We start from the raw sequence: 83,151 nt of genomic DNA, 5'->3' as shown, positions 1-83,151 counted from the left end.
TTCTGGCAGAGCCGCGAACGTTATAAGACCCAGCAGGAGTTGGAATCCGTCGCGATGGAATTCCGCCGCCGCCGGATACCCATCGACAACATGGTGCAAGACTGGTCGTATTGGCGGGAGCATGATTGGGGCAGCCATGATTTCGACCCAGCAAGGTTTCCCGACCCCGACGGCATGGTGCGCCGCCTCCGCGAAAACCACCTCCACCTCATGATATCGGTGTGGCCGAAAATCAACGAAGCATCCAGTGTATACCCGCGGTTCCGCAACGGCGGGTGGCTATACCGCCGCAACATCTTCGATGGCCGCCGCGATTGGATCGGCGAGGGATATACCTCTACGTTCTACGACCCTTTCAATGCGGAAGCGCGCGGGGCATTCTGGAATCTGATGAACGAGAAACTATACCAAAAAGGAATCGAAGCCTGGTGGATGGATGCCAGCGAGCCCGATATCCACTCCAACATCAACATCGCCGCGCGCAAATCGGTCATGCAACCCGCCATTGGCTCGTCGGCGCGGTATTACAACGCCTTCCCGTTGGTGAATGCCCAGGGAATATATGAAGGCCAGCGTGGCACCGACCCCAATAAACGGGTTTTCATCCTTACCCGTTCCTACTTTGCCGGCCAGCAGCGGTATGCCGCTGCGGCGTGGAGCGGCGATATCTCGTCACGCTGGCACGACATGAAAGACCAGATCGCCGCCGGCGTCAACTTTTCGATGTCGGGCACCCCCTATTGGACCATGGATGCCGGCGGATTCCTCGTGGAACGGCGCTTCCACGATCCAACTAAGGAAGACCGGGAAGCCTGGCGCGAGCTCAACACCCGATGGTACCAGTACGGCGCGTTTCTTCCCATTTTCAGGGCGCACGGACAGTTCCCATACCGCGAGCCCTTCCACATCGCACCCGAAGGCCATCCGGCGTACCGCAGTATGTGCTACTACATTGCGTTGCGTTACCGGCTACTTCCCTACATCTATTCGCTGGCCGGCAACACGTACCTGCACAACGGCACGATGCTCCGGGGCTTGGCCATGGACTTCCCCCACGATACCCAAGCGTTGGATATCAACGACCAGTTCCTGTTTGGCCCCTCCCTGTTGGTCAACCCCGTTACCCAGCGCGAGGCCAGGTCGCGCCCGCTCTATTTGCCCGAGGGCGCCGGCTGGTATGATTTCTATCGGGGCACCTACTACCCGGGCGGCCAACAGTTGGAAGCGCCAGCGCCTTACGAGCGTATGCCGCTGTTCGCCAAGTCGGGAAGCATCATTCCCCTCGGCCCGGATTTGCAATACACCGATGAAAAGCCGGCCAGCGAGGTCACCCTTTTGGTATATGCCGGCGATGATGGCCATTTTGAGCTCTACGAAGACCAGGGTACCACCTATGACTACGAGCGCGGCAAGTTCACCACCATTGCGATCGACTATAACGATGCCACGGGTGAGCTCCGCATCGGCGACCGACAGGGTGCCTTTGAAGGGATGCTGCATCGCCGGATATTCCGCATCGCCTATGTGCACCCCGGCGCGGCGCACGGTTTCGATACCCCCTTACACATCACCAAGACAATAAGCTACAGCGGAAAGGAGGCACAGATCGATTTGAAAAAATAAACATGCAAAAAACTAGTGCGGCCAGGAGCAGCCAGCGCTAAAAAATAACGTTCAATCATTCAGTTATAAACATAATACCATGCATTTAATTTTCCATAAACAGTACACGCGACGGCTGCTACACCTCACCATGGGCTGCCTCGCCATCGGCCTTTCGGTGCCCGGGAGCGCCGCATATGCAGGCGCCAAGACCACAGCCCATGCCGTTGGATACCCACCCGCCATCCAGCAACAGGTGAGCGGCACCGTCGTTGACGATACCGGTGTACCGTTGGCCGGTGTTACGGTGGTCGAAAAGAACACCCATACGACCACCACGACCGACACCGACGGCAAATTCCAGCTGTCCATATCCTCCGCAAGCGCCATCCTCGTGTTTTCATCGGTAGGCTACGACGCCCGGGAGATTTCCGTTGGCAGCCAACCGATCATCAACGTCACGTTAGTCCCGTCGGTCAACATCTTAGAGGAGCTGGTCGTTGTGGGGTACGGTACCCAGAAAAGAAAGTTGACCACCGGCGCTATGGTGCAGGTGAAAGGCGACGATATCCAGAAGCTGAGCACCACGAGCGTGGCCAACGCCCTGCAAAGCCAGTCGCCGGGTGTGCAGATCACCCAGTCATCCGGTATGCCCGGCGAGGGATTCAAAATCAACATCCGCGGTATCGGTACCATCGGCGATTCACAGCCGCTGTATGTCATCGACAACGTGATCGGCGGCGATATCAACAGCCTCAACCCGTCCGACATCGAATCCATCGATATCCTGAAAGACGCCGCCTCGGCGGCCATCTACGGGGCCCCGGCCGCCAACGGTGTGGTTTTCATCACCACCAGGCAGGGGAAAGCAGGGAAGACCACCCTCCATTACGATGCCTTCATCGGTTGGCAAAATGCCTACAAAATGCCTTCGCTGCTCACGGCCAAGGAATACATGGCCATCCAGGATGAGCGTCGGTTCAATGAAGGGTTGGCCCCCTATGATTGGGCATCGCTCATCCCCAACCAATACGAACAGATCCAGAACGGCACCTGGAACGGCACGAATTGGCTCGAAGCGATCCATCAAGACAACGCCTTGACACAAAACCACGCCATTAACCTTACGGGGGGCAACGAGCGGTCCACATTTTCGCTGGGTTACTCCGTGGCTTCGCAAGACGGGATTTTCGGCAAGCCGGTAGCACCCCACCTCAACCGGCACACCGTGCGCATCAACTCCGACCACGTCATCCTCAAAAACGATGGCCTCGATATCCTGAAGTTTGGCGAAAACGTAACGTATACCTACCGGGCCAACGCGGGCATCGGCATTGGTAACATCTACTGGAACGATGTTCACAACATGATGGTGGGCAATCCGCTGATGCCGGTCTACAACACAGACGGCGAATACTACGACCATGCCAGCAAAATTGCCGACGGCTGGGCTTTTGACGGCGCCACCGCCAACCCCATAGCGGATATGGTGTACCGTCGCGGCCAGAACGAAAGCAAGAACCATTCGGTCATGGCCAATGCGTATCTGGAAATCCAGCCGTTGAAAGACCTCCGTTTCCGCAGCAATTTCGGCTACCGTTTGAACGCGTCGTCATACCGTTCGTATACACCCACATTCCACTTATCCACCACCTCTATCAATGACATCGACGACCTTTCTCAAAACCAGAGCGTAGGCTATGCTTGGTTGCTGGAAAACACGTTGGCTTACCGCCGCACGCTTGGCAATGGACATGAACTCGATGCGGTGGTAGGTCAGTCCATCGAGCACTGGGGGCTTGGTGAAGACCTGAGCGTCAACACCACCAACTCCTCGTTCCCCGGAAGCTGGAAGCAGGCTTACGTAGGCAACTGGACACCCTATCCCGGGTACACCCCCGCCATCGGCGGCGGGCACTGGGGCGACGATAAATTCGCCGCCTTTTTCGGGCGGATCAATTACAACTATAAGGAAACTTACATGGCCTCGTTTATTATGCGGGCAGACGCGTCGTCCAATTTCAACCGTAATTACCGCTGGGGTTACTTCCCCTCTGTCTCGGCGGGTTGGAATGTCACCAACGAGTCGTTTATGGAGGAGGCATCCACGTGGCTGAATTACCTTAAACTGCGCGCCAGTTGGGGCCAGAACGGCAATGCCCGTATCGACCCCTTCCAGTATTTAGCCACCGTATCTATCGACAATAACAACGGCTATTATTTCGGCAATGACAAAAACACGCTGCTCAATGGCGCCTATCCAGACATCCTCCCCAATGAGGTGGTGTCTTGGGAAACCTCCGAGCAGCTCAACATCGGTTTCGATGCCCGGTTTGCGCAAAACCGCCTCGGTGTCGTATTCGACTGGTATCGCAAATCCACCATCGATTGGCTGCTGGTTGCACCCGTATTGGCCATCTATGGCACGAACCCACCGTTCATCAACGGTGGCGATATCGAAAACCAAGGCATCGAACTGGGCTTGAACTGGAACGAATCGTTCAATGATTTCACGTACAGCATCAACCTCAACGGTGCCTACAACCGCAACCGCGTGGTACGTATCGACAACACCGAAAAGCTGATCGAAGGCGAGGCCAACGTATTAAGCCAGGGCACACTGCCCATGTACCGCGCCCAAGTAGGTTACCCGGTGGGATACTTCTATGGATTCAAAACGGACGGGATTTTCCAGACAGACGAGCAGATCGCTGGCTACCGTGCCCGCGGGCATGGCGTATTGGAAACTGCCCAACCGGGTGATGTCATTTTCGTCGACGCCAACGGTGATGGCTCCATCACCAATGCTGATAAGGTACAGATTGGCAACCCCCATCCCGATTTCACCGCCGGACTCAACATTTCACTCGGCTATAAAGGCATCGACCTCAGCCTAACGGCATTCGGTGCCTTCGGCCACCAAATCGCCAAATCTTACCGATCCTTTGCGGATAGCCCGCTACAGAATTACACCACGGAAGTTTTCCAGCGCTGGCATGGCGAGGGTACCTCAAACCGGTATCCACGGCTCACCAATGGCAGCCATACCAATGGCCAATACGTTTCGGACATTTACATCGAGGATGCCGACTTCCTCAAGATCCAGAACATTACACTCGGGTATGACCTCAAGTCGGTATTCTCCAAATTGCCGGTGGGCCAAGCCCGGCTGTACGTGTCGGCACAAAACCTATATACGTTTACCGGCTACTCGGGTATGGATCCCGAAATCGGGTACGGCGACACACGGGGATGGGTTTCGGGCATCGACCTCGGTTTCTATCCAAGCCCGCGCAACCTCATCATCGGGCTCAATGTTAACTTCTAGTACGCAAAGACATGAAACGAATAATCGCAATAATCCTAGGCATCGTTACACTATCCAGCTGTGAAAGCTTCCTGGATACGGAACACTACAGCAAAAAGAACACCGGCAATTTCCCGATCAATGCCACCGATGCCGAGCAGATGATCACCGGTATCTATTCCACTTTCAGCACGGCCATTGCCGATGCGGCGCATACCCATTTCTACACGGCCGAGCTGGCTTCTGACGACCGCTTCGGCGGAGGTGGCGAAAACGACCGCGACATGCATGGGCTCGACCACCTGATGAACACGCAGCCCAACCGGTTCCTATCCTTCTGGCGGGCACGTTACCAAGGTATTTTCCGGGCCAATACGGCAATCGCCACCCTCGACAACGTGACCGAGTGGGAAACCGAGACCCAACGGAACCAGTTGCTTGGCGAAGCCCATTTCTTACGCGCCATATTCTATTTCGAGCTTTCGCAGCTTTTCGGAGAGGTGCCATTGGTGATCGTTCCTGAGGCCGAGAACCTCCCCAAAGCGCCCGCAGCGGAAACATATGGGCAGATTGCCTACGACCTCCAGCAGGCCATATCGCTGCTCCCCGCCGTGCCCTATACACAAACGGTGGCTGGCCATGCCACCCGGTGGGCCGCGCAGGCCCTGGCAGCCCGCGTATTCCTATTCTATACGGGCTACTACGGCCAAACTACGTTACCCGTGGCAGGCGGCGGTGAGCTAGACAACGCGCAGATCGTCAATTGGCTTAACGACTGCATCGCCAACAGCGGGCACGGTTTGGTTGATGACTTCAGGAACCTTTGGCCTTATACCAATGAATACACGGCGGCCGACTACGAGTACGTTAAAGACAACGGATTGAAGTGGGTAGGCGATGGAAATAAAGAGACGGTGTTTGCCATCAAGTTCGGCACACTTGTCGATTGGGGCGACCAATACAAGCTGGGTTACTCCAACCAATATGTGCTGCACTTCGGCCTGCGGTCCAATAACGGGCAGGCCGGTACGTTCCCCTTCGGGCAGGGCTGGGGTGCCGGCCCGGTAAACACCGCGCTTTGGTCGCAGTGGCGGCAGGCCGAGCCCACCGATATCCGCCGCACCGCCTCCATTATCGACGTGGATAACGACCTCGAGGATTACATCTATGGGGCGGACGCCCAAATGGAAGAAACCGGGTTCTGGCAGAAAAAGTACATCCCCGTTACCGCCTATGACGACGGCAATCTGCTCCCTTCCTATGCCATCCTGAAAGATGCCGCACCCACCGACATGCAGCTCGCCCATACGCAAGACCACGTGCTGATCCGCTTTGCCGATGTGCTGCTGATGCACTCGGAGCTCACCCAAACCGCCGAGGGGCTCACCAAGGTGAGGGCACGCGCAGGTTTGACGGCCGTTGCCTATTCCTTGGAGGCGCTGAAGCGCGAACGCCGTTGGGAACTGGCCTTTGAAGGCCTCCGTTATTTCGACCTGATGCGCTGGCATGATGCGGCTGATGCCCTGGCAGCACAGGAAGGGGTAGCCATCAAAAACAAAGGGATAGACACCCAGATGCGGGGCTTCGGTGGTGGCTACCGCGCGCGGTACGAGGCTACCGGCGGCTTCTGGCCCATCCCCCAAAATGAGATTGCCCTATCAGACGGGGTATTGGTACAGAATGCCGGATGGGGTACGCCCGCAGATGAATTTCCGGGATGGTAAAACTAAAAAGGAAGAATACGATGAAAACCTTCATAACGAAATGGGCCCACTGGGCCTTCGCACTACTGGTCGCGTTTTCGGCCTGCGAGCCGATCGAAGACCGTATGGAAATGAGTGGAGCCATCACGGCCGAGCAACTCGACGTCACGGCCACACTCATACAGGTCGATGGAAAAAACTCGAACAAAGTCGCACTGGACAACCGCAGCCCCGTGCTCTCGTCGTGGAACTATGGTACCGGCGTAACGCAACGGAAAACAGATACGGTGCTGCTGGTTACCACCGGCGAGAATAAGATTGAGTTTACCGGCCTTAACGCCGATGGCACCAAGGTGACCAAAACGCTGACGGTACATGTGGACGAGCTGACGTTTGACGTACCGCTGGAATGGGGTTACCTCACGGGCGGATCGGAGAAAACATGGGTATGGGACGACAGCCAGCCCGCCGTGTGGGGCAACGGCGGTTACCTCGGTAGCCGTAAGCCCGAATGGTGGATGCTTTCCGTCGCCGATATCGACGGCCAAGCGCCGGGCGAAGGCGATGGCGCCAGCATGGTATTCGCGCTCAGCGGATCGAGACTTACCAAGGTCAAAAGCAACGGTGATACTGAAGCGGGCACGTTTTCGTTCGACATGACGAAAATCACCACCCTCGACAATGGCGATGTATGGGCCAAGGGCAAGCTCACGACGCGCGGGGTGACTGTACTCTGCGGCAAGTCGCCCGATGAGGGCAGCGCGCCGGTTTATGAATACGATATCCTGATCATCAATGGCGACCAGCTCGTGCTGAGCTATGCCCCTCCGGGCACGGGGGCTTGGGGAGCCGCCTATTTCTGGGTGTTCAGGGCTGAATAGCAACCCCTTTCTCGGGTTTGATGTGCCGGCGATCGGGGTATTGCCGGCACATTTTTATTTGGCCAAACGCGGCAAGTTGCCGGGGCCATCGCCATCGTCGCCATTTTTTTGTATCATTGTGTAGTAAAGTCGATATACCATGAAGATGAAGCACCCCCTCCCCAAGCTCATGCTCCTACCGCTGATCGTGGCCGCCTTCACATTCCACGCCTGCATGACGGTTTCGTATGTAGGGGGTCGCTACCAACCAACGGAGCAAGTGGATGTTTATTATGCCGAGAAGGATGTCAAAAGGGCATACCGGGTCATCGGGCATCTCTCCGAGCAAGTCAGCGGACTAAAAGGGGACGATCGCGCCAAGGAGCGAATCATTGCGAAGGGCCGCGAAGTCGGCGCCGATGGTGTCATCATCCTGGGGTTCGCGTACAGTGGTGCTAAAGAAACCGAAGAATACCAGAAAGCCCAAGCCATCAAATATGTGGAGTAAACCCCAGAGGGTACCGCTAGAGAAAGAAAGGATGCTCATGAAAAGAAACCTCATTGCCATGGCCATTATCCTGCTGGCCAGCGCTTCGCTAAACGCCCAGCAAAACATTAATTACGACGAGTCTAAGGTACCCGATTACGTATTGCCCGAGCTTTTGGTCACCTCGGACGGCAAGGCCATCACGTCGGCGCGCCAATGGGAAAAGCTTCGGCGCCCGGAACTGCTGGAGCTGTTCGCTTCGCAGATGTATGGCCGTACACCCGACGATTCGGGCATTTCGGTACGTTACGAGCTGCTGGCCGAAAACCCGGCCGGTTTGGGGGGCAAGGCCACCATTAAGCAGGTCAAGTTTATTTTCAGTAACGGCAAAAAAGAGCTGGAAGCTTTGTTATTGTTGCTACTACCCAATGGCAGCGTGGGTAAAGTTCCTGTGTTTGTAGGCTATAATTACAAAGGCAACCACAGCACGCTCAGCGACACGACAATCCAATATTCGGATAACTTCACCTTGGTTAAACCCGCTGGCCACCCCGATTGGGAACGGGCCTGCCAAGCGAGCCGGTGGTCGTATGATGATATCATCGACCGCGGGTATGCGGTAGCTACCATGTGCTACCACGATATCTTTCCGGATAAACCGGGCTTGAAGGACCACAGCGTGATCTCTTTGTTTAAGGGTTACGGTACCCAGCCGGAGGCACCGGATGAATGGCAGGCCATCGGCGCGTGGGCGTGGGGTTCGAGCCAGATGGTTGATTATCTCCTTACCGAGCCACGCATCGACAGCCACAAGATCGCCATCATGGGCCACTCGCGGCAGGGCAAAGCCGCCTTATGGGCCGGCGCCCAAGATACCCGTTTCAGCGTGGTCATTTCCAATGATTCCGGCGAGGGTGGCGCAGCCCTTTCGCGCCGCGAATATGGCGAGAGCATCGAGCGGGTAAGCAGCATCCAACCGTCGTGGTTCTGCCCTGCTTTCAATCAATACCGCGGCAAAGAGCAGGAGCGGCCCATTGACCAGCACCAATTGATTGCGCTGATGGCTCCCCGTGCGGTTTATGTGGCCAGCGCGGTGGAAGACCGGTGGGCTGACCCCAAAGGGGAGTACTTAGCAGCCTACCATGCCAGTCCCGCCTACACGCTGTACGGCCTAAAAGGACTGGACTCTAACGTCATGCCCCACCTCCATGAGCCCATCCTGAACGATATTGGCTACCATATCCGGGCAGGTAAACACGATGTGACGCGGTATGATTGGCTGGCGTTTTTGGATTTCGCCGATAAACACTTCAAGGCAGCTGATTAACGGCACGCCTGTTTGGCTAAAAAAGAAAGGTTTCCAAACGGGGAGAATGGAAACCTTTACAAACCAATTATAAACCTAATTATGAAGTGACAAATATCTGGCTATTCCTTCAAACAACTGTACTGTACCTACCTGCTACCCTTTTCGTACCATAACCTTTCGGCTCCCCTACTACTCCAAGGTAGGGTTAAATGACCCACCCCAATTGTTGTTCTGCTCAATGCTCGGGTTCCGGTCGATCACGCTCTCCTGGATCGGGAAGAAATAATAGGTTTCCGGAACGGCATTGACGCGGACGCCGGACAGGGGAACCTGCAGCAGGCTGTATTTGAAATCATCCTCCTGCAACGCGTAGGCCGCCGCCTGCGTGCGCGCTTCGGTGATAGACATTTCCGTACCGTCGTCTTTAACCGCTATGGCTTCGACTCCATGTTTGGTGCTGCCATCCAGGCGTTCCAACATCCGTAGCCGTCTCAAGTCCCAGAACCGATGCCCTTCAAAGCAAAACTCGATATTTCGCTCAGCCAGGATCGCTTCCCGCATTTCAGTTCTCGACGATGCCATAATGCCGTAATTGCCGTCGGCACCGGGCGCTATGCCGGCTGTATCCGAAACGCTTCCATTAGGCAAGCTGCGACCGTAGCTGATCGGCCTCGTGGCCGCTGTAAATCGTCTCCACCGTGAAGGATGCCAAGGCTTCTTCATCGGCCGAAAGGCTATAGCGCTCCTCACATTTGATTTTGCCCGACTGGTTGGATACCACGGACTCCAGCTCGCTAGCGGCAGGTTCAAGCACGAGGGCCGAGCCATAAATGGGCATAGACCGGTTGTCCAGATCGCCGCCCTGATGGCTGATGGTAGGGTCGACCCAATAGGGCTTGTTATCGATTTTGAACCGGACAATGGCATGGTTGAACGCTGATGGCGACGGGAGCTGGTCGCCGATCTTGCTGATAAGGGTGGTATTCACCAACGCCAGATGGGCGTCGATCCCGCCATAGCGGAGCATGCTTACTAGCAGTAATGATTTGTCTTTGCAATCGCCGTAGCGCTGGGTAAAAACGTCTTCAGGCTGATGTGCCTTATGCGAATATTCACCGATTTCCACTCCGGTATACCGGATTTCGTCCTGTACGAACCGGATAGCGGCATTGGCGAATTCCTTGGGGTCCCCGGCAGATTGCCGGAGCAGGTCGTCGGCCTTTGCCGCCAACGCACCACCGATAGCGGCCGGTACGGGGTTGATGCGCTGCGCCCACTCCGCTACCGCTTCCCAGTCCGCGTATTCGGAAAGCTGGACATACCGGTAGGGGTTGACCCACGAAGGCGTATAAGACTCGTATTGCACGGCCTCGACCATGTTGAATTGCCACTGGTACCGCGACAGCTGGCCCACGGGCCGGATAACGGGGGCAGGGGCGCCATTGAATGTCTTGACCTTCAGGGGCCGCGATGGCGACACCAATATGGAAGAATGGAGCTGCGATATGGGCACGGAGCCCTGTAGGTAGATGTCTTCGAAAAAGCGACCTTCAAAAACGGGGTTTCGTCCCGCGATGGAGTAACTGTACTCAATCTGGTCGCCGACACGGATATCATCCAACACCAAATAAGCAGAATAATCACCGTTGTAGATGAATGAGGCCGCATCCTGTTCGACCGCGACCACCTTGAACTGATCGACCTGCAATGCATTTATCCGCTGTCCATTGCGGATTACCCACAGTTCATGAAAACGCACCTGCTGGTAAGTAGGGGAAAAAGTGACGGAAATATCGGACCCGTACTGTACACCGGATTCATTGACGATTTCACGGATGACATGCGTATAGGCTACCTGCTGTTCAGCATGTAGTTGATAATCCAGCAGCTTGAAATAATAACCATCGCTGATTTTCTTGGCCTCGGGCCGCCCACCATTGGGCACGATGGACTCCACCCACTGCGGCGTAACGGACTGCAACAGGCGCGGCTGGCCGAACGTGGGCGCTGTGGGCAATAAGTTAATGCCGATAAGTATAACAATCAACGCGCAAACGTGGGTTCTAACAATTGTAAGCATACAGAACGCTTAGGTCTATATATCAACAGATTCAGCGGCTGAATATACAATATTATTTTAATAAAACACAGGTAGCGCCAACATTCCCAACCGGAGCAGTTGATCTTGACGTGTGTGTTACCAATTTATAACGATATCTGGCTGCTTCTATCGCCTGGCGTACTACCACAGGCATCGTGTATCGAGATACGCCATAGCTTAAAAATAACATAAAACCGTAACGCCAGAAAAGTTATTATTTACCTTTGTGTAGTACGAATTTGAAGCTACATGCGAAAAGTAATTCTTGGGCTGGCCGTCAGCTTGGATGGTTATATCGAGGGCCCCAACGGCGAATATGACTGGTGTTTCACCGACCAGGACTATGGGTTGAATGCATTTTACGCCCGCATCGATGCGGTCTTCATCGGGCGGAAAAGCTATGCCATTGCCCAGGCATATGCCGGGGCGAACGACGGCCAGTTGGTGCCGGGCATGCCCCCGGTTAGGGAATATGTGTTTTCGCGCACGCTGAACGATGTGAAGGGGAAAGCGGTGCTGCTATCGGACAACGCGATGGCCGAGGCCCGGAACATCAAGGCACAACCCGGCAAAGACATCTGGCTGTATGGCGGTGCCTCGCTTACCGATGCGATGATGGCAGAGGGCCTGGTGGATGAGCTGTGGCTATCGGTACACCCCATCCTGTTGGGTAGCGGCACGCCCCTGTTCCGCCAGCAAGATCGCCGCACCCCGCTTACGCTTCTCGAGAGCAAAACGTATGAAACAGGCTTGATGTCGTTGCGGTATCACATCGTATCTCCTTACGGCGAACCCGTCATTTGAATTAATTTTGATCTTTTCAAAAGTGTCGGTGAGTTCTTCAGGTTGGCCCCTATACAAATGGACGGAATCATCCGCCAGCAACATCGGCATATCAGAGAAAGGACTCAAGAGCGAAGCGTTTAAAGATTAGTTATCCTTCAAGTCCTTCCGATCCCATCGTGCTGTACCGATTTTCCGGAAGTAGCCAAAAAAGCCGTTTCTATCCACAACTGCCGTTGCAGCAGGCTCCGCCTGTTGGGCGGAGACCTGCTTCACGGCATACAAACACATGGTCGTTAATACAGCCAATAGGCTGCTATATCTTGTCGTTGGGCATTTAAAGATAAGAAAATTTGGTTAAAACAATCCCCAAAGTTTATTTTTTGCTTCATTTCGTCATTGGTTATTAATGGTTTAAGAAATATTCATTCATAAACCGACACCCGCACCAACGAGAAAATACCGCTAAAATTTGCAAAAGTGGGATTGTCCGCCTACCTTTAGCATGACTATTTATTAACCGAAGGCAGGCAACCGCTCCATACCTAAAGCAAACATGACCGTTTTCTTAGGGCACAGGGTCGGTGCTACCGGGCAAATAAGATATATCTTTGCCATCGCAAATTGTGACGTCAAAAACAGACGGTCTGCGGCAGTAAAAATAAAACCAGTAAAAAACGAACCTTATGGAATTACTTTTCTTGAATCTAGGAACCCATGAATTAATTTTACTAGGCTCAGTTTTGCTCGGGGCGGCACTGTACATATACTGCCTCATCGACTGCATTAGGAACAACCGGCTGCAAGGCAATAGCAAATTGCTTTGGCTTATCATCATACTCATAGCTCCGTTTATCGGTAGCCTTATCTATTTGGCAATAGGTAGGAAAGGTAACGGGGAGGCCGCGGCATAAACAAATACACGCATGAAATTCATTTACATAATCTTATTGGCGGTAGTAGTGGGTGCCTGTGAAAAAAATGAAGTCGATCTCGTGGAAAAATTCGTGCAGGAAGTGAAAGCCGACAGGTATTATTATGAAGAATTACCCGATTTCAACATCCGCCACATCGATGCACTGTTCGCGCATGCCGGCGACGAGCAGCTAGTAGGCCGCTTCCCTTGGCCGCCGTATAGTTCGTACTATCCAGGCGAGAAAGAGGTGGGTTTAGTAATGCTATACGCTGTAGAGGCAATCCGCCGCCCCGAAAGTGAACCATTGCGTGGGGTGCATGTGTATGACATTAATGAACCGGAGCGGAAAGTGACGCTTGATGAGGTGCTACCACTTTATCAGCAATGGTGGGCAGAAAATAAAGGTAAAGGTGCAAGTTCGCTCCAGAAAACAGACCCAATGGAAGGAACAGGGTTGATGTGGCTTGGAACGGCAGTACCGAAAGGATTATAAAAAATAGCGGCAGATTTAAAACCGTGAGAATGATACGGGCAGGGAAAGTATTGGTAAAACGACAGCTTTCCAAGGAGTTAAAAGGAAAGATAGAAGTAACAGAAGTTACCACGGCAAACAATTGATAACAGACTGTAAACCAATTAAATTATGAGCACATTTTTCATTCTTATCCCCATCCTACTTTACGTAGGCATTATCGCAGCATTTGTCTACGTACTTTACCACATAGTAGATCGGTGGGTTGACAAGAGCCTAACCGTACGTCGGGAACAAAACGCATTATTGGCTAAATTGATCGACAATTTAGAGGACAGAAGCAGTAAGTCTGGAGATGACCCGGCCAGCACGCTATGACACAACTTTGCTTCGGTACACAGGTAAAAAAGAGCAACTCATGAAGATTCTTTCCATAAAAGTGCTCCCCATTTGTTTGGTCGTCTTCGGCTTCTGCAAAGCGGCGCCGGGCCACCCCATCGAAGAGACGTTACGAGGCCAGGTTACCATTTCCTTCCGGTCGGCGAGCACAGAAGTAAAAGTGGTAACCTTGTACTGCCCGAATTTGACGGAGGCTTACGTGCACGAAAAGACCGATTGGTTTTGGACCATACAAGTTCCACTCAACGAAGGCCATGGCAGCGTAACACTTGACCTTGACGAACCTGTATTCATGCGTATACGAGCGGCAAACCTACAGAATCACAACCTTTTTATTTCTCCCGGCGACCGGCTGGACATCACGCTTTCGGAAACCAAAAACGGTCCAGTAGTCGTTACCGGCAAGGGTGCCCAAAACAATCAATTTTTCGAAACAACGACATGGTTCAACACCGAGGTCTACGAAACGGATACCCTACCCGATCGGATATTGCAAGATTTAAGATCGCAATCCCGTAAAGATAGCTTGACGTTGGAAAGCTACATACGGCAGAACAACCCTACGGAAGCATTTATTGATGCCCAGCGTACTAACCAGCGATACTTTGTGCTGAAAGAGTTCCACCGGTTCGCCGGAAACCATAAGTACGCATTGCGCAATAAACCAAGTGGAAAAGATTTGATAAAACAGTGGAACGAAGTTACTGATCGGCTGATCGCCGAAAACAACATCGATAACGCTGAGGCGCTGATCGCTCCTAATTACACGGATTTTATCCGCGACTTCTTACTGCGCAAAAAGGAAACCTTGTGGACGCTGAGACAGGAGAACTTCGAAGAATTAGCACGAGACTGGTATGGCGGGGATCAAATGCTGGCCCTTGAGCGCTTTAACGACGACCCCGAAAACCTACTAACGGAAAAAATAATCAATAGGTATCTCTCTGGCGAGGTAGCCGCTTTCGCGTATGCCCATCTCATCAACGATGCTCTGGGTAGCAACGAAGACAATTTGGTAGCCATTTATGAAAATTTTGAATCCGCTTACCCGGCGAGTACCTACCTGCCGTTGCTTGGGCCTTCCATTGCAGAAATACGTGAAAAAAACGCACGGACACTGAATGACCGGATGGTATTTATCGATGAAAACGGTTCGCTGGAAACCTTCGAACAAGTACTCGCGCATGTCAAAGGGAAAACGTTATTGCTCGATATGTGGGGCACGTGGTGCGGCCCCTGCCGAGAGGAGATTGAACGGAACGGCGAGGCTCTCAAGGCCTATTTCAAGGACAAGGGCGTGGATTTTCTCTACGTGGCCAATTACGATATCCAACAACCGGAAAAATGGAAGCAACTCATTGCGTACTATGGTTTAGAAGGTATGCATATACTCGCTAGCCAGAAACTCACTGAAGATATTATGGAAAAGACGGGCGGCAGCGGTTATCCGACCTACATCATCATTAAGGCCGATGGAACTTACGAGTTGTCGCAAGCTGGTTACCCGATGAATAGGGCTAAGTTAATAGAACAGATCGAGTCTGCATTATGAAACCATCATGATTTGTTCAATCATGCAGGGAATGAATAGATTAACGAACATCCTGTTTTTTATTTGGCGGTCAAAAAAGGCGCTGCTGCGGGTGCTTTGGGAATAAACGGATGAGTGGTATCTTTGGGCAAACCATATAGGATATGAAACGACAGCTATGTGTGGCCGTGCTCGGCGTAATCTGCAGTTTGCCTTGCGCTTTTGCCCAACAGGAGTTCGGCTTAAAGGCTGGCACCAACCTGAACGTCAACAAAACGTATGAAATGTACGACTCGTTCAGTGGCCGCACAACCACCGCTGGCCCGCGAACGGTTGCGCGGTTTATAGGGGGGATTTACGGAAGCTTCGAAATAGCCAACAAATGGTATATTCAGCCCGAATTGCTGTATTCACAGCAATTCCACAGGATAGAAAGCAGCGGTGAGGCCGATGGTGGTGGATACTGGCGCTCGGTGCGCAGCGGCAAGGTGGATTACTTGGGCATACCCCTTTTCTTGCAATACGAAGCCATAGAGGGATTGAAAATAGCGGTTGGGCCCCTGGTTGGATTCCCCATATATACACCCGAGTCGGTAGACGGCGGAGCCAACATCCTGCAATATCTGCGCGTGCTGGATATCGGCGCAACGGCTGAGGTCGGATATCAGGTACCTAGCGTGGGGATTGGGTTTTTTGCCCGCTACAGCGAAGGGCTGACCAATGTGGCCAAGAAGGAGATGGGCTACGATAAAAACCGGTTCTTCTCTTTCGGGCTAAGCTATGCCATAAGCCCGCTGTTTAACCCGGATGCAATGGCATCGGCACACCGCAATAAGAACGATTTAAAATAAAAAGACATGGCACAGATCTTACGCCTGACAAAGCCGAAAAATGACGAACCCGTTCGGGTGAATTTTGACAATGTGGCTTATTACTACGCTGAAGGCGAAACCACGGTGATCGTATTCGTATCGCCGAACCACTATGAGCAAACCGTTGTCGTGAAGGAAACGATGGCACAGGTGGACAGGCTGCTGGGGATTTGAAGGCCATCGGTATACGGTCAAAATCCGGCCATTATGGCGGTACATTTGCGCATAAAGATATAGCTTTCGAATTTACTGCATGGATATCGATTGGAAATGCTAGGGCAGGGACGAATAGGCTGTCGGAAGATGGCGGCACCCGGTGCGAACGTCTCCGGCGCAGAAAAGTACGGCTATAAGTCACCAAAATAATTAAACTTTTAGTAATATTGTGCTAACTGTTAGTATGGAGACATGTGGTAGCTTTGAGCCACATAATTTAACCGGTTCATGGCGGCGATCGCTTACAAAACATGCAGTGATAGCGAATTGATAGGCTTCATCTTGGATGATGACCATCGGGCCTACCTGGAAGTCTATGAGCGCTATTCGCCCCGGCTCTACTTCCATGCATGCCGAAGGGTGGGCAACCGCGATGACGTGAAAGACCTGCTGCAGGATGTATTTTCCGCCCTTTGGCACAACCGGCATGCCTTATCGCCCGAGAGCTCGCTGGGCGGATACCTATATGCAACCCTTCGATACCGGACCATCAAACTGATCGCGCAAAAAAAGGCAGCAGCGGGCTATGCAGAGGCAGTTGCAGCAGGAGACCTCCCCGATCCTGTACATGCCGACCACCGCGTCCGCGAGAACGAACTCGGCCAATTGATCGAAGAGGAAATCGTACAGCTTCCACCGAAGATGCAGGAGGTATTCCGGATGAGCCGCCAGCACTACCGCTCGCACAAAGAGATTGCCGATGAGCTCGGGTTGTCGGAAATGACGGTCAAGAAACATGTAAACAACGCCCTGAAAGTGCTGCGCCAGAAGCTCGGCACCTTGCTGTCCCTCGCCTTTTTCCTTTTTTTCTGATTTTTTTCACTTTCGCTTACGCCCTAGGGGGCGGTTTGGGCACTATACCAGTAGACAAAAACAAGGTAAGTGAAAAAACATAATTACAAAACGGCCCTCTTTTTGGCCACGTTCTTCTTCTTTCTACCCGGTGTGTGGGCTCAATCCCTTGATTCCATTGCCGTGGTGCAGAAGGAATGGACCGTTACGCCCATTAAGAAAGGCATCATATGGAAGCAGGGCCATTTTGACGACCTCTTCGATAGCCAGCAGGAAATCAACTTTGTAGAGATTGACCTCCGGAAACACCGGAAACGGCTCTTCTTGGCCGCCGATTCCGTGCAACTCAAGACGGCCGCTCAGTTCGCCGAGGAAAACAATGCGCTCGTTGCCATAAACGGAGGGTTCTTTGATATGAAAAACGGCGGTGCGTGGGATTACACCAAAGTGGCCAATCGGGTGGTCAACCGCACCAGGAATGCAACGGCCCGCGCCAATGCCGTCTTGTTGATCGACCGCAGGGGGGTCGAAATCCACCCGGCTTCGGCCATCGATTACGAACACCACAAAGCGCCCAATGTGCTGCTCTCCGGTCCGCTCCTCATCCATCAGGACGACACCGCGGAGCTGGCCGCTAACCCATTCAACGCCAACCGCCACCCGCGGAGCGCCATCGCGGTGACTTCCGACAAGAAACTACTCTTGATGGTGGTAGACGGCCGGAACCGGATGGCCGAGGGGATGAACCTGCATGAACTGGCCCGTGTACTGCACTGGCTGGGTGCCAAAGATGCGATGAACCTGGATGGCGGGGGCAGCAGCACGCTGTTTGTGAAAGGCGCGACGGAAAACAACGTGGTAAACTACCCTTCAGATAATAAGCGATTTGACCACGAGGGACTACGTGAGGTAGCGAACATCATTTACCTGAAGGATTAACTTCACATAACGGGGATACGTATGGACGCACACAAGAAGATGGAGCAGCTCCTACGCAAGTACCTTTCGGGTACCTGCACACCGGATGAGCGCCTTCAGGTGGAACAGTGGTACCGCCAACTGGACCTACAGGGGAAGCTGCCTTCTATGGAAGCAATGGAAAGCGACCTAGCCGACGTACGGGAGCGGCTACCCCGCGAACGGATGCGACGCCTCGCTTCCTGGCATCGTTACGCGGCGGCAGCCACCGTCGTAGCGGTGATGGCCGTCGGCGTTTATGTCTATGTTTTCCAATCGGAACGGCCGGATACCGGAGCTGCCGCGGTGACCACGTCCTTGCCGGACGACCTGGCGCCCGGAGGGAACCGGGCCATCCTGCAGCTGGCCGATGGGACGGAAATCGTACTGGACGACCGACCCGACGGCACCGTGGCCCAAGAGGGCCAACATGCCATCTACAAACATGCCGACGGCGAACTGGTGTACCAACCGGAAGCCCGGGCAGCGGAACACGATGCGCCGGTATTTAACCGTTTGCAGACGCCGCGCGGCGGACAGTACCACCTAGTGCTGCCCGACGGTACGCACGTATGGCTGAATGCGGCATCGACCCTTACCTACGCCATCAGCGGCACGGCGCGGGAACGGCTGGTACAGCTGGATGGGGAAGCGTATTTCGAGGTGGCCCGCGATTCCGACCGTCCCTTCCGGGTAACCTCGCGCGGACAGGTGGTGGAAGTCTTGGGCACCCATTTTAACGTGAACAGCTATCCCGACGAGCCGCTGGTACGAACGACACTGGTGGAAGGGGAAGTGAAGGTGAACGGCAGCAACGACCAACGGGCAGTAGTGCTGGCACCAGGCGAACAGGCACTGTGGGCGGAGGGTGACCAGCTGACCGTAAGGAAGGTGGACGTGGCGCAGGCCGTGGCCTGGAAAGACGGCAAATTCAATTTCAACCATTCGGATGTAGCGACCGTGATGCGGGAGCTCTCGCGATGGTACGACGTGGACGTGGTGTTTGAAGGGGAAAAACCCCAGATTGAGCTATCCGGTGAGGTGTACCGCAACACCAACGCCTCGAATGTGCTGGATATCCTGGCCTTCTACGACCTGGATTGCCGCATCGTGAACCAGCAGGGCATTAAACAGATTATCGTTCGAAAAAAATAAACACAATGTTTACCCTAAAAAATAAAATAATGACATAACAAATAGGCAAACACGGCCCGCAAAATAAAAAACGCCTTCTGATGCCGGTCAGAAGACGTATACGTTCAGGCCGAAGATTCGAGTAACTGGTATTAATCAAAAATTACGAACCCAAACATTACAAAAGTAATGAAATTAGCATGTCATGCATCGACCAAATCATCAAATTGGTCGCCTCCACAAAAATTTGCAAAACTCAGATTCATTATGAGATTTCAATTGATCGTCGGTTTACTGCTCGCGTTGTTCATTCAGGTGAGCGGTTCGACCTATGCGCAGCGCGTGTCGCTCCAAGTGAAGAACACGGCGCTGTCTGACGTATTCGAACAGGTAGCCGAGCAGACGGGCTACGTGTTCCTCTACGACGACCGGAGTTTTACGGACAAGAAAGTCAGCCTGGCGGTACAGAACGCGCCAGTGGAAGAGGTGCTGGAAGCTTGCCTGGAGGGCTTGCCCATCTCCTATAAAATCGTTGAACGGAACATTCTCTTCAAACACGAAAGCAAGCACCGCCTGCCCACCCCCGCCCAGCAGCCCCGACAGGCGACAGGCCGCATTACCGACTCGCTCGGAAATCCACTGCAGGGGGTAACCGTGATGGTGAAAGGGACCACACGGGGGGCGACGACCAACGCTGCGGGAAACTTCCAGATCGCTGCCTCGAGCGGCGAGGCCCTGGTCTTTACGCTGGTGGGCTATCAGCGCCAGGAAGTGACGCTGGATGGACAAACGGACCTGCAGGTCGTCCTGAAAATGGATTTTTCTGACCTCGAAGAGGTCGTGGTCATCGGCTATGGCCGCCAAAAGAAGGAAGACCTGACGGCCTCGGTGGCCTCGTTCCGGCCCACGGAGGAAAATGCGCGTCCGGTTTTAGGGCCCGACCAGCTGATCCAGGGCCGCATGGCGGGCGTTCAGGTAAGCGGCGGTTCGGGCAGCCCCGGTACGGCCAGCCGGGTGTCCATCCGCGGAATCGGCTCGCTGAGCGCAACCAATGAACCGCTGTATGTCATCGATGGCATTCCGCTGGTGAACCAGAATGCTGCGCTATTGAACTTAGGTGAAAACATGAACCCCTTATCCCTGCTGAACCCAAACGACATCGAATCGGTGGAAGTGCTCAAAGATGCGGCATCGTCGGCTATTTACGGTAGCCGCGCCACTAACGGAGTGGTGCTGATCACCACCAAATCGGGCAAGGCCAACCAGACAAAATTCGGTATCGATGCGTTCACGGGCGTGTCCGTAGTGCCGAACACCGACAAGATGGAAATGGCCGATCCGGATCTCTACCTCGCGGTGATCAATGAGGCCATCGACAATTTCAACTCGCAGTACGACTACGGCCCCGGGATGTCCAACTACATGGAACACAAGGAAAATCCTTTCCCCGGCGAGCCGGGAACGGACTGGTTCGATCTGATTACGCGGCCGGCCAATACCACAAATGTCTCCCTGTCTTTCAGCGGGGGTACCGATAAGACGAGCGTGTACCTCTCGGGGAACTACCTCAACCAGGAAGGCGCCTTTATCGACCAGGAATTTACCCGCTACACGGGTAAATTGAACCTGACCCACAAGCTGTATAAGTGGCTGGAATTCGGTGCGAACACCACCTACAGCTATTCAAATAACAAGCGCGTACCCGGGTCGAACCTCGGCACCACCATGATGGGGCGCTCGCTCCTGCAACGGCCGTTCGACCGTCCGTTCAAACCCAATGGCGATTATTACCTGGGTGGTACGGACGAGCTGATTTACCACAACCCGTTCCAGATCATCAATGAGCAGGATATCTCGCTCGATAACTACCGGTTCTTGGGATCCTTCTTCGGACGTGCGATGATTACCGAGGGACTGGTATTCAAAACCATGGTGGGCACCGATCTGACCTATACGTTGGATAACATTTACTATGCCGAAAACCACCCCTACGGCACGGGCATCGGTGTGAAGTATGACAACCGCCGGTTTACGCCGAATGTGCTGTGGGAGAATACGCTGAACTACAACAAATCGTTCGATAAGCTGGACGTGGACGGACTGCTGGGCTATTCGTACCAGAAAATCAACCTTTCTACGTCCGACATCGAGGGCAGCGGATTCCCCTCCCCTTCGTTCCAGCAGCTCTCCGTGGCCGCCTCCATCCTTGCGGCGGGAACGACCGTGACGGAAAGTGCCCTGATGTCGGTCTTCGGACGCGCGAACTTTGCTTGGGACAATAAATACCTGCTGAGCTTGTCGCTGCGTGCCGACGGCTCGTCCAAGTTCCATCCCGACAACCGGTGGGGGTCGTTCCCTTCTGTATCGGCCGGCTGGAACATCTCCAACGAACCGTTCTGGCAGATGAGCGGTACCACCGCTAAAGTCCGCGCAAGCTATGGTGAAACGGGAAACCAAGATGGTATCAGCAGTTATGCGTACCACGCGCAGATGAGTGGCGGACGCAACTACGACAACAAAAGCGGCATCGGCGTGAGCACGAATGGCAACCACGACCTGACGTGGGAAACGGCACGGCAGTACGGCGCTGGGCTGGACCTTAGCTTCCTGAACGGCAAGCTGAACGTTACCGCCGACTATTTCATCAAAAAAACGGACAATTTGCTATACAGCAAGCCCGAGCCGGCAACGTCCGGCTTTACGTCGATCATCAGCAACATAGGCTCGATGGAAAACAAGGGCTGAGAGTTCTTGGTGAATGCAAACGTGCCATTGGGGCCGGTACGGTGGTCGTCTGATTTTAATATTTCCTTTATCAAGAACAGGCTCACCTCCCTCATCGGCAATGAGGCGCTGTTAATTGGAGCCAATATGACCCTTCAGGTGGGTCAGGAGGTAGGCAGCTTTTATATGTATAAGCAAACGGGCATCTACCAATCGGACGATGAAGTGCCCGAATCGCTTTACAAAAACGGTGTGCGCGCTGGGGATGTCAGCTACGAAGACCTGGACGGCAATGGGGCCATCAACGTGTCGGACCGCCAGATCGTCGGGACAGCCAACCCGGATTTCTTCGGCGGCTGGAACAACAGCTTTTCCTATAAGAACTTCGACCTGGCCGTCTTTTTCACCTATTCGTATGGCAACGAAATTTATGCGAGCTACCGCACCAATACCGACCGCTTGGGAAGCAATTTCATGAACATGACCCAACGGGTGGCCAACGAACGGTGGACCGGGCCGGGGACCAGCAACACCACACCCCGGGCCATCTATGGAACCTCCTGGAACCACCAAAACTCCTCACGGTTCCTGGAGGACGGGTCGTATATACGGCTGCGCTCGTTGAACGTGGGGTACACACTGCCCACGGCAATGGCTGCAAAATGGGGCATGAAACGGCTACGGGTTTACCTGCAGGGAGATAATCTCCACTTGTGGACCAACTACCGGGGGTACGATCCCGAGGTGACCAACAACTTCGACCCGCAGTTTATTGGTCAGGACAATCTGATTCTTCCGCAATTGCGGAGCTTCAACGTAGGGGTAAATATTGGTTTTTAACAAAAAGCTAAAGAGACAATGTACAATAAAAAAACAATAACCAACGTCTTGGCTGTGCTGATGTTGGGATTCCTGGCTTCCTGCACGGAACTGGATTTTTATCCGCATACATCCGTTGCCCCGGAATCGGTAAGTGAACGCGATATGGATGCTTTGCTGCATGGTATGTACAACGCCGTGCAGAACAACCAGGGACGGGAGTCCTACATCATGTTCGATCTAGTCGGTGGAAACCTGATCGGGGCTTCCGGCGGTAGCGAACTGGCGTTCATCCGCAACATCATGCGGACCGACTACAACCTGGTCAACAACAACTGGAGCGGCCTATACCGGGCGCTGTACCAGGTGAACAATGTACTGAGCATCATGGCCGACCAACCGGCATCGGAGAAACGCGAGCGCATGGAAGGTGTAGCCCACTTTTTTAGAGCCTATATTTACTACAACCTGGTGACGCGCTGGGGCGACGTTCCGCTTATCCTGGAAAACACCACCGAACGGGTATCACGCGATCCCGCCGCCCAGGTGTGGCAGCAGATCGAAGCCGACCTAGCCGTCGCGCTTGAAAAAGCTCCCACCTATGAAGGCGACTATTACTACGTGTCGCAGCAGGCTGCACAAGCGCTCCTGGCGCGCATCCTCATCGGTCAGAACAAGATGGAAGCGGCCGCTCAGGCAGCCGAGGCGGTCATCGCGCTGCCGATGTTTTCGCTGGACCGGTTCGATAAGATTTTCCGGCACCAGCAGAACCGGGAAGAAATTTTCAGCTTCAAAAACCTGACGGAAGAATCCAGCATTACCCTCAGTACGCTCTTTTATACGTATGCGCACGATGTAAGTGGCTCGTATGTATATAAGCCTACCGATGCGGTGATGACGCTGTTCGATGAGGGGGACAACCGGAAAGATATCAGCATAGCCACCGTGAGTGCCCTCAATGTCATCAATAAATACCCGAGCGGGCAGACCGGAACGGACCCCTTCCCTGTCATCCGCCTGGCGGAAATGTATTTAATAGCTGCCGAGGCGAAAGGACTGGAAGGGCTTCCGCGCCTGAACGAGCTTCGGGAAGCGCGGGACCTTCCGGCTATCTATCCCACCACCGAGACGGCCTACCAAGAGGCGGTGGCTCTCGAACGTCGGCGGGAGCTGCTTGCCGAAGGGTTCCGTTGGTATGACCTGGTGCGCACCGGCAAGGCGGTGGAGGAACTCGGCATCGAGCCGTACCGAACCTTATTCCCCATACCGGATTACGAGCGGGAGGTAAATCCAAACCTTACACAAAACGATGATTATTAAGTAAATTAACCGTGCAAGCAATGAAAAAAATTAATCAATGTTTTCTTGTCGCCGCTCTCGCCTCCCTGCTCTTCGCCGGATGTGAGAAAAACGAGCAGAAACCCATACAGATTTTAGATCATACGCGCAGCGAACTGACCGTCCGCCTGCAGGAAAACAGTGGGCTGGTACATCGCGTTTACCGCGACACGACGATCGAGCTGTCGACCGGTGTTTCGGAAACGCATGTGCATTTGATGGACATCAACGGGCATAGCCTCCGCATCTTCATCCTGGAGGCCGATATGGACCAGCCGAAAGTGAAGCTGCACCCCCTGACGCCGAACGGCGAGGATGCGTATGCACGGCAGACCATCCCGGAAATGATCGGCTATGCGGAATCGGAGGGCCGGGTGCTTTTCGCAAGCAATGCCGACTTTTTCAACGGGACCACCGGCGAACCACGTGGTATCGTCTACAAATCGGGCGCGCCCATCCGGACGACTATGCCCGTAGGCTGGACATTCTTCGGCGTTAGCCGGTCGGGGGAGCTTATGATCGGCGACGATGTGGACTACGAACGGGAGAAAGCCAACATCTACCATGCGCTGGGTGGCCACCAGACGCTGGTAAAAAATGGAGAGACCGTTATCCATACCGATAACACCATCGAACCCCGCACGGCAGTGGGGTATACCTCCGATAACCACGTGTATTTTATGGTAGTGGATGGCCGCAAATACGATTACTCCTATGGCATCAGCTTTACCGATCTGGGGCAATTGATGCATGCCCTGGGCGTAACCGAGTCCATCAACCTCGATGGGGGTGGCTCGTCTACGTTCCTTGTCAACGACCCGGCAGATTCGGCCTACAAGGTACGCAACCGCACCTCAGATGGGGCGCCGCGTGCGGTCGCCAATGGGTGGGCGATTATCGCGGAATAACGAACAACCCATGCATGGCCCAACGATTGCCGAAGGTTCCGGCTCGTTGGGCCATCTTATTGACCGACGACACCACGGAGGAAAGGCAACAGGGAAGGTCATGGCCCGGCGGGGTGAGCGCAATCCATGCCGAGATGTGGGGCAGACACGGCAAATTTGGTTAGCTTTGCGCCACCATGGAGCACACACCCCCTTCGATCTATCGTTTGCCGTTCATCCTGCTCTGTCTGAGTTCGCTGCTTTTTTCCGCCAGCTTCAATATGCTGATACCCGAACTGCCCGCCTACCTCAGCAGCTTGGGCGGCGGTGAATACAAGGGACTCATCATCGCACTGTTTACACTCACTGCAGGGATCTCACGGCCATTCAGCGGCAAGCTGACCGATACGGTGGGCCGCGTGCCGGTAATGGCGGTGGGTTCGATGGTATGCTTTGTGTGTGGGTTCCTCTATCCGGTGCTATCCAGCGTGTCAGGATTCTTGTTCCTGCGCCTCATCCACGGGTTCTCCACGGGCTTTAAGCCCACGGCAACGGCCGCATACGTGGCCGACATCATCCCGCGCGAGCGCTGGGGCGAAGCGGCGGGCATGCACGGGCTGTGTTTCAGTCTGGGAATGGCCATAGGGCCGGCGGTGGGAAGCGCCATCAGCCAGGCTTACTCCATCAACGCGCTTTTTTATTGCTCCTCGGTATTCGCACTGCTCTCCATCGTGATCTTGATGAACATGAAGGAGACCCTCCCGCCACCGCAGCGGCAGCGGCTGCGGGCGTCGTCATTCCGCATTGCGCGCACCGACATCATCGACCCCCGGGTAATCCCGGCCGCCATCGTTACCCTGCTTTCCTACGTTGCCTATGGCGCTATCCTGACACTGATACCGGACTGGACAACGCACCTGGGCATATCCAACCGGGGCGTGTTTTTTGTGGCTTTCACGATATCGTCGGTGGCCATCCGGTTCTTCTCGGGCCGGCTCTCCGACCGGCATGGCCGCGTGGTCATCATCGAATATGGATTGGCGATTCTTATCCTGTCGATGGGCATCCTGGCATGGGGTGAAAGCCCTTTTTGGCTGGTTGTCGGGGCAGCGGTATACGGAATCGGCGGGGGCATCCTCTCGCCCGCCGTAAACGCATGGACCATAGACCTGAGCAACCCCCATCAACGGGGGAAAGCCATGGCAACCATGTATATTGCCCTAGAAGCTGGAATCGGGTTGGGCGCGCTGATAGCCGGATGGGCATACTACGACCACATCGGCCGCATCCCATACATCTTCTTCGGTACGATGGTCGTGGCCGCTTTTGCCTGGCTTTACCTACGGGGTTACAAGCAGCGTATGGAAACGGGTTGAAAAGGGAAAATCGAAGGCGGATAGACTGAAAACGAAAGGTCTCCAAACGGGGAGAATGGAGACCTTTACTAACCAATTATAAACCTAAATTATGATGACACAAAGATAGTGTACTTATTACACACTTCCAAATCTTTTTTACTTTTTTTCCTTGAGGCCATCTCCCCCCAAAACGGAAAACCACAGGATCAAGAAAAATCGGCTGCAATTCAATTAAAACTCGCCCGGAACGCCAGTGGATCGCGTTCTGCATTTGTTTTATCGCCGAAATGCCGCATATTTGCTATACAATAACAAGAAAAACCATGCACAGACCGCCCTTCCCCCTGCTCACCGCCGCCATCCTTTTCTTAGGCACGGCTTGTGGCCACCGTACCGCCGCACAACGGGATGCCACGCTGGCCACCGACACCGTAAACCTCAGCTATACGGTGGAAGAAGCCCCGGAATGGACACGGCTGTTTGACCGTACGTCGGGCTGGTTTGGTGCCGACGGCATTTTTTCGATACCGCTCCACGGCGTGGATACGCCGCAGTCTACCCAGGGCAGCCAAACGTTGCTGGTATTCAGCGATACCATGATCGGCGAGATTGAAGATGGTGAATTGCAGCCCGGCTCGGTGATGATCAATAATTCGGTGGCCATACTGGACGGGACGGCGCCCGATGGAAACCGTATCCGGTTCTTTTGGGACAGCGACAGCGCAGGGAAGCCCGCATCGGTATTCGTGCCGGAAACACCCCAAGCCCAACCCGGCGAGTATTATTGGCTGGGCGACGGATTCGTGAACCGGGAATTGAGCAATACGACGTATGTTTTTGGTTACCGGATCAGGCATACCGCCGCCGCTGTGTTCCCCTTTGAAGAGGTGGGAAATACACTGATTGCCATTCCGGCCGGGAGCCAGCCGCCTTTTAAGAACCATCGGCAGATGGATACGCCGTTCTTCATCCGCGATTCGGTGGACAGCCGCAACAACGGATCGTTCGGGGCAGGCATATTGGTAAACACCGCGGATGCGGGTACTCCAGCGCCGGACGGTTATGTGTACGTGTACGGTGTGCGTGGGCCGAAGAAGCATGTGCTGGTAGCCCGGGTAAGGCCCAAGGAGTTCGAGCAATTTGCCGCATGGCATTTTTGGGATGGAGCCGGGTGGAATACCGACATATATCAAGCGGCACCAATAGCCGACCGCGCATCGAACGAGCTCAGCATAACGCCGCTGCCAGACGGCCGGTATGCGCTTGTTTTCCAAATCGACGGAATCGGCACGACAGTGGGGTTGCGCATCGGCCTTTCACCGGCAGGGCCGTTCGGCCCCATCAAGGAATTATGGGATTGCCCCGAAGTGGGACAGAAGGGCTTATTCGTGTATAACGCGAAGGCGCATTTCAACCTGTCAGAAAAAGGTGAACTGCTCATCAGCTACAATGTGAATTCTTTCGATTTCCTATCGGACATCCAGAAAACGCCGAACCTTTACCGGCCGCGGTTCATCCGCGTGAAGTTTTTGTAAAGCAAAAGAAGATTTATTACTACCTTGGTACAACCAATTACAAAAAACGCCATGAAACTACTGACCTTCTTGTGGGCCAGCATGCTGCTTTCGTGCAACTGCTTTGCCCAAACCAAAGATTCATTATCCATAAGCGTGGTATACCAAACGGAACCGCACAGCCGAAATGCGCTGATAACGGTAAACGGGCACCCTGTGCCGAATACCGCAGTCGCATCCATGGCCCCCGACATGATCCATAGCGTGGACGTTTCAAAAAACGACACCATTGTCGGTGGGCATAGGTACAGCGGCGTGGTACGGATCGCGTTAAAGGATGGATATACACCTGCGTTCATTTCCCTTACCGCCCTCAAGAAGAAATACACTTCCCTCCAGCACGGACCCACGGTTTTCATGTTAGACAACCAACTGATCAGTGGCAACTACGACCAACTGATGGTGGATGAAAAATACATCCTGAAGATTGAAGTGAACCGCTTAAGTGATGCGGATGGGCGCCAGGATGTGAACGTCGTGAAGGTCCTCACCCGATCGGAAGAAAACATCCGGAAATCAAAGGAAATCCGCATTAGAGGCAATGCTTCCACCATAATACCAACCAATTACTATTCAGACGATTTCCGTTCGATAGACCAGCAGTTGGAAAGGCGCTAGTACGGATGTATCCAAACGGACAGCTGTATCCCTGCACTTTTCGTACTTTTAGGCCGTGGAATCATCGTTTCTTTGGCATGCATTAACTACCGGTGCAACAGCATTACAGGCATTCCTGCTGCTCACCAATATCCCCCGCGTGAACCGGCGGGCGAACCGGTGGCTGGGGTTGTTCTTTTTCTGTCTCGCTACTTTATTTGCGCAACAGGCCATTGAGGCGGCCGCACCGACGGACCGGAACCCGCTCGGCTGGCTCGTTCCTTTTTTGGAACTCCCCCGGTGGGCTACCTTCCCCTGCTTCTTTCTCGCTTTGGTTTATTTTGTAAACCCGACAGGCCCATCACGGACAGCTGTGTGGCATTTCATTCCCTTTTTCCTATTTTGCCTATACGCTGCATGCGTTATGTTCCCGAACAGGTATGCGGACAGTCAAGTCCCCTTTCATCTTCCGGCAAGCGCGGTGTGGGTCATCCGGCACCTGTTCCTCGGGCAGGCCCTCTTATACTGGGTGCTATCGTTCTTCCTCTTACGGCGCCACCACCGTCAAATCAAGCGATTTTCCGCGGCGGTGGAACAGATTGACTTGGCATGGATAATGTTCATTTTATTTGCCGTACTGGCCATGACCGCCCTTTGGCTGCTCGGCAAAAACTATCCGCCCATTGCGATGATGGTTCCCGCTGGATACTTCGCACTAACGGTATTCATGGCTTACCATGCGCTGGACCAAAAGGTTATCTATTCGGTCGACAACAATCGACTGGTTGAAGTCATGGAGGCGATAACCACGCCAGCTACACCATACGCCCGCCTGACCAACGAACAGGTGCAACTTCTGCAAAGCAAGGTGCACCAGCTCGTGATGGATAAAGAGCTTTTCCTCGATCCGATGCTCAATTTGCCATCGCTAGCCGAAAAGGTAGGCATAAGTACCCACGAATTATCTTTCGTGCTCAACCAAGGTTTCGGTAAGAATTTTTACCAATACATCAATGAACTCCGGATAGATGAAGCGAAACGGCTGCTGGTCCATCCGGATTTCCGCAACAAGGATATGGCCGGTATTGCGATATATGCAGGATTCAATTCCAGGACCACGTTCTACGCTGCATTTAAAAAGGTAACGGGTATGACACCCAAGGCTTATCTTTCCAGTCCGGAGAACTAAACACGTCCACTTGTATCCAGCCGAACAGCTTGTTCGACTCCAATGCTGACTATTGCCTCATCAAAAACGAAAATAAGATGAAAGCAAGAACAGCAAAAGGCATGGCGCTAAGCGCCGGGACACTCCTAACCTTTGGTTTATCGGCGTTGACCTATCAAGCGGCTGGCACGGAACATGCCTCCGCGGCCGTACAGACCACCATCAATGCTACCGACAGCGTGGCGTGGGATGCCCTTTCGGGATATTACCGATTCCCCAACCGGGCGGCACACATCCGTTTCTTCGAACGGGATGGGCAATTCGTTGCGCAACAGGTATGGGATGGCCGCGTATATCCGCTGCGTCCTACGGGTCCGCTTACATTCCAATCACAGGATGAGGCGTATAAGATTGAATTTATCGAAAGTAATGCCGGAAAAATCGATAAGGCCAAAATCCTTGGTCGTATCACCCTTGAAAAGGTTACCTACAACCCCGCCCAGTATGTAGCACTGAATGCGGAACAACTGAAGCCGCTGGTGGGAAAGTATCGGTTGGAAAAAGACCCTAACATGGAGCTACAGATCACGGTACGGGATGGCAAGTTGGCCTTAACACAACAATGGGATAACCAAACCATTCTCTTCGAGGCTTTCTCGCCCACGGTGTTCCTCAATGAGGAACTGACCTTTCCCCTAACGTTTATGGTGGAAGATGGTGTGGCCAAGAAACTCATCTGTTTCGAGTCAGACCAATGGGAAAGGGTAGCCTATGATTAACAGCAGATTCGGGACAGCGCTCTTTTGGGTGCTGCTTTGGCCGGCCTACGTTGCCGCGCAAAGTGTAGCCGATCCCGCTTTCGATTATGCCATCGCCCAGACCCGCTATGGCGAAAAAAAAGGCCCCCTCGTCTTATACGATGGGGGGCATAACAACCCGCTTAGCCTCAGGGGGCAATACGCAGCCTTTGGCCGCGTGTTGGAGGCCGACGGCTATCGGCTGGCAACGCATCACGGACAGCTCACGGCCGAGGCCCTCGCCGATGCCCGTATTTTTGTAACCGTGAATGCGATGCACGACCCGGAGAATCTGGACTTGCCCACGGGAAATGTCTACACGGACGAGGAAATCGAAACCCTATATGCGTGGGTGCACCAGCACGGCGGTTCGCTGTTCCTCATAACCGACCACATGCCGTGTGCCGGTTCGGTAAATAAGTTGGCAGCACGCTTTGGATTTAACCTCATCAACGGCTTCGCACAGCGGAAAGATGGCATGCCGGAAATTTTTTCGCGTAGACGGGGCAACCTCACCACCAATGCCGTGACGGATGCCGAGGGCGCTGTGATAGACAGCATACGCGTTTGGGGTGGCACGGGCTTCTTTCCGCCCCCGCGGGCGGTGATTATTTCGTCATTAGGAGATGACTATGAGGTGTTTCTCCCTACCCAGGCAGCGGAGATGAACAGCCCGGTCGCCGCCACCGTACCGAAAATCAGGGGCACGGGCTTAGTTAACGGGGCCATCTTGCCGTGCGGGCGTGGGCGGGTATGCCTTTTTGCGGACGGCGCACCGTTTACCGCTCAGCTGCAGGGCATAAAAAGCCGTAAGCGCGGAATGAACCACCCCGATGCGGCACAAAACAAGCAGTTTTTGCTGAATATCATTCATTGGTTGGATGCGCCTTAACCCATGGGGCGCCGCAGCCTGCTCGTGTTAGGTAGGCTGCTTCCTTTTTGTCACGACAGATGCGAAAGGATGTTCACGGTTTTACCGAAAGGGTCTTTCACGTAAAACCGCCGGACACCCCACGGCTCATCCACAATGCCATAGACTACCGAGAACCCTGCCTCCTGCATTTTCCGGTGTGTTTCGTCAACGTCATCCACCTCAATGGAAATATCGGGCACAGGTGTACCGGAACCGCCCTCTGTGGCGAAACTGATCTGTACCCGCATCGTGCTATCATTGCCATATGTACAAATCCAGGTTAAATCCATTAACGGTTCCAACCCTAGGATTTCACCGTAAAAATGCCGTGCGGCCTCCGTATTTTCCGTTGCGGTGTTTACCACGATTCGTCGCACTGCCATACGTCTTGGTATTTATCAACGTACAAAACTACGGAATTAACGCTAGCTAAGCCGGTATTTCTTTTTTGCGCGTCGTGAATGTGAATGCGCCCAGACCCTCAGACAAACGCATTTGACAGTTGCCGGATAACGTACGGTAGCAGGAGCAGTGCATTGAAGGACGGCTCATCGGTAAGCCAATGCCAGCCGTTTTCCATCCACCGATACAATCTCTTGTTCTCGTACCGATGCCTCAGGCATCCATTGGTAGTGCACCATGGTCTTCAAAATAACCCCCGATTGGCTCCACCGGCCCTCGTAGTTGGTATAGCTTACCGGTGGTGTAGCACACCAACCGGCAATCGCGCGTAACACGACATGACCGCCCGCTTGGATAACCATCCCCGGTCCGTCATCTTTCAATCGCGACACCCGGGTATATATGACTACATCCTCGTCATAACCCGTCTGCACCCAAGTGCCGAGCAGTGGATTGTCCGGATCGATCTTCAAATCTTCCTTGCTGCATGCGGTGAGTACCGCGAAACCGACAGCGAATGCGAATAGATAACGTTTTATTACGTGAGGCAACATAGCTTTATTGGTTATTTCTACAACGTAGACGTAAACCAACGGCGTTTCGCTACACCGGCGGAGGCAATATCCTAAAACAAGGAAAGTCCGGGGGATATGACCCCGGACTTTCCTTGTTTTCTAATGCCTTTATAACAAAGGGCTATTGTTCGAGATTAATGGTCTCCACATCAGAGACGACGCCGAACGCTACCGGTACGGTTTGTTCATAAACCGCCAGGCCCGATGCCTCATCGGGTTCTATGCGCAAGGTATAACTACCCTCGGAAAGCCCTTGGAGCAAAAAGAATCCATCTGCCTCGGGGATGGCACTCACCGTGTCCGTTTCATTGATGGCATACACGATGGGATTGGCATCCATCGGTTGTACCATGCCCTTGATCCTACCGTTGGTAAGCTGTGTAAACACACGGATAACGGGCTTCAGCTTATAGTCACCGTTGCCGGTCTGCACGATGGACCGCGCGGCATCCAAATCGGTCCAGAATTCATACGATCCGTTGGGGGCCAACTCTTGATGCACATTGAATTTAAGGCCGCTGGACTCGCCGGACGGCACCTCCAATGGATGCTCGACACCATCAATTACGATGGCATTGTCATCGCCAAGCAAAAAACGCACTTGCGACAGCCTGCCCACAGGGAGGGTAGTCCGAGCTAACAGCGTATCGGCGCCATTGCGGTAGTCGAGGATGTCGTATACACCCGGTACGATCGGATCCACCGATACCCATCCGGCCTCATCGGTGTGGAATTCGATGCCCTGTACGTCCAAGAGCAATCCGTCAAATGCAGCGGGTGCATCGGTCAAGCGCAAGCTGACTTCCGCCGTCTCACCCGAGTTGCTGGGGTTCTTTTCGCAGCCCGAAAAAAACAATAGGCCCAATACAGCGGTTAAGGTCAATAACGGGAGTACAACTTGTTTTTTCATTTTAATTTGTTTTCAATTATTTACTCGTTTTTCAGATAATCCTATTTAGATCTCGGTTCATTTAATATGTATCAGGTAATCGTACCTGAGGTGCTTTTTCCGCTGGCCGGGCGCATGGTCCCGTGCAGATTTCTTTCCACTGATTTTCTTCGCCTGCCCCGGGGGTACTTTGCCGCTGCGGCCCGCCGTACGGTGCATAGTGCAAGATCCGAGGAAAATGACAGCGGTGACTAATAATGCGATTAGCGATTTCATAACAATAACATGTTAGTTACACTTACCTATAAACAAAAGTCTAGCCTAAACGAAAACCAGCTAGTTTACAGCAATTTAGAAAAAAGGGCAGTGTATAGTTTTAGAGACATCGGCAACCGACCAGATGGGGCTTCACACTACGCTATCGGTGCCATCCGTAGTGGCTTGGAACGTGAATACGGTGTGTTCGGCAATGACCTCGCCATTGTTTATAATTGGCAACAATAATAGCCATAATTTCAGGCCATTGCATCTGCTTTTACCGAAGCTACCGACGTACATCGCTGTATGCCGACAGTAGGGCTTCCATCACAATCTCGCGTGCCACGTGGTCAAGGTGGAACGTAGTGGCGCCCTTTTCACCCCACTTATTGGGTACGGGGCGGATATTCGCAGGGTCAAGGGCACAGAATAATACCTGCTCAGATACCGTAAGGAAGATATTGGCGGTATTGTCCTTGGCGAGATAAGTGGCAAACATCCGCTTACCTATGACACGGAAACCGATGCGCTCGAAATGCGGGCGCTGCTCCGTCCCTTCAAAGGAAAGGGCCATAGTTATAAACGTTGAGCCATCTATCATGTGGTAAAGATAGAAACATCTACACGTTTTACCATCCCGGTTTACTATGTTTGTAAAACCGGGTGGTGGCTTGCCAGCGATAATGACCAAATGCCATGTTTAGCGAACTGGAAAAGAACTTCAGGCAACAGATAACGCTCTCCGACGACGAGCTTCAACGGGTAATGCGTCATTTCGTGCCGAAGAAACTCCGCCGGAAGCAATTCCTGCTGGAGGCCGGCGATGTATGTACCCGAATGGCGTTCGTATCAAAAGGTGCGCTTTTCTCCTACGCTACCACCGACAAAGGTTCCATCAACGTGGTGCAGTTTGCGTTCGAATCGTGGTGGATGGCCGACCTGTACAGCTTCTTCACCCAAGAGCCTTCCAAACTGGCTATCGAAGCGCTGGAAGATAGCGAACTACTTCTCCTCAAGTCGGATCGCCTGGAACCGCTGATGGCGGAAGTGCCGGCCGTAGAATCGTACCTGCGGATTCTGTACCAAAATGCTTACGTGGCCCTGCAACGCCGTATGGAAGAAACCCTCGGCCTCACGGCAGAGCAGCGATACAAACGCTTCATGCAACGACATGGCCACTTCTTACTGCGCGTACCGCAACACCTCATCGCGTCATACCTCGGCGTCACACCCGAAACCCTCAGTCGCATACGTAAGCAAGCGTTATAACCTTAAAACGGAAAGTCCTTGACATATATCAATGACTTTACTTATCATATATCATTGGGGTGGTCTTTTAACTACTGTACCTTTGTACCCTAACAAAGGAGGGATAAATATGAAAACGAAATTGACCATCGCCATCATCGGAAGCACCGGTAATATGGGTTCTGCGATTGCCAAATCCCTAGCCAAAGGGCGGAACAGGTTGATGCTTCTCGGCCGCGACGAAACAAAACTCAACACATTATACAACGACATCCACACACAGAACAACGATGCCGACGTGGAGATGGTCGGCTGTCCCAAAGATGCCAGCTGGGAGGCCGACATCGTTATCTTAGCGGTGCCCTATGCAGCAGAAGCGGCCGTAGCAGAGGAGATAAAGCCCTATGTAACCCAGAAAATCGTGGTCAGCATCGCCAACCCGATGAATGACACATTTGACAGCATGGTTACGCCGGCCGACTCCAGCGCGGCCCAAGAACTGCAGAAGCTCCTGCCCGACGCACAAGTGGTCAAAGCGTTTAACACGACCTATGCGGCTAACTTTGCCGAACCGGTCATCGGCGATAAACAAGCGGATGCATTTGTAGCCGGCGACGACGAGCTGGCCGTGCAAACTGTGGCCGGGCTCGTGGAGAGCATGGGACTCCACCCGGTGGTGGCCGGCAATCTAGCGACAAGCCATACACTGGAACACATGCAACTGCTGCTGATCCAGCTTACCGTGAAGAACGGGTATAACTGGCATGCGGGCTGGAAAATCTTGCACAATTAATTACTCAATTATTTTATAACGAAAACAAATGATCATCATGAAAAAAGGATTATTAGCAATTGCACTGCTTATCGCATCTACGGTTTTTGCGGCAGTGACACTCTGGACAAATGACAAGGCACACTCACAACTGCAATTCACCGTGTCGCATGTCGGGCTCAGCGATGTTTCGGGCACATTCAACGACTTTGATGTTAAGGTCAATGCGACCAAAGACGACTTCAGCGACGCGGTATTCGAATTGACGGCTCAGGTGGCCTCAATCGATACCCGCGTGGAAGCCCGCAACAACCACTTGAAAAGCGCGGATTTCTTTGATGCCGAGAAATACCCAGCCATCACCTATAAGAGCACGGCCATCAAAAAGAAGGGCAAAAACAAGTATAAGCTCACGGGCGACCTGACCATCCACGGTGTTACCAAATCGGTAACGATGGACCTGCGGTACCGCGGTAAACTGGTAGACGAAAAGACGGGCAAGGAAACCGTAGGCTTCCAACTCACCGGCGAAATCAAGCGTTCCGACTTTAACGTAGGCGCTGGATTCCCCGACCCGATGATCAGCGACATCGTGCGCATCAAGGCCGATGGCGAATTCGTGAAGCAGTAAACAGCGACACAACAACCTTTGCTGGCGGATTGCTGGCCTCGTGTACGACACGGGGCCGTGTCCGCCTTCTAGTTTATTTATTGTAATAAAGAAGTTTCTGAAAATTATGGCAGTACCAGTAGGGGCTGCAATGGGGCTGAATAGCCTCAGAGGCCTTAAAGATAGTCTTCCCGCCACGACCAAGATGCCCGTGCTATTCATCGGCCATGGCTCGCCCATGAATGGGATATTGGACAACACGTATAGCCAAGGCTGGGTGGATATGGCGAAACAGCTTCCCCAGCCCAAGGCCGTGCTGGTCGTGTCTGCACATTGGGAAACCAAGGGAACCTTCATTACCGCGATGGATAATCCAAAAACCATCCACGACTTCGGGGGCTTCCCCAAGGAGCTGTATGACGTACAATATCCGGCTCCCGGCAATCCCAAGCTGGCTGCCGAAACCGCCAAGATGATACAGTCCGTGCCAGTTGGGCTGGATCATGAATGGGGGCTCGACCATGGTGCCTGGACAGTTGTACGCCACATGTATCCCGACGCCCGCGTACCGGTGTTGCAACTGAGCATGGATTATAGCAAAGGTCCGCAACATCATTACGATCTGGCCCGTGAGCTCCACGAGCTGCGCCACAAGGGCGTGCTCGTAATCGGTAGCGGCAATATGGTGCACAACCTCCGCATGGTGGCGTGGGACAAACTCGACCACGACTATGGTTTTGACTGGGCGTTGCAGATGAACGAAACATTCAAGCAGTTGATTGCCGATCGCGACCATCGGCGCCTGATCAATTACCAGCAGCTAGGGCGCGAAGCCCAACTGGCCATACCTACCCCGGAACATTATCTCCCGCTGCTTTATACACTCGGACTGGCAAGCACGCATGATGAGCTATCGTTCTTCAACGATAAGCCGGTAGGCGGCTCCCTGACGATGACGTCTGTCAAAATCGGCTGACGGCTTGCGAAGACGAGCACTGAGGCTACTGGATTTTCGTATATTGCGGCGCACTAACGCGTTATGGCACGTCCACAACTGGTATACAAAACAGGCATTGCCGTAATCGGGGCGGGACAGGCGGGGCTTTCTTCAGCTTTCCACCTCAAACAACTGGGTCTGGTCCCGGGACATGATTTCGTGGTGCTGGACCAGTCGCCCCAACCGGGTGGCGCCTGGCAATACCGATGGCCTTCGCTTACGCTCAGCACCGCAAACCGCATACACGACCTCCCGGGCCTTCCTTTCGCCGAAACCGTAACAGACACACGCGCTGAGGAGGTACCGGCCAATAGTGCCGTCCCTCAGTATTTCGATGTGTACGAGCGGAAATTCGGCCTCCTCGTCTATCGCCCAGTAAAGGTAATCGTGGTATGCGAGCGCGAAGGGCACCTGCGCATCGAAACGGACAAAGGTATGTTCTCGGTCCAGGGAATCATCAATGCTACCGGTACGTGGGATAAACCGTACATCCCTGAATATCCAGGCGCATCACTATTCGAAGGTACCCAACTGCATACCCGGGATTACCATACGGCGGCTGATTTCGCAGGCAAGCATGTGCTGATTGTGGGCGGCGGTATCTCGGCTGTCCAACTGCTTGACGAAATCTCACAAGTAACGGAAACCACGTGGGTAACCCGCCGACCGCCAGTGTTCGAGCCGGGCCCTTTTACCCCCGAGCGGGGACGCGCGGCCGTAGCCATGGTCGAAGAACGCGTGCGGCAGGGATTACCGCCTGCATCGGTGGTATCGGTAACCGGTCTGCCCGTCACACCGACGGTTGAAGCCATGCGCAAGCGCGGTGTATTGAACCGCCATCCGATGTTCAGCGAGATCATACCTTCGGGGGTACGCTGGCCTGACGGCCGTACGCTAGAAGCAGACGTCATCCTCTGGTGCACGGGTTTCCGCAGCTCGCTCGACCACCTCATGCCACTGATGCTGCGCGAAGCGACCGGGGGCATCACTATGGCGGGCCGACTGGCTACCCTGGTGGCCAAAGACCCGCGCATACATTTAGTGGGTTATGGCCCATCGGCATCCACCATCGGCGCCAACCGCGCAGGGCGGGCAGCGGCACAGGAGCTTACCGATTACCTAGGCATGGGTAAATGACCCGTCATAGTTTGATAATGCCGCGAAATTGATATTTTTACAGCCACAACAATTTAACAGACAATGGCATCAGGTTTTTTTGCGGTTTTAGACGATATTGCAGCATTGATGGATGACGTGGCCGTGACCAGTAAAATCGCCACGCGCAAAACCGCGGGTATTTTGGGAGACGACCTCGCGGTAAACGCGGAAAAAGCAACGGGATTCCTGGCATCGCGCGAGCTACCGGTACTGTGGGCCATCACAAAAGGTTCTTTTTTAAACAAGCTGATCATCATCCCCGTGGCCTTGCTGTTGAATGCCCTTTTTCCGGCGGCCATCAAAGTGGTCCTCGTCATGGGCGGGTTTTACCTGGCATACGAAGGCGTGGAAAAGATCATCGAGTTTGTATTCCATCGGCAGAAAAAAGGACACGAAGTAATCGAAGAGCAGCAGGAGCAACCGGTCGATGCCGAGAAAACGAAAATCAGATCGGCCGTCACCACCGATTTCATCCTATCGGTGGAGATTGTCATCATCGCCCTCGGCACGGTGCTCGACAAAAGCCTGTCTATCCAGATACTGACCGTCTCGGTGGTTGCCCTGTTGGCAACGGTAGGTGTATACGGCATCGTGGCCCTCATTGTGCGCATGGACGATGCCGGGCATCGCCTCATCAAACATAGCAACGAGAGGGGAGGGTTGTTTGTACTGGGAAACTTGTTGGTGAAATCGCTGCCAATCGTCATCAAGAGCCTGGCGGTAATTGGCACTATCGCCCTGCTTTTGGTCTCGGGTGGTATCTTTATCCACAACATCGACTATTTCCACCATATATTGCCCAACGTACCGTCCATTGTCAAAGAATTGGCACTCGGCATAGCCGGCGGGCTGGTCGCTGTGGCATTGGTGAGTGCGGGGAAGTGGATATTTGGCAAACGATAGCATCTGCATTGCCGGAAATACCGAGATAAATCGACCGGAAATTATTGCTATCTTTGTTAGTTGAGAAACCACTAGATATCAGGGATGTTATCCAAGAAAACGAAATACGCCATCAAGGCACTGATTGTATTAGGCCGGAATTACGGTAAGGAACCCATGCAGATCCAGCGTATCGCGGAGGCTGAACGTATTCCCAAGAAGTTCCTCGAACAGATCCTGCTGGAGATGCGCAATGCAGGCATCCTGTACAGCAAAAAAGGAGCAGGAGGCGGCTACAGCCTCAATAAGGCCCCGGAAGACATCCGCCTGTCGCAGGTGATGCGCCTCATCGATGGGCCCATCGCACTGCTGCCCTGCGTAAGCCTCAATTTCTACCGCAAATGCGATGAGTGCAAAGAAGAGGAAGTATGTGGTATCCGCGATACCTTTGTCGACGTGCGTGATGCCATGCTGCAGATCCTCAACGACACCAGTGTAGCCGACATCATCAGCAAGGAAAAACGGCTATCGCTAGACTGATTACTGGAAGTACCCGTCCTTTTAAACGGCGTGCGGCCGGGGTTTACCCAAGGACGAGGTGGCCCACAGCATCAACCAGGTGAGCAAGCCGTTGTAAATAATCAACTCAAAGCCCACAGCATAGGCCGTATAGGGCACCACGACGTACGTATTGGCCACGTAGCAAAGGAGGGGCGACAGTACGCAGATGTAAGGTACAAGCCGATCGGCCACCGGCAGCTTGGTGAGGATACCGAAAGCGAACAGCCCCAACAGCGGTCCATAGGTGTAGCTGGCCGCGGTAAAGATCGCATTGACCACGGAATCGTCATTGATGACCCTGAACACCAAGATAACCAACAACATCACAATCGAAAAACCAAAATGCACGCGGTTGCGCGTGCGTACCAGTGCGCGGTCGTTGGGATCTATTTTCTTATTGAAATTGAGGAAGTCGACGCAAAAGGAAGTGGTGAGCGCCGTGAGTGCCGAATCGGTAGTGGCAAATGTCGCCGCGGTGAGGCCCATCATGAACACAATACCGGGCACAATGGCCAAGTGGTGGAGGGCTATCTCCGGGTATAGGTAATCCGGCGTAGGCATATTCGCCAGATCTATCCCATTCTGGCCAGCGTAGATATATAACAGCGCCCCTACGGATAGGAAAAAGAGATTGATGACCACGAAGATACCCGTAAAGGTGAGCATATTTTTCTGCGCCTCACCAATCGTTTTCATACTTAGGTTCTTCTGCATCAAGTCTTGGTCCAGCCCGGTCATAGCCACCGTAACGAAGATACCACCAAGGAAATGTTTCCAGAAATGGATGCGGTCGCCCAATAGGTCATCCCAAAAGAAAATCTTCGAGTAGCTGCTTTCCTTTACCGTCTCGATGGTCTCCAACAAGCTCAAACCCAAGCTATCGGCCATGAAATAGATGGATAAGATGACCGCCAATACCAAAAAAAAGGTCTGCATCATGTCTGTGATGATGATGGTCTTTAGCCCGCCCTTGTTGGTATATAACCAGATGAGCAGCAAGCACAGTGCGATGGTAACGGCAAAAGGGACATTCCACGCGTCGAAAATAAACCATTGCAAAATGATAGCCACCAAATAGAGGCGGAAAGCCGAGCCGATGGTGCGCGATATCAGGAAAATCATGGCACCCGTCTTATAACTCCTGTGGCCAAGGCGCTCCTCCAGGTACGTGTAGATGGAGGTGAGGTTCATGCGGTAATACAGGGGCAGCAGCACATAGGCGATGATGATAAATCCCACCGCATTACCGAGGATAAACTGGAAATAGCCGAAGTCACTATTACCCACTGCGCCCGGCACGGAGATAAACGTTACACCCGACAGGGCGGTGCCAATCATGCCGAATGCCACCATATACCACTTGGCACTACGGTTGGCTACGAAAAAAGTGGCGTTATCGGCCGACTTGCGCGAGGTGAAGTACGCCACGCCAAGCAACAGACTGAAATAAACCACCAAAAAAAGAAGGAGGACTGAAGGGGTCATGCCGATATGGAATTTAATGGTCCGTTACGCGGGAGTGTTCAATGGCTTTGCGCACGCTGCCGTGTTTTTCGAGTAAATCCGAGGCGGTTTGCGCATCGATGCCGGTTTCTTCCATAATGATGCGGATACCCCGGCTGAATAGTTTGTTGTTGGTCAGTTGCATATCGACCATCTTATTTCCCTTTACGCGGCCCAATTGGATCATCACCGTGGTGCTGACCATATTGAGTACGAGCTTTTGGGCAGTACCGGCTTTCATGCGGGTAGAGCCCGTAACAAACTCGGGCCCCACGATGACCTCGATGGGATACGTTGCGGCCTCGGCTATAGAGGTGCCTGCGTTACAGACAATACATCCGGTAACGAGTCCAGCCGCATTGGCTTGTTTAAGGGCACCAAGAACATAAGGTGTGCCACCGGATGCGGCGATGCCCACCACCACATCTTTGCTGTTGATACCATGCTCTTGCAGGTCGATCCAGGCTTGTTCCACATCGTCTTCTGCAAATTCAACGGCTTTTCGGATGGCTGTGTCGCCGCCGGCGATGATGCCGATGATCCAGTCGTAGGGCACCCCGAATGTGGGTGGGCATTCCGAAGCATCGAGGATGCCTAACCGACCGCTGGTACCGGCACCGATGTAAAACAACCGCCCTCCCGCTTTCATGGAAGCCACCGTGGCTTCGATAAGGCGCTCAATCTGGGGGATAGCCCGCTGTACGGCTGTTGCCACTGTCTGATCTTCATTGTTGATGTTGACCAACAACTCGCCTACGGTCATCTGGTCTAAATGCTGATAATTTGATTCTTGCTCCGTCGTATTTGTCATCTCGCTCTCATTGTTATATAGTAATCGGCAACGCACCCGGTGTCCGTAGACTATTCCGTCTCGCCATTGTCCGTCATTTTGCTTTTGGGCAACTAAAATGTCGTTAAAGTAAAGAAAAAACGATTAAAGATTACCGAAATAATTCATCTATCCGTTTTAACACTACTTTTTTGACCGCGCCTCCTCACGCGCTTGCTGCTCTTTAGCCGCCAATAGGTAAATCAGCGACGCCGTGCCATCCATGGTCGGCTCGTTGGTACTGTAATCGCCATAGTCGTCGTGGTACACGGCCAAGTCCGATTGGAACGGCGCATGCGCATCGGGCTTGGTGAGCCGGATACCGATAAGATTGCTGAATATGCTGCCAAATACCGGGCCATCCACCAACCCGCCGTCTATCGGATAACGATCCAAGTGGGTGAAGGCCGAATGGGGATCGGTGGGGGTATCACCCCACGCCGGCAGGCCATACACCATGCTCGTGCCCCACGGGTTGCAACCGAAGAGCCAATCGAAGTTGGCTTGCTCCAATTGGGCGAAGGTATCATCGTTTGCCAGCTCTCGGTACCATTGGCATTGGATGGCGAAGGCTGTGGTAAGGTTGTTGCTGCACCAGATGAAGGGTACCCCGCGGTAAAATGCATTCTGCCCGGCACGCGCCCATACCTGTTCGATACCCTCGCGGTAATAGGCGACTACCTCTTCTCGCCGATGACCTTCCAGGTGCCGAGCCAGCTCACGATGCCCTAAATTGATAAAGGGATACCACTGATAATGTGCCGCGGTGTCGCTCGCCATCCACGGCGTTACGGGTTCCCGCTTCGCATAGCTAAGCGCCTCATCCAGGAACCGCTTACTGCCGGTGGCTTGCCACTGGGTGGCTGCGGCCAGGGCCATATCATCCACCCAATTGTCTTCGGCATAGATGTAGGGCGATTTCACCGAAGCCGTCTGCGTAACGCCTGGCTTCTTGTTGGCAAAAGCATATGCGGTGGTGGCCTTGTTGCGCAGCAACTGGGCATATGCATGGTCTACCTGCTCGAAGACCGTGCTGCCCAAATTGAAGGCACTCGTGAATTTGGCCGCGGTAGAGCTGGTGCCCGTGGTATGGTTCATGAACTTGCCGCGCTGCTGCGGCTCTCCGCTCACAAAGTACACCGGTCGTTCGTAACCACGGCCATAAAAGTCGTCTTCGCCCGGCATGCGCATGCCTGCGTGGTCCCTATCGTCTGCAATCTGATTGAACAGGAGGTGGGGTTGGGGATGCATTTTCAGCAGCCAGTCCAGCCCCCATTTGGCTTCGTCCAGCACGTCGGCCACTTGATTGGCGCCATTCAGGCCATTGGCTTGCTTATGGTCTTGGAACACATCTGGAAAATCGTGGTATGCGGCCAATAGGTGATACGTGGCATTGGCGGAGGTGGTGGCATATTGCAAATAGTCGGATGCATCGTGCCAGCCGCCGGCCACATCGATGTGCGTGCTATCGGGTAAGCCTGCGCCGGCAGCATACAGCGTAAACCCATCGTGCGTATGGCAACTATCCTGTAGGAACGGGTTGAACAGCGTGCGCTGCTGCCGCATATAGCGAAGCGCGAAATCGGCCGCACCATCGTACACGTTGGCCGCAATGCGGAACTGCGGCGAGCGTGCGCCACCCACTTCGAGGTAGTACGTACCGGTATCGGCATGTGCCGAAAAATCAAGCCGGTAAGAGGTACGGAACGGTCCGTAGGCCCCGAAATTCTCGCCGGTACGCGCGCTATAGACCGTTTCGCCGGTTTGCGCATCGATAAGCGCAAACTCGCGAAAGCGCTGCTTACCTTTGCTGCCCAATACAGCCACTTTGATGCCCAAGGGGGTGTAACCCAATTGGTTGATGCGGATCCAAGCCCGCTTTTCGGGGTCGCCGTAGGTTAAGCAGACCACCTTTCCATCCATGGTACTGGCTACCAGCTGCCCTTTGAGTGGGAGCATGGGGTTTACCATGGCATTGGACAGTTTATACTGCCATACCACCGCGCCGCTGGCGGCGTCGAGGCCGCTCACCAATCCGGAATGGCTGGGCACGAACACCTGCCCATCGTTGGCGGCAAGGGCCGAGGGGGTAAGTTCGTAAGGCAACTGCAGTGCCGAAGTCCAGTCGATCCGCATGGTATCTGCCGTGGTGGAAACACCAAGCACCTCGCCATCCATGGTTTTCACATACACGAGCTTGCCATCTTCAGATAAGCCCATGGATTCGCGGACACGGATACTGTCGATTTTCTTGCGCCATACCTCTGCACCCGTACGTGCATCCAACGCGGTCATATACCGATCGGGCGCCACGATAAACACGCGGCCATTGGCGCCCACGGGGTAGCATGCCGCCGGTGAAAGCATACGGCTTGAAGCGCCGTTGGACCACTCCCATTTTAGCTGGCCATCGGCCGGATCGATCGCGTAGAAACCGTTGCCCCACGAACCGAAATACAACGTATGGTCATACAGAAGCGGTTTGCCAGACACGTAGCCTTTCACCGCATCGAACGACCAGCGCAGCTGGCCCGACTTGATGTCGATGGCGCGGAACACGCCATCGGAAGCACCGATATAAGCGACGCCTTTGTGCACTAACGGCGAACCCAGCACCGCTTTTTCCGTAGCGTACTGCCACTGCTCCTTCCCTGTTTTGGCGTCCAGCCCGTAGATGTAGCGGTCGGTAGAGCCTACCACTACGTAGTCTTTCCACACCGCGGGAGTGGAGTATACCTTGCCACCCGTTTGAAAAGCCCACACCTTGTGGCCGGTCTGCGCATCGAGCGCATAAACCTGCCCAGCGGTATTGGCTGTTATCACGAGTTGCTTGTAAGCGGCGAGTCCGGCACCGATATCGCTATCGTCTTGGAACGACCATGCTTCGCGCACAGCGGCATGCCGCGTATTCACGTCGTAGCTGGGCCGGTGATAGTAGCGGCGTTCCGACTTGAAATGGTGGTTTACCAAGGGAATGGTCGCCCAGGCAGGTTGGGTGCCTACGCCGGGATTGCGTTCTTGGTAAATAGCGCGGCCGTTGCCGATGGTAACGATGTTGTAACCACCTACGGTATCTTTAGCCCGCAGGTTGGAACGACCCATGATGCCGGGGATACCCTCGAAGTCGTATGGTTTGTTCTGATGCCCGTGGCCACAGAAAAAGAGTTGCACATTGCGCGTCTTTACACGGTCGAGTGCTTCGAACCAGTTGTTGAGTGACGAGTCTTGCGGGTAGTGGTTCACATAGATGAGCGGCATATCCACATCGGGATGCGCGGCGAAGAGGGAATCCATCCAAACCAGGTTTTCGCGGGGTACCTGGCCGGGGCTCATGCGCATGTTGGGGCCCGAGTTGGTACCCACAAAGAAGTACCCCTTGTGCACGAAGGCAAAGGTTTCACCACCGAACACCTCACGGAAGCTGTTGCCTCCGCTTTCGGACCAGTTGGTATCGTGGTTGCCCGGAATAACATGCCAGGGGATGTTGAGGCTATCCAATATCCGCTTGGCCAGCAAAAGCTCCTCATCCGAGCCGAACTCGGTGACGTCGCCCGACAGGATAACGAAGTCGAGGTCGGGATTGGCATTGATATCGGCTACCGTACGCCGCAGGTCGTCCGCGCCCGTGGCGCTGCCCACATGCGTATCGGTGACGTGCGCAAATTCGAAGGGCTGGGCATGCGCGGTCAGTACCGTCAACAGCACCAGCACCTTCAACAGCGCCATTGGTTTTAATAGATAGGATCGTTTATTAGCCGTCATCTGCTCGCTCATCTGCCTTTAGCAAGGTCGCCCCGTTAAGGGCGACCTTTTTTATGATTAGTCAAATTTAGTGTGTTCAAGGCACGTGCTATTCCCAACCTATGGTTTGGGTAAGGGTGTAGCCACGTTCTTCATAATCGATAATCTGCGATTGACCCACCGGCGCCATGTAAACTTCGCTGCCAAATGCATTGCGGTTCGCCGCATTTTCGATCATGTAAAACCCAACCATATCAGCTGCATTGGAACCGTTGTAGGTCACAATTGTTCCATCTTGTTTCTGCACTTTCAACACCCCTTCATTACTTTCGGATAGGAGGACGGGTATGTCCTCTTCAACAGCTATCCACGGGCCGAGGAAATAATCCGGGTCGGTACTGAAATCCATATACTCAATTTTTCCCCACCGTTTTATATCCAGCAACCGCGTATGCTCATAGAAAAATTCCATGCGCCGTTCGCGGCGGATTTCCCAAATCAGTGCCGACACGTCGGCATCACGGTCGGGATCGTCCGGAAGCGCGGCAAGCATCAATGGTGCCGTTTTCTGTACGCCTTTTGCGATGGCGGCCTCATCCAATGGCCGATTACGGATCGCGTTGATGGAGGCATCGAGATCGCCTTGCGTTACCGCAGGGCCACCAAAGAACTCGGCCAATACGGCTTTGGCCTCAATCCAGTTCAATACAGGCTCGGCCAACCGCATCACGGGTGCATCGTTAGTATTGGTATTGCTTCCCCAGGCAGGCGGATAACTTTGCCCGATATAGGTCATGGCCTCGCGCGAGGCAAACTTATAGGTATAGAATAACGAAGCCGATGCGGGGCGGGGATCTTCAAATATGGTTGCTTCAAAGCGGGGATCACGCGTTACAGCTAGGTCGGTTATCGAAAAACTGGACGCATCAGCGATTGTCGAATGCTGCCAAACCTGGCCGTCATTACAGATAAATGATTTAACAAACTCGAGATTCGCGCCTGCGGGCTGCCCTTCCGTGCCGTTATTATAAGAGCCGATGTGGTGGGTGACACCCAATGCGGCATCATACGTCCGCCACATCAATATTTCCGGGTTGCCATCCAGGCTCTCCGAAGCGAAAAGGCTCTTGAAATCGCTTTCAAACGAATAGGGGCCGCTCATCGCAAACGCAGCCGCCTCAACGGCAAATTCAAGGTATTTTTTCGCCCGTTCTGCATCCAGCCCATGATAATGCTGGAATGTACCCTCAAACAGCATAAAACGGGAGATAAACGCAGCAGCAATATACTTATTGAGCATTTGCTTCCCATCATCGACCCGGATGTTATCCATCACGAACTTGAAATCGTCGTACACGGCATCCATCACCACGCCGCGATCGTCACGGTCTTTATACAATTCATCCCATGCATCATCGGCTACCACATGATCGTAATACGGCACATCGCCGAATACGTGGACCAGGCGGCTGTACTCAAAGCCGCGGAAAAAACGTGCTACCGCCACCCAGTGATTATAGGCTTCGGCCTCCAAATTGGTTTGTGCAATATTCTCCAGCCGGTTAATAAAAATATTGGCTTTGCGCACCCACGAGAAATTCCACGTAGGACCGGCGTATTGGCTCATCCAAGCCGCGTCCTCGTCGGTAGAACTCCGGGTTGCCGGTACGCTGTTTTCAAAGTGCGCCTGCACGTTGCGGCTGGTCACATCGTCTGAAAAGGTATAGCCCCTCACCGGTGTATAGTCAACACCCCATCCACTATCGTAGCCCACAAAATACTGAGAATAGAAGCCGTTAGCGAAGAGCCGGACATCCGTTTCATTCCGCCAGAAATTATCATCGACAGGTTCGGTCAGTGGTGGCCGATCCAGGAGATCGTCGTTACATCCGGCAATCAACAACGATGCCGTGCATATACTGTATATGAATTGAGTTGGAAATTTCATCGTTTTAACGTTTAGAAGTTCAACTGAACACCAAATGATACACTTTTGAAAGCCGGGGTTCCCATGCCCGTACGGCTCAAATTATAATTCGTATCGTTCCACATGGAGAAGCCGGCTACCGCCTCGGGATCGATGGGCAGGCCATTCAGGTTATCCCATGTGACAAAGTTCTCCAGCGATGTATAAACCCGTAGGGAATTGATACCTATCTGGCTCAATAATGACACCGGCAGCGAATAACCTAACGAAATGTTCTTGATACGCAAATAAGACATATCCAGCAAGTACCTGGATTGCCGCTGCATGTTGTTATTCGTGTTGTTCCCTGCGTTATTGTAGGCTGCTGGATAGAAGGCATCGGTATTCTTGGGCGTCCAATAATCGTCCGCAATCGCCGCGGGCATGGCTCCATCTGAAGTATGGAATCCGGGAATGGCCAAATTACCACCACCCCACACTTCGCGGCTGCCTACGCCCTGGAAGAAGACAGCGAAGTCAACGCCCCTGTAATCAGCACCTAACCGGAAACCGTATTCATATCGCGGAGTGAAGTTGCCGATGACTTCCCAATCACCGTGATCGCCCACAAGCTGGCTTCCGTTATCCAGTTCGCCATCTCCGTTTACATCCACGAATTTAACATCGCCAGGGCCGAAATAAAAGTCTGCACTATTTTGCAGGAAGGCTTGGTAAACGGGTTTTTCGCCGTTCGGCCCCGGCTTGAGCTTATAGGCTTTCCGTCCCGCATATTTTGCACTTTCCGCTTCGGTCAATGTAATCAGCTGCGGCTCACCATCGGGGCCCAATTCAAAATCAGCGTATTGATACAGCCGATCCGTGCGATACCCCCAGATTTCACCATATGTTTTCCCCACATAATAGCTGTTTACGCTCTGCGTTGTTCCGTATTCCATGATGACCGACTTCGCATCGGAAATATTCCCCCGTAAATTGATTCCTAAGCCATTGTCGAAGCGGTGATTGAAGTCCACCGCAACTTCCCACCCCCTTGTGCGCAACGACCCATAATTGCTTTGAGGTGCATCAGAACCGAAGGTTGGTGGCACACCTTCTGCCGGCACAATCATGTTTTCGGTATTGCGTTGATACCAATCGAATGAAAAACCAAATTTATTGTTGGAGAAACGCGCATCCACCCCGAAATCCAAGGTGGTGACGTCCTGCCAGGTAATCGCAGCCGCAACGGCATTCGGGGTACCCACAAAATACGAACGGGAGCCATCCCCACCGATCCAGGTAGATTGTCCGATGTCCATCGTGGGAACGTACAGATTGCTTGGCACGGTCTGATCACCGATGGTGCCCCAGGAGCCCCTGAATTTGAAAAGATCCAGCCAGTCTCGCGTACCTTCCATAAAGCCTTCTTCACTCAGTACCCATCCAGCCGAGAACGAGGGGAACCAGCGCCATTTCAGATCCGTTGGGAATTTCGAGGTACCATCGTACCGCAAGTTCGCCTCCACGAGGTATTTGTTTTGAAACGCATAGTTGACGCGACCGAAATACCCCAATTGCGCCTCCCAGAATTCACCGCCGTCTCCCGTCCACGTGCCGATGCCATAGGGAAACTGCGGATTTACAATATCGATGAGATTGGTTACTTGGGTAAAATGGTTCGCCCAATCATCAGTCACTCGATTCATCCCGAGCATGAACTTAAAGTCATGCCCACCTTCCAAGCCTAGGTTATAGGTTGTAAAAGCATTAATGGTATGTTTATTCAGGTTCTCGGAAAGCTTGTAAATATGGTCCGGGTTCGATCCAGGTGCTGTGTATGTTTCCAATCCCAGATCATAAGCTGGCATCGCTCCCTCTGCGGTACTTGACACCACTTCTCCAGCAGAATTCACATAAACGGGGTTACCATCCTCATCAACCCGTGCCTGGGGTGCCACCCATGAGTTGCGGGCGGTGTACTTCGTCCCCGGTCGGTCCCAAACGTGTCCTTGGTTGGCATATGTATAATCAAAGTCGACCGTCCAATTATCCATAAGCGTCACCGTCCCCCCGAGGTTTAGGTTCAAATAGTTATACAGCAAACTTGCGGTATTTGCCGCCGCTGCTTCGCTAGCGGGACTGCGAATAGGATCTCCATTCTCGTCATTGCCAAGCGGATAAACCGGACTCCACCTGAAGAGATAGAGCCATGGGTCGGCCGTGGTTGAGCTGGTCACGTATGGGTATTCTTTGTTTCGTTGGGAATACAACACACCCGCTCGCGCTGTAAAGTATTTATTGATTTCACTGGTCACGCGCAACGACGCATTGTATCGGGTAAACTGATCTTTCTTCGCCGGCTTCATCATCCCGCTTTGATCCAACAGACCCAAACCGAGATTGTACGAAGTCTTTCCGGAAGTGCCCGCGATGCTCAGGTTGTGCTGCTGTGTGGGCGCCCATTCACGCACCATCGCTTCATAGGGATCATACGTACGTAACCCAAATTTGTAAGGTCCGCCCGGTTCGAAATACCAATCCCGACCATACACTGTCGGGTCGTCCATTCCAATAGATCCGCCATACCTATTGTGCCAATCGACCGCACGGGCGTAGCTTGCGCTATCGACTTTATAAAACGCGCCGGTAATTGAACCGCCAACCCGGTTTACGGCATCCAGCGAATATTTCAACCCATTCAGTTGTGCCATCCGTAAGTCTTTCCAGGGGTTTTGAAAAGAAAAGTTATTGGAATACGTGATTTGGGGTTTTTCGATTCCGGTACCTTGCTTGGTCGTGATTAAAACAACGCCGAATGCCGCTTTGGCTCCATATATCGAAGAAGCGGCAGCATCTTTTAACACCGTGATGGATTCAACATCGAGGGGGTTGACGAGCGTGATGCTGGGGATTTCCACGTTGTCCAGCAAAATCAACGGCTGGGTTTGGGTGCCCCCGTTTGCCAGCCCTTGTATGGAAGCAATTTGCCCCCGTATACGGATTACGGGATCAGACCCGATCTCGCCGCTTGGAAGCGTCACGCTTAACCCGGGTGTTGTCCCCTGGATGGCCCTACCCACATCGGCGATTGGTCTCGCCTCTAAGTTTTCTTTCACGCTGATTGTTGAAACCGCTCCGGTGAGGTTGCCCCGCCGCTGCGTTCCGTAGCCCACCACCACTACCTCGTCGATGCTGCGACCGGCAGGTTGCAGGGCCACCGCCATGGTTGCGGAGGTCACTTCCACGTCCTGTGATGTAAATCCGATCATGGAAAAGTGCAGGGTACTGCCCATAGTGGCGGAAATCGAAAAATTACCGTTTTCGTCGGTACTCGTGGCCGCTTCGCCGCCGACGACCGACACACTGACACCTGGCAGCGGTCCTTCCGGGCCCGATACCGTGCCCCTGACCGTCTGCTGTTCCGCATCCGGTAGGTTTGACAACATTGCACCCACCGTCTCCGAACGGTCGAGCATTGCTTTCGCTCCGGTCGGACCGAAGGCCCAAAGCATCACGCTTAGCGCAATCATCATCGAGAATCGTATTAGTTTTCTCATTTTCTTAAGCGTTTAGTTAGTTAATGCGATATAATTTGGTATAAAAACTATTCAAAATCAGGATACAGCAAGTATGGCTTACGCATGGCTTTATACGCGGCCAAATCGGCCGCCCACGATTCCCGGATGTCGGCTTCGCTTTGCCCGGCAATAATCTGCTTCCGCAATTCGTCGGTACCGGCAAGCTTGTCGAAAAACTCGGGGCGCGAGAAAAACTTGTCTTTGAATGGTGCTTTCTTATAGAAATCGATGAGGTACTTGAGCGTAAAGGCCTGCTCCTGGGGCTCCAAGCCGCGGAGGTCCAAGCCATAGCATTCGTTGCCCTGCTGTTCCACATGGGCGGCCATGCCGGTACGTGTGCCGGGCGTGAACGTAAAGTCGCCAAACACCGGATCGGGATAGCCCAACACCTGGAAAGGCCAGTCCGTGCCCCGCCCCACGCTGATGTCTGTACCCTCAAATAGGCACAGTGACATGTACAGGCGTACGGAGAGTTGGTTGGGCAGGCTGGGCGACGGGATAACCGGCAGTTCGTACGGGGTGCTATGGTCGTAATTTTGCACCGTGATGACCTCGAGGTCGCACTGCGCGCCGCCATCGAGCCACCCTTCGCCATTAATCATCATAGCCAATTCGCCAACGGTGAGCCCATGGATCATCGCGATCTTGTGGTAGCTTACGTTCGATTTGAATTTATCGTCCTTACGTACCGGCCCATCCACCTGGTCACCATTAGGATTGGGACGGTCCAACACAATCAGTTTTGTTCCGTTTTTGGCACACAGCTGCATCACACGGTGCATGGATGTGATATACGTATAAAACCGTGCACCCACATCCTGAAGGTCAAACAACATCACGTCCACGGAGGCAACGATGGAATCGGCTTTTTCATTTTTGCCGTATAACGAATATAGCGGAAGGCCCGTTTCCTCGTCAACATCATTCGATACCTTCTCCCCCCGCTCGATATTGCCGCGAAAACCATGCTCGGGGGCAAAGGCAAACCGTAAGTCCACCTTCTCTTCCAACAGTACATCCACTAAATGGCGGTCGCCCACCACCGAGGTTTGGTTACCCATCATACCCACCTTCTTGCCAGCCAGTAAGGGCAAGTAACGATTGAGCTGCTCGGCACCGGTACGAATGCCTGCATCGTCGGTGGTATCGGCAACGTCTTCGGCACGTTGCTGGGCGTTGCCACCGCATGCTAATACGGCAATCAAGGGAAATAACATCAAAGCGAAAAACGATCCCCGTTTCGCGCTCTTCTTATTTGTCGAAAAAAAACCCATACGTCATTTTAAGGCTACATCAAATTGGACATACAATGTTAGGTAATATTTCCCATAATAATGCATGTTGTTGCGTGTTTTTTAAACAAAAGCATGCAAACAAACAGTTGAACAAAATTTTTCAGGCCATATACAAAACATTAAATTACTGTGTTATAGATAAATGTAGACATAAGAGTTTTTTGGCCTTCAGTTTATTTGCATCTTTATGCGCCAGTCAAAGACAAAAGAAGAGCCTGTAATCGTATACCGACACAGGCTCTTTTTTGATTTAATAGGTATGGGTTGCTAGGGCTGATCCCACCATAGCGGGGTATCCAGCGATTCCTGCTCCGGAATGTTGGGCCGGTTGGCAACGATTTCCGTATTCGGGATGGCAACGCGCCGGATAAAGGCTGGAAGTACTGCTCCTTGCGGCATTTGAAAGCCTTCATATCCGTAATCGTGCCGACGGGCATCATTCCAAGCTTCGTGGTTAAGATAAGTGACCACATATTTTTCCTTGAAGATCAGGTCAAGTGTGAGCTCAGCCGCGCCGACACCCACCGAGGCACGTTCTTTATATGCCGTTGCTTCACTCGCAGGCACACCCAGCATGTCCATGCTTGCCTGTATCCCATCGAGGTAAGCGGCATATGCTCGGGCCTGCAGGTTAGCGCGGAGTGCGGCCTCCGCTTCAACGAACTTCAGCTCGGCATAGGTCATGATATAAATCGGCGCCGTCTCGCTGCTGATCGGACTATTCGTAGATATATAGCACTCATCGTAAACGGTATTGGCCAACGGCCCTTGGTTACCGCCGCCATTGGGCGTACCTTTATAGTCGCCATTGACCGTCAAGTCCGTAATCCGGCTAATCCGGGGGTCGACCATGCCATAGGTAACACCATTGAGGTGGTTCACCCAATTGGCAGACAACCACCCGCCCAGCAAGCCTCCTAAATTACTGGTTGCAATACCCGACCATGGATTATCTCCGTTGAACACCCCCATCTTCATGTCATCGTCTGCAGATGCATAAGAATTATCCAGGGCAGCGAGTACTGCCTGCGGGTCGTAACTTGCCTTTTTCGTTATCTTATTCAGGTGCCGTGCCTTCAACCCATATGCCGTACGGACCCAACGCTCCACATCTCCGCCATGGATCACATCAAGGTCGGCATCGAGTTCCATGGTCGCATCTGTGCTACCAAGCGCCACGATCGCCTCGTCGATCAATTGCCCGATCGACGCGTATAATTGTTCCGGCGAATCATACGCAGGCGTAAAGGTCTCCACCTTGTTAAATGCTTCCGAATAAGGAGCCGACCCCCAAGTATCAAAGACCAAGCTAAGCTGGTAGGCAATGAGCAGCTTGCCCACACCCACATGCAAGTCGGCACCGGCCTCTTCAGCCAACACGACCATGTCGTGTGCGTCTGACATACCGTAGTAGGCCTGCGACCACGATGTGGACAAATCGGTGATGTCATATATATCCGTGGCCGATGCTTCCGTAGGGCTAGCGATATACTGTACATAATTGGCTACCGCACTGCCATAACGATAGGCATTCATGCCCACGCGATGGGTCGTCGACGCCAGCAACGAGTTGACACTGGGCGCCGTCACCAAGTTGGGATTATTGCCTACATCAAAATAATCCCCGCAACTATGGAAAGCCAACACCAGCGACAGACCCCCTATCGTTAGTCTTTTCGTTATTTTTGCTATTGAGGTATTCATGATTCTGTCTCCCAATTAAAATCCAACATTCAGTGTAAACAAGTAACTCCGCAACGCCGGGTAGGTCATCCCCGCAAATCCTTCCGCGTTTGACCCGCTGTTGCTCGTTGAGTTTTCGGGGTCATATCCATTGTAATCGGTAATCACCAGCAGGTTATTGCCCGTCAGGCCCACCGAAGCGTTCTTGATGAACCTGGTGCCGAACCACCTGGCCGGCAAGCTATAATTGACCGACACCGAACGCAACTTCACCCAGCTGGCATTCTGCACGAAATACTCGGAATTGCCCCGATAATAGTTCCGGTAGTAACCATTGCCGTAATCCCTGTCCGTTACCTCATCATAACCTTGCCCCAACCACACCTGTTGGGTGTTGGGTGTACCGTCGGCCAACACCCCTTCGAAAACGATATGGTCATTGCGGTTGACGGTGTAGTCGGCCATGCCGAAGGCGGCCAAGAAGTTATCCATTTGGTTATAGTATTTCTGGCCGAATTGACCGTCTATCAACACGGAAGCGGATAGGTTTTTATAGCTAACGCGGTTGTACCAACCGCCGATCAGCTTTGGGAACACACTACCCAATTGCTTCGCGTCGGAAACGGAGCTCAACATAGGGAATCCGTTGTCACCGATAAGCAGCGGCCGACCTTCATCTAACTTCAGTGATTCATCCACATCCGCCTCGATTTCTTCCGGTGTATAATACCGTTGGTATGTACGGCCATACAGTACCCCGTAAGGCTGACCGGGGATAACGCGCATTTCTACGTTGGAGCTCAGGTATCCAAATTCTGAGGCTACCACCAACTCCCCGCCGAGATCCTCATTGAGCGACAGCACCTTGTTCCTATTGGCCGATAGGTTCAGTTCGGTATCCCAAGTGAAGTACTGGTTTTTCACCGGTGTACCGCCCAGCGTCAGCTCCACGCCAGTATTGCGTATGTTGCCTACATTAAGGGAGGCGATGCGATACCCTGTCGTCGTTGATATAGGTGCCTGCATAATCTGGGCCTCGGAAATAGAATGGTAGAAATTTCCGTCAAACCGGAGCCGGTTGCCGAAGAAACGCATCACCAAACCCGCCTCGAAAGTGTTGGTAAATTCGGGTTGCAGATCTGGATTACCTAACAGCTCGCCCCGAGTAAACCCAGTGAGGCCAGTGGGCAATAGGTCATAGCCCGTATACCCCAAGCTGGTAGCGTAGGGCAATGCATCCTTTCCGATCTGCGCATACGAAAAGCGCAACCGCGTGTAGTCAATCACATTCGGCAGCGTCAGGTGGTCAGACATCACGTAACTGATGCTTGCCGATGGGTAGAAGAATGAATTGTTCGGAGCGAGCAGTGACGAGGTCATATCGTTTCGGAGGGTTGCATTCAGATAAAGGTACTCCCTGAAACTCAGCGTCGCATCGGCAAATGTACCCATCAGCCTGTAATCCTCCCGATAGGTATCCGTCCGCAGCTCATTCACATTGCTCATATGGTACCAGTTCCAAATGGTTAGGTCCCAACCTTCGGTAGCCGAACGATAGATTTTCCGATCAAAGATTTCGTTACCGAGCCGCAGCGAACCGTGGAAGTCCGACGACAGCTGGTGGGAGAGATTGATCATAAACGTGCTATTGAAGGTCCGGTATTTGGTATCATATACGTTGTAGAATCCAAGTCCACCCGCCCCATCCACATCGGCACCGTTTACACCAACCAATATCTCACCTTCCAGTCCCTGAAACCCAGGCGCCGTGCCCTGCCTGTTGTCGCGGTAAGCGTCTACGCCGAGTGTATAGGTAAGGCCCAGCCACTCGTACGGATTGTAATTGAACGTGGTATTACCAATGAAACGCAGCACATCATCTTCAAAACGGTTGGTTTTGGCGACGTAAATCGGGTTTTCGGATAGCCCGGGAAAGGCCATATATAACGTACCGTCTTCCTTTTGGTAGTGCCTCACGTCATAACGCGGCACCCAATAAGCCAACTGCTCGTTATACAGCCCCGCGTTGCCGCGATTGCCGCCGCTGTTGTTGATACTCATGTTGGTCGTTATACTGAATTTTTCGCTCGCTTTCACCTGGGTGTTCAACCGCCCCTGTAGGTTCTTGAAGTCCGTAAACGGCATGATACCCTGTTGCTTGAATTGCGACAGGGAAGAATAGTAGGTTATCCGTCCGGACCCGCCCGATACGCTTAACGTATTTTTATATTGATGTCCTGTATCAAAGGCATCTTCCAGGTAATTATACAGCTTGGCTGGATGGGTGGGATCGATTTCACGGGCTTCCTCCACCGTTGGGCCATAAGCGGGCCAAAAGGAATCGGTATCATACACACCACCCCAGCCCTGTGTATAGACGTCCTGCATCTTCGGGAATTTATTCACCTCGTCGATACCCACCGAACCTTGGTAATTGATGCGGAAATCGCCAGCTTTTCCGTGTTTGGTGGTGATGACCACCACGCCGTTTGAGCCACGCAAGCCATACAACGCGGTTGCTGCCCCGCCGCGTAGGATGTTCATCGATTCAATATCGTCCGGATTGATATCTACTGCGCGGTTACTCATTCCACGCCCCCCGGCCGAAGAAAACTGCGTAGATGTACTATTATCCATAATCACTCCGTCGATGACAAACAACGGGGAATTTTCACGACTTGGATCCAACGAGTTTATACCCCGTATCTGGATCTTTGCCCCTTGGCCGGGAGCACCCCCGGTATTACGGATCTGCACCCCTGCAATCTTTCCCTGTAGCGCGTTCACCATGTTGGGCTGTTTGTTGACAGTCAGTTGCTCGGCCGTAACCGACTGGGCGGTATAGCCCAGGGAACGTTCTTCCCGCTTGATTCCGAATGCGGTTACCGCTACTTCCCCGAGTGTTTCTGACGAGGGCACCAAAGTAACATTGAGGGTTGACCGGCTGCCGACATCCACTTCCTGGGTGGTCATGCCCACCAGCGAAAATACCAACGTATGCGCCGATGTGGCTGCAATACTGTAATTCCCGTTGTTGTCTGTTACGGTCTGCCTACCCTGGCTTTGCACGGTCACCGTTACCCCTTCAAGTGGCTGCCCTTGCTGGTCTACCACGCGGCCACTGACCATACCCTGCTGGGCATAGGCTGTAGACACGAACCAAAATAAGGCAAGCAGCATGTTGCCTAGCTGTTTTAACTGTCTTCGCGTTTTCATTTTTGTGTTAGTTAGTTAATCGACGAGTCATATTTTCCTTTTCACACCCATCCCCCCTCGTTACGCAATACAATTTTAATAAAAAATACAGATTATAGCAATATTTATATTTTTCTCCCAAAAAAACGCATTCCAATCCACCAATATGGTCAAAACAAACACCGAGAACAAGATATATCATGCATAAAGACGCAAACAAACAAAAGCAAGGCCTTCAGTACCGACTAAATCCGCATATCTCTTCGTCGCACAACAGACCTTTTAGCTCTTTGTCATTCAATACATCTTCGTAATGCATCCATCTTCCGTCCACTTTTATCATTTCATAAACTAGGCGGATACCGTGGCTGTAATCTACGTACCAATCGACATGTCCGGTATATAACGGCTGTATGGGAAGACCATCCGATTTATGCCACCCGTAAATGGCGACGCGGTTCGGTCTTTTATCCCTAGCGATCGCATAGCTGATGACCACATCCTTCTTGATACCCGCGATCAACCCTGCCCTGCCATCGCGTCGCTGCTCGATCATACGATGGTGGATAAAGAACGTGGAAACTTTTTCCCGTTCTTCTGTCAGGGGCATGGGCTCCAACTTTACCGCTGCAGCTTGATAAATATCATCTACCATTTTCCTTGTCGGTAAAAAGCAATGGAATTCGTCGGCTATTGCCTGTGCGGTTTTAGGGGTGAGCGGAATCCTGAAAAAATCGGTATCCCTTCCGATAGCAAGGTAGTCGGGCGTCACATAATAGGTAGCCTTGGTCAATTCTCCGTTGGCTGCGGTGATGTTTGTCTCTATTTTGGCCCATTCAGTCAGAAACTTCGGAATATGACCCGCCAAAATCTCCTTTTTTATCCAATCTTCCCGTTCTTGTAAATCAAGGGTATCCAGGTAACTCACCACACCTGCGATTGGCGCAATTTCGCTGCCCCTATGGGGTAAGACGGGCAGCCTATTCGTAGAACAGCCGGCAATCATTGCCGCAAAGGCAAGGTAAAAGAACAGGTTATTCCGTAGTGCCATTCCGCAATTCGCTTTATTTTCCGTCCATGTAATCATAGAATAATTTAGACACCGAGGAGAGGGCTGCCTTCGCCTTTCCTTCTTCCAGCCCACCGGATAGGAGCACCAATACATACCGGCGGCCATCGGGTAGGTAGACGATACCCGAATCATGCAGGATGTGGGTGATCGATCCTGTTTTATTGGCTACTTTTACGTCGTCGGGCAATTTGGCTGGGATGATACCCCGGTGGTGTTGATCCATCAGGATTGCCAGCATCTGCTTGCAGGCCTCTTCGCTCACCACGCCACCGGTGGCCAGCTGCTCGAAGATAAGCATGAGGTCATATGCTGTCGTGGTGTTATTAAGGCCTTTTTCATAAGCCTTGATATCTTCTACTCCGCGCAGTACTCGGATGTCGTCGGCACCGATATGCTTCATCGTCTTCATCACGTTCTTGGCCCCCACTTGGTCGATAATGATATTCGTGGCCAGGTTGCTACTTTCGGTGATCATCCGGTACAACAAGTCGTGCCAGGTGACTTTATCGCCCACTTTGGTGTATAACGCCTGCTCGCTATCGCTCTCGGGCGATAAAGCGTACCGGCTCTTGTCCACGATGCTCCTAAACGTGTTGTAAACGGTGATGGAATCCGTAAGCGCAAACTTCCCTTGTCCCGCCTGTTTGAAGGCTTCGATCATCACCGGCGTTTTCATGGTGCTGGCCGCGTGGAATGATTCGTTTTCGTGGAAAAGTACCCGTTGTCCACTTTCCACATCCATAAATGCATAAGCAAACCGGCCTTCGGGATATTTGCCCAACACCTCCCGGATACGCTCGCGCAACGCTGTGGTATCCAATATAGCGTCTTTGTCTGGCCGTAGCACAATGCGCGACAGTGAGGTCCGGTCGGTTGCCCGCTCGGCGACGAACCGTCCTTCACGGATGGACTTGTCGGCATTGAGCAAAAAGGTCAGGTAGGCATCACCGTCCCGCTCGGGATTGTCGGTAATCAGCCGGAAAAGGTCGCCATGGAACGGCAAAAGCGTGCCACTGTATTGTGGCGAACGGACGAAGTCCAGCCGTAAGGCGGTATCCCCCTGGTGGCCCACCACGATGCGGCCGATGAAGTCGTCGTGGTAGACCCCTACGTATGCATCGAGTGGTAAGGAGGGCTTCATCATGGGGTCGGCGACCACGGGTACGGTCGCCTTGCGGATGGAATCTTGCCGGGCCAACGAGCGGTCCACCCCTTTCTTATAGCCCGCCAACCAGTCGAACGGCTCCGCACCTAAGTAGTGGTCCAAAATGTGGTGGATGATGGCCCAATAAGCACTGGATACGGATTGGTTCGTAAGTACGACCACTCCCAGCCTTCGTTCGGGCAGCATCGCAATCTGTGATACAAACCCGGTGAGCGCACCGCCATGGCCCACCACCTGCTCGCCGCGGTAATCGTAGGTACGGAAGCCAAGCGCATAGCCATAAAAATGTTTCTGTGCGGGTTTGAGCCATGCCGGCTCCTTGCTGATGGGCATCGGCCGGACGACCTTCCAAAGTTCTTCGGTGGTTTCGGGATGGAACAGCAGGCCTTTTTCAGGTGTTCGCCCCGAGTCGAGCTGCGTAATCAGCCAATTCGCCATGTCTGCAGCCGAGGCGGCAATACCGCCGGCCGGATTGCCCGGATCGCCAATGTTGGAGTCGAAGAACTGTTCGATAACCTTCACCTTCCCATCACGGCGGGCGTGGGAATAGGCTACATTGGGCTGTTGGCGCAGCTCGGAAAACCGGCTGATGCTATGGCCCATTCCCACCTTATCGAAAATCCGCCGCTTGACGAAGTCTTCCCAGCTCATGCCCGAAACAGCCTCCACCACCTCGCCTGCGGCGAGGTAAAGAATATTGTCGTAGGCGTAAACCGAACGGAAGTCGTATGCCAAGGGCACATCTTTCAATTTGAGGAGCAATGCTTTGCGGGTGAGGTTGGCCGGCGGGAATAGGAGCATGTCGTTCACGTAGGCCGGGAGGCCGCTGTGGTGCACCAGCAGGTCGCGCACGGTGAGGTGATGGGTTACATAGCTATCGGATACTGCAAACCATGGCAGATACGCGGTTACGCGGTCGTCCCACCTCAGCTTGCCTTCTTCCACTAGCATGCCCAAGGCCGTAGCCGTGAACGCCTTGCTGTTGGAGGCAATACTGAACAGGGTATTTTCATCGACCTTATCCGGATATCCCAGGCGTTTGACGCCATAGCCTTTGGCCAGCACAACCTGTCCATCTTTCACGATACCCAGTCCCAACCCCGGAACATCGAACTCACGGAGTATGCGCTCCACATAGGCGTCGAGATCGGGTGGCAGGCCCGCGGATTGGGCGCGCGCTGAAGACCATAATAAAATCCCGAAAATTACAGGTAAAAATTTATACTTCATCATATGTCCCCTCTCTAGTGTCTGTTGTCGATTGTCTGTTGTCGATTGTCTCATAAATGCCTTTCCAAAAACTCGGCTACCGCCCGGTCTACCTGCACTTGGTGCTTATACAGCATCCAGTGGTGGGTGTCATCGGGGATCATGAGCGTCTCATGCGGCACACCCTTGCGCTTCAATCGGTTCAGCAGGTCTATCGTTTGTTCGAAATCGACATTGGCATCGTCATCGCCATGGATAAGCAATACGGGCGATCGCCAGCTATCCACGTAGGATACCGGCGACGAGGTCTTGGCCAACTCGATAGCCTTTTCGGCGTCGGGAGCAGGCTCGGCACTCACTGGCGGGATACGGCCGATATAGTTGTGCACCCCGTGGATATCCACCCCTGCCGCGAACAGGTCGGAATCTTTGCCAAGGGCAAGTGCCGTAAGGTACCCGCCATAGGACCCACCGTATACGCCGATGCGGCTAGCGTCGACTTGTGGTAGCTCGGCGAGCCACTCGCCCGCGGCCTTGATGTCTTGGTACTCCGCGGCGCCGTATCGACCGGCGAAAAGGGGCTTATGGAAATCGAAACCGTATCCGATGCCCAGTCGGTAGTTGACCGACAACACCACAAACCCGCGGCTCGCAAGGTATTGGTTCAGGGCATAGGTGTTTGAATAATAGTCGCCATAGTGCCAGCCCAACAGCATCTGCCGCTGCGGACCACCGTGGATGAAGACGACGGCGGGTTTCTTGGCAGCACCGCCTGCAGGTTCGAAAAGCTGGCCATAAACCGTCATGCCATCGGCGGCCTTGAACTCCACGCGGCTGGGGGTAACCAGCGGTGCATTTTTCAGTTCCGCGGGGATGAGGTGATCGCCCAACAGGCGGATATCATCCTTGGTCCCGGGCCAAGGCAATACAGCCGGCACGGAGGGACGCGTAGCGGTGGCACTGAGAAAGACCAGGTGATTGCCATCGCCCGTGATATGGGGAAATGTCTCGATTCCGTGACCAGGCGTGATGATGCGCATATCGGCCTTATCCACGGATACGGCAATGAGGTGGCGGCGGTCGATATCGTCGCTGTCCGGCCCGGTATTGGCGCTGGCCAGCAGCCACTCCCCGTCGGGAGAGGGTTTGACGTGCTCTACCATGAAATCGCCGGGGGTCAGCAGCAACGCTTCGCCACCCGTATCGGGGATGGAGTACAGGTGAGGCCAACTGTCGTGGTAGGAGACGAAGGTGATCCGGTCCTTGCCTACCCAATGCAGATTGGTTCCCCCATTGGTGGTCGGCTCGGCGCCTTGCGGCGTACGGGGCGCGCTCCAAAGCAGGGTTTCCGTACCGTCTTCGATATTGGCTACCCATATCGCCCAAGGGTTGATGACCGGGTTGAGGAGCGAGTCGGGCGCTCCACCCCATGCGTCTTTGCGGATGAAGGCGATATGCTTTCCATCGGGCGACCACCGTGGTGAGCCATCCCGGGCAAACGCTGGCGCGATCCACTGGATGGGTGTTTGGGCGTCGCGGAATATGCCGACCAACGAATGGCTACCCCGCGATGACACAAAGGCCAGCGCAGTGCCGTCGGGCGACCACCGCAGGGAGCCATTGGAACCCCTTGCATAGAACAGTTGCTCAGCTTTGGCCGAACCATCTAGAGCACTTACCCATACCTGTCCCTGGCGAATGAACGCGACCCGATCGCCGGTAGGTGAAACAACCGGCGAGTCGCCATCTGCCAATAAAAGAGGGTCACCCCCCGCAAAAGGAACACTCCATACCTGCACTTTGGTAGCTTCGGGTAGCGAAGCCGGATTACGCGGTGTGCTTGCATTACTACCGCCATGGTCGCCCCCTTTCACATAAACCACCCACTGCCCATCGGCCGAAAGTTGTACACTGGTGATCTCATCGCCGAGGTCGTCGTCGTAGCGGGTTAGTTTGCGTAGTTCGAAGGCGGGACCTTCGGCGACGTAAAGGTTGCGCCGCCCTTGCTCGTTGATGGCCAAAGCCACCCGGTTGCCCGAGGCCGATGTGGTTAATTCGGAAGGGAAGGGATAGGATGTGAAAGCCTCCAGGGTAAGCTGTTGGGCAGCAACGGGCTGACTGCCCACCAGGCAGGCAGCCCACCCCAACAAGAAATAACGGATTGATTTAATCACTTGTTTCATATCTAGTGTCTGTTGTCTAATGTCTGTTGTCAAAACCGCTCTCATTGCCCAGCCGGTCAACAGCGGTTACCCTGACATCCGCCAGTGCGGTTTCGCCATCGTCTGCATAAGCGGCCAGTTGCAGCGTCCGGGCATCGCGCGGCAAGATGGTGTAATCCCAATGATCGCCATAACGGCAGTACACTACCCACTTGAACACATCGTCGGGGTCGGCGTGGGACCAGCTTACTGCCACTTCCCGGCCACGTTTTTCTTGGGTAACCACCGGTGCGTCGGGTGCCTCATTGCCCAACCATGGGCTGGCAGGTACCAGCGCTTCCTTTTTATAGGGGCCCTCCAAAAGCCCTTGCGCCACCAGTGGATAGCGGGTAAGTGATGAGATGCTCCAATGCACGGCCCCCTTACTGGCCGGCACCATGCCACGTGTGATCATGATCTGGTTGATTACTTCTTTCACGTTTGCCTCGTTGCCGCCCCGTCCTACATTCATGCCCGGCCAAAGGTGCCGACCCAGTGTGTTTTCGCGCTGCCACCAACCCAGCAGCACCGGGAAGCTTTGGGGTATTTGGGATATCGGCCAATACAACTGCGGTGTGAAATAGTCTATCCAGCCTTTGTTCAACCACAGCTTGGCATCGGCGTAAAGCTTGTCGTACTGGTCCATGCCAGCGATACCGCTCGGATAACCGGGGCGCCAAATACCGAAAGGGCTCAACCCAAACTTCACGTGCTTCTTGGTGGCCTTGATTCCGCGGTATACACGCTCAATAAACTGGTTTACCTGACTCCGGCGCCAATCGCCACGCGAAAGCTTGCCACCGGTCCGTTGGTAGGTCGCCCACGAATCGTTATCGGGGAAGTCTGCACCGCCATTGTAAGACTCATACGGATAAAAGTAATCATCGAAATGTACACCATCGATATCATAGCGCTTCACGATATCCATCACCACCGCCGCCGAGTGGTCTTGCGTGGTTTTCTTTGCGGGGTCGAACCACCAGTAGCCTTCCTTGAGTTTAACCACCGACTCGGGCATTTTGTTGACAAGGGACGACGGCTCCACTTCGCCCGCCGCTATGTGGTGGGCACGATAAGGATTGAGCCACACATGTAACTCGAGTCCACGCTTGTGTGCTTCGTCTACCCAAAAGGCCAGTGGATCGTAGTAGGGGCTGGGCGGCCTACCCTGTTCACCAGTTAGGTAACACGACCAGGGTTCGAGCTTACTATCGTATAATGCGTCGGCTTGCGGCCGTACCTGGAAAATGACGGCATTGAAATGGTGGTCTTTGAGGAAATCCAGGAGTACGAGGGCCTCGGCCTGTTGATCAGCCGTACTTAAGCCGGGTTTACTCGGCCAATTGATGTTGGCAACGGTGGCCACCCAAGCTGCCCGGAACTCGCGCATGGCCGGCAGGGGGTCCGAATAGGCCGTAGAATCCTTTGGTAGGGGCGATTTCGCATGGCAAAAGGTCCACCCAAGCATGCCGAGCAGCAACGTTAGCCAGGTTCGTTTTATCATATTCCGTTTAGTTTATCTACCCATCATGAATCCTTGATTACTGTCCAGCGGTCTCCTTTAGAAATCCCCGCACACCTTCCACGATATGTTCGGCCACTTCTTCATGGAACGCATCATCCAGCAACCGCTCTTCATCAGCCGGATTGGAAAGGAACCCTACCTCCACCAATACATTGGGCAATTCCGTCGGTGCATTCAACGTAAAGTTAAACCCACCTACATTGCCAAAATCGGCCAACCCAAGCTTTCGCATCTCGCCAAGGATATGTTGCGACAGTGGACGGTACGCTTGGTGCCGGTAATAGGTAGACACGCCCTGCACCATCGGGTTACGCGACGAATTGCAATGGATACTGATCAACAGATCCGCATCCGATTGCCGGAATCGCTGCAGGCGATAGCTATTCCTGACCGACTGGTCGCGCGTGCGCGTCATAATCACGTTACTCCCCGCCGCCTCCAGCGCAGCCTTCAGTTTCAGGGCCATAGCCAGGTTGAGGGTTTTCTCCACCACGCCAGTCATACCCGCGGCACCCCGATTGCTTCCACCATGACCAGCATCCACAGCAACGGTAAGTCCGCGGAGGTCGAGCGTATCGGGCTGCGGTTTTACCCGAACAACCAATCGATTGCCTTCATAACCCACCTGGTAGCCCCAAAGCTGCTCCTTCTTCAGTTCGATGAACACCCTGAACACGTCTTTGCTGACCTGCTCATACCATACGTCCTCAATCGCTACGAGCCCTTCTTTTTGGGTAATCCAATTGCTATTTGAGACAGCACCATAAATATCAACCACGATACACGTGGGGTGCTGCCGCACCACATGGGTGTAAGGGAGACGTTCATCCAAACCGATCCGCACAAAGTCGTACGTGCTGTCCGACGTTACGGACCAACTCCCCGTCAGCGAATAGGGGCGGAAATGCGCTCCATGCTGAAGCCGCACATTATTCACGGGGATATAGGCTTGCGCCTGCCCCGAAAGCCGCACACGGTACATCTCACTCATCCGGCCCGTTACTTCCAGCTTGACCAGGCTATCCAAGTAGCCCATCTTGGCCCCACCGAGCCGGTCGGAACCCAATCCGTAATATAGGGGGGCCTCGCTGGTTGTGAGCCCGGTAAGCACATGCGACTGATTCAATACGGTGAGACGCTGGTCGCTCTTTACCGCCATGGTTTTCCGCGTCGTTTTATCGCGGAGGGAAAACGAAACCGGTGCATCGGCAACGTCATCTGACGGTCGGATGACGTATTCGCCGCGGTAAATGCCCGGTACGCCGGTTTCCGCCGTATCGGCTTCAAAAAGAGGGATACCATTGTAAAACGTAGCCTCCATACCCGGGGTCGCTTTCATTTCTACCTGCAACAGGTCGCCGGGTCGCAACCATAGGTCGCCCCCGGGCAATATCCGGGCATACTCGATGGCGAAACCAGTCGTGGGTTTCGGCGGCGCCGGTTTCTCATACACGACCATTATAGACCGGCGTAACGTATCGGTACCCAACACGTGCCATACCAGCAATTCATTGGTTCCTTCCTGCAACGGTAAGGGTGCCGCAAACACACCCGTACCGTAAACGGGCACCTCGATACCGTTGATGAATAACGCACCAGCGGGGTCGGCTACCCCCCGGAAGTACGCCGGTGTATCCGTTACGATCGCATGGTCTGTTGCCGGCGACGTTATTTCCAGTCGGTCTTTCTGCTGGCCCTGCGCGACGGACAAACCGATACCGACCCCGGAACAAAGACACAGACTTAACTTCACGGCGTACAGTTTCCACCTATTTTTCACTCGTATATACTGACCGATCACCGGTACCATACCCATCGTCTTTCCCATTGTATTTAACTGGCTTACCTTTTGGTAAAGCAAGGATAAGAAAAATAGTCGAATATAATGCGTGTTGTTGCATTTTCATTAATAATGTTGCAAGAATGCGTATATGCCTCCGGGATTCTTTCGCAAAAAGTGCGCACTTTGCCTATTTCCTAACCAAACTTTTTCCCTAAACTTGCATGATGGAAGCCGAGTCATTGTATTCATATTACCTTAAACATCCTGTTATCAGCACGGATACCCGCAATATCCCACCCAACAGTCTGTTTTTCGCCTTAAAGGGCGAAAGGTTCAACGGCAATCAGTTCGCTGCGCAAGCGCTCGACAAAGGGGCCAGTTATGCCATAGTGGATGAACCACAGGACGGCGATGACCAACGCTACCTATATGTGTCGGATGTGCTCACGTCCCTCCAGGAGTTGGCACGGCACCACCGCAGCCAGCTCGGGATTCCCGTGGTCGGCATTACGGGTACCAATGGGAAAACCACAACGAAAGAACTGATCCAAGCGGTATTGTCCCAGCAGTTCAGCACCTATGCGACCAAAGGCAACCTAAATAACCACATCGGCGTTCCGCTGACCATCCTTTCCATCACCGCACAGACGGAAATCGCGATCATCGAAATGGGCGCCAACCATGTCGGCGAAATCGCTTTCCTTTGCGGGATTGCCGAACCCACGCACGGGCTAATCACCAACGTAGGCAGAGCCCATCTGGAAGGGTTCGGGAGCTTCGACGGGGTAAAGAAGGCAAAAGGGGAGCTATATGACTATCTAGCCTCACACAACGGCACCCTATTCCTGCAAAACGACAACCCCATACTCCGTGAAATGGTTGCCCAACGCCACGTACGGCAATTGGTAACCTATGGCTTTTCGCCGGAAAATAGCGTTTCGGGGAAGCTAGTCTCTGCCAATCCGTTACTGGATATCCAATGGGCAGCCTCCGAAAGCCGTAGCCACCATACCGTATGCACCCAATTGACCGGTGCTTACAATACCGAAAACATCCTTGCTGCCATCGCTATTGGTCAACATTTCGGGGTATCGCCGGAACAGATCGGTGAAGGAATAAATGGTTACCAGCCTACCAATAACCGGTCGCAACTCACGAAGACAGACCGTAACACCCTCATCTGCGATTATTACAATGCCAATGCCAGTAGTATGGCGGCAGCGCTCGAGAATTTGCGCACATTGGCGGCGGATCGGAAGGCTATCGTGTTGGGCGATATGTTTGAAATGGGTAACGACAGCTATGAAGAACACCGCAAAGTGATTGAAACCGCACTTTCGGTAGAGGCAGCCCGGAGACTGTTTGTAGGAAAAGCATTTTACGAACACCGACAAAACGAAGCCGAATTCTACGAAACCACCGAAGCAGCGAAAGAGGCACTCACGCAGACACCGATCCAAAACGCATTGGTGCTACTGAAAGCCTCGCGGGGTATGGCCTTTGAAAAATTGGTGGACACCCTGTGATCGCTGTCCGCTACCGCACATTAGGTGTCCGATATCGAACAGTTTGATTTTATCGGGCTCCACAAAAACCTGAATTAAAGCCAGTTGTTTTTTTGGCACGGCATTGTATGCATGGGGGTTGGTGGCCAACATCCACCGATCATTAAAAAAAGAAAATGGATAGAGCATTACCGAAAAAACGATGGAACAGTAAACGCATCACAATGGTTGCGGGGGGCGCAGGGATTTTGGCGCTTATCGCCGCCAGCTATTATTTTACCTCCGGTAATGCAAGGCTCAATGTGGATGCCGAACGGATTACCATATCCGAAGTGAAAGAAGATTCGTTCCGCGAATTTATTCCGGTAAATGGCACCGTATTGCCCATCACCAGCATCTTCCTAGATGCGTCTGTAGGCGGCCGCGTGGAAGAGAAATTCGTGGAAGACGGTGCCAAACTCAAAAAAGGGGACCCGATTATGCGACTTTCCAATACCGACTTGGAGTTAAGCCTCGTCACACAGGAAACGCAGGTATATAACAACCTCACCCAAATGCAGATTGCCCAGACCGCCGCACAGCAGACGTCTATTGCAAACCGTAACCAGATGGCCGATGCAGAAAATGCCCTGAAGGAAGCCAAAAGGGTATTCGACCTCAATAAAACCCTCTACGAAAAGAAGGCCGTTGGAAAGCAGGAATACCTACAGGCAAAAAACAACTACGACTACCAAGTGGAGCGCATCAAGCTGACCCGCGAGAACATCGCCCAGGATTCGATACGCAGTGCCCAAACCCTAGAACAGAACAAACAACTGTATGCCAGCGGGATGTCAGCGCTGGAATTGATGCGACGTAAGGTGGGCGACCTCATCCTGCGTGCGCCGGTAGATGGACAGTTGACCTCGTTCGATGCCGAAATCGGACAAAGTAAAAGCCCTGGCGAGCGCCTGGGACAGATAGATGTGCTAACGGGCTTCAAAGTGCGTGCGGATATCGATGAGCACTACATATCCCGGATATATCCCGACCTTGAAGGGGAATTCACCTTTGCTGGCAAAAGCTACCAACTCGTTATCAAGAAAGTATACACCCAAGTGACCAATGGCCGCTTCCAGGTGGATATGGAGTTTATCAATGAGGTGCCCGATGGCATCCGTCGCGGCCAAACCTTGCAAATCCGCTTAGCCCTTAGCGACGAAACCAAAGCGATATTGCTCGCTAAAGGTGGCTTCTACCAGCAAACCGGTGGCAACTGGGTATTCAAGCTCGCCGAGGACGGCAAAACTGCCTACCGGGTGGATGTGCAGCTAGGCCGCCAGAACCCCGACTACTATGAAGTGATCGGCGGGCTCGAACCGGGTGATAAAGTAGTGACATCGAGCTACGAAACCTATGATCGGGTACAGGAGTTGAGCATCAGCGATTGATGAAAACGGGATGGCACAGGTTGCCATAGCCCCTTATATCAGCTAAGTTTGACCATTGTCCAATGAAGGTGCCCTTTCAGGCACCTTTGTACTAATCGTATAGATACTAAAAGATTCGGACCATGAGAAGAACTTGCAGCAGATCCCGCCTGCCCATTGCGACCACCTTGGTGGCCTGGTTTATTTTTGCTCCATTGACCCAACAGGCCACTGCCCAAAGTAAGCTGGAGCCCGCCTATCAGCGGACGAGTTACACAGGCGAATCAACCGTGTTGGAAAATGCATTCGTACAACTGAAAATCTTCAAACGGATAGATGGATGGGCTTGGGGCGAACTTTCAACCGCATCCGGCAAAATGATGGGCGTGCTGGACCACTTGGGCGAAATCATGCTCCGCGACCAGGATATCCCCATGCGGCTTACTGCAGATACCTTCCGACGGACGTCGGGGCCCGAAGGTGAGTCGATTCATTTCGACGTCAAATCGATCGTGGTGCGGGAAAAATTGCAGGGCACTTCATTTGAAGAATGGATGAAATACCCGTTTACAGAGCCCTGCCTGGTAGGGGAGGTAACCCTTACCCTGCTGTCCAACCAGCCTGTGGTACGCTTGGCATACCGATTGACCGCTACCGGCAACTACTATGCGAAGTATATCAGGGGGCCGTGGCTTAAAGTGGGCGAAGGATCTTTCGGCGTGGCGAAAGACGATTCCATGTTTCCAGGTGTGGAATGGACCATCGGTGATGAATGGTCTAGCGGAACCGACTATTTCAAGGACCCATGGGCACTCCGCGTGGCACCCCACCCGAATCAGGTAACCATTCCGCTGATGGCTTTGAGCCACGAAGGGACAGGCATCGGATTGTCATGGAATCCCAACCAAGTGGCAACGCGGTGGTTCAACTATCGATCACACATCCCCCAACCGGTATTCGCCACACCCAATTTCGTAGACCGCATGAACAACAATCTCATGGGCTTAATGATCCCGGATGCCACAGTTGAAGGCCATCAAAACGAAATATACTCATCCCTACCCTTGGAGCTACGCATCGGGCAACAGGTCAATTTCGACGCGGAAATTTGGCTGAGCGAAGGAAACAGCCTCGACGTGGTGACCGATTGGGTGCAGCGGAACGGCTTGCCCGAACCGCCGGCACCGAAGTGGGATTTCCAAGAGACGCTGGACCGCATAGCAAACGCATACAATACCCACCTATGGCACGAAGGCAAGGGCTTTGGCATCCCCCAGAAAAACCAGATCGGCACGGGGGTACCGGACTTCCTCGAGCGGTACGTAAGCGAGCACAAAGGCACCAAACTGGCAAAGGAGCTGCGGGCCAAAATGGATTGGTGCTACCAGCAGCGAAAACAGTCAAGCGGTGCGCAGGAACAGCTGGACGCTCAACGGAAACGTGGTGACGAATTGTTGGAAATCCAGCGGGAGGACGGTTCATTCTATTTCGACCCGCACGGACGCCATTATCGAAAAGATGATTTCATCGTGGCAACATCGTTTGTTGAGCCGATGGGCCGTGAATATGACACCGCACTGGATATCGTCATCCTACCGGCCTTGAACCTGCTTGACATTGCAGCAACGACGGGCGACGACAAATACGGCATTGCCGCACGGAAAGCGTTGGATTATGCCATGGATATGATGCGCCCTGAAGGAGGTGATTTTTGGGAAACACCGTTGCATGCGGCAAACCTGCTGGCGGCAGGGCATGCGGCGATTGCCTATTATGAGGGTTACAAAGCTTTTAACGACGAGCGTTATAAAGAAAAGGCCATCTACTGGATGCGGTCCATCATCCCGTTCACCCACCTTTGGCAACCCATGGCTCACCACAATATGATGTACAATACCAAACCGGTGTTATCTTCGAGCGATTGGTATTTCGCAAACTGGGTTCGCGACCACGTGCAATGGGAAGTGCTTTCCGTATTCCGCGACCTCACCAACCGTGGTATCCAATGGGGGGATGTCGACCCGGAGATCGATTGGCGCCGGTTCCACGAAGGCATTACGGTGGCGGCCGTGGAATGGTTGGTGGTACATACCGATAACAGCTGGCGCCCGCATAACGTACCTTCGACATTTGAAGACTACCAAAAAGGGGCTTTCGACTACACCTACCCCGATACCCACAACAGCATCACCGGGAATTATGGAGGAATGTTCATCATGCCCGACCCTATCGCGGCAAATATATACGGGGTGCTAGACGAGCGTAAGAAGAATTAGGTGAACCAGGCAAACCCGATCAAAGGTCTACGGGTTCGCCTGTTCTTACCGATTCATCGCAGGCGATGGCAATCCGCAAGCTGTCCACGGCATGTTGGGTCAATTCGTCCAAATCCAAATCAGACCTGATTGCTTCAAGGAAAAAAGCTTGCTCACGGTTGCACAGCTCATGGTGGTCCGGTTCATCTTTCAGGTCGATCCATTCGTCGGGTTTTACGAACGCATTGTTATCATCGATTGCCGCGTGGTGCACGCGCAACGATTCCGTTTTCGTATGGGCCGACACATTGTCGGAATGGCCACCTCCACCCGCTTCCTTCGCCACGATGGAAACCGACCCCTTGGGACCGATCACATCTTTAATAAAGAAGGCTGTTTCGCTGATCATCGGCCCCCATCCAGCCTCGTACCAGCCCACCGACCCGTCCTCGAAACGAATCTGCAACTGGCCATAATTATAGTTCCCTTGCGGAATATCTTCGGTAAGGCGCGCCCCAATCGCATTCACCTGCGTTGGTCTGCTATTGGTCATCTGGCACATCACGTCGATGTAGTGCACGCCGCAATCAACAATAGGGCTTAAGCTTTCCATGAGGTTGCGGTGAACATCCCACATCCGGCCATGGCTCTGTTGATTCAGGTTCATGCGCATCACCAACGGCTTACCCAATTGTCCGCTCAGTTGAACGAAACGTTGCCAAGATGGATGATAACGGAGGATGTAACCCACCACCAGTTTTTTGTCCGCACGTTTGGCCACTTCGGCCACCCGCTTCGCCCCTTCGACGGTGTTGGCCAATGGCTTTTCGATAAACACATGGCAACCACGATCCAATGCCATGATGGCGTATTCCTCATGGGTGTCTGGGTAGGTGGATATACAGACCGCATGGGGATTGGTAGCCTCTAGCGCCGTGGTATAATCGCTATAACAGGGGTAGCCACCTCCCAACCGCTCGTTTAGCCGCTCGTTGCTGTCACCTCTGGAAACCAGTCCGCAGATCTTGAATCCCGCCATGTCGTGGTAAGCCTGCGCATGCGATGCGCCCATATTACCGCAGCCGACAACGAGTACGCGTATGTCATTTTTTCTCTCCATCAGGCTCATTTCAACTATCTGTTGTTACCACCCATTCCAGACGGCAATAAACGAAATAAAAATGTCGATGGCAACTCAATGGTTATAAAATTTAACCCAGTCGACGCTGAACAGCGCATTGTCTCCTGCTTCGTCATTGACAAACACAAAATACAGGTCGTGACTACCTTTCGTTTCGGCTACCGAAGCCGTCACCTCCTTCCAACCGTTCTCCGCGCCGCTGTAACTGCCCGCCGGAATTTCCGCACGTGAAACCACCGGTCCACCGATACTGTCGAGGCGTACCTCAATCGAACCGCCAGCACCACTGGCCTGTGTTAGATAGCCGATGCGGCGTATGTGCGTCAAGTCGATGTTCCGGAAAGAAAGGTAGCTTCCATCGTGGATTCCATACACGTAGGACATAAACGCCGTGGTGATAGTCGCAATCCGCACATTCCCCGTGTCAAAATCTTCTGCCTGCAGCAGTGGATTACGCAACAGGACATGGTCGTGTCCACTCAGAGGAGGAATCCCGTTGGCACCTTTATCCGTGTAGCGTGCACTGAGCAGGTAAACACCGTCTGCGTCGTCACTGCGGTGGGCATCCAGCGTAAGGCGCTCCTCCAGCGGCAGCCTTCCCTTTTGTTGCCCCAGCGAAAGAATGTAGCGCACCATCTCCCGTGCATCGTCTTTCGCTAGTTCGGGGTGGGGAGACATTGCCCGCTCACCCCAGTTGCCGCTACCGCCTTGGATTATTTTGTTGGCTAAAAGCATTTCAGCCTGCCGATTATCCCGATAGCGCGCGGCCACGGCCTGATAGGTGGGGCCCACAGATTCCTTATCGATGGAATGGCAGGACTTGCAGTCGAGATTGGCAATCAGCTGTTGTCCTTTCAAATAACGTAGACTGTTCGGATCCTGCCCGCCGCTCAGCACCAAAGCGGCATCCTTGCCATTGGGGATATAGCCGAATGCCAGCATTACATCCTCCACGGATACACTGTCTTCGTTGTCGCTTGCTTCCACCGTATAATCCAGCGTTCCGCCGTCCCAGTAAAAGCTGCGATTGGCCGAGGTACGGATATGGACCTCCGGTGGCGTATTGCCCACATAAATCCGGGTCGAGGCGGTTCCTTCACCGCCGTTGCCATCGTTTACGGTAAGCTCCACCTCGTAGATTCCCGGCTTGGCAAACGTATGGGAAACGGTCTCGCCCTGATTGTCTTCGTCCCCTATGCGCCAACGGAAAGACAGCTTGTCGCCCGCGTCGTGGTCGTTGGATCCACGGGCCGATAGCGATACCGTCAAAGGCGCCGCCCCATACTGTTTATCCACCTCGATTGAAGCCACCGGCCTACGGTTCCCTTCGGCATATTCGATCCGGACCAACCGGGCGTTGGTATTCTTGGAAAACCAATTCGTGCCATACTCCAATATATAAATCGCACCATCCGATGCAAATTGCATATCTACCGGTGCATCAAACTTCCAGTGGCCCAGAAAAGGCTCCATCTCTTTAAAATTTCCAGTTTCATCAAAGCTTACGGCCATCATCCATCCCCGAATCCATTCGTAGATAAAAAGCTTCCCATCGTAATATTCGGAAAGCTTATACGGTGCATTTTTGAAATGCTTGCTGTGATAAACCGGACCAGCCATGGCACTCGCTCCGCCATTGCCTACCAGCGGAAAGTAAGTGGAGTTGTTCTTCCCATACCAAATCATCGCGGGCCTTGCCGGAGGCAGCTCCTTCAGTCCCGTGTTGTTGGGCGATTCATTCATCGGCCTAGACGGATCCTTCCCGGGACCGAGTTCCCCCGTCGCATAATCGTATTTCCCGAAGATCTGGTTATTGCCCAAGAAATACGGCCACCCATAATATCCCGGTTGCCGCACTTGGTTGATTTCGTCGAAACTCATCAACTCCCCGTCCGATGCTTTCAGTTTCGTATCCGGACCAACATCACCGAAATATAGATAACCCGTTTCCGCATCTATACTATAGCGGTAGGGGTTACGCGCACCCATCACATAGATTTCCGGCCGTGTACCAGCAATGCCCTTTGGAAACAGGTTCCCCTCGGGTATAGCATAACCCCCCTCTGCCAGTGGCCGTATCCGTAAGATTTTGCCCCTGAGGTCGTTGGTGTTGGAAGCGGTAGCCTGGTCATCCGAAAGCTCCCTCCCCGGGCGCTCATCCACAGGCGTGTAGCCATTCGTTTCCTCGGCATTGGTATTATCGCCCGTAGATAGATAGAGGTTTCCATGTGTGTCGAACTTCAGGTATCCCGCCGAGTGACAGCAGTAAATCCGCTGGGTAGGAATCTCAAGAATAACCGTCTCGGTCGATCGCAGCAGGCTATCGTTCCGAAACTCCATCCGCGACAACCGGCTCACCGCATTTTCGCCTCCCACCGCATAATAGAAGTAAAGCCAGTGGTTCTTCTCATAATCGGGGTCGGCAACGACGCCCAGAAGACCGTCTTCGATTCCGCTAAACACTTCGAAATTGGCCACCGCACGAAGCTCCTTCGTGGCGTCTTTGTACAACCGTACCCCGCCCTTACGCTCTACGAACAGCACATCGTTTCCGGGAAGGATAACCATCTGCATAGGCTCATCAAGGCCCTCGGCGAGTACCGTGCGGGTATATCGGGTGCTGTCGGGTCTTATTGTCGGGTCGCTGTGACCTACACCGTTGCAAGATGCCAGCAGGGCGGACAAAGCAGTGCCCAGACAAAAGAAAATCAAAGGTTGGTTCATTGTTTGTTGCTAGTTAGTAAGGGCGTTTTCCCTTCCATCTTTCTAAAATATACTAATAACTTCTTTCTAAGTTATACTGGTTAGTTGAATATGGCGTCTGCATATCATTGGAACTATCGATTTCAATCCGTAGGCCAAACCGTCTCAATGCCTTGGCTCCGGATAAATGATTGGAAATCGACAAGGGTTATTTCGTCTTCCCATACCAGGGCAGGCGATATAGCTTTCCTGCAAACATACGATATCAACATGCCCACCGCTTCGCCGATACTCCATTCGACGGGATGGAGACGATAGCACCCGTTCGTGATGTGTGTTGTCCCAATATTTTTATTGGCTGGCAGCAAATTTTTTATCCGGACGGGAAGCAATGCGCCCAACGGGATCTGGAACCGTAACGAATCGAAGTCAATGTAATTCACCCGGTTGCTGCTGGGATGCAAATCGATATGATAATAGCCGATCCCAACGCTGTCATGAAATGCCGCTGCCCTACCCTTATCGGTTTGGGCAACCCGTTCTCGATTTGCCTTGCCCACATGTTCCTCACGTATCGTAAACATCGCTTTGATACGCCGCGACTCACGTACATAAGGGTATTTCGCCAACCCATCCGCTGTACCCATCACTTCCTTCCGTAACCTCAGCCCCGGCCATCCCTTGCCACCATCTGGCCTGGGAGCTTCCGTTTGCAACCAATAAAGTAATGAAAGGCTCAGCATTTTGGCAGAGGCCACATGTTCATTGAACTCCACTTCGGAGACATCCACGATATTGCCGAGCATGTAGTCGTTCTGGGGCCAGTTTACCACAGTAATGTCTCCCGGATACGTTCCCGGCACAAAATTATCCTTACTGATGATTTTCCGGTAATTCCAGAGGTTGAGCGCATCACCCATTTCCCCCCCACGGGGATCAAACCCCAGTTTTTTTGGTTGAAGCGTCTTTGGGTTGGAATAGTGCAATTCCAATAACCTTCCCGGCCACGGTGGCGTAAGGTCCGGCACATGGTTTCTCCAAAAAGTATAATTGGCAGGTTTCTCAATGGTATGGTTTTCGTCCGGCACATAATCCATTGCGAAGCACATGGTAAACGCCTGGTTGTTGGAAGGGTCGGCGCTGTCAGGTGCATGCAGTTCACCTGTATCCGCTTTCGATTCCGTGCCGGTAACAAATTCAGTGCCTGTAAGTGGTAATAAATCGCCCAGTTCCGTCGCATCCACAAAAAAGGTTGCCACTAGCTTTTTCGTCGCACCGGTCCGGCGGTCCTTGACACGGATTGCCTTTACCCGATCGCCGTCCGTGTCTGCATCGATAGCCTTGTGTTCCAGCAACAGCGCCAGTTGCCCCGAACTAATATATGGATTTAGCATATCTGTCAGTACCGCCAGCGCCACACGTGGTTCGTGGCATAGTCTCGAAACCGCCCCATTGCCCGGGTTCAGCAGCGGGTCACCCATTGCGGTTTGCGTTAACGGGTAGTTTCGTCTATAGTAATCCCGTATCCGGTTCCGGAAGTCGCGGTACAACTGGGTCGAACCCGTCGTTTCAATCCAAGGGTGTTCATCGGGCGGTACCCCTTGTTGGGTCAATTGTCCTCCAATCCAGTCGGTTTCTTCAGTCATGATGACCGATTGCCCGTTACGGAGTACGGCCATGGCCGCAGCAAAGCCACCCAGACCACCTCCTGCAATGACTACATCCGCCTCCAATTGCTCCGTTCCGTTCGATTCCCGGCTCTGTTTAACCTCCGCACGCGCGGACAGAACCGATAGTGGAGGGGCGACAAAAAGGCCACCACCCACTACCAGTGTTTCCAAAAAATTCCTGCGTCTCACTATCTTTTAGCTAAGGTAGTTAATGGCTTATTCGATACCAGCATCTATGTCAGCCGTAAATATCCGGTTCCAAGATAGGGAAAAAACGAATAGTGCCCATGTTTATGCAATGTATTTATTGCAGATTCGTAACGAAAAGAACGGTGGATAAAACCATCTGTGAAGGCGCGTCCGTCACCGTAGCCAGCTGTCTCGGTTAAACGCCCAATCACTCTTGTCACGGGGTATCGCAACAGGCCATCAAGGTGCCACAAATCAGGTCGGAATTACCAAAAGCTTTTGCTACGCAGAGTTGTACGCAAACGGACAACAGGTGTTCGATATCGAACAGTATCCTTCGTTACGAAATATGCAACACCTTGTATGTAAGCCATCTAAAAAATTGGAACGATAATGTATGAGAACTAACCGTAATTAGCGGTCAATATGATTAAGATTTCAGAACTACAAAAATTTTACCGTACCGAGGAGGTGGAAACGGTAGCGCTCAACAACCTAAGCATCCATGTGAAAGAGGGGGAGTTCGTCGCTGTGATGGGTCCATCGGGATGTGGAAAATCCACTTTGCTCAACATCGTTGGCCTTCTCGACGACCTGGACAATGGAAGCTACCTTTTCAACAACATTGAGGTAGCTAAATTCAATGAGCGTAAGCGTTCCGACCTGCGCAAGCACAACATCGGTTTCGTTTTCCAAAGCTTCAACCTCATCGACGAATTGACGGTCTTCGAAAACGTAGAACTGCCCCTCATCTATACCAAGGTGCCTGCCGCGGAGCGCAAAAAGCGCGTGGAAGAGGTATTGGAAAAAGTGCAGATCATGCACCGTCGCAACCACTTCCCCCAACAGCTATCCGGTGGCCAGCAACAACGTGTGGCCGTGGCCCGTGCGGTGGTAAATAACCCCAAGCTTATCTTGGCCGATGAGCCCACCGGCAACCTCGATTCAAACAACGGCAATGAAGTAATGCAGCTCCTCACCGAACTGAACGAACAGGGTACGACCATTGTGATGGTGACACACAGCGAACACGACGCCCGCTATGCCGACCGGATCATCAGGATGCTTGACGGACAGGTGTTGATGGAAACCGTAGGGTAAACGCTATCCGTTTCAGGGAGCACGTATGGGGACTAAAGATAGAGCGAGTAACTACTGAAAATGATCAAGAACTACTTTAAAATCGCATGGCGCAACCTAGGGAAGAGCAAGGGGTATTCGGCGCTCAATATCGGTGGGCTAGCCCTCGGAATGGCCTCGGCGGCACTGATTTTATTATGGGTTGCCAATGAGGTGAGCTTCGACATGTTCCACAGCAAGCGGGACAGGCTCTACATCGCGGGTAACCAATCCGTCCTCAACGGCGAACTGCACACTTGGTTTACCACGGCAAAACCATTGGGTCCGGCCTTAGCTACGGAGTTTCCGGATATTGCCCAAACGAGTCGCTATTCCACATATAATGGCGTGCTACTCACGGTAGGCGACAAGAAACTGACGGCGAATGGTGCCTTCGTGGATTCGGCATTCCTGGAAATGTTTGACTTCCCTTTGTTGACTGGCGACGAGCACCTTGCGCTTAACAGGCCGTCGGATATCGTCATCACGCAATCGCTAGCTATGCGCCTGTTCGGCAATGAGGAGGCCGTGGGAAAAACCCTTCAATTGGATACCCTTGATGTAGCAACCGTCAGCGGAGTTCTGAAAGATTTGCCGGGTAATACGCGGTTCAAGGACATCGAATACCTGTTGCCGTGGTCGTACATGGAAAAGCTTGGCTTCTCCGACGATTATTGGGGAAATAACTCCGTGCAAACCTATGTGGAGCTTGTACCAAACGCATCGATGCAGGCCGTGGGTGAAAAAATCCAAGACATTGTTATCCGCCACAGTGATGGCCAGCAAGACAATGAAGTGCTGTTGCATGCACTACCCGACTGGTGGCTCCGCTCCAAATTTGAGAATGGGCAAATTGTGGGCGGCCGTATCGAGATGGTCCGCCTATTCGGCATCATTGCGGGATTCATCCTGCTCATTGCCTGTATCAATTTCATGAACCTCAGTACGGCCCGGAGTGAAAAAAGAGCAAAGGAGGTGGGTATCCGTAAGGTGGCCGGCGCTTACCGACGGTCGCTCATTGGCCAGTTTATCAGTGAATCCATCCTTCTGGCACTAATCGCCGGCCTGATTGCCCTGGTCATTGTCCTAGCCGCCCTCCCCGCATTCCGGGGGCTGGTTGAACGCGATATATCCATCGGTTTCGACAATCCGTATTTCTGGCTGGCAGGAATGGCATTCGTCCTGCTTACGGGGTTGCTAGCCGGCAGTTACCCCGCATTTTTCCTTTCAGCCTTCAATCCGGTGAACGTACTAAAGGGGACGTTCCGGCGGGCAAACGCAGCATTCAACCCGCGCAAGGTATTCGTGGTTATCCAATTTTCCATCGCCATTGTCCTCATTGTCGGCACAGTGGTCTTACACCGGCAAATCCGGTATGGTAAGGACCGCGAGAATGGTTACGACAAAAACAACCTGGTTTACATCTTCGAGAAGGGGGAGGTAACGAAAAACAGTTCGTTGATCAAAAATGAACTGCTCTCCAGTGGTGTTGCCGAATCGGTGACACGCACCAGTTCCCCCCTTACCGAAGGGTGGAGCAACAGTTGGGGGTTTGGGTGGCAGGGAAAGCAGCCGGACGACAAAACGGTTTTCGACCGCTTCTGCGTGGACGAACATATTGTAAAAACAGCCGGTTTGACGCTGGTCAAGGGACGGGATTTTGATTTATCCAAGTACCCCACCGACTCGCTGGGCATCATCCTCAACGAATCTGCCGTGAAAGCAATGGGCTTCACTGCGCCCATCGGCCAACTGATTAAAGATAACGGCAACGAATGGCACGTCATCGGTGTAGTCAAAGACTTCATTATGCGGTCGCCGTTTGACCCCATTGACCCGCTGGTCATCGAAGGCGCCGCGGGATGGTTCAACGCCATGCATATCAAATTCAATCCGGCCCTCACTACGTCGGACGCACTCCAGAAAACGGCAGACATTTTCAAGCGATTCAATCCGAACTATCCGTTTGAATATACGTTTGTAGACAACGCCTATGCCGAGAAGTTTGCCGAGACACAGCGCATAGGCACATTGGCCGGGCTTTTTGCTTTCCTGACCATTTTCATTTCCTGCCTTGGGCTGTTTGGCCTCGCAGCTTACATGGCTGAAAGCCGTACGAAAGAAATTGGCGTACGCAAGGTGTTGGGCGCCTCCGTGTATGCGATTACCCGTCTGCTTTCGAAAGAATTTGTGATGCTGGTGTTGATTGCTTGCATCATCGCTTTCCCGATCGCCTACTGGGCAATGGATAACTTTCTGCAAACTTTCGATTACCGCATCTCGCTGGGCTGGGGGATATTCGTGATTTCCGGGTTAGGGGCATTGCTACTGGCGCTGATTACCGTAAGCTCACATGCCATCAGGGCCGCAGTGGCTAACCCGGTAGATAGCTTGCGCGACGAATGAGGCAATGACCCACGGGAAGCATGGCCGCTAACCTAGCCGATCTTCCAGTAGGAAGACATAAAGGTTTTTAGGCCCGTGTGCACCCAATACCAGGGTCTTTTCGATATCGGCGGTGCGACTCGGACCAGTAACGAGGCTCATTAACGACGGAAGGTTATCCCCATACCGTTGCTTGATAAGATGGAGCCCATCCTTGATGTCCATCACCAATTGCGATGCATAAGCGACGACGATATGGATGTGGGGGTAAATGCTAAGACGACGACCGGCGGCCCCTCCATTGCTAACCAATACGCTACCCGAGCGGGCAATCAACGCTTCACAAGCCGTGATGCCCGCTTCGGCTTCGGCAAAGTCCTTATCGGTTTGGAAATAAGGGAAGCCATAATGGTCTAACAACTCCTTCACCCGCGGCTCCCATGCATACATCCGGCGTAGCTTCTCCTGCTCGGCCAATGCCAGTAAGCTTTCGACAAAATTCACTTCATCTTCGCAATAGATAAAATGGCCGGCAACAGCGGTGAGGCGTTGCGCAAACAACACGTCCATAGGCTCGGTTGTCTCGGCATGCAAGGCCGTTTCCTCAAAATTAGGATACGGGTGCTCCCGCTTCTGCAACAGCGCATTCCGAATCTTTTTCAGCATCTGCTCTTTCGCTGTCGTCGCTTTCACGTTCCTTTGCAAGCCAACCTCCGGTTAAGGTGTTCCGTTTATGTTGCAGCGGTACCGGAGGCGTCGTCCTTGGCGGGTTTGTTATCCAATACCCCCGAATTATCACCAACGCCATCGTGTACCAGCCCTTCTGCGGCTTTGCTTTGATCTCCTTCACCGGATTCGCCATTTACGAACTCATCGTATGTGGTCCGGTGGTCGAAAGGCCGCTTACCCAATATTTCTTCCAAGTCCGATTGGAAAAGGATTTCCTTTTCGAGGAGCTTCTCGGCCAAGGCAATAAGTCCATCGCGCTTCTCAAGCAACAGCTGCTTGGTTTTGTCATAGATGGCAGCAATCAGCTTGCGTACTTCCTCATCAATCAACTCTGCCGTCTTCTCGGAGTAAGGACGTTGGAACTGGTTATCTTGGTTGTCGTTGAACGACACGTTGCCAACCTTATCATTCATCCCATACACCGCCACCATGGCATAGGCCAACTTCGTGATGCGCTCCAAGTCGTTCTGTGCACCCGTAGAGATTTTGTCGAAGGTGATATCTTCAGCCACCCGGCCACCCATGGTCATGCACAGCCCATCGATCAACTGCTCGGTAGTATACAAAAACTGCTCTTTCGGCAGATATTGGGCATAACCCAATGCGGCTACCCCGCGCGGCACGATAGAAACCTTCACCAACGGGTCGGCGTGCTCGAGGAACCAGCCTGCGATGGCGTGGCCGGCCTCATGGAATGCAACAATCCGTTTCTCTTCGGGCGAAATGATCTTGTTTTTCTTTTCCAAGCCTCCAATCACACGGTCTATCGCGTCCTGGAAGTCGTGCATATCGATGGCGGCCTTGTTGCGCCTGGCGGCGATCAGCGCAGCCTCATTACATACGTTGGCGATTTCAGCACCGGCGAAACCCGGCGTTTGGGCCGATAGTTTCTTAGCGTCCACTTCAGCAGCCAACTTCAGCGGCTTCAGGTGCACTTTGAAAATCTGCTCCCGCCCTACCAGATCGGGCTTATCGATGGAAATCTGCCTATCGAAACGTCCGGGGCGCAGCAACGCCGAATCCAATACGTCCGGCCTATTGGTAGCGGCCATGATGATAATACCCGAATCGGTACCGAAACCATCCATTTCTACCAGCAGCTGGTTCAATGTGTTCTCGCGCTCGTCGTTGCCGCCCATTACGCTGTTTTTCCCGCGGGCACGGCCAATGGCATCGATCTCATCAATGAAAATGATACAGGGGGCGTTACCCTTCGCCTGCCGGAAGGGGCCGCGCACACGCGAGGCACCGACACCCACGAACATCTCCACGAAGTCCGACGCGGAAAGCGAGAAGAAAGGCACCTGCGCCTCGGCAGCCACCGCCTTGGCCAACAGGGTCTTACCTGTCCCTGGTGAACCGACCAGCAACGCCCCTTTCGGGATTTTTCCGC

Annotated in this window: 67 protein-coding genes; 41 read left to right on the top strand and 26 right to left on the bottom strand. The window is 53.2% G+C overall.

All coding sequences use genetic code 11. From position 1 onward, the window contains the following. From ACO1NT_RS06145 to ACO1NT_RS06120, 6 genes are all read left to right on the top strand, one after another. Nucleotides 1–1,623, top strand: a 1,623-nt coding sequence (locus tag ACO1NT_RS06145; RefSeq protein WP_449047547.1) for a glycoside hydrolase family 31 protein, incomplete at its 5' end; no start/stop codon positions are given. A 79-nt stretch (nt 1,624–1,702) separates the two neighbouring features. After that, the gene (locus tag ACO1NT_RS06140; RefSeq protein ID WP_449047546.1) at nt 1,703–4,930 is read left to right on the top strand and encodes a SusC/RagA family TonB-linked outer membrane protein; all 3,228 of its coding nucleotides are present in this window, start codon (nt 1,703–1,705) and stop codon (nt 4,928–4,930) included. Nucleotides 4,931–4,941: 11 nt separating this feature from the next. Beyond that, nucleotides 4,942–6,633, top strand: coding sequence for a RagB/SusD family nutrient uptake outer membrane protein (locus ACO1NT_RS06135; protein ID WP_449047545.1), 1,692 nt, complete (start codon nt 4,942–4,944; stop codon nt 6,631–6,633). A gap of 20 nt (nt 6,634–6,653) precedes the next feature. After that, entirely contained in the window at nt 6,654–7,493 is an 840-nt protein-coding gene (locus ACO1NT_RS06130) for a hypothetical protein (RefSeq protein WP_449047544.1), read from the top strand. A gap of 139 nt (nt 7,494–7,632) precedes the next feature. Then, nucleotides 7,633–7,980: a hypothetical protein gene (locus ACO1NT_RS06125; protein WP_449047543.1), complete on the top strand. Its 348-nt coding sequence runs from the start codon at nt 7,633–7,635 to the stop codon at nt 7,978–7,980. Nucleotides 7,981–8,017: 37 nt separating this feature from the next. Beyond that, complete coding sequence (locus ACO1NT_RS06120; protein ID WP_449047542.1) at nt 8,018–9,286, top strand: alpha/beta hydrolase family protein; 1,269 nt, start codon at nt 8,018–8,020, stop codon at nt 9,284–9,286. Between the two features lie 171 nt (nt 9,287–9,457). Here the strand turns inward: ACO1NT_RS06120 and ACO1NT_RS06115 are convergent, their stop codons facing one another. Both ACO1NT_RS06115 and ACO1NT_RS06110 read right to left on the bottom strand, forming a co-directional pair. Next, nucleotides 9,458–9,916 (bottom strand): RagB/SusD family nutrient uptake outer membrane protein, encoded by a 459-nt coding sequence (locus ACO1NT_RS06115; RefSeq protein WP_449047541.1) that lies wholly within the window; start codon nt 9,914–9,916, stop codon nt 9,458–9,460. Next, nucleotides 9,909–11,315, bottom strand: a complete 1,407-nt coding sequence (locus ACO1NT_RS06110; RefSeq protein WP_449047540.1) for a DUF3857 domain-containing transglutaminase family protein — start codon at nt 11,313–11,315, stop codon at nt 9,909–9,911. The genes ACO1NT_RS06115 and ACO1NT_RS06110 overlap by 8 nt, the downstream gene beginning before the upstream one ends. A gap of 303 nt (nt 11,316–11,618) precedes the next feature. Here ACO1NT_RS06110 and ACO1NT_RS06105 point away from each other — a divergent pair, with 303 nt between their 5' ends. Beyond that, nucleotides 11,619–12,173: a dihydrofolate reductase family protein gene (locus ACO1NT_RS06105; protein ID WP_449047539.1), complete on the top strand. Its 555-nt coding sequence runs from the start codon at nt 11,619–11,621 to the stop codon at nt 12,171–12,173. 126 nt (nt 12,174–12,299) lie between these two features. Here the strand turns inward: ACO1NT_RS06105 and ACO1NT_RS06100 are convergent, their stop codons facing one another. Next, nucleotides 12,300–12,461, bottom strand: coding sequence for a hypothetical protein (locus tag ACO1NT_RS06100; RefSeq protein WP_449047538.1), 162 nt, complete (start codon nt 12,459–12,461; stop codon nt 12,300–12,302). A gap of 377 nt (nt 12,462–12,838) precedes the next feature. On the opposite strand from ACO1NT_RS06100, the gene ACO1NT_RS06095 reads away from it, so the two are divergent. From ACO1NT_RS06095 to ACO1NT_RS05995, 21 genes are all read left to right on the top strand, one after another. After that, nucleotides 12,839–13,066, top strand: coding sequence for a PLDc N-terminal domain-containing protein (locus ACO1NT_RS06095; protein ID WP_449047537.1), 228 nt, complete (start codon nt 12,839–12,841; stop codon nt 13,064–13,066). Nucleotides 13,067–13,078: 12 nt separating this feature from the next. Then, nucleotides 13,079–13,561: a DUF4943 family protein gene (locus ACO1NT_RS06090; RefSeq protein ID WP_449047536.1), complete on the top strand. Its 483-nt coding sequence runs from the start codon at nt 13,079–13,081 to the stop codon at nt 13,559–13,561. A gap of 150 nt (nt 13,562–13,711) precedes the next feature. Further along, on the top strand, nt 13,712–13,918 hold the full coding sequence (locus tag ACO1NT_RS06085) for a hypothetical protein (protein ID WP_449047535.1): 207 nt from the start codon (nt 13,712–13,714) through the stop codon (nt 13,916–13,918). Nucleotides 13,919–13,958: 40 nt separating this feature from the next. Then, nucleotides 13,959–15,491 (top strand): redoxin family protein, encoded by a 1,533-nt coding sequence (locus ACO1NT_RS06080; protein ID WP_449047534.1) that lies wholly within the window; start codon nt 13,959–13,961, stop codon nt 15,489–15,491. Between the two features lie 143 nt (nt 15,492–15,634). After that, nucleotides 15,635–16,321, top strand: coding sequence for a porin family protein (locus ACO1NT_RS06075; RefSeq protein ID WP_449047533.1), 687 nt, complete (start codon nt 15,635–15,637; stop codon nt 16,319–16,321). Nucleotides 16,322–16,327: 6 nt separating this feature from the next. Beyond that, nucleotides 16,328–16,516 (top strand): hypothetical protein, encoded by a 189-nt coding sequence (locus ACO1NT_RS06070; protein ID WP_449047532.1) that lies wholly within the window; start codon nt 16,328–16,330, stop codon nt 16,514–16,516. Beyond that, nucleotides 16,513–16,695: a KilA-N domain-containing protein gene (locus tag ACO1NT_RS06065; RefSeq protein ID WP_449047531.1), complete on the top strand. Its 183-nt coding sequence runs from the start codon at nt 16,513–16,515 to the stop codon at nt 16,693–16,695. The genes ACO1NT_RS06070 and ACO1NT_RS06065 overlap by 4 nt, the downstream gene beginning before the upstream one ends. 91 nt (nt 16,696–16,786) lie before the next feature. After that, a complete protein-coding gene (locus ACO1NT_RS06060) occupies nt 16,787–17,371 on the top strand; it encodes an RNA polymerase sigma factor (RefSeq protein ID WP_449047530.1) in 585 nt (194 codons plus the stop codon). A 69-nt stretch (nt 17,372–17,440) separates the two neighbouring features. Then, entirely contained in the window at nt 17,441–18,289 is an 849-nt protein-coding gene (locus ACO1NT_RS06055) for a phosphodiester glycosidase family protein (protein ID WP_449047529.1), read from the top strand. A gap of 21 nt (nt 18,290–18,310) precedes the next feature. Beyond that, a complete protein-coding gene (locus ACO1NT_RS06050; protein WP_449047528.1) occupies nt 18,311–19,462 on the top strand; it encodes a FecR family protein in 1,152 nt (383 codons plus the stop codon). 246 nt (nt 19,463–19,708) lie between these two features. Further along, a complete protein-coding gene (locus ACO1NT_RS06045) occupies nt 19,709–22,186 on the top strand; it encodes a SusC/RagA family TonB-linked outer membrane protein (protein WP_449047527.1) in 2,478 nt (825 codons plus the stop codon). Nucleotides 22,187–22,195: 9 nt separating this feature from the next. Beyond that, entirely contained in the window at nt 22,196–23,005 is an 810-nt protein-coding gene (locus tag ACO1NT_RS06040) for a hypothetical protein (protein WP_449047526.1), read from the top strand. A gap of 18 nt (nt 23,006–23,023) precedes the next feature. Beyond that, nucleotides 23,024–24,304, top strand: a complete 1,281-nt coding sequence (locus ACO1NT_RS06035; protein WP_449047525.1) for a RagB/SusD family nutrient uptake outer membrane protein — start codon at nt 23,024–23,026, stop codon at nt 24,302–24,304. Between the two features lie 20 nt (nt 24,305–24,324). After that, nucleotides 24,325–25,230 (top strand): phosphodiester glycosidase family protein, encoded by a 906-nt coding sequence (locus tag ACO1NT_RS06030; RefSeq protein WP_449047524.1) that lies wholly within the window; start codon nt 24,325–24,327, stop codon nt 25,228–25,230. Nucleotides 25,231–25,244: 14 nt separating this feature from the next. After that, the gene (locus ACO1NT_RS06025; RefSeq protein WP_449047523.1) at nt 25,245–25,394 is read left to right on the top strand and encodes a hypothetical protein; all 150 of its coding nucleotides are present in this window, start codon (nt 25,245–25,247) and stop codon (nt 25,392–25,394) included. Nucleotides 25,395–25,406: 12 nt separating this feature from the next. Beyond that, a complete protein-coding gene (locus ACO1NT_RS06020; RefSeq protein WP_449047521.1) occupies nt 25,407–26,585 on the top strand; it encodes an MFS transporter in 1,179 nt (392 codons plus the stop codon). A gap of 305 nt (nt 26,586–26,890) precedes the next feature. Beyond that, nucleotides 26,891–28,102: a DUF4185 domain-containing protein gene (locus ACO1NT_RS06015; protein ID WP_449047520.1), complete on the top strand. Its 1,212-nt coding sequence runs from the start codon at nt 26,891–26,893 to the stop codon at nt 28,100–28,102. Nucleotides 28,103–28,153: 51 nt separating this feature from the next. After that, on the top strand, nt 28,154–28,759 hold the full coding sequence (locus tag ACO1NT_RS06010) for a hypothetical protein (RefSeq protein ID WP_449047519.1): 606 nt from the start codon (nt 28,154–28,156) through the stop codon (nt 28,757–28,759). Between the two features lie 55 nt (nt 28,760–28,814). After that, nucleotides 28,815–29,927, top strand: coding sequence for a helix-turn-helix domain-containing protein (locus ACO1NT_RS06005; protein WP_449047518.1), 1,113 nt, complete (start codon nt 28,815–28,817; stop codon nt 29,925–29,927). A gap of 77 nt (nt 29,928–30,004) precedes the next feature. Then, nucleotides 30,005–30,685 (top strand): hypothetical protein, encoded by a 681-nt coding sequence (locus ACO1NT_RS06000; RefSeq protein WP_449047517.1) that lies wholly within the window; start codon nt 30,005–30,007, stop codon nt 30,683–30,685. After that, nucleotides 30,678–31,595, top strand: a complete 918-nt coding sequence (locus tag ACO1NT_RS05995) for a hypothetical protein (protein ID WP_449047516.1) — start codon at nt 30,678–30,680, stop codon at nt 31,593–31,595. The genes ACO1NT_RS06000 and ACO1NT_RS05995 overlap by 8 nt, the downstream gene beginning before the upstream one ends. A 50-nt stretch (nt 31,596–31,645) precedes the next feature. On the opposite strand, the gene ACO1NT_RS05990 is transcribed toward ACO1NT_RS05995, so the two are convergent. From ACO1NT_RS05990 to ACO1NT_RS05975, 4 genes are all read right to left on the bottom strand, one after another. Next, on the bottom strand, nt 31,646–31,999 hold the full coding sequence (locus ACO1NT_RS05990) for a glyoxalase superfamily protein (protein WP_449047515.1): 354 nt from the start codon (nt 31,997–31,999) through the stop codon (nt 31,646–31,648). Nucleotides 32,000–32,164: 165 nt separating this feature from the next. Beyond that, nucleotides 32,165–32,572 (bottom strand): hypothetical protein, encoded by a 408-nt coding sequence (locus ACO1NT_RS05985; RefSeq protein ID WP_449047514.1) that lies wholly within the window; start codon nt 32,570–32,572, stop codon nt 32,165–32,167. Nucleotides 32,573–32,714: 142 nt separating this feature from the next. After that, nucleotides 32,715–33,503, bottom strand: a complete 789-nt coding sequence (locus ACO1NT_RS05980) for a DUF4382 domain-containing protein (RefSeq protein WP_449047513.1) — start codon at nt 33,501–33,503, stop codon at nt 32,715–32,717. Nucleotides 33,504–33,560: 57 nt separating this feature from the next. Then, entirely contained in the window at nt 33,561–33,758 is a 198-nt protein-coding gene (locus ACO1NT_RS05975; RefSeq protein ID WP_449047512.1) for a quinol oxidase subunit 4, read from the bottom strand. 90 nt (nt 33,759–33,848) lie between these two features. Here ACO1NT_RS05975 and ACO1NT_RS05970 point away from each other — a divergent pair, with 90 nt between their 5' ends. Beyond that, complete coding sequence (locus ACO1NT_RS05970; protein ID WP_449047511.1) at nt 33,849–33,986, top strand: hypothetical protein; 138 nt, start codon at nt 33,849–33,851, stop codon at nt 33,984–33,986. Between the two features lie 40 nt (nt 33,987–34,026). Here the strand turns inward: ACO1NT_RS05970 and ACO1NT_RS05965 are convergent, their stop codons facing one another. Further along, nucleotides 34,027–34,314: an MmcQ/YjbR family DNA-binding protein gene (locus ACO1NT_RS05965; protein WP_449047510.1), complete on the bottom strand. Its 288-nt coding sequence runs from the start codon at nt 34,312–34,314 to the stop codon at nt 34,027–34,029. A gap of 122 nt (nt 34,315–34,436) precedes the next feature. Here ACO1NT_RS05965 and ACO1NT_RS05960 point away from each other — a divergent pair, with 122 nt between their 5' ends. The 7 genes from ACO1NT_RS05960 (at nt 34,437) to ACO1NT_RS05930 (ending at nt 39,947) form a co-directional block, all read left to right on the top strand. Then, nucleotides 34,437–35,009, top strand: a complete 573-nt coding sequence (locus tag ACO1NT_RS05960) for a Crp/Fnr family transcriptional regulator (protein WP_449047509.1) — start codon at nt 34,437–34,439, stop codon at nt 35,007–35,009. Between the two features lie 109 nt (nt 35,010–35,118). Beyond that, nucleotides 35,119–35,781, top strand: coding sequence for an NADPH-dependent F420 reductase (locus ACO1NT_RS05955; protein ID WP_449047508.1), 663 nt, complete (start codon nt 35,119–35,121; stop codon nt 35,779–35,781). A gap of 37 nt (nt 35,782–35,818) precedes the next feature. Further along, the gene (locus tag ACO1NT_RS05950; protein WP_449047507.1) at nt 35,819–36,391 is read left to right on the top strand and encodes a YceI family protein; all 573 of its coding nucleotides are present in this window, start codon (nt 35,819–35,821) and stop codon (nt 36,389–36,391) included. 106 nt (nt 36,392–36,497) lie between these two features. Beyond that, complete coding sequence (gene ygiD, locus ACO1NT_RS05945; protein ID WP_449047506.1) at nt 36,498–37,346, top strand: 4,5-DOPA-extradiol-dioxygenase; 849 nt, start codon at nt 36,498–36,500, stop codon at nt 37,344–37,346. A gap of 63 nt (nt 37,347–37,409) precedes the next feature. Then, nucleotides 37,410–38,504 (top strand): NAD(P)-binding domain-containing protein, encoded by a 1,095-nt coding sequence (locus ACO1NT_RS05940; RefSeq protein ID WP_449047505.1) that lies wholly within the window; start codon nt 37,410–37,412, stop codon nt 38,502–38,504. A gap of 63 nt (nt 38,505–38,567) precedes the next feature. Next, a complete protein-coding gene (locus tag ACO1NT_RS05935; RefSeq protein WP_449047504.1) occupies nt 38,568–39,428 on the top strand; it encodes a DUF808 domain-containing protein in 861 nt (286 codons plus the stop codon). 84 nt (nt 39,429–39,512) lie between these two features. Next, nucleotides 39,513–39,947, top strand: a complete 435-nt coding sequence (locus ACO1NT_RS05930) for an RrF2 family transcriptional regulator (RefSeq protein WP_449047503.1) — start codon at nt 39,513–39,515, stop codon at nt 39,945–39,947. Nucleotides 39,948–39,968: 21 nt separating this feature from the next. On the opposite strand, the gene ACO1NT_RS05925 is transcribed toward ACO1NT_RS05930, so the two are convergent. The 13 genes from ACO1NT_RS05925 to ACO1NT_RS05865 form a co-directional block, all read right to left on the bottom strand. After that, the gene (locus ACO1NT_RS05925) at nt 39,969–41,453 is read right to left on the bottom strand and encodes a sodium:solute symporter (protein ID WP_449047502.1); all 1,485 of its coding nucleotides are present in this window, start codon (nt 41,451–41,453) and stop codon (nt 39,969–39,971) included. Between the two features lie 13 nt (nt 41,454–41,466). After that, a complete protein-coding gene (gene murQ, locus ACO1NT_RS05920; protein ID WP_449047501.1) occupies nt 41,467–42,282 on the bottom strand; it encodes an N-acetylmuramic acid 6-phosphate etherase in 816 nt (271 codons plus the stop codon). A gap of 162 nt (nt 42,283–42,444) precedes the next feature. After that, on the bottom strand, nt 42,445–46,074 hold the full coding sequence (locus tag ACO1NT_RS05915) for a glycoside hydrolase family 9 protein (protein WP_449047500.1): 3,630 nt from the start codon (nt 46,072–46,074) through the stop codon (nt 42,445–42,447). A 76-nt stretch (nt 46,075–46,150) separates the two neighbouring features. Continuing rightward, nucleotides 46,151–47,989, bottom strand: a complete 1,839-nt coding sequence (locus ACO1NT_RS05910; protein WP_449047499.1) for a RagB/SusD family nutrient uptake outer membrane protein — start codon at nt 47,987–47,989, stop codon at nt 46,151–46,153. Nucleotides 47,990–48,000: 11 nt separating this feature from the next. Further along, nucleotides 48,001–51,504 carry a SusC/RagA family TonB-linked outer membrane protein gene (locus ACO1NT_RS05905; RefSeq protein ID WP_449047498.1) on the bottom strand — a complete coding sequence of 1,168 codons (3,504 nt, stop codon included), beginning with the start codon at nt 51,502–51,504 and terminating at the stop codon, nt 48,001–48,003. A gap of 47 nt (nt 51,505–51,551) precedes the next feature. Beyond that, nucleotides 51,552–52,742, bottom strand: coding sequence for an exo-beta-N-acetylmuramidase NamZ family protein (locus tag ACO1NT_RS05900; protein WP_449047548.1), 1,191 nt, complete (start codon nt 52,740–52,742; stop codon nt 51,552–51,554). A 345-nt stretch (nt 52,743–53,087) separates the two neighbouring features. Continuing rightward, on the bottom strand, nt 53,088–54,524 hold the full coding sequence (locus tag ACO1NT_RS05895; RefSeq protein WP_449047497.1) for a SusD/RagB family nutrient-binding outer membrane lipoprotein: 1,437 nt from the start codon (nt 54,522–54,524) through the stop codon (nt 53,088–53,090). Between the two features lie 15 nt (nt 54,525–54,539). Then, nucleotides 54,540–57,719, bottom strand: coding sequence for a SusC/RagA family TonB-linked outer membrane protein (locus ACO1NT_RS05890; RefSeq protein WP_449047496.1), 3,180 nt, complete (start codon nt 57,717–57,719; stop codon nt 54,540–54,542). Nucleotides 57,720–57,933: 214 nt separating this feature from the next. Then, nucleotides 57,934–58,749, bottom strand: a complete 816-nt coding sequence (locus ACO1NT_RS05885; RefSeq protein ID WP_449047495.1) for a hypothetical protein — start codon at nt 58,747–58,749, stop codon at nt 57,934–57,936. A 13-nt stretch (nt 58,750–58,762) separates the two neighbouring features. Next, nucleotides 58,763–61,168, bottom strand: coding sequence for a serine hydrolase (locus ACO1NT_RS05880; RefSeq protein WP_449047494.1), 2,406 nt, complete (start codon nt 61,166–61,168; stop codon nt 58,763–58,765). A gap of 47 nt (nt 61,169–61,215) precedes the next feature. Next, nucleotides 61,216–63,327, bottom strand: coding sequence for a S9 family peptidase (locus tag ACO1NT_RS05875; RefSeq protein WP_449047493.1), 2,112 nt, complete (start codon nt 63,325–63,327; stop codon nt 61,216–61,218). Between the two features lie 16 nt (nt 63,328–63,343). After that, on the bottom strand, nt 63,344–64,849 hold the full coding sequence (locus ACO1NT_RS05870) for a glycoside hydrolase family 10 protein (RefSeq protein WP_449047492.1): 1,506 nt from the start codon (nt 64,847–64,849) through the stop codon (nt 63,344–63,346). A 37-nt stretch (nt 64,850–64,886) separates the two neighbouring features. Next, nucleotides 64,887–66,698, bottom strand: a complete 1,812-nt coding sequence (locus ACO1NT_RS05865; RefSeq protein ID WP_449047491.1) for an N-acetylmuramoyl-L-alanine amidase — start codon at nt 66,696–66,698, stop codon at nt 64,887–64,889. 176 nt (nt 66,699–66,874) lie between these two features. Here ACO1NT_RS05865 and ACO1NT_RS05860 point away from each other — a divergent pair, with 176 nt between their 5' ends. From ACO1NT_RS05860 to ACO1NT_RS05850, 3 genes are all read left to right on the top strand, one after another. Further along, nucleotides 66,875–68,179, top strand: coding sequence for a UDP-N-acetylmuramoyl-tripeptide--D-alanyl-D-alanine ligase (locus tag ACO1NT_RS05860; RefSeq protein ID WP_449047490.1), 1,305 nt, complete (start codon nt 66,875–66,877; stop codon nt 68,177–68,179). 155 nt (nt 68,180–68,334) lie between these two features. Then, complete coding sequence (locus tag ACO1NT_RS05855; RefSeq protein WP_449047489.1) at nt 68,335–69,588, top strand: efflux RND transporter periplasmic adaptor subunit; 1,254 nt, start codon at nt 68,335–68,337, stop codon at nt 69,586–69,588. A 122-nt stretch (nt 69,589–69,710) separates the two neighbouring features. Continuing rightward, a complete protein-coding gene (locus ACO1NT_RS05850) occupies nt 69,711–71,843 on the top strand; it encodes a hypothetical protein (protein WP_449047488.1) in 2,133 nt (710 codons plus the stop codon). Between the two features lie 19 nt (nt 71,844–71,862). Here ACO1NT_RS05850 and ACO1NT_RS05845 read toward each other — a convergent pair whose 3' ends face one another. The 3 genes from ACO1NT_RS05845 to ACO1NT_RS05835 form a co-directional block, all read right to left on the bottom strand. Next, entirely contained in the window at nt 71,863–72,942 is a 1,080-nt protein-coding gene (locus tag ACO1NT_RS05845; protein ID WP_449047487.1) for a Gfo/Idh/MocA family protein, read from the bottom strand. 75 nt (nt 72,943–73,017) lie between these two features. Further along, nucleotides 73,018–75,687, bottom strand: coding sequence for a PQQ-dependent sugar dehydrogenase (locus ACO1NT_RS05840; RefSeq protein WP_449047485.1), 2,670 nt, complete (start codon nt 75,685–75,687; stop codon nt 73,018–73,020). Nucleotides 75,688–75,809: 122 nt separating this feature from the next. Further along, complete coding sequence (locus tag ACO1NT_RS05835; protein WP_449047484.1) at nt 75,810–77,525, bottom strand: FAD-dependent oxidoreductase; 1,716 nt, start codon at nt 77,523–77,525, stop codon at nt 75,810–75,812. 426 nt (nt 77,526–77,951) lie between these two features. On the opposite strand from ACO1NT_RS05835, the gene ACO1NT_RS05830 reads away from it, so the two are divergent. Both ACO1NT_RS05830 and ACO1NT_RS05825 read left to right on the top strand, forming a co-directional pair. Continuing rightward, on the top strand, nt 77,952–78,626 hold the full coding sequence (locus ACO1NT_RS05830; protein ID WP_325640380.1) for an ABC transporter ATP-binding protein: 675 nt from the start codon (nt 77,952–77,954) through the stop codon (nt 78,624–78,626). A 60-nt stretch (nt 78,627–78,686) separates the two neighbouring features. Then, nucleotides 78,687–81,050, top strand: coding sequence for an ABC transporter permease (locus tag ACO1NT_RS05825; protein WP_449047483.1), 2,364 nt, complete (start codon nt 78,687–78,689; stop codon nt 81,048–81,050). A gap of 27 nt (nt 81,051–81,077) precedes the next feature. On the opposite strand, the gene ACO1NT_RS05820 is transcribed toward ACO1NT_RS05825, so the two are convergent. Continuing rightward, a complete protein-coding gene (locus ACO1NT_RS05820; RefSeq protein WP_449047482.1) occupies nt 81,078–81,722 on the bottom strand; it encodes a LutC/YkgG family protein in 645 nt (214 codons plus the stop codon). A 38-nt stretch (nt 81,723–81,760) separates the two neighbouring features. After that, the coding region (gene ftsH, locus ACO1NT_RS05815) for an ATP-dependent zinc metalloprotease FtsH (protein WP_449047481.1) at nt 81,761–83,151 on the bottom strand (1,391 nt) is incomplete at its 5' end.

It is taken from the genome of Parapedobacter sp. (assembly GCF_053550995.1).
This window is presented reverse-complemented; position numbering and strand designations above follow the sequence as displayed.

Bases quoted from the DNA above. Each gene is read 5' to 3' on its own strand.
- ACO1NT_RS06140 (WP_449047546.1), top strand. From the start codon at position 1,703: ATGCATTTAATTTTCCATAAACAGTACACGCGACGGCTGCTACACCTC.
- ACO1NT_RS06135 (WP_449047545.1), top strand. From the start codon at position 4,942: ATGAAACGAATAATCGCAATAATCCTAGGCATCGTTACACTATCCAGC.
- ACO1NT_RS06130 (WP_449047544.1), top strand. From the start codon at position 6,654: ATGAAAACCTTCATAACGAAATGGGCCCACTGGGCCTTCGCACTACTG.
- ACO1NT_RS06125 (WP_449047543.1), top strand. From the start codon at position 7,633: ATGAAGATGAAGCACCCCCTCCCCAAGCTCATGCTCCTACCGCTGATC.
- ACO1NT_RS06120 (WP_449047542.1), top strand. From the start codon at position 8,018: ATGAAAAGAAACCTCATTGCCATGGCCATTATCCTGCTGGCCAGCGCT.
- ACO1NT_RS06105 (WP_449047539.1), top strand. From the start codon at position 11,619: ATGCGAAAAGTAATTCTTGGGCTGGCCGTCAGCTTGGATGGTTATATC.
- ACO1NT_RS06095 (WP_449047537.1), top strand. From the start codon at position 12,839: ATGGAATTACTTTTCTTGAATCTAGGAACCCATGAATTAATTTTACTA.
- ACO1NT_RS06090 (WP_449047536.1), top strand. From the start codon at position 13,079: ATGAAATTCATTTACATAATCTTATTGGCGGTAGTAGTGGGTGCCTGT.
- ACO1NT_RS06085 (WP_449047535.1), top strand. From the start codon at position 13,712: ATGAGCACATTTTTCATTCTTATCCCCATCCTACTTTACGTAGGCATT.
- ACO1NT_RS06080 (WP_449047534.1), top strand. From the start codon at position 13,959: ATGAAGATTCTTTCCATAAAAGTGCTCCCCATTTGTTTGGTCGTCTTC.
- ACO1NT_RS06075 (WP_449047533.1), top strand. From the start codon at position 15,635: ATGAAACGACAGCTATGTGTGGCCGTGCTCGGCGTAATCTGCAGTTTG.
- ACO1NT_RS06070 (WP_449047532.1), top strand. From the start codon at position 16,328: ATGGCACAGATCTTACGCCTGACAAAGCCGAAAAATGACGAACCCGTT.
- ACO1NT_RS06060 (WP_449047530.1), top strand. From the start codon at position 16,787: ATGGCGGCGATCGCTTACAAAACATGCAGTGATAGCGAATTGATAGGC.
- ACO1NT_RS06050 (WP_449047528.1), top strand. From the start codon at position 18,311: ATGGACGCACACAAGAAGATGGAGCAGCTCCTACGCAAGTACCTTTCG.
- ACO1NT_RS06045 (WP_449047527.1), top strand. From the start codon at position 19,709: ATGAGATTTCAATTGATCGTCGGTTTACTGCTCGCGTTGTTCATTCAG.
- ACO1NT_RS06035 (WP_449047525.1), top strand. From the start codon at position 23,024: ATGTACAATAAAAAAACAATAACCAACGTCTTGGCTGTGCTGATGTTG.
- ACO1NT_RS06030 (WP_449047524.1), top strand. From the start codon at position 24,325: ATGAAAAAAATTAATCAATGTTTTCTTGTCGCCGCTCTCGCCTCCCTG.
- ACO1NT_RS06025 (WP_449047523.1), top strand. From the start codon at position 25,245: ATGGCCCAACGATTGCCGAAGGTTCCGGCTCGTTGGGCCATCTTATTG.
- ACO1NT_RS06020 (WP_449047521.1), top strand. From the start codon at position 25,407: ATGGAGCACACACCCCCTTCGATCTATCGTTTGCCGTTCATCCTGCTC.
- ACO1NT_RS06015 (WP_449047520.1), top strand. From the start codon at position 26,891: ATGCACAGACCGCCCTTCCCCCTGCTCACCGCCGCCATCCTTTTCTTA.
- ACO1NT_RS06010 (WP_449047519.1), top strand. From the start codon at position 28,154: ATGAAACTACTGACCTTCTTGTGGGCCAGCATGCTGCTTTCGTGCAAC.
- ACO1NT_RS06000 (WP_449047517.1), top strand. From the start codon at position 30,005: ATGAAAGCAAGAACAGCAAAAGGCATGGCGCTAAGCGCCGGGACACTC.
- ACO1NT_RS05995 (WP_449047516.1), top strand. From the start codon at position 30,678: ATGATTAACAGCAGATTCGGGACAGCGCTCTTTTGGGTGCTGCTTTGG.
- ACO1NT_RS05990 (WP_449047515.1), bottom strand. From the start codon at position 31,999: ATGGCAGTGCGACGAATCGTGGTAAACACCGCAACGGAAAATACGGAG.
- ACO1NT_RS05985 (WP_449047514.1), bottom strand. From the start codon at position 32,572: ATGTTGCCTCACGTAATAAAACGTTATCTATTCGCATTCGCTGTCGGT.
- ACO1NT_RS05980 (WP_449047513.1), bottom strand. From the start codon at position 33,503: ATGAAAAAACAAGTTGTACTCCCGTTATTGACCTTAACCGCTGTATTG.
- ACO1NT_RS05975 (WP_449047512.1), bottom strand. From the start codon at position 33,758: ATGAAATCGCTAATCGCATTATTAGTCACCGCTGTCATTTTCCTCGGA.
- ACO1NT_RS05965 (WP_449047510.1), bottom strand. From the start codon at position 34,314: ATGGCCCTTTCCTTTGAAGGGACGGAGCAGCGCCCGCATTTCGAGCGC.
- ACO1NT_RS05960 (WP_449047509.1), top strand. From the start codon at position 34,437: ATGTTTAGCGAACTGGAAAAGAACTTCAGGCAACAGATAACGCTCTCC.
- ACO1NT_RS05955 (WP_449047508.1), top strand. From the start codon at position 35,119: ATGAAAACGAAATTGACCATCGCCATCATCGGAAGCACCGGTAATATG.
- ACO1NT_RS05950 (WP_449047507.1), top strand. From the start codon at position 35,819: ATGAAAAAAGGATTATTAGCAATTGCACTGCTTATCGCATCTACGGTT.
- ygiD (WP_449047506.1), top strand. From the start codon at position 36,498: ATGGCAGTACCAGTAGGGGCTGCAATGGGGCTGAATAGCCTCAGAGGC.
- ACO1NT_RS05940 (WP_449047505.1), top strand. From the start codon at position 37,410: ATGGCACGTCCACAACTGGTATACAAAACAGGCATTGCCGTAATCGGG.
- ACO1NT_RS05935 (WP_449047504.1), top strand. From the start codon at position 38,568: ATGGCATCAGGTTTTTTTGCGGTTTTAGACGATATTGCAGCATTGATG.
- ACO1NT_RS05930 (WP_449047503.1), top strand. From the start codon at position 39,513: ATGTTATCCAAGAAAACGAAATACGCCATCAAGGCACTGATTGTATTA.
- ACO1NT_RS05925 (WP_449047502.1), bottom strand. From the start codon at position 41,453: ATGACCCCTTCAGTCCTCCTTCTTTTTTTGGTGGTTTATTTCAGTCTG.
- murQ (WP_449047501.1), bottom strand. From the start codon at position 42,282: ATGACAAATACGACGGAGCAAGAATCAAATTATCAGCATTTAGACCAG.
- ACO1NT_RS05915 (WP_449047500.1), bottom strand. From the start codon at position 46,074: ATGAGCGAGCAGATGACGGCTAATAAACGATCCTATCTATTAAAACCA.
- ACO1NT_RS05910 (WP_449047499.1), bottom strand. From the start codon at position 47,989: ATGAAATTTCCAACTCAATTCATATACAGTATATGCACGGCATCGTTG.
- ACO1NT_RS05905 (WP_449047498.1), bottom strand. From the start codon at position 51,504: ATGAGAAAACTAATACGATTCTCGATGATGATTGCGCTAAGCGTGATG.
- ACO1NT_RS05900 (WP_449047548.1), bottom strand. From the start codon at position 52,742: ATGTTATTTCCCTTGATTGCCGTATTAGCATGCGGTGGCAACGCCCAG.
- ACO1NT_RS05895 (WP_449047497.1), bottom strand. From the start codon at position 54,524: ATGAATACCTCAATAGCAAAAATAACGAAAAGACTAACGATAGGGGGT.
- ACO1NT_RS05890 (WP_449047496.1), bottom strand. From the start codon at position 57,719: ATGAAAACGCGAAGACAGTTAAAACAGCTAGGCAACATGCTGCTTGCC.
- ACO1NT_RS05885 (WP_449047495.1), bottom strand. From the start codon at position 58,749: ATGGCACTACGGAATAACCTGTTCTTTTACCTTGCCTTTGCGGCAATG.
- ACO1NT_RS05880 (WP_449047494.1), bottom strand. From the start codon at position 61,168: ATGATGAAGTATAAATTTTTACCTGTAATTTTCGGGATTTTATTATGG.
- ACO1NT_RS05875 (WP_449047493.1), bottom strand. From the start codon at position 63,327: ATGAAACAAGTGATTAAATCAATCCGTTATTTCTTGTTGGGGTGGGCT.
- ACO1NT_RS05870 (WP_449047492.1), bottom strand. From the start codon at position 64,849: ATGATAAAACGAACCTGGCTAACGTTGCTGCTCGGCATGCTTGGGTGG.
- ACO1NT_RS05865 (WP_449047491.1), bottom strand. From the start codon at position 66,698: ATGGGAAAGACGATGGGTATGGTACCGGTGATCGGTCAGTATATACGA.
- ACO1NT_RS05860 (WP_449047490.1), top strand. From the start codon at position 66,875: ATGATGGAAGCCGAGTCATTGTATTCATATTACCTTAAACATCCTGTT.
- ACO1NT_RS05855 (WP_449047489.1), top strand. From the start codon at position 68,335: ATGGATAGAGCATTACCGAAAAAACGATGGAACAGTAAACGCATCACA.
- ACO1NT_RS05850 (WP_449047488.1), top strand. From the start codon at position 69,711: ATGAGAAGAACTTGCAGCAGATCCCGCCTGCCCATTGCGACCACCTTG.
- ACO1NT_RS05845 (WP_449047487.1), bottom strand. From the start codon at position 72,942: ATGGAGAGAAAAAATGACATACGCGTACTCGTTGTCGGCTGCGGTAAT.
- ACO1NT_RS05840 (WP_449047485.1), bottom strand. From the start codon at position 75,687: ATGAACCAACCTTTGATTTTCTTTTGTCTGGGCACTGCTTTGTCCGCC.
- ACO1NT_RS05830 (WP_325640380.1), top strand. From the start codon at position 77,952: ATGATTAAGATTTCAGAACTACAAAAATTTTACCGTACCGAGGAGGTG.
- ACO1NT_RS05825 (WP_449047483.1), top strand. From the start codon at position 78,687: ATGATCAAGAACTACTTTAAAATCGCATGGCGCAACCTAGGGAAGAGC.